Here is a 113,350-nt window from a genome sequence, read left to right as displayed (position 1 = left end):
TCGGTGATGCGGATTGGCTATGCCGCCGAAAATGGCCAAGCCTATACCGGCATTGGCACGATCATGGCCAAGCGCGGGCTGGTGGGCAGCGGGCCGGGGCAATATCCGGCCTCGATGCAGGGCCTGATGCGCTATATCCGCGATTATCCCGAGGAAGGCCGCGCCTTGATGCGCGAGAACAAGAGCTGGATCTTCTTCCGCGAATTGATTGGTGGCGGGCCGATTGGCGCGATGGGCGTGCCGGTGCATGGGCAAGTGTCCGTGGCCGCCGATCCCCTGTTCGTGCCTTTGGGCGCGCCGGTGTTTCTGGCGCCTGATCCGGCTTTGGCTGGCGCCATGTTGGTGCGCGGCCTGTGGGTGGCGCAGGATACGGGCGGGGCGATCAAGGGGCCCAACCGTTTCGACACGTTCTGGGGCGCTGGTGATCGGGCGCGTGAGGTGGCCGGTGGCATGAAGGCGCGTGGTCAGGCGATTGTCTTGCTGCCGCGTGGCACTTTGTCGCGCCTGGGTGCCAAATGATGCGCCAAGTGACGTGAGCCATTGATGGCATCTTCGCGGGTTTGGACGGGCTCTCATGCCGGATTACGAGGCGGTAGGCGGCTGACCGCCGAGGAGGCCGAGCTATGGGCGCGGGTGGCCGAGACGATCGAGCCTTTGGAGCCTGCGCGCCGCGCCACGCCTATGGCCGCGCCCGCTTTGCCCGATGCCGTGGTGCCGCCGCCTCCGCCGCCCAAGCGGATCAAGGGCCGCATTCCGCCGCCTCTGCCTGCGCCTGCGCCACCCCCTGCGCCCGCCCGCCCGCTGGAGCGGCACGGGCTGGACGGTAGCTGGGACAAGAAGCTGACCAAGGGTGTCGTCACCCCCGATTTCACGCTGGACCTCCACGGCGCCAATCTGGACAGCGCCTATATGCGGCTGGAGCATGGGCTTACTCTCGCCGTGGCCCAAGGCGCGCGCGTGGTGTTGCTGATCACTGGCCGCCCGCGCCCCGCCCCCGGCCCGATGGACCGGGGCAACCAGCGCGGCGCCATCCGCGCCAAATTCCTCGACTGGCTGGTCCACGGCTCCCACGCTTCCCGCATCGCCGCCGTGCGCGCCGCCCACCCCAAGCATGGGGGCGCGGGGGCGGTTTATATTATTTTGAAGCGGAAATAGGGGGTGAGGTTTTAGGGGTGCCTCCGGCGGGGGGTGTATTGCCTCCGGCGGGCAAAGGGCGGGGGCCCTTTGCAATCCCTTTAATGGGGTGGGGTTTTGGCCTCGGTGGTGGTGGGGTGAAGGGCTGTTAAGCCGCTTCGCGGGAAGAAATGAGACTTTACGGATACGGTGCTCTTGCGGACGTAATCTTTGCACGCCAATATGCGTCAGTGGCTCAAGGCAATTATCAAGGAAGCGGAACGCCGGGTGGCCTGTGGGGCTGTTTGACCGCCTCATTAGTCGGAATTCCGCTCTTGGGCTGTGTCTTCCTAGTCAGTGCATTGGGTGATTGTGTTCCCAATGAGCCTTGTAATCACGGGTTAGTCTGGTGGCTGTTCATCCCTGCAATCGTGATTACGGCAATTGCTGGCCTGGCGATGCGATGGGTGATTAACTGGTTTGCACGGCGAAGAAGTCGCGACCGCTCCCCCTAACTTTCCAGCCAAACCTCGCCGCGAAGCGGCCTTCAAACCCGTTCATAGCGCATACCATCGGACGCAGCGCCACCCATTAAAGGGATTGCAAAGGGCCCCCGCCCTTTGCCCGCCGGAGGCATTTTTAATTCCCCTAAAACCCCCAAACCCCCTCCAACCCAAAGGGCCGAAGGGGGCTGTCGGTCAGGGTTATGCCCTTTAATTCCGGATCATATAGTCAAAGGCCGAAAGCCCCGCCGTGGCACCGGCGCCCATGGCGATGATGATTTGCTTGTAGGGTACGGTGGTGCAATCGCCGGCGGCGAAGACGCCGGGGACGGAGGTTGCGCCCTTGGCGTCGATCTCGATCTCGCCACGGGGGGAGAGGGCGAGGGCGCCTTTGAGCCATTCGGTGTTGGGCACGAGGCCGATCTGCACGAAAATGCCTTCCAGCTCTACGGTGTGCAGTTCCTCGGTGGCGCGGTCCTTATAGGTCAGGCCGGTCACCTTGGCGCCATCGCCCAGCACTTCTGTCGTCAGCGCGCTGGTGATGATGGTGACATTGGGCAGGCTGCGCAGCTTGTCCTGCAGCACGGCATCGGCGCGCATCTGGCTGTCAAATTCCACCAGCGTGACATGGGCGACGATACCGGCAAGGTCGATGGCGGCTTCCACGCCCGAATTGCCGCCACCGATCACCGCCACGCGCTTGCCCTTGAACAGGGGGCCGTCGCAATGGGGGCAATAGGCCACGCCCTTGTTGGCATATTCGGCCTCGCCCGGCACATTCATGTTGCGCCAGCGCGCGCCGGTGGAAAGGATCACCGACCGGGCCTTCAGGCTGGCGCCGTTGGACAGCACCACCTCGTGATAGCCGCCCGTCTCGCTGGCGGGGATCAGCTTTTCCGCGCGGGAGAGGTTCATGATGTCGACCTCGTAATCCTTCACATGGCTTTCCAGCGCGGCGGCCAGTTTGGGCCCTTCGGTATGGCTGACCGAGATGAAATTCTCGATGCCCAAAGTATCCAGCACCTGCCCGCCGAAGCGTTCGGCGGCGACGCCGGTGCGGATGCCCTTGCGCGCGGTATAGATCGCGGCAGCCGCGCCAGCGGGGCCACCGCCCACCACCAGCACTTCAAACGGAGCCTTGGCATTGATCGCGGCGACGGCTTTTTCCTCCGCGCCGGTGTCGAGCAGGGCGGCGATTTCCTCCAGCGTTTTCTTGCCCGACAGCCACATCGCGCCATCCTTGAACACGGCGGGCACGGCCATTACGCCGCGGGTATCGACTTCGGCCTGATAGGTGCCGCCCTCGATCAAGGTGGCGGTGAAATTGGCGTTTTTCAGCGCGATCAGCGTCAGCGCCTGCACCACGTCGGGGCAATTGTGGCAGGTCAGCGAGAAGTACATCTCGAAATCATGGGTGCTGGCCAGGCTTGTTACCTGATCCAGCACCTCTTGCGACACCTTGGGCGGGTGACCACCGGCCCATAGCAAAGCCAGGACCAGAGAGGTGAATTCATGCCCCATCGGCAGACCGGCAAAGCGCAGGCGGCTATGCGCATTGGCGACAGGGCTGATGGTGAAGGAGGGCTTACGGGCATCCGTGCCGTCAAAGCGGGCGGAAACCTTGTCGGAGAGCGCGGCGATCTCGCTGATCAACTCGCGGGTTTGCAAGGATTTCGCATCGTCGCCAAGGCTGGCGACAAGCTCAATCGGTTCACGCAGCATGGCGAGATATTGCTTGAGTTGGGCGGTCAGATTGGCGTCGAGCATGGGTTTCGTCCTTGGGAATGGGTTTTACGAGGGGCACGCCCCTCGCGCTCCCCTTAACGTCTACCGACGAGAGGTTGCTTTAGGGCTGATGTTGCGAATGACAGACAGGCTGCGCAGCAGCTTTAAAAGCCTCCGACGGTGCGGACGCGGCGCTCGGGGGCGGCATCACGCTTGTCATCGTCGGGAGACGTTCTGGGGGTGAAGGGGGCCGAGGCCCCCTTCGAAAAGCAATCAAAATCAGATCTTGCCGACCAGATCGATCGAGGGAGCCAGCGTTTCGGCGCCTTCTTCCCACTTGGCGGGGCAGACCTGACCGGGGTGTTCCTGCCAGTACTTGGCGGCCTTGATCTTGCGCACCAGTTCGGCGGCGTTGCGGCCCACGCCTTCGGGGGTCACTTCGACCAGCTGCACGGTGCCCGAGGGATCGGTCACGAAAGTGCCACGGTCGGCCAGCCCAACGCCTTCGCGCAGGTTGTTGAACTGCTTGGTCAGGTCGTGGTTCTGGTCACCGACGAGGAAATATTCGATCTTGCCAATAGCGGGCGAGGTGTCGGCCCATGCCTTGTGGCTGAAATGGGTGTCGGTCGACACGCCGTATACTTCCACGCCCAGCGCCTTCAGATTGGCATATTCGTTCTGGAGGTCTTCCAGTTCGGTGGGGCAAACGAAGGTAAAGTCGGCGGGGTAGAAGAAGAACACCGACCACTTGCCCTTGATATCGGCATCGGTGACTTCGACAAAAGCGCCGGACTTGTAGGCCTGGGCGGTGAAGGGTTGGATTTCATAGCCGATCAGCGACATGGGGTAGCTCCTGTTTGGGTGCTTGGTTGAACTTGTTGAAACCCATGTAGGTGCTGGAAGCGGAAATGCGAAGAGGGCTTTCCCGATTAATTAGATTGGCAATGGCGATAAGTGAGTTTTGATCGGAAACGCCGATTAACCCCGTCGCGCATCGGCACGCGGGGTTTGTGCAAGGGATAGAACCATGGCGGGCATGGCCGGTCCTTGATCTAGCGCAGGATTATGAACGCGGGATGGCAGGCGCGGAGGTTGCCCGCAGGGCGGATGGACCGCCCTGACCTTTACCGGCCAGTTTGCCCGCGATGCAGCAGCTTGTGGTCGGCCAGCACCAGCGCCATCATCGCCTCCACCACCGGCACGCCGCGAATGCCAACGCAGGGGTCATGGCGGCCCTTGGTGAACAGGTCGGTTTCGGCGCGCTGCCCCGTTTCATCGGCGCGGGTCACGGTGGGCACGGGGATCAGGATGGAGCTGGTCGGCTTGAACGCCACGCGCACCACCACCGGTTGCCCCGTGGAAATGCCGCCCGCAATGCCGCCAGCATGGTTGGCGGTGAAGTCGACCGAGCCATCGGCATCCAGCCGCATCGGATCGGCATTGGCCTCTCCGCGCAAGGTTGCGGCGGCAAAGCCATCGCCGATTTCCACGCCCTTGACCGCATTGATGCCCATCATGGCGGCGGCCAGATCGGCGTCCAGCTTGGCATAGAGCGGTGCGCCCCAGCCAGCGGGCACGCCGGTAGCCACGCATTCCACCACCGCGCCCAGCGATGAGCCATCCTTGCGCGCCTTGTCCACCAAAGCTTCCCAGCGCTGGGCGGCCTCTGCATCGGGGCAGAAGAAGGGGTTTTGGCCGATTTGCGCCGCGTCGAAATTGGCCGGATTGATCGCATCGCCGCCAATGGCCGAGACATAGGCGAGGATCGACACCTCTGGGATCACCAGACGCGCCAAGCCGCCCGCCGCCACGCGCGCCGCCGTTTCGCGGGCCGAGGAACGCCCGCCGCCGCGATAGTCGCGGAAGCCATATTTGGCGTCATAGGCATAATCGGCATGGCCGGGGCGATAGGCCTTGGCCACTTCGCTGTAATCTTTGGAGCGCTGGTCGGTGTTTTCGATCAAGAGGCTGATCGGGGTGCCGGTGGTTCGGCCCTCGAACACGCCCGACAGGATCTTAACCTGATCGGGCTCGTTGCGCTGGGTGGTGAAACGCGACTGGCCAGGGCGGCGCGCGTCCAGATAGGGCTGGATCAGCCCTTCGTGAATGTCCAGTTCGGGCGGGCAACCATCCACCACCGCGCCCAGCGCGGGCCCGTGGCTTTCGCCCCAGGTGGTGAATCGAAAGATGCGACCAAAGGTGTTCCAGCTCATGGGGGCGCTCTTTGGCGTTGTTTGCGGCAAAAGTCTATGGTGTTAGGGTGCGGGCGAAGCGGCTTTGCCGCGCAGCACATGGCCGACAACCGCATTGGCATGGCCATGGCCAAACCCATGTTCGGCCTTTAACATGCCGACCAATTCCATATGCTTGGCCGGAAGGCGCGCGGAAACCAGATCCAGCCAGTGCTGGATCGGCTGCCCGTATTTCTTCTCGATCGAGGGGAAATAGGCGGCGGGGCCTTTGACTTTTTCATTGGTCATGGCGGGCAGGCTGCCTTTAGGTGCGAGGCTTCGTCAAGGCTTAAAGCGGGCGCGTGAGGGCTGGACATTTGCACCCTTTGCCGCGATCAGCAGGGCCATTCTGGCAGCAGAGGAAATTTGGCAAAGGACCGCTTGTGACCATCACCCTTTACGGCATCCCCAATTGCAGCACGGTGAAAAAGGCCCGCCTGTGGCTGGAGGAAAGGGGCGTGGATTACGCTTTCCACGATTACAAGAAGGCCGGAGCGGATGCCGCTAAGCTGACGGACTGGATCGCCAAGGCGGGGCTGGACAAGGTGCTGAACCGCGCGGGCATGACTTTCCGCAAGCTGCCCGATGAAGCCAAGGTGGATCTGGACGGGGCAAAAGCGGTGACGCTGATGGTGGCGCAGCCTTCCTGCATCAAGCGGCCGATTGTCGAGCATGAGGGCGGCTTGATGGTCGGCTTTGTCGAAAAGGAATGGGCGGCAGTTTGGGGCTGAAGGCTTGATGGGCAATTGGGCCGAGATCGCGGGCAGCCTGTTGGGGTTGGCCAATATTGTGCTGCTGGTGCGGCGCTCGGTCTGGAATTTTCCGGTGGCGATGGTGATGGTGGCGCTGGTGGCCAGCGTGCTGGTCGAGGCGCGGCTCTATGCCGAAAGCGGGCTGCAGGGGTTTTTCTTTGTGGTCAATGGCTGGGGTTGGTGGCTTTGGTTGCGCGCAAGGGGCGATCTGCCTGCGGTGCCTGTTGGCTGGATGGACTGGCGGCAAAGGTTGCTGTGGCTGCTGGGCGCGGCGGCGTTTAGCGTGTGGCTGGGCTGGGCCTTGGCGCGCTATACTTCGGCGGCCTTGCCCTTTGCCGATGCGGCGGTAACGGGCGCCAGCATTGTCGCGCAGATTTTGCTGTCGTTCCGGCGGGTGGAGAACTGGCCTTTGTGGGTGGCGATTGATGTGGTGTCGGTGGCGCTCTACCTCAATCGCGGGCTTTACTGGCTGGCGGCGCTTTATGTGCTGTTCGGGGTGATCTCGCTGCTGGGCTGGCGCGAATGGGCCGGTGCGGCGCGGGATGGGCGGATGGTGCAAGCATGATCCGCATCTGTTTCCATGGAGCCGAAAGCACGGGCAAATCGGTGCTGGCCCAGCACTTGCAGGCGCGTTTCGGCTGGCCATGGGTGCCCGAATATGGGCGCGCCTATGCCGAGGCGCATGGCACCGACTTTACCATGGACGACCTGCTGGCCATGGCGCAGGGTCAGAATGCGGCGATGCTGGCGGCCAGTGCGGCGCGGCCTCCTGTGCTGGTGCTGGACACCGACCCTTTGATGACGGCGGCATGGGCGCAGATGTTATTCGGCCATGTGCCCGATGCGCTTTTCGCCTATCCCAAGGCGGACCTCTATCTGCTCTTCGCCCCCGATGTGCCGTGGATCGAGGATGGCACCCGCTTTTTCGGCAGCACACAGGCGCGGGCCGAATTCGCCGCCGTGTCGGAGGAGATGCTGGTGCGGGCGGGCGTGCCCTATACACGCGTCGGCGGCGATTGGGCCGAGCGCGAGGCGCAGGTGGTCGAGGCGGTGTTGGCGGTGGCGGAGGGGTAAGGTGCCTCCGGCGGGCAAAGGGCCAGAGCATCTGGCCAAAAAGTGGGAACCGGTTTTTGGCATCAGCGATGCGAGAACAAAGACTTGCCCTTTGCAATCCCTTTAGTGGGAGGGCGTTTGAGATGTGGTGTTACAACTGCCAAATTCATTACAGCTGTAAACGCCCAGTTGCGGACATCCTGCGGCTACCACTGCGGCCAACGTGTTCGTGGCTCCGCCGCCGCGAGCGAGATGCTGGCCGCGTCTCTATCCATGATGTTGATGATGTGCTCGGGGCCGAACGGTAACTCAGTCCCGACCCAGAAAGCATTGTTCTCTTCGATGCTGTCTGGCTCATTGTCGAGAAGCCCAAGATAACCACCCGATATTCTCTCCCGGACGATAACCCACATGCTTTCAACCGCGACGGGCTCTTCCGGATTGTCTACGCTGATCCTGAAAATCAGTTTTGCAAAATCGCCGGGTTGGAGTCTCTCTCGACGATCTCGGTCAGGTACCCAGAAGGTCGTAGGCGCATGAGCGTGTCGGGCTTCCCCGTCGTCCAAGCACCATCCATCGAGATTAAAATCCGGTTTTCTCATGCGGACAGATTAGAGGTTATCTGAATGTCCGCAATCCACCATTTTCGGCCAAACCCCGCCGCGCAGCGGCCTTCAAACCCGCCTATAGCGCATCCCATCGGACGCAGCGCCACCCGTCGACGGGATTGCAAAGGGCCCCGGCCCTTTGCCCGCCGGAGGCAAACGAAACCCAGCCGGAGGCACATCCAAACCGCAGCGGACCCCTTACCCCCGAACCTTGGCCGTCAGGATATAATTCAGCGCCAGATCGTCCGACAGGTGCAGGCCCTTCATGGGGTTCCATGCGATGCCCATGGGTTGGCCGACTTGGAGGCCATTGTCTTCCAATATCAACGCCAGTTCGGGCGGGGTGATGAAATCGTCCCAGTGGTGGGTGCCGCGCGGGACCAGCCCCAAGCGTTCGGCGCCTTCGACCATCAGCCATTTGGAGGCAGGGGTGCGGTTGGGGGTGGACAGGATCATCAGGCCATCGGGGGCCAGCGCGCCCACCAGCGCGGCGATGAAGGTGGCTTTGTCGGCGACATGCTCGATCACTTCCATGCTGGTGACCAGATCATAGCCGGACAGGCCAGCGCGGGCGATGTCTTCATTGCGATAATCGATGGACAGGCCTGCGCCCGCCGCATGGGCGCTGGCGGCGGCGATGTTTTCGGCCGCCGCGTCAAGGCCGGTGACCGCCGCGCCAAGCCGCGCCAAGGGTTCGCACAAAAGCCCCGCGCCGCAGCCCACGTCCAGCGCGCGCAGGCCCGACAGCGGGCGCACCGAGCGCGGGTCTGTGCCGAAATGTGCGTCCACGGCATCACGGATGAAGCGCAGGCGCACGGGGTTCAATTTGTGCAACATCGCCGAGGAACCCTTGGGGTCCCACCATTCTGCGGCCAGTTTGCCGAAATGGGCTGCTTCTTCTGGGCGGATTGTGGTTGCATTGGCCATGCGCTCTCCCTAAAGCGCGCCCACTGTGCGGGGCAAGTGCCCTTTTGCGCAATTTTGTTTCAAAGCTTGTGACTTTTCTACAAGGGAGCCTGACGACGTGGCCCGGATCGTGATGAAATTCGGCGGCACCTCTATGGCCGGCACGGAACGTATCCGGCGCGTGGCGGGCATTGTCCGCCGCCAGCAGGAAGCGGGCCATGAAGTGGCGGTTGTGGTGTCGGCCATGGCGGGGGAAACGGACCGGCTGGTCAATTTCTGCCGCGAAGCCAATGCGCTGTATGACCCTGCCGAATATGATGTGGTGGTGGCAGCCGGTGAACAGGTGACGAGCGGGTTGCTCGCGCTGACCCTGCAGGCGATGGGGTCGAAGGCCCGTTCGTGGCTGGGCTGGCAATTGCCGATCCGCACCGACAAGGCCCATTCCAAGGCGCGAATCGAAGGTATCGACACCGACGAGATTCTGGCCAGCATGGCCGCAGGCGAAATCGCCGTCATCCCCGGTTTTCAGGGCATGACCGAAGACCGCCGCATCACCACGCTGGGCCGTGGCGGTTCGGACACGTCGGCGGTGGCCGTGGCGGCGGCGCTGGGCGCGGATCGCTGCGACATCTATACCGACGTGGACGGGGTTTACACCACCGACCCGCGCATCGTGGCCAAGGCGCGCAAGCTGAAGAATGTGACCTACGAAGAAATGCTGGAACTGGCCAGCGTGGGTTCGAAAGTGTTGCAGACCCGCTGCGTCGCGCTGGCGATGAAGGAAAATGTGCGCGTGCAGGTGCTCTCGTCCTTCATTGACGAAAACGCCCCCGCCGCCGACACATTGCCCGGCACTATGATTGTTTCTGACGAAGAACTGGCCAAAATTCAAAAGGATCTGGATATGGAAAGCCAGCTGATCACCGGCATTGCCGCCGACAAGAATGAAGCCAAGGTCATCCTGACCGCGGTGCCGGATCGTCCGGGCGCTGTGGCCACCATTTTCACGCCGCTGGCCGCTGCCAATATCAACGTGGATATGATTATCCAGAACGTTGGCCGCGAAGACACCGACACCGACGTGACCTTCACCGTGCCGCAGGCCGACCTTGACCGCACGCTGGCCGTGCTGGAAGAAAACCGCGAAACCATCGGCTATCAAAAGCTGACCAAGGATTCCAAGGTTTCCAAGATCTCGGTGGTGGGCGTGGGTATGCGCAGCCATGCCGGCGTTGCCAGCACCATGTTCAAGACGCTGGCCGATCGCGGCATCAATATCCAGGCGATTTCCACCAGCGAAATCAAGGTTTCCGTGCTGATCGATTCGGACGAGACCGAGCTGGCTGTGCGCTTGCTGCATACGGCTTATGGGCTGGATGGCTGATAGGTTTTGATGCCTCCGGCGGGTTAAGGGCGGGGGCCCTTAACAATCCCGATCATGAAAGGCGCTCCTGCGGTGACGTGGGGGCGTTTTTCGTTTGGGGCTAAGCCGCTTCGCGGGGAGAAAAGGGGGTGTGGGGTGCAACCCCACCTTGAAACCCCGCAACCATGCGCCAAGCTTGCGCCTGTGCTCATTAACGGGATTGTTAAGGGCCCCCGCCCTTAACCCGCCGGAGGCATATAGCGCCTTCTTACCCCCCAAAACTTGCCCCATCCGCCTCCACCCCCTATAGGCGCGGCCAGATCGGTATAAGGACGGAGCAAGCAGTGACAGCCAAGACCAACGCCCTGATGGCGCGCGGCGCAGCATTTCTGGGCAGCGAGACTGCTATTTTGTGCGGCGCGATGAGCTGGGTTTCGGAGCGGAATCTGGTTTCGGCCATCAGCAATGCGGGCGGTTTTGGCGTGATTGCTTGCGGCGCGATGACGCCCGAATTGCTGGACGCGGAAATTGCGGCGACTAAGGCGCTGACGGACAAGCCCTTTGGCGTGAACCTGATTACGATGCATCCCAAGCTGTTTGACCTGATCGAGGTTTGCGCGCGGCATGGGGTGAGCCATGTGGTGCTGGCGGGCGGCATTCCGCCCAAGGGCAGCGTGGAGGCGATCAAGGCCTTTGGCGGCAAGGTGCTGGTGTTTGCGCCCACTCTGGCGCTGGCGAAAAAGCTGTTGCGCAGCGGCGCGGATGCGCTGGTGATCGAGGGCAGCGAAGCGGGCGGGCATATTGGTCCGGTGGCGACTTCGGTGCTGGCGCAGGAATTCCTGCCCGAACTGGCGCAGGATTATCTGGTGTTTGTGGCCGGTGGCATTGGCCGTGGCGAGATGATTGCCTCCTATCTGGAAATGGGCGCGGCGGGCGTTCAGCTCGGCACGCGCTTTGCCGCCGCCAGCGAAAGCATCGCGCATCCCGCGTTCAAGAAGGCCTTTTTCCGCGCCCCCGCGCGTGAGGCCGTTGCCAGCGTGCAGGTTGATCCGCGCCTGCCGGTGATCCCCGTGCGCGCGTTGAAGAACAAGGGCACCGAGGAATTCACCGCCAAGCAGCGCGAGGTTGCCGCTCTGCTGGACAGCGGCGCGATTGAAATGGGCGAGGCCCAATTGCAGATCGAGCATTACTGGGCAGGCGCCCTGCGCCGCGCGGTGATCGAGGGTGATGTCGAAAATGGCTCGGTGATGGCGGGCCAGTCGGTCGGCATGGTGACCAAGGAAGAGCCGGTGGCCGAGATCATCGCCACTTTGATGGCCGAATGCGAGGCTTCCTTGCGATAATTTTCGAAGGGGCAGGGGGATGAACCTCCTGCCCCTTTTGGTTTCAGGCCCGTTCCAGACGCCAGCGGAACAGATGGCCCGCGCCGGACAAAGGCGCCTGCACCTTGCGCTCGGTCACAGGGCGGAAACCTTGCAGGCGCAGGGCGCCGCGCAGGGCGACATAATCGCCCCATCCGGTCATGCCCTCCAACGCTTTGGCATTGCCCAGCGCCAGACGGCGCGGGTGCAGCCCTTGCGCCACATCCAGCGCGGGCCCGTCATGCTCTCCGGCAAAGCCTGCGCTTTCGATCAGGCGGCTGTCATAGACCACCAGCGCGGGTTTGATCCGCGCCGCCAGCGCAGGGGCCGAGGCCAGCGCGCCAACCGCGCCCGCGCTTTGCAACAGGTGGCGGCGGGTGAGGGAGAGCGCGGCCATCATTTCTTCCCCTTGGCCAGATAGGCGGCCACCGCGTCCAGTTCGGCATCGGTGATGTCCACGCGGGTTTGCGCAGGCATGGCGCCCTTGCCGCCGCGCACCACGGCCTTCACATAGGCGGGGAACAGGTCGCGGCGGTTGGTCAGGATCCCGTCGCTGGGCGGGCGTTTCATGGCCAGCATTTGCTTGGTCAACAGATTGCTGCCCATGCCGCCCGCGAAATGGCAATAGCCGCAGGCATGTTCAAACACCGCCTTGGCATCGCGGCCCGCCAGCAGCCGGTCGCCTTCGGGCATGGCGCTGCGAACCTGATAGGGCGGGAATTGCGGCACGCCGCCGGGGCCCGCGGGGGGGGCTTTGGGCGGTTGCGCCATGGCTGCGCCCGTCGCGGCAATAAGGGGCAGGGCGAGCGTCCAGATCAGCTTGCTCATTCCGCGCCCTCCTTCTTTTGCGCGCGATAGGCGGCGGGCCATACGCCCTGTTTGCCCGGAGCGATAATGCCATTGGGGTCCAGCGCATCCTTGATCTTTTCATCAAAGCGGCGCAGCGCGTGGTCGTTGAAGTCAAACGTGTCCATCACGCGGTCCATCCAGCCCAGATGGGTGCGATATTCGCCATAGCCCGCCTTGGCCGTCTCATCGATCAGCGCGTTGAACAATTTCTTGATATTGTCGATCTGGCCCGCATTGTCGCGGTCGTACATCAACATGTTGACATTATTGGCAAAGCGTCCGCCAATGGTGAAGCTGGCGTAGAAATCCACATCATGCTCGGCAATGATCTTGCGGCTGCGCTTCAACTGCCCGATCACATGCTCCGATGTGGCGGGCACCACGGGCGAAAAGCCCATATGCGCGCCGCGTCCGCCCACCCAGTCGCTCATCTGCAAAGGCACGGCCGAGGGCGTGCCCAAAGTGATGTCCATCGGGTGCTTCTCGTCCCCCTGCCGCCACCAGCTTTCAAACGGCGGCGCGTCCAGATGGCGTTTGAAGGCGGCTTTGATCACTTCGGCTTTCGCCTTGTTGACGCTTTCCTCGCCATAAAGGCGGATGGAAACGCGCCAATAGCCCAGCTTGTGTTCTTTGAGCAGCTCCTGCACCCGCCATTCGGGCATGGCGCTGGGCTTGTCCCAGAAATCCTTGCGCGTGCCCAGCAGCACGATCTTGCCCAGCCAGCTGGGTATGAACACATTCTGGTCAATCAATCCGGCGATTTTCAGCGGGGTGATCGTGTCCACCACCCAGGCAATATCGCCTTCCTCGGGAATGTCCCATGTCAGTTCAAGGCTGGTTTCGGGCGCGGGTTGCAGCCAGACGCCCGCCTTGGTCACCACGCCAAGGTTAGACTGGCTGAAGGCCAGATCCCATGTCGGGCCGTAATTCATGGGGAAGAGATGCCATGCCGGATTGTCCTTCATGGCACCCATGCCGGTGCGCAGCAGGTCGCCATCGGGCAGCACCGCCTCGATCCCGCACAGGTTGCGCGCGTGCAGGCCATAGGGCGTGTAGCCAATGCCATGTTCCAGCGCATTGCCCAGTACGCTGCCCCAGCCATTGCCCGGCACGCTCATCCACAAAGGCGCCTTTTGGCGGGCGATTTCGTCATGCAGGTCGAAAAAGCCCACGCCCGGTTCCACCACGGCATAGGCCAGTTTGGGGTCCAGTTCCAGAATGCGGTTCATCCGCCCCAGATCCAGCACCACGCTGCCCGCCATGCGCGGGGCCGATGTGCCATAGCCAAGGTTTTTGCCCCGCGCGACTGGCCACAGCGGCACCTTATGTTCATTGGCAAGCCGGACTATGGCGCGGATTTCCTCCACGCTGGCGGGGGCGACCGCGGCGGAGGCGGGCCAGCGCTCGGTGGAGCCGGGGGCGTAAATGTCGGCATAGGCATCGCGGTCGGCATCGCTGGACAGGACCCAGCCCTTGCCCACCACGGATGCGAAAGCGTTTAAGGCCGCGTCAAAGCCTTGCGGGCTGACGCGGGGTGGCAGGGTCAGTTTCATGGCCCTTCTCTCTCCCATTTTTATAACAATTGTTATGGAATGTGATGGAGGCGCGGCCCGCTGTCAAGCGCCATGTTGCGCAAAAAAAGGGCGAGCCAGCGGCCCGCCCTTTTCCGGCTTTTGCAATCTGATCTGGCTGGAGATCAGAAGGACTTGCGCACCGACAAAGCCCATTCACGCGGACGGCCCACGTTGGAATAGACCGTACCTGCCGAAGCATAGAGCGCCTGGAAGCGCAGCGGCAGGAAGTAATATTTGTCGAACAGGTTCTGCACCTCAAGGCTGATGGCCAGATCCTGCTTTTCATTCTTCCAAGTCAGGCGCGCATTGGTGATGCCAAAGGCCGGATTGTAATCCAGCGGGGCGGTAACCCCCAGACGGCCCATCGTCTGCTTGCCGGTATAGGCATAGTCAATGCGCGGCGTCAGCGAGCCATTCTTGCCCATATCGGCCTTATACTGCATGCCGAAGCTGCCGCGCCAGTTGGGCGTGGTGATCGGATCGGACAGCTTGATCGAGGTGACCTGCGCGCTGATCCGGTTCCATTCGCCATCGATGAAGCTGAGCGTGGCGTCCATGTCCAGCCCTTCGATCGGGCTGGCCGAGACTTCGGCCTCCACGCCATACATCTTGCCGTCGCCGGCATTCTGGATCGCGGCGCAGGGGAAGGGATCGGTGCCCGGCGCATAGCCGTCCAGCAGCGAGCAATCCGAGATCGGCAGCTGGATATTCTTGTAGTCATTGACGAAACCGGCAAGGTTCACGCGCAGACGACGATCCAGCAGGTCGGTCTTGATGCCCAGTTCATAGGACGTGAGCGTTTCGGGACGGAAGGTACCATTGGTGGCCTGCGTCTTGGTAAAGGGACGCGCGGTGACGCCGCCGCCCTTGAAGCCGGTGCTGACCGTGGCATAGGCCATCAATTGCGGGTTGAAGCGATAGTCGGCGGAAATGCGCCAGTCGAGCTTCTTGCCGTCATAGGTCGCCTGACTGCCGTTCAGCGCGCCCACGCCGAAGATGTCATTCAGCGTGCCGCCAGCCCAGGTCTTGCGGACAAAGGTGTAATCCTTGTGCTCGCTGGTATAGCGCAGGCCCGCCGTGACGTTCAAAGCGCTGGTAGGATGCAGGATGACGGTGCCGAAAGCGGCCTTGGAATTGGCCGGAATCGGGTCATTGCCCATGAATTGCAGATAGAAGGTGGGCACATTGGGGACGATATAGCGAATGTCCTGACGGGTATAATAGACCGACTTCTGGTCATTATAGAAGCCGCCAAGGGTCCATTCGCCCAAAGTCCCGATCTTGCCATTCAGGCGCAGTTCCTGGCTGAAGAACTTGAACGACAGATCGTTATAACCCGCGCCGCCCGCAGGGGCATAGGGGGTGAAATCATCGTCGGTGCCGAAGGTCTGCTTATACTTGCGATAGGCGGTGATCGACTGCAGCTTCAGATCGTCGGTGATGTTGTAGGACAGGTTGCTCGACACGCCCCAGCCGGTGAACATGGTGGTGTTGGGCATGGTGTAGGCTTGGCCAGCCTGACCACCTGCGGGCATATAGAAGCTGGCATAGGTGCAGAAGCGGCCGCAGCGGAAATCGACGCCGCCGGTCTTGGCGGTGTTGTTCACCGTCAGCACGCTGGCGGCATTGGTGCGGTTTTCATAGGTGTAATCGGCCGCGACAATCCAGTCGAGCTTGTCATTGGGCTTGTAGCGCAAGGAGCCGCGCACGCCCGAGTAATTCTTGCCGCCCAGCTTGTCGACCACGCAATCCTTGCCGCTGCTGGCATTGCCGGTGATGCCCAGACTGTTGCTGGGGTTGGCGCAGCCATAGTCGAGTTGCTTCACATAGCCGTCCTGACGCTTGAACACGCCGGACACGCGGGCATAGAGATTTTCGGTCAGCGCATAATTGGCCGTGGCGCGCAGATCGAGCCGGTTGCGCGCGCCATAGGCGGCTTCCACCGTGCCCGAATTTTCCGCCGTGGGCTTGGCCGAGAACATCTTGATCGCGCCGCCGATCGAGTTACGGCCCGTCAGCGTGCCCTGTGGCCCGCGCAGCACTTCCACGCGGTCAAGGTCGAGCAGATCCATCACCGAACCGGTCAGCGTGGCGTAATAGACATCGTCAATATACAGACCAACGCCCGGCTCATAGGCGGGGTTGAAGTCATATTGGCCCACGCCGCGAATATAGGCGGCCATCGACGAACCAAAAGCGCCGCCCATTTGTGTCAGTTGCACGTTGGGGGCATTGGCGGCAATCTGGCTGATGTCGGTCTGGTTGCGCGATTTCAGCAATTCGGAATTGACCGCCGTGATCGACAAAGGCGTATCCTGCAGCTTCTGGCTGCGGAACTGCGCGGTGACGACAATTTCCTTCAGCCCCTTTTCCAGCGCGGCGGGGGCCTGTTCATCGGCCGCCATGGCAGGGGCGGCAAGGCCGAGCGCCAAAGCGGTGGTAGCGGCAGCCTGTGCGAGACGCATACGGGTAGTGGTGCCAAAAGTTCTGGCCATTTTCCCTCTCCTTGAACCGGGCTCTTTGGCCCTTATGTTTGTGAGTGATACATACGAATTGACGAGAAGCAAGTCTGATTGGAAAGTTTTTGCGCTGACCTGTCAGGTGATGCCAAAAAATCACATCTGTTAGGGTGCGGGCCTGCCTTTGATGCCAGCGGGGCTTGCTTTGCACGCCTGCCTTGTGTTTAGCCTTTGCCCATGAGCGACACCTGTGCCCCCGACAGCGATGACACGCTGACCACCCTGTTGATCCAGTTACTCAAGCTCTGCTCGCTGGTGGGCGGGCCGATGAAGGAGGGCGTGTGCGATCCTTCGGGCGCCTCCACGCAAGAGGTTAAAGTGGTTATGGCGCTGGCCGGTGAAGGGCCATTGGCGGGGCATGATCTGGTGCATATTACCGGCGCGACTCCGATGAATGTCAGCCGCGCCATTGCTGCGCTCAAGACGCGCGGCTGGGTGGAGGACTTTACCGATCCCGATAACCGTCGCCGCCGCCCCGTGCATCTGACGGAGGCTGGCGAGGCCGCCTATCGCCAGATGCAACCCCTGCTGCATGGCGTGGCGGAAAGCCTGCTGGGCAAGCTGACCCAGCGCCAGCAGCGCGAATTTGGCCAAGCCGCCACCCATGTGTTGCGCCGCATCGCCGAATGGGAAGCGGCGCATCCACAGGTGGATTAATCCACTAAGGCTGGCTGCTGCCCCGCCAGCATCGCGCCAAAGCGCGGGTGGGCAAAATGCATCGGCACATCATGGCGATGCGGCCATGTCTGGCGGATTTCCGCGCTGCGGATTTCATCCGGCCCGATGGGGTTTTCGGGGAAGCAGGTGGTCAGCGGCTGGAGATGGGCGGTGGTTTTCGACCAGCCCGCCTCGTAATCGCCCTGCCATTGCATCATGTAATCGAGCCGCTTGATCTTCCAGACCCCATCTTCCTTCACATAGTCATTTTCATAGATGCCCGCTTCCATGAATTGCAGCGGCAGGCCTTGGGGTTTGAAGGTGCGGGTTTCGTGGCTGCCGCCAAACAGCATGCCACGGAAACGGCCCTTGGCGGTTTGGCCATCGGGGGCGATGGTGATGATATCCTGCATCTGGAAATGGTCGAGCAGGAAGCCATAGGCAGGGCCTTCCTCGCCCGGGGCAAGGAAGAGCGATTTGAACCATGTGCCATAAAGGCGATAGGCCCCCTCGCGCCCCTTGTAGATGCCGGAGAGGAAAATCACCTCGCCATCCTCTGCAAACAGGTCGGCGACATCGCGGGCGCGGTTGAAATCGATGTAATAGCCATAGGCCCAATGCAGGCGGCGTATGGCGTTAATGTCCTCCAATTCCTGCACGCGGCGTTCCAGCGCGGCAAGGCGATTGTCAGTATCACTCATGGCATCTCTCCTGTCGGGATGCTGCCACTTTTCGCGGTGGCTTGCCTCATCCTCTTTGTATGCCATACTAACAATCAAACGGCATTTGGCGAGAGGAAAAATGATGCAGGCGCAAGGTGGAGAATGGGCAGGCCGCGTGGCCTTTATCAGCGGCGGGGTGTCGGGGCTTGGTTTCGGGATCGCCCGCGCCTTTGCTCTGGCCGGTATGCGCCTTGCGCTGTCCTATCGCAACGAGGATTATCGCAGCAAAGCCGCAGCATGGTTTGCCGATCAGGGCTTGGAAGAACCGCTGTGGATCAAGCTGGATGTGACCGACAGAGCGGGCTTTGCGGCGGCGGCCGATGCGGTCGAGGCGCATTTCGGCGGGGTGCATGTGCTGGTCAACAATGCCGGCGTTTCGGTTTTCGGCAATACGGCAGAGGCTTCCTATGATGATTATGACTGGATCATGGGGGTCAACTTCGGCGGGGTGGTCAATGGCATTACCTCTTTCCTGCCCGCGCTGCGCCGCGCCGATGGGCGGCGGCATGTGGTCAATATTGCCAGCATGGCCGCCTATCTCTCCGGCCCGCAGGCGGGGATCTATACCGCCAGCAAATTTGCGGTGCGCGGGCTGACCGAGTCGCTGCGCTATAATCTGGTGCCTTTGGGCATCGGTTGTTCGCTGGTGTGCCCCGCTTTGGTGGCCACCAATGCATGGGATTCCGCCTTCCGCCGCCCCGAAGCCTTTGCCGACAGCGGCTTTGGCACGGTGGACCGCGCCGCGCTGGAGCATTTCGGCAAGGCCTTCGAGGCGGGCATGGACCCGTTGGAGGCTGGGCAGCGTATCCTGTCCGGCATGGGCCAGCGGCGCGGGTTGATCTTCACCCATCCCGAATTTGCCGAGGATTTCGCCGCGATCTATGCCGAAAGCATGGAGGCCCTGCCGCAGGAGGAAGCCCCGCCCGCGCGGCTGGAAGTGGAGCGGATGCGCCGCGCGGCCAACAAGGCGGCGTTGGAGGGGCGGGAGATTAGCATTGCGGATTTGAATTGAAGGGGGGGGATGCCTCCGGCGGGCAAAGGGACTCGGTCCCTTTGCAAACCCATAATGGGGTTGCGTTAGTTGGCGGAGGTAGCGCAAGCTGGAAGCGCCGCAGGCTTTAAAGCGCTCCGCGCAAAGGCGCTGCCTTTCAGGCACGCGCCACCCAGTAACGGGATCGCCAAGGGCCCCCGCCCTTGGCCCGCCGGAGGCAATCCTTCCATCCCTACCCCCACCAAAAAGCCGTAGCCCGCATCTCGATGCTGTTCCTCGGCGGGGCATCTTCTGGCGCAAGCGGGTCATTAAACGCCACATGGGGGATATGGCGCGCGACATCGGGCGCGCTGTCCTTGGTTTTGAAGATGATTGCCTCGCCTGCATGCATATCGGGGTAGTAATACCAGCGATGCGCGGGATTATGCGCGACCAGCAGGCCTTCAAAGCCCCATTCGCGGCCATCGGGCTCGTCGAATATGGCATCGGCGGTGATGAGATCGCCTTCTTCCACGCTGCGCGCATCGCATAGGGCCAGCGGCACATCCTGCGGCGCGGGGGACAGGGCGCGCCAGATGTTGACGGCGGCAAAGCGGGTAAAGCTGCGCCCCGCCGCTGTCCGCTCGGCCATGGCGCGGGCGCTGGTGTCGGCCACGTCAATATGGGCAAAGCGGGCGGGGTGGGAATTGTTGCCGCTGCCCGCCAGACCCGACTTTTCCGAAAAGCGCAGGATGCCATGGGGTGAGACGCGCACCTCATCCGCGCCGGTGGCGGCTTTTACCAGTTCGGCCAGTTCGGCGGCATAGATCTGCGCCACCTGCTCGGGGGACCGCCAATCGGTGACGGCGCTGCTGTGCTGAACCAACGTAAAGCCCTCGCGGTCCAGTCGGGCGCCCATGCCGCGTGCATTGGTCACCGCCATCGGCACGGGGGCAATATCCAGCACGTCGCGGTCATGGGCATTGGCGTAATAGCGCGGGCGGGCCACGCCTCGGCCCGAATAGGCGATCAGGGGTAACATCGCGGCGCCTTTCAGGTCAGCGCGTAATAGCGCACATGGTTGCCATCGGGCCGCCTTTCGCCCACGCCGATGAAGATGTGGCGGGTCAGCCAGTCATGCTTGCCCTTGCTGGTTTCAAAGCTGGGCTGGGCGCGCAGGTAATATTCGGCATGGGGCACCGGATCGCCACCGGCAAAGGCCCAAGCGCGCAACCGGTCCATCACGCCCGGTTCCCTGCCCCACAGGAAGCCCTTGTTCTGCATATAGATCAACGTGCCATCTTCCTCCTCCAGCATATAGCGGGCGTCGAAACAGGCGGTGTCATCGGGGCGGAACAGGGCATAATCACCGCCCGAATTGGGCACGGCGCGGCCTTTCAAACGCGGGCCTTCAAACACGCCGCTGTCCACATAGACCGCGCTGCGCATACCGCCGCTGGGCAGATCGGGCACCATTTGCACGCGGGTGAATTGCAGGGTGCAGGCAAAGGCGAATTCCAGCCTTGGATTGTCGAGTGTGGAGAAATCCATGAAGCGGCCCTTTTAATAATTGGAAAGAATGGTCAGCGCGGGCCCGTCCAGCGGCTTGCCCGCCTTTTGCTTGGCCAGCTCGTCCTTGCGGGTCTGCACTTGCAGATCGATCAGATAGGCATGGATGGCGTCCGCATCCTGCGGGGAAAGAATATCGTTCCAGCGCGGCATACCGGCGGGCACATAAAGCCCGTCCAGCACGATCTGGCGGAAGGCCTCATGCGTGGCGGGGGCCATACGGCGCAGGTCCGGCGTGATCGAGCGGGGGCGGTTGGCGTGGCAAATGGCGCAATTGCCAAAGAACAGGCTGGCCCCGCGCGCAATCACCTCGGGCGTGACATTGGCGGCCTGTGCGGGCGGCTCTGGCGCCACGGTCAGCGGGGGCAGCAGCGGCGGTTTGACCAGACGCGCCCGCCCGTCCAGCTTGAACACCAGCAAGCGGTTGGCATTGACCCGATTATAGGCCGCGCCATAGCGGGGAATATAGGGATAGCCCCCGCCGCCCCAGCCTGCGGTGACCGCCACATATTGCACCTTGCCGATGCGATAGGTCATGGGTGCGGCCATGATCGAGCTGCCGGTGTCGATGGCTTTCAGGCTGCGCCCCGTGGCCGCATCGCGAACCACCAATTGCCCCGCCACATTGCCATGCACCAACAGGCCCGAAGCGGTGACCATCACCCCGCCGCGATCCTGCCACCCGCCGGTGTCCACCGCCCAGACGGTCTTGCCGGTCAGCGGGTCGATGGCGCGCATCTGCGCCTTGCCGGGGTTTTTCACCGCATCGGCAAAGGCGGGCAGGGCGCGGATCTGCGCGGCCATGGGCGCGGGGAAGGTGCCTACCGCCTCGGCCAGATCCTGCGTGAAGATCAAGGCGGCATCATTGTTGAGAGCACGCGCTTTCAACGGCTTTTGCCCCGGCGTCATGAAGATCAGATTGCCAATATCCAGCACCGATCCATAGTAAAGGCCGGTCTTGGGACTATAGGCCGCGGGGAACCAGTTGCGCGCGCCCGGTGTGCCGGGGAAGACGATCTTGGGGCCGGTGGTGTAATCGGCCGCTTCTGCGTCCAAAATCGGGCGGCCGGTGGCAGAATCAATCCCCTTGGCCCAATTGACCCGCGCGATGGGGTTGGCGCGCAGCAATTTGCCGCTTTGCCGGTCGATCACATAGAGGAAGCCGTTTTTGGGTGCGTGTAGGATGACCGGCCTTTCCGCCCCGTCCACCGTCATCCGTGTCAGGATCATCGGCGCGGTGGAGGTGAAATCCCAATTGTCGCCGGGCGTTTCCTGATAATGCCAGCGCATCGCGCCGGTTTTCGGGTCCAGCGCCACCACCGATCCCAGATAGAGATTGTCGCCCCCCGCAGGCGAGCGTTTGGACGTGGCATAGGGCCCGCCATTGCCGGTGCCGACCAGAATCAGCCCCGTTTCCGGATCATAGTTGAGCGCATCCCATGGCGCGCCGCCGCCGCCAATGTCCCAGCGGCTGTTGGGGTCCCATGTTTTCAGCGCGGCTTCGAGTTCTGGGCGCTCCTGCGGGCCCTTGGCCGGATCGCGCGGCACCACGTGCCAGCGCCAGCGCAGCTTGCCGGTTTTCAGGTCCAGCGCGGTGACATAGCCGCGCACATCATATTCGGCGCCCGCCATGCCGATGATGACCACATCCCCCGCCACTTCGGGCGCGCCGGTGGAATTGTCGCCCTTGGCGCGGTTTTCGATAAAGTCGGCTTTCCACACCAGCTTGCCGGTTTTCGCGTCCAGCGCATACATCCAGCCATCCAGCGCTGCCACCATCACCTTGCCATCGGCCACGGCCAGCCCGCGATTGACCATGTCGCAACAGGCGGTGCGGTTCAGCTGCATATCCACTTCCGGCTCGAAAGCCCAAAGCGGACGGCCGGTGGCGGCATCAAACGCATAGGCCCGCCCTGCCACACCCGAAACATAAAGCACGCCATCGACCATGACCGGCGTGGCCTCCATGCCGCGCCCCGTGCCCAGTTCCGCGCTCCATGCCAGACCAAGGCGGCTGGCATTGGCGGGGGTGATCTGGTCCAGACGGGAATAATGCGTTTTGCCCGCATCGCCGCCGGGGTTGGTCCATGTGGCGCCCGCGCCCTGAATCGACGGTGGATTGGCCGCCAGTTGCGTGGCGGCCAGCGCCAGTGCGAGAGTGGCCAGCTTCTTCACTGCGCCGCCTCCGCCAGCAGTAGCGGGGCCACCGGAGCTTCGGCAGGCCATGGGCTGGGCATTTTATAGGGCACGGTGATGAAATTGGCCTCGATCTGGGTGATCATGCCGCCATCGATCTTGAACAATTCGCTGATGTAAAAGCTGTGCGGGCGGCGCACCGGACTGTTGACCCAGCGGCCATCGGTCAATTGATAGCGGGCAAGGCGGCCCGAATGGTCGATAAAGCCAAAGGCCATCACCAGCCCGCGTTCCTCATCCACCAGCGGGAAGCGGCGGGCGCGCAATTCATCATCATAGCGGTAATTGCCCATGCGGAATTGCTCTTCGCAGCCCAGAGCGGAGACCGGCACGATTTTGGCGAATTCGGGATTGCGGGTGGTTTGCACGCCATTTTCCACCCGGTTGCAATCGGGGTGGAATCGCGTGTGGATCGTGCCATCGTTCAATTGCAGCGTGTCGAAATAGCCGTTGGACAGCTGCACCATTTCCGCGCGCGGGGTGGGGAGCGCGGGCTCGGTTTCCAGAATGGGTTTGACCCAATAGCGCGGGTTTTCGAATTTGATGCCCGAATCGCTTTGCCGCACGATGCACATTTCGCACTCACGGATCGCGCCATCGGGGTTGACCGCAAGGCGCAGCGTAAAGGCGCTTTCCTCGATCGCCTCGTGGATGGTGCCGAAATAGCCGACTTGGCCGTTGCGCGTATCGGCAAAGCGCAATTGATACTCGCCCAGCCTTTCAATCGTGCCCCAGACGCCATCGCCGATTGCCAGCATCACGTTGTTTTCGCTGAATTGCGCATCGGCTGCCCATGACACTTTCGTGGCATCGCCCGCGTTCAGCGCGGCCAGAAAGGCGTCGAGCACGCCATAAAGGGCGGACCGGTCCATAAGCTCTCCCAATCTTGGCGCTGTGTCGCGCCTTGTTGCTTTATCTCTTGCACAAGCTATCAAATGTTACAATAGAGATTGCCGGAGCAGGGTGGATTAACACCCGCCCTTGGGGAGAGTTTGCGATGAGCCGCACAGCGGAGGAAGAGGCCAATCTGGCTCTGGTGCTCAACATGTATCGCGATGTCCTGATCGCGATGGATAGCAGCGCGGTCGACCGCTATATTGCACCTGATTATGTGCAGCATTCCTCTCTGGCGGAGCCGGGGGTGGCGGCATTGAAAGCCTTTCTGGACAAGGTGCGCGCGGAAAGTCCCGATGCCCGCCAGACCATTCACCGCGCCATGGTGGATGGCGATATGGTGGCGGTGCATGTGCATGTGGAGCGCTATGCGGGCGATGCCGGATTGGCGGTGGTGGATATTTTCCGCGTGGCCAACGGCATGATTGCCGAACATTGGGATGTGTTGCAGGAAGTGCCGGAAAAGCCGGTCAATCCGCTGCCTATGTTTTGAAGGAGAGTTTTATGCTGCGCCTTACCCTTGCCGCTGCGCTGATGCTGGTGGCCGCTCCTGCCATGGCCGCTCCTGCCAAACCTGCCGCCTGCAAGCTGAACCCCAAGCAGGTGGTCACCCGCTTTATGGACGAGTTCTACATCAAGGGCGAGGTGCGCCACGCTTTTGAAACATGGGTGGACCCGTCCTATATCCAGCACAATCCCTATGCCCCCACCGGACGCGATGCGGCGATTGCCTTTCTGGAGCCTTTCATGAAGGGCAACCCCGGTCACAAGGCCGAGATCAAGCGCATTCTGGCCGATGGCAATATGGTGGTGGTGCATACACATAGTCGCATGAAGCCGGAGGATCGCGGTTCGGCCGTGGTGGATATTTTCCGTGTGCAGGGCTGCCGCGTGATGGAACATTGGGATGTGTTGCAACCCGTTCCCGAACAATCGGCCAATAGCAACACGATGTTCTAAAAAAGGCTTGGGCAATGGTGGCGATTTCGGGGCAGTTTGTGGACCGCTGCGTGGTGGTGCTGGGCGGAACGGCGGGCATTGGTCTGGCGGCGGCGCGGCTGTTTTATGACGAGGGCGCCAAGCTGGCGGTGACGGGGCGTAATGAAGCGGCCCTGCGCAAAGTGGCCGAGGAGCTGGACGCGCTGGCCATCCGCAGCGACATCAGCGACACCACCCAGACCGCTGGCGCCATGGCCGAGATCGAGGAGGCTCTGGGCGGGATTGACCTGCTTTTCGTCAATGCCGGTGTGGGCGGTTTTGCCCCTGTCGATCAGGTGACCGAGGCGTTCTGGGACCAGATCCATGATGTGAACCTGCGCGGCGCTTTCTTTGCCATTCAAAAGGCGCTGCCGCTGATGCGTGACGGGGGCAGCATTGTCATCACCGGCTCGATCGGTTCAGTGGCGGCGGTGCCGGGCAATGTGGCCTATGCTGCGGCGAAGGCCGGGCTGCGGGCGATGGCGCGCATTCTGGCCAAGGAATTGCTGCCCCGCCGCATCCGCGTCAATATGGTCAGCCCCGGCCCGACCGATACGGAAATTTTCAAGCGCGAGGCCAGTGCGCAGCAAATTGCCGATATGCGCGAATTGATGGCCAATGTGGTGCCAATTGGCCGCATGGGAACATCGGAAGAAGTAGCAAAGGCTGTGTTGTTTCTTGCCAGCGGCGCTGCATCGTTTATTAACGGAATTGATCTTTATGTCGATGGCGGCTGCCTAGAGCTGGGCTGACATCGAAACACCCACATCACGAGCTGTGAGAGGGGAAGGGGGCGTCGCTCGGAACACGGGCGGCGCCCCCTTTCGGTTTATAAAACGCTAGGCATGCCATCGAGCAGGATGGTCTTCAGCTCGGTATAGCCCAGCAGGCCCTCGATCCCGCCTTCGCGGCCAAGGCCCGATTGTTTGAAGCCGCCAAAGGGCAGGCCAAAATCCATGCGCAAGCCGTTTTGCCCCACCGCGCCGGTGCGGATGGCGCGGGCGATGCGATAGGCCGCGTCCACATCCTGCGTCAGCACCGAACCATTGAGGCCAAAGGCGGATTGATTGGCGATGCGGATGGCGTCCGCCTCGTCCTCATAGGGGATCAGGCAGAGCACGGGGCCGAAGATTTCCTCCTGCGCAATGCGGCTGGTGTTGTCCACGTTGGTGAACAGGGTCGGTTCGATAAAGTAACCCTTGGCCAGATGGGCGGGGCGTTTGCCGCCATAGGCCAAAGTGGCGCTGGCCTTGCCTTCCTCGATATAGCTTTCGATGCGCCGCAATTGCCGCTCCATCGCTACAGGGCCTAGCTGGGTTGCCGGATCATCGCTGTGCCCGATCACCACTTGCGCCATTTGCGCGGCGATGGCGGCGGCCAGTTCATCATGGCGGGCGCGGCTGACCAGCACGCGGCTGAGCATGGCGCAGACCTGCCCGCTCATCATGCAAAGCGTGCCCGACAGGATTTGCGCGGCCACATCAATCGGGAAATCATCCAGCACCAAAGCCGCCGATTTGCCACCCAGCTCCAGCGTGCAACGCGCCACGCGGGCGCCGCAAACCTGCGCGATGCGCGTGCCCGCCACGGTCGATCCGGTAAAGCTGACCTTGTCCACCCCTGCATTGCACACCAGATGGTCGGAAGCCTCGCGCTGGCCGGTGACCAGATTGACCACGCCTGCGGGCAGACCGGCGGCCTGTGCCGCCTCGGCAATAATATAGGCTTCCAGCGGGGTTTCGGGGCTGGGCTTCATAATCACGCAGCAACCGGCGGCCAGCGCATAGGCCAGCTTGTTGAGCATGATGCCATAGGGCCCGTTCCATGGCGCAATCGCAGCCACCACGCCCACCGGCTCATAGGCGACCAGACCCACCGCCGCGCCGGTGCTGGGGCGTTGCTGCACCCATTCAAAGCCTTCCGCCATGGCGATAATGCCGTCGAATGTGGCGTTGGAACCGGCCTGCATGATGCCGGAAAAGCTGGCGAGGCCGCCCATCTGCATGGTCCATGCCCGCGCCGTTTCGCCCACGCGTGCGTGGAGGATGGCGCTCATCTTGCGCATGAAGGCTAACCGCTCGGCAGGCGCCATACGCGGCCATGGGCCATGGTCAAAGGCTTCGCGGGCGGCGGAAACGGCGGCGTCCATATCCACCTCGTCCGCCTCGGCCACGGCGGAGACTTGTTCTTCTGTATTGGGGTCGATCTGGGCCAGCATGCGGCCTGAATGGGCGGGCACCCATGCGCCGCCGATAAACAGGCGATCGGGATGGGCGATGCGCGGCGGCACCGGCGTGATGATGGGGAAGGGGGCATTCATCGGGGGATCTATCCTTTATACGGTCGCGGAGGCGGCGGCGCGCAGCATGGGCGCATGGGCCTCGATCATGGTGCGGGTGCTGCGCGCGGGGCGGCCGGTCAGATGCTGGAAATCATCGCTCTGGATCGCCAGATAGCCTTCGCGGATAGCGCGGCCAAAGCTGACCATATCATCGCTGTTCCATGGAATGCCCTGCACGCTCTGGTCATCCACCGGACGGCGGGGAATGCCCATCGCATCGAACATCGCATATTGCGCATCATCATCCACGGCTGTGTAGGCAACGGGGACGCCGGTGATCTGCGCCATCATCGCCGCGACATCGGCAAAGCTTTCCAGTGCGGGGCCGGTGATGTCATAGGTGCGGCCCTTGTGGCCATGGGTGGTCAACACGGCGGCGGCGGCATCGATACAATCATCGCGCCAGACCATCGCCTCCAGCCCTTCGCCCGCGTTGGAGATCCATTGCCCGCTGGCCATAACGCCCGGCCCTGCCATCACGATCATCGCATCGGCATAATGGGCGTCGCGCAGAAAGGTCCAGCTTGCGCCGGAAGCGCGGATCAGGCGTTCGGTTTCGATATGGTCATGGCGCACTTCGGCAGGATTGGCCGGATCATCAATGCCGATAAAGCTGGTATAGGTGATATGGCCGATGCCAGCGGCCACGGCGGCCTCGACGGCGGCGCGGTGCTGTTCCACGCGGGCGCCCACGCGGGTGCCGGAAATCAGCATCAGCTTTTCACCCCCCGCCATGGCGCTGGTCAGCGTGTCGGGCTGGTCAAAATCGCCATAGCGCACGGTGCAGCCCTGTTCCTTGCGATGGGCCAGCGTGTCGGGCTTGCGGGTGATCAGCACCAGATCACCTCCGCGCCCCGCCGCGATCAACCGGTCGGTCAGCCCGCGGCCATAATGGCCGCTGGCGCCGGTGATAACAATGCGGCCGCCCATTTAACGGGCCACCTTATCCAACTGGCTTTGCGGCACCCACCAGCCATGCACCTGCGGGCGCAAACGGGTGGGGATCGCCACCTTCGCCAAGGGCCCTGCATGCAGCGCGCCCGCATCCAGCACCCATGCGGCATGGGCGAACTGGTTGTCGCCGGTCTGTTCATCGACGATGGCGACAATATAGCCCAGATGGCCTTCCTGCGCGGATGGCACATGCACCGGCTCGTTGATGCTCCAGCCCTGCGGCAGGGCGAGGGCATCGACCACATGGCCAGCCTCCGCCGCGCCATGGACGAAGTCGAGCCGGACGATCGTGTTGAACATCGCGCCCACCGGCCCGCCGAACAGGGGCGGCCCCTGCATTTCCGGATTCATGGTCAGCATCCAGCCATAGGGATTGGGGCGGCCTTGCATGGCGGCGGGGATCAGCGGGAAGTCACCGGGAGGGCCGACCACGCTCTCGCTCACGCTGGTGGCATCGCCCTTGGGATCGACGCTCCAGCGGGTGAGCGCGCCTTTGACATCCCACGGTGCCATATGGATGCCCGACGCCTCGCGGATGAAGGGGAAGGCATTGGTGTTGGACAGGCATTGGTCGAAATGGATCACGCCTGCCTCATCTTCAAAGGCATTCATGAAATGATAGGCCGAAACGCCCTTGGGCCCCTTGAACCAGCGGATTTCCGACACATCGCCATAGCGCGGCATCACGCCCAGCCAGCTGTCGGTTTCGGGCTCATGCACCCAATGGTCGCCACCCGCCTTCAACCGGTCGAGCGAGCAGGTGGTGGGATAGATGGGGAACAGGGCGTAATTTTTGGTGATGGCGAAATCATGCATCATCGCGCAATAGGGCGCGTCGAACCATTGTTCCTTCACCAGCTTGCCGCTGGCATCGACGATGCAATAGGCGACCTTGGTGCTGGCCGGACCATCGGCCTCATAGCCATAGAAGAACAATTCGCCCGTATGCCCGTCGATGCGCACATGGGCGGTCATGGTTTCGGATTTGAGAGCGCCGTCAAAATCATAGCTGCCGATCGTGTCCAGCGTGATCGGGTCCACCTGATAGGGGCGGCCATCTTCCTTGGCCATCAACATCCGGCCCGCGTGCCATACCGGCGTGGTGTTGGCGACAGTGCGGTCTACACCCTGCACATCCTCATCATCGGTGAAAATATTGCGATAGCGGCCAAAGCGGGCGCGGCCCTTTTCCGCCTCGGCCAGCCAGCGCGCGGTGCGGACATAGCGGATCAGGAAATCGGCGGTGCCATCGGCGTTGAAGGCCAGGCGGCTGACCATACCATCGCCCGAGAGCACATTGTCATCGGCGAATTTGGGCGGGTAATGCGGGTCGGGAATGGCGCGATAGAAACTGCCGCAGACCTCTGGCGGCAAAGTGCCTTCGACGGCCAGATGGGTGAGCGTGACCTCGCGCCCGACAGGCTGGTTGAGGCCGATAAAATGCGAAGTCTGCGGGAAAGCCGCGTCAACGGTTGCCATGATCCTCTGTCCCTTTGTTTATAACTTTTGTTAGTGTTGTAACGCTGATTCTTCGCCGGTGCAAATGGTGAGTTGCCCCTTTTGTCGCAAAGTGTCGCGCTCCCCTGCGGCGGGTTGAACCGATGCGCGTTCTGCGCCAGTTTCGGTGTTGATAATGCGGGCGCATCCCCCTTTCGCGCGCCCGCGCCCAGAGGAGCCGGAACCTATGTGCGACGAACTGACCCTTGCCGATGATGATGCCAATCTGGCCGTGCGCGGCCTGTCGCGCCGCGATTTTGCCGCGCTGTCGGCGGCGGCCACGGCAGTGGCCTTTGGCCATGCGCAACAGGCGATGGCGGCTGGCGCTGCGTTAAAGGAGCAGGCGGTTAACATCACCACGCCGGATGGCGCCTGCGATGCTTTCTTTGTGCATCCGGCCAGCGGCAAGCATCCCGCCGTGATCGTCTATCCCGATATTGCCGGTTCGCGTGAAGCCTATCAGGTGATGGCGCGCCGCCTTGCCAGCGATGGCTATGCGGTCTTGCTGGTGAACCATTATTACCGCACGGCCAAGGCGCCCTTGCTGTCTGGCCTGACCGAATGGCGCACGCCCGCGGGCGCGGAAAAGCTGAAGCCCGCGATTGCCGCGATTACCACAGCCGGGATTATCAGCGATGCCAAGGCCTTTGTCGGCTGGCTGGACAGCCAAGCGGCGGTGGATACCAAGCGCAAGATTGGCGCGGCGGGCTATTGCATGACCGGCGGCTATACGGTGCGCGCGGCGGCGGCGGTGCCTGATCGCGTGGGGGCAGGGGCCAGCTTCCATGGCGGCGGTCTGGTCAGCGATGCGGCCGATAGCCCGCATAAGCTGATCGCGGGCACCAAGGCCGGTTTCCTGTTTGCGATTGGCCGCAATGATGATGCGCGCAGCCCCGGCGACAAGGATGCTTTGAAAGCGGCGGCTGCTGGCCATTATGTCGAGGCCGAGGTCTATGCCGCCGATCATGGCTGGTGCACGCTGGATGCGCCCTCCTATGACAAGGGCGAGGCGGACCGCGCCTATGCGCGGCAATTGGCCCTGTTCGCCAAATTGTAAGTTGCCAAATTGTAAGGAAAGGACGGGGCAGGCGCGATACCTGCCCCGTTTCCGGTTTTAGAAGTCTTTCTTCAACGTCACCGCCCAAGTGCGCGGCAGGCCGGGCGCGCCCGATACCGTGCCGACATTGGCGTAATTGGCGGTCATCGAGGTGAAGTAATATTTGTTGAGCAGGTTGCGCAGTTCGAAACTGGCGCTCCAGCCATCTTCCTGACTCTTCCACGTCAAACGCGCATTGGCGAGGAAATAGCCGTCGATGCGGTTGGTGGCCACCTGCGTTGCCAGCGCGCCGCCGCCCCCCGTGGCCGTGGTGGTGGAGACCACCGCGCGGTCAACATTGGTCGGGTCGACATAGATATGCGACTGGTAGGACCCGTCGGCGCGCAGGATCAGCGTGCCCTTGCGCACATCGGGCACTTCATATTGCACGCCCGCATTCCATTTCCACGTCGGCGTATAGGGCGGCACAAAGCTGGCCTGCACGCCGGTGCTGGCGCTGTCCACGGTGGTATATTTGAAATCCAGATAGGACAGCGAACCATCCAGCGTCAGATGCTCGACCGGACGGATGGTGGTTTCGACCTCAAAGCCCTTCACATGCGCCGAACCCACATTCTTGGGCTGGAGGCAAGGCGCGGCGGGGAAGCCCAGGCTGTTGGGGCAGCTGAGCGTGGTCAGGATGATATTCTTGTAATCATTGTAGAAGGCCGAGACGTTGAAACGCAATTTGCGGTCAAACAGGTCGGACTTGAAGCCAAGCTCATAGGCCACGATGGTTTCGGGCTGGAAGGGCTGGGCCTGGTTGATGAAGAAGGGGCGCGGGTTGACGCCGCCAGCGCGATAGCCGGTCGACACCTGCGCATAGGTCATCAATTGCGGGCTGAAGCGATAGTCGGCCGCCACGCGCCAGTCGGTGCGCTGCTTGCGGAATTGCGCCGACAGGCCGTTCAGCGCGGCGATCGCGCAATTGGGCGGCGAACCCACGGTGAAAGGATAGCCGGTGCAGGCCTGAATGGCGCTGCCATCGGGATTGCGGCGGGTATAGGTATAGTCCTTGGCGTCCCAGCTGGCGCGGATGCCGCCGGTCAGCGTCAGCGCGTCGGTGGGATGCAGCGAGCCATTGGCGAACACCGCCTTGTTGGTGGCGGGGGTCTTGTCCGGACCATGCAGGAAGTCGATACCCGCATAATTGAGATCGATGCGGCCGGTATAGGTGCCATCGGCGTGGAAGTAGAAACCGCCCACCGTGTAATCGAGCAGATTGTTGAAGGCCTTGCCGGTCAGGCGCAGCTCTTCGCTATATTGCTTGTTGCTCTGCGCCTGTTGCAGCATGGATGGCTGGACCGGAGCGCCCTCGGCAAAGGCCCAAGAGGCATCATACTGGCGATAGGAGCTGATGGATTTGAGCGCCGTATGGTCATTGATCGTCCAGTCGATGCTGGCGAACAGCCCGTAATTGTCGAGGTTGGAATGTGGGTTCAGCGCCAGCGGCTTATAGGGCATCTGGCTGTCGGCGCGTGCATTGTCGATGAAAGTGGCATAGCTGATATAGCGGCCATCATAACCGGCGGGCGTGGTGTCGCAACTGTTCACGCCCGTGACGACAAAGGCGCAATTGAGCGGCACCGAGGCGCCATTGACCCCCGCCAGCCATGGGCGCGCGGGCGATTTGGACACGGGGCTTCCGGCAAATTGGCCAATGGCATTGCCATAGAGCAGGATCGAAGGGCCGGGTTCGTCGCGCTGGCGGGTGAAGTCGGCGGCGACATTGACCTCGACATCGCTATTGGCCAGCCAGCGCAGCGCCACCTTGCCCGCGGCAAAGCTGGTGCCACCCAAAGTGCCCAGCACCGGATTGTCGCCCACGGCATAGGTGGGCACGTTGGAACCGGGGTGGGTCTTGGCATAATCTAGCCGCTTGACATAGCCGTCGCGGTTTTTCGATGCGCCCGACACGCGCAGGAACAGATTGTCCGACAGTTTCATGTCGAACATGGCGCGCAGGTCGATGCGGTTATAAGCGCCATAGGTGCCTTCCACCATGCCCTTGCCATTGCCCTGCGGCTTGACCGAATAGAGCTTGATCGAACCGCCCAGCGAGTTGCGCCCCGCCAGCGTGCCCTGCGGCCCGCGCAGCACTTCCACGCGGTCAAGGTCCATCAGGTCGAGCAGCGAGCCGGTGAGCGTGGGCAGATAGACATCGTCAATATACATGCCCACGCCCGGTTCGAGCGCGAAATTGGGGTCGGTTTGCCCCACGCCACGGATGAAGGCGATGATGCCCGGGCCCAAATAGGCATTCTGGGGCGAAAGCGTCACATTGGGCGTTTGCGCGGCCACTTCGGCAATATTGGTTTGCCCGCGTGCGGCCAGCGAGGCGCCGTTCATAGCGGTGATGGCCAGCGGCGTATCCTGCAATTTCTGGCTGCGGAATTGCGCGGTCACCACGATTTCATTGGTGGTCGGACCTTTCCTGGCGTCCGGCGTGGCGGTCTGTGCCAAAGCGGGATTCGCGGCAGCCAGCAAGGCGATGCTGGCGCTGGAAAGGTAAAGCCCCCTGATTCCAGTCATATAATCCTCTCCGTCTCTGCGCGGCTTTTGTTTTGGTGCCGCGTCTGCAACATTGCTATCATAAATGCGAAATTTTCAGCAATGTGATAATTTGGCTGGCTTGGCAGAAAGGCGCTGCTGCGACATTCTTGCCGCACCTGTGGCTGGGGTGGCTGCCCGAGACGACACTTGCCGCCACCGACCCGCGCGCCCATATTGGCTGGCAAAGGAGATCCCCCGAGATGACCGAGCATTCCGACCTGCCGCAAACCGAGGCGCAATGGCGCGAGAAGCTGGGCCCCACCCGTTACCATATCCTGCGCGAAGGCGGCACGGAACGCGCCTTTACCGGCGAGTATGAGAGCAACAAGGCAGCGGGCGATTACCTTTGCGGGGGCTGCGGCGCGCCTCTGTTCCATTCCAGCACCAAATATAATTCGGGGTCGGGCTGGCCCAGTTTCTATGCCCCAGAGGATGCCAGCGCGATTGCCGAATTGCGCGACATGTCCCACGGCATGGTGCGGGTGGAGGTGCGCTGTGCCCGCTGCGAGGGCCATTTGGGCCATGTCTTTCCCGATGGGCCGCAACCCACGGGTCTGCGCTATTGCATCAACAGCGCCAGCCTGAACTTCGTTCCCGAGGATCTACCGGGCGAGGATGCTTAAGATTTTGCACTGACAGCCATTTGCGGTTAACCAAGCGCCGATTATGGGCGCCGCTGGCGCTTGGCGGGTGCATGCGTTGTTTCATGAGGTTGGGTAAAGCATGGCGAAACAGGTGAGGCGGCGTTCGGGCGAGGTGAATGATGCCTCTAACGGATCGGGCGTTGTGGGCCGTTTCTTCAAGCGGCTTGCCCTGTGGATCGGCTCGATCGCGCTGCTGGGCGTGGGTTTTCTGGCGGCGGCGGTTTGGTTTGAATCCAGCCAGTTGCCCGATTTCGACGCGCTGAAATCCAGTCAGGTGGGCCAGACCATTTTGGTCCGCGCCCGCGATGGTACCGAGATTTTCTCCATGGGGCCTTCCTATGGCAAATGGCTGAATTACAACGAGTTGCCCGAGGTGATGAAGACCGCCATGGTCGCCACCGAGGACCGCCGTTTCCGCCAGCATATCGGCATTGACCCTATCGGCGTGCTGCGCGGGTTCTATGTGCGCGGCAAGACCGGCAAATGGCGTCAGGGCGGATCGACGCTGACCCAGCAATTGGCGCGCACCATCTTCCTCAACAATGACCGTACATGGCACCGCAAGGCGCGCGAGGCGCTGATCGCTCTGGCGCTGGAATGGAAGTTCAGCAAGGACGAGATCCTCGAACTCTATCTCAACAAGGTCTATTTCGGCGGCGGTGCTTATGGCGTGGACGCGGCCTCGCGCAAATTCTTTGGCCATGAAGGGCGCCAGCTCAGTCTGGGCGAGGCGGCGATTATTGCAGGGCTAGTGAAGGCCCCCAGCCATTATTCCCCCACCGCCGACCAGCAGGCCGCGATTGACCGCGCCAAGGTGGTGCTGGAAGTGATGGTGGATGCCGGCGCCATCACCCCGTCGGAGGCGGACAAGACCGATCTCAAGACGGTCAAACTGGCCGCCGAGGGTTCGCAAACCGCCGTGCGCTATTTCACCGACTGGGCCTTGCCGCAATTGGAGGCGATCCTGCCCGAGGCGCGTGATCCCAATGCGGTGGACAATATCGAGGTCTGGACCACTTTGGACCCCGCGCTGCAACAGGCGGCTGCCCATGCGATTGCGGGCTATACGCCCAAGGATGCCCAGGGCGCGATGGTCAGCATGGACCGCGATGGCGCGGTTCTGGCCATGGTGGGCGGGCTGGATTATGTGACCAGCAATTACAACCGCGCCACCAGCGCCCTGCGCCAGCCCGGTTCGGCGTGGAAGCTGTTTGTCTATCTGGCCGCTTTGGAAGCGGGCGTGAAGCCCGATGATGCGGTGGTGGACCAGCCCGTGACCATCGATGGTTGGAGCCCGCGCAATTCGGGCGGCACCTATGCGGGCCAGATCGACGTGCGCACCGCCTTTGCCTATTCCAAAAACACCGTGGCCGCGCAATTGGGCCAGCAGGTCAGCTTTGACGCGGTGGCCGCCATGGCCAAGCGTTTCGGCATCACCACGCCCATTTCCACCAACCCTTCCATGGTGCTGGGCACCAATGATGTGCGGCTGATCGAAATGGTGCGCGCCTTTGCCGCGGTTTCGGCCAAGGGCATATCGGTGGAGCCCTATGGCATCACCAAGGTGCTCGCCAGCGATGGCCGCGTCTTGTACGAGCGGCCCAAGGCGCAGGGGCAGGTGCTGGTCGCGCCCTTTGTCTCGGCAGGCATGACCGACCTGTTGCAAACCGCCGTCAACATCGGCACCGGCCGCGCCGCGCAAATCGGCCGCCCCGTGGCGGGCAAGACCGGCACCACCAGCAGCAACAAGGATGGCTGGTTCCTCGGCTTTTCCAGCGGGGTGACCACCGGCGTATGGATGGGCCGCGATGACGCCAAGCCCATCGCCGGCCTGCAAGGCGGCACCGCGCCCGCCCGCGCCTTTGCCCAATTCATGAAGCAGGCCGTGGCCAAGCGCCCTGTCGAGCCGTTTGAAACCCAGCTCACCCTGCCCGATTGGCAGCTGGAGCCGGACGACATGGCCAATATGACCGCCGACGACGGCTATGTGCCCAATGAGGACGCGCAGCCCACCAACAACCCCGACGACGGCAACGGCCCCTCCAACCCCGCGCCCGCCGCCAATGGCGAGTTTCTCGACAACGCCACCGGCGCCCAGCGGCCCAAGCGCGCGGCGGGGCAGCCTAGTGTGGGGATTTGATTTGGTGCGCTGAAGTGCCTCTGGCGGGTTTCAGGAATGCCTCCGGCGGGCAAAGGGCGGGGGCCCTTTGCAATCCCTTTAATGGGGGTGTGGTTTCCGCTGGAGGGGTGGTTGGGCTGTCAGATTCATTATGGCTGCAAACGCCCCAGTTGCGGTCGTTAACAGTAAAATCGGGCTACCCAGCAAGCAGCCCCTCTTCTAGGGTGATCCCATGCGCACTATTGGACTTCTCGGCGGCATGAGCTTTGAAGGTTCGGCTACCTACTATCGACTAATCAATGAGGGCGTTCGCGACCGGCTCGGCGGTTTGAACTCCGCCGATAGCGTTATGCGGTCGGTGAACTTCGACACGATCGTCGCCATGCAAAAAAGCGGCCGATGGTCCGACGCGGGCGACTATCTTGCCAACGCTGCACTAGGGCTAGAGCGGGCAGGTGCTGACTGTGTGATGATCTGCGCGGTGACGATGCACCTTGTTGCTGACGCAGTGGAGGCGGCAGTATCCGTGCCCTTCATTCATATTATCGATGAGACCGCCCACCAGCTTTTGGCGAAAGGTAAGCGCAAGCCTTTGCTCATTGCTACACGCTACACGATGGAAAACGGGTTCTATCAGGACCGGATGGCACGGCATGGCATCGATGTGATCGTCCCCGACGATGCGGGCCGCATTGCTACTCACGACATTATCTTTAACGAGCTTTGTCAGGGTAAAATACTCGACGTATCCCGTTCGGCGCTGATCGACCTTGTGAAGACTGCCAAAGAGCACGGGGCGGATAGCGTCATATTCGGCTGCACCGAAATCGGGCTTATCCTTGACGTTGACGCGCTGCCGCTGCCCGGTTTCGACAGCACCGTCATACACGCGGAAGCCGCCATAGCGTTTGCACTGCGTTGACAGCTACACGCCCACCCCCCCCCCCCAACTTTCCGATCACACCCCCGCCGCGCAGCGGCTTTCAAAGTCAACTATAGCGCCACCTATCCGCCCAAGTGCCACTCATTAACGGGATTGCAAAGGGCCCCCGCCCTTTGCCCGCCGGAGGCATAAAGCACCCGCCGGAGGCACCTTAAAACCCCAAACCCCCAAAACCCCCAAAAACAAAACCCCCGCCAGCTATAGCCAGCGAGGGTCTGTTCTAACGCTCAAACCAAGCGATTACCGCAAGCGCAGGCCGATATAGAGCGGCGGCTGGCCCGGGCGCATGACCTGCACGCCCACGGCGGTGCGGCCTGCGGTTTGGGCGGCGCGGATGCCGGCTTCCAGCTGGGCGATATTGGCGATGGGCGTGTTGCCGATCGACAGGATGATATCGCCGCGTTCCATGCCCTTGGCGCCCGCGTCAGAGCTTTCGTCCACCTTGGCGATGACCACGCCCTTGGTGTCTTCGGGCATGCCCAGCTGGCGGGCGATCTGGGGCGTGATGGTCATGGGCGAGATGCCCAGTGCCTTTTCGGCAAGGCCGGTGCCCTTGGCCTCGCCCTTGTCCATGGCGTCACCGCCCTTTTTGCGGTCAAAGGTCTGCTCGGCCAGTTCCTCGTCGCTGGGGCGCTTGGCCACCACGACATTGAGGGTCATCTTCTGGCCGCCGCGCAGCACTTCCAGCGGGATTTTCGTGCCGGGAGGCGTGTTGGCCACGAGGAAGGACAGGGTCTGCTCGCGCGTCACATCCTTGCCATTGACCTTGAGCACCACGTCACCGGCCTTCACGCCGCCTTGGTCGGCACCCTTGCCGGGCTCGACCGCCTGAATGATCTCGCCGCGATTATGCGGCAGGCCGAGGGAATCGGCGTAATCATTGGTGATGGGCTGGATGCGCACGCCCAGATAGCCGCGCTCGATGCTCTGGCCCTTGATCAGGCGGTCGACAATCGGGCTGGCGATTTCCGACGGGATGGCAAAACCGATGCCCACGCTGCCGCCCGAGGGCGAGAAGATGGCGCGGTTTATGCCGATCACCTGTCCGCGCATGTCGAACAAAGGACCACCGGAGTTGCCCTGGTTGATGGCTGCGTCGGTCTGCAGATAGCGGTCATAGGCGCCGCCTTGGCCGGTGTTGCGCAGCACAGCCGAAATGATGCCCGCTGTTACCGTGCCGCCAAGGCCGAAGGGATTGCCGATGGCCACCACCCAATCGCCCACGCGCGCCTTGCCACTATCGCCGAATTTGACGAAGGGCAGCGGCTTGCCCGCGGTGATTTTCAGCACGGCGAGGTCGGATGCGGCATCCTTGCCCACCAGCTTGGCGGGATATTCGGTGCCATCGGGCAGGGTGACGGTGATCGATTCCACCACGCCCTGACCTTCAGGCGTCACCACATGGTTGTTGGTGACGACATAGCCATCGGCGGAGACGATGAAGCCCGAACCCAGCGACTGCGCCTCACGCGTTTGCGGGCCGGATTGTTCGGGCGAGCCGAAAAAGCCTTCAAACGGGGTGCCGGCAAAGGGGTTGGCGCCATTGCCCTGCACCTTCAGCTTTTGCCGCGTGGAGATGTTCACCACCGCAGGCTGCAACTGATGCGTCAGATCGGCAAAGCTTGACGGGGCGCCCACGCGCGGCGTGATGGCCTGCATGGTCTTGTCGTCATTTTGCGCCACCTGCGCTCCGGCAGGAAGTCCGGTGAGGAGCGAGAGGGTCGCACCCCCCAGAAGCAGCGCACTGGTCACTCCATAAGCGTATCGCACTGGGCTTCATCCTTGTTCTGTTGTTGCCTGCCGCGTCGAGGGAAACGCCGTGGCAGGGTGGCCGGTGCTTCCGGCCCTCTTCCCCTATTTACGCCAGCCCGCCATGAACGAAAATTGAATGGACAGTTGGGCTGGCGAAATCCTCATTCATTGCCCCTTGGCCCCGCGGAACTGGCGCAGATAGTCATTGTCGGGCGTCAGCACGATGGTGGTCTGCGATTTGTTGGCAGGGTTGGCAAAGGTGGTGCGATAGCTTTCCATCGCGCGATAGAAGTCATAGAAAGCCGGATCCTTGCCATAGCTTTCGGCATAGATTTGCGCGGCGCGGGCCTCGGCCTCGGCTTGCAGGATTTGCGCCTGTTTTTGCCCCTGCGCGCGGATGGCGGTGGCTTCCTGCTCGCGCGCGGCTTCCATACGGGCAAAGGCGCGATCCAGCGCGCTGCCCTCGGGCAGGTCGGCGCGCTTGATCCGCACGTCGATGATCTGTGCGCCATATTGGCGGGCCTCGGCGTCCAGCGCCTCGCGGATCTTGGCCATCATCGCCCCGCGTTCAGGCGTCAGCAGCGACTGGAACGTGTTGCTGGCCAGACCTTGGCGCAGGACCGAGGTCAGGATCGGCTGCAATTGCTCCTGCAAACGCTCGGTCGTGCCCGCCGTGCGCACCATGCGCACCGGATCGATGATGCGGAAACGGGCATAGGCGTCCACTTCCAGCCTTTGCTGGTCGGAGGAAATGACCTGTTGCCGCTCCATTTCAAGGCTCAGGACACGGCGGTCGATCCGCACCAGCTTTTCAAAGAAGGGCAGGCGCAGCGACAGGCCAGCGCCCGTGTTGCCATAATCGACGCCGGGGTTGTAGCGGTTGATCACGCGCACCGGATCACCCAGCCGCATCACCACCGCCTGCTCGCTTTCCGACACTTGCACCACGGCGGTCATGCCGATCAACACGGCGGCGGTGAGCGCGCCTGCCAGCGCCTTGTGCAGCGGCGTAAAGCTATCGGGGAACAGGTTCTGGCTCATGGGTTGCTCCCTTGCGCGGGGGCATCCGGCGCTTTCTTGCGAATTTCGGGCAGGGGTAGATAGCTGGTGGTGTTGCCCGAAGGCGCGATCACCTTGTCGGTGGAGGACAGGACGCGCTCCATCGTGGCGTAATACATGCGGCGGCGGGTTACCTCGGGCGCCAGCTTGTATTGCGCATAGACCTTGTCAAAGGCGGTGGCATCGCCCTCGGCGCGGGCGACCACTTGCTGGGCAAAGGCCTGCGCGTTAGACAGGTCGCGGTTGGCGTCCTGTTGGGCGGCCTGCACCTTCTGGAAGGCTTCATTCACCTTGGCTGGCGGGTCGGCCTTCTTGATGTCCACGCCCTGAATCAACACGCCCGCATGATAAGCGTCCAGAATGGCCTGCATCCTTTGCCGCACATGTTCGCCGATCTCGGCGCGGCCATTGCCGGCCATCACATCATTCAATTTCACCTCGGCCACGCTGGCGCGCATGGCGGCTTCGGCCACTTCGATGATCGTGCCTTGCGGGTCTTGGAGTTGATAGTTGAACTGCTTTAAATTCTTGATGTTCCAGCGCACAATATAGGACAGGTCCACCAGCGACTGGTCGCTGGTCAGCATCAGCTTTTCCGCCTCGCCTTCGGGCACGCTGTCGCGGCGGATCGAGGTGACATCTTCCACGCTCACCTGCTGGATCGGCCAAGGGGCGGTGATGTTGAGGCCCGGCCCGATGATGCCGGTATATTTGCCAAAGGTGGTGACCACGCCCTGCTGGTTGGAGGACAATTGATGCCCGCTGGTCAGCAGCAGCCAGATCGCCACCGTGCCTGCCAGAGCAAAGGGCAGGATCTTGCGGCCGTCCATACCGGGGGGCAGGCTGATCTGCGGGCCTTTGGGCGCGCCGCCTTTTCCGCCGCCACCTTTGCCCGTACCATGGCCCAGCGGGCGGAACATGTCATCCATGCCACGGCGCGGCCCCTTGTTCGATGGCACTTGCCATGGGTTGCGCGGGCCGGAGGACTTGGGCGGGCTGTCGGGGCTGGACGCGGGAGGTTCACCCTCGCCGCCTTCCTCCTGCCGCAGGATGTCCTGTGCCGGAACCGGCGGGAAAGCGGCGGCCTGCGCCTCCCCTTTGCGTGTTCTACCCTGTGCGATCCATGCGGCAATCTGCTTCATAAGCCTATCTATAGGGTGGCGTTTCTGAAAAAACAGTGGCCTTGGTAAAGGAGCGCGCAAATTCTGGCCTAATCGCCCGCAAGGGAGGAAGCTTGGCCAAGATGCGTTCTGGGGCTTTCCCTGCAAAAGGCGCTGGGCTAGGTGCGGGATCGCTTAAAACCATAGCGCAGAACAAGGACGCCTTTTCCCATGCCGCATGACAGTTCCAGCCTGACCGCCCTGTTGCCCGCGACGATCCGCTCGCGGGTCCAGTCGCTGAAACTGGCCGACGGGGTGGTGACGGCTGTGCTGGAGGCGGGCGATCTGGACGCGGCGGGGCGGGTGACGCTGGAGGAAGAGGTCAAGGCTGCGCTGTCGGGTGCCGATGGCGTCGCGCAGGTGCGCGTGGGGCTGATGGCGGAACGTGCGGCGGCGGAAGCCGCTCCCAAAGGCCCGCTGATTCTGGCCGTGGGTTCGGGCAAGGGCGGGGTGGGCAAAAGCACCCTGTCGGCCAATCTGGCGGTGGCTCTGGCGCGGCAGGGGCTGAAAGTGGGCCTTGTGGACGCCGATATCTATGGCCCGTCGCAGCCGCGCCTGTTCGACAATGAAGGGGTGAAGCCCGAGGCCAAGGATAGCAAGATGTTCCCCGTGCCCAGCCGCCATGGCGTGGGCGTGCTGTCGATGGGGCACTTGATCGAGGATGGCCGCGCGATTGCATGGCGCGGCCCCATGGCTTCGGGCGCGCTGGGGCAGTTGATCGATGCTTGGTGGGGCGACACGCAGGTGCTGGTGGTGGACCTGCCGCCGGGCACGGGTGACGTGCAATTGACCATGATCCAGAAGCACAAGCCTGCCGGCGCGGTGATTGTTTCCACCCCGCAGGATCTGGCGCTCATGGATGCCCGCCGCGCGATGAACCTGTTCGAAGCGGCCCATGTGCCGGTGGTGGGCATGGTGGAAAATATGTCGGGCTATGTTTGCCCGCATTGTGGCAATGTGTCCGATCCCTTCGGCTGTGGCGGGGTGGAGCAGGCGGCCGATGATCTGGGCCTGCCTTTCCTTGGCCGCGTGCCTTTGGACCTGTCGATCCGCACGGGATCGGATGCGGGCCAGCCTCCGGCGGCGGGTGAAGGTCCGCAGGCCGAGGCCTTCCTGCGGCTGGCGCGGCAGTTGGTGCCCTGGATCAAGGCGCGGCTGTAAGCCTGATGGGCCTGTCGCGGCGGCAGATATTGGTGGGCGCGGCGGCGGGCGGTGGCCTGTGGCTGGGCTTTAACCTGCTGCCGCGCAAGATCATCCCGCCCATCGCCCCTGCCCAAGGCGAGGTGGCGTTGGACGCATGGATCAGGCTGGGGTTGGACGGGGTGGTCAGCATCGCCATCCCCCAGCTGGAAATGGGCCAAGGCGTGCTGACCCTGCTGGGCCGGATCGTGGCCGAGGAAATGGGCGCGGATTGGCGGCAGGTTTCGGTGCAAATGGCCCCGCCCAGCGCGGCCTTTCCCAATCTGGCGCTGGCGCGGGCATGGGCGCCTTTATGGATGCCCTTGGGGCTGGAAACGCCATGGCGGGCGGAAAGCTGGGCGCAGGATCACCGCTTTATGGTGACCGGCGGGGGCAGTACGCTTGCCGCCTATGAAGCGCCTGCCCGCCATGCTGCCGCCAGCGCGCGGGCCTTGCTGGCCATGGCGGCGGCCAAGCGCTGGGGCGTGGATTGGCAGGCCTGTAGCGTGGCGCAGGGGCGGGTTACGCATCAGGGGCGCAGTCTGGCTTTTGGCGCGCTGGCGCAAGAGGCCGCCGAGCTGAGCCCGCCCGATCCGCCTTTGCTACGTGCCGCCCCCACTTCCGACGCGCCTCATGGCAAAGGCGTGTTGCGGCTGGATGCTCCGGCCAAGGTGGATGGCACATGGCAATTCGCAGGGGATGTGCGCCTGCCGGATATGGTGTTTGCCGCGATCCGCCATGCGCCATGGGCGCAAGAGGCGGCGCTGGGTTCCTATGACCCCAAACGCGCGCAGGGGATCAGCGGCTTTGACCGCTTGGTGGCCGGACCCGACTGGCTGGCGGCCCTGGCCAGCGATGGCTGGGCGGCGGAGCGGGCCTTGCAGGCGGTGGCCCCGCGTTTCGTGCTGCGCGCTCCGGTGGAAAGCGAGAGCCTGCAACTGGCGCTGGACAAGGCCTTGGCCGGTGACCAGCGGCACAGCCATGGCGCGAAGGGCGATGCGGCGGGGGCCTTGGGTGATCGCCCGCAATTTACCGCGCGCTATGACCTGTCGCCCGCGCTGCATCTGCCGCTGGAAACCGCCAGTGCGGTGGCGCGGGTGGCGCAGAACCGCGCCGAGATCTGGGTGGCAGCCCAAGCGCCCGAAAGCGTGCGACAGGCGGTGGCCAAGGCGCTGGATCTGAACGATGATCAGGTGGTGCTGTACCCCATGGCGGCTGGCGGCAGTTTCGATGCCCGCTATGACGGGCGGATTGCCGTGGCGGCGGCTCTGGCAGCCAAGGCGGTGGGCAAGCCGGTGTCGATGGTCAGCAGTAGCTGGGCCGAGCAGGTGGCCGCGATCCCCCGCGCGCCCATGGCGGTGCAATTGTCGGCGCGGGCCGATACTTCGGGCGGGATAGCGGCTTGGAAGATGGCATGCGCTATGCCTGCCACGATGCGGGAATTGGGCCTGCGCTTGTTCTCTGGCGACAGCCCCCGCCGCGCCGCCGATGGGCAGACCCGCAAGGATCGGCTGGTGATGGCAGGTGCCATGCCGCCCTATGCGATCGAGCATATGTTGGTGGAGCGTGCGCCTGTCGCCATTACCCTGCCGACTGGGCCGATGCGCGGTGGGTTCGAGGCGATGCATGCTTTCCCCCGCGAGGGTTTTATCGATGAAATCGCCCATGCGCTTGGCCGTGAACCTTTGTCGTTCCGTATGGGCATGTTGGGCGGCGATCCGCGACTGGCGGCCTGTTTGCAACGGGTGGCCGGTCTGGCGGGCTGGACTGGCGGCGGTGATGGTGGTGGCAGCGGCTTGGCGTTGCACCGCATGGGTGAAGGTGTCGATGGTCCCTGTATCGCGGCCATCGTGCAGGCGCGGCCATCGGAACAGGGCGTGAAGGTTGAGCGCATCACTGCCGTGGCCGATCTGGGGCGGATTGTGGATGCCGGACTGGCGCGTCAACAGGTGGAGGGCGGGCTGATCTTCGGCCTGTCGCTGGCGCTGGGTTGCAGCACCGAATGGCAACAGGGCCTGCCCATGCTGGCGCGATTGGGGCAAATGGGCTTGGCGGTGCTGGCCAATTGCCCCGAAGTCGAGGTTGAACTGATCGAGGCCAGCGCCCAACCGCAGCAGGAGGCGTGGGATGCGGGCGACATTGCCGTGGGGGTGGTGGCACCAGCCTTGGCCAATGCGCTGTTTTCCGCCACGGGATTACGCCTGCGCCGCCTGCCACTCGGCCATGATGAATAGGCCATGATGAATAGGAAACGCCTGATGACGCCTGATGCCAATCTGCCCGCCAGCCATCCGCCTGTGTCGTTTGGCAAGGTTGGCGTGATGCTGGTCAATCTGGGCACGCCAGAGGCGGCGACGCCTGCTGCGGTGCGGACCTACCTGGCCGAATTCCTGTGGGACCGGCGCGTGGTGGAAATTCCGCGCCCTGTGTGGTGGCTGATCCTGCATGGCATCATCCTGCGCACGCGGCCTGCCAAATCGGCCCATGCCTATGCGCAGGTTTGGACCAAGGATGGATCGCCCTTGGCCTTTCACACCAAGGCGCAGGCGGCGACTTTGCAGGCGCACTTGGGCGATGGCGTGGTGGTCGATTGGGCGATGCGCTATGGCCAGCCCTCGATCCCCGCTGTGCTGGAGAAGATGAAGGCTGCCGGTTGCGACCGTATTCTGGTCGCGCCGCTCTATCCGCAATTTTCGGGCGCCACCACCGCCAGCGTGATCGACAAGCTGGGCGAAGCCTTGGCCGCGATGCGCTGGCAACCGGCGATCCGCACCCTGCCGCCCTATTATGACGATGCCGCGCATATCGAGGCCTTGCGCAAGGATGTGGCGGCGCAATTGCGTGCTTTGGCCTTCAAGCCGGAAGTGCTGCTGCTATCCTTCCATGGCATGCCCGAACGCACTTTGCATCTGGGCGACCCCTATCATTGCCAATGCCGCAAGACGGCGCGCCTGCTGGGCGCGGCTTTGGCATCGGAATTTCCCGATGTGCGGGTGGAAACCTCGTTCCAGTCGCGCTTTGGCCGCGCCAAATGGCTGGAGCCTTCGACCGAGGATGTGTTGGCCAAGCTGGCGGGAGAGGGTGTGCGCTCTCTGGCGATTGCCGCGCCCGGATTTTCCAGCGATTGCGTGGAAACGCTGGAGGAACTGGCCATCCGTGGGCGCGAAGTGTTCGAGGAGGCGGGCGGAAAGGATTACGCCGTGCTGGAATGCCTCAATGCGCGTGAGGCGGGGATGGAGATGATCGAGGCGCTGGTCCGGCGGGAGTTAGGGGGCTGGGCCTGAGGAGTTTGGGCCTGAGGGATCAGAAATCCCACGCAATCCCCTTGCGGGTGAAATCGCCATAGCGGGTGGGGGAAAGGCCCTCGGGGTCTTCCTCGTCCTTGGGCGCGGCGGGCGCGGGCACAGGGTCATTGCTCCAATGCGCGGGCTTGGTGAAGCTGGCGGGGCGCTCGGTTGCTCGCTGGAGGGGTTTTTCGCTCATGGCCAAGTCAAATGCGCGCAGTGGCGCCCGAATGCAAGATGCACCTCTGGTCGTTGGCGCATGATGGGCGGCAAAAACCGGCTCCCACTTTTGGCCTTCATGCTTTAAGGGCAGCCGATGAACCCTGACCAGAACCAAGAAGAGATCGCCGGTGTTCCCGCGCGTCGTGCCGCCCTGCGTTTGATGGATGCCGTTTTGCGGCGGGGCGAGACGCTGGAGAATGCAGGGGTTTCCGCGCTTTCGGGCCTGCGCCATCCGGCGGACAAGGCTTTGGCGCGGGCGCTGGCGGGCGAGGCTCTGCGCTGGATGGTGGATCTGGACGCGATGATCGATTCGGCCACGCGGCAGATCCTGCCCGATGATGCCAAGCCGCGCGCGGTGCTGCGACTGATGCTGGCGGGCTGGCTGCGGCTGGAAACCCCGCCCCATGCGGTGATCTCGACAGGGCTGGAACTGTTGCAGGGTGGTCCGCGCCGGTTGGCCCATGGCGTGTTTTCCGCTCTGGTGCGCGGCGGGGCGAGTCTGCCCGATGCGCCGACCCTGCCCGAAGCGGTGGCGCAGCGCTGGGGCGAGCGGGCGCGCGCGATTGCCGCTGGCCTTGCCGTGCCGCCGCCGCTGGACCTCAGCCTGAAGGCGGGGGCGGTGGCACCCGAAGGCACGGCCCTAGCGCCTTTGCACCTGCGTCTGGCGCGGGGTGAGGCGGTGGAGGGACTTGCCGGTTTCGAGGAAGGTGGCTGGTGGGTGCAGGATCTGGCGGCGTCTATCCCTGCGCGCCTGTTGGGTGAGGGCGTGGGCGCGGATGGCGTTGCGCGCCGCGTGCTGGATGTTTGCGCCGCGCCCGGTGGCAAGACGATGCAATTGGCCGCTGCGGGCTGGCAGGTGACGGCGCTCGATTCCAGCCCGCGCCGTCTGGAGCGGATGGGGGCTAATCTGGCGCGCACGGGCCTGTCTGCCGAACTGGTTTCGGGCGATGCGCGGGAATGGAGCCCGAACTCTCTGTTTGACGCGGTGCTGCTGGATGCGCCCTGCACCGCCACCGGCACCTGCCGCCGCCACCCCGATGTGCTGCACCGCATTGGCTCGCGCCAGATTGGCGAGATGGCGTCCTTGCAGGCCGAACTGATCGAGCGGGCCGCCGCTTGGCTGAAACCCGGCGGGGTGCTGGTCTATGCCGTCTGCTCGCTGGAGCGCGAGGAGGGCGAGGATCAGGCCGCGCAAGTGGCGCTGACGCCTGACCCGATCCGCGCCGAGGAATTGCCCCAAGGCCTGACCCCCACGCCGGAAGGCTGGCTGCGCTCCGATCCCGCCAATCTGGCTGAACATGGCGGGTTGGACGGATTTTTCGTGGCGCGCTGGAAGAAATAAGGGGGATCAGGCCCCCTTCATCTTGTCCCCAAAGCCTTTCTTCAATTTGGCCAGCTTGGGCGGGATAACGGCCAGACAATAGGGGTTGCGCTGGCCTTCGCCCACCCAATAGTCCTGATGGTAATCCTCGGCGGGATACCATTGCGCCGGGCCTTCCACCGTGGTGACGATGGGCGCATCGCGGTCCGCCTGAGCGCGGGCGATGGCGGGGGCGATTTCCGCGCGCTGGGCGTCGTCGAGCGGGAAGATGGCGCTGCGATATTGGGTGCCCACGTCATTGCCCTGGCGGTTCAATTGCGTGGGGTCATGCGTGACGAAAAACACGTCCAGCAGATCGCCATAGGACAGCACCGTAGGATCATAGGTGATGCGGATGGCCTCGGCATGGCCGGTGTCGCCATTGCACACCTGCTTATAGGTGGGGTGGGGCACTGTGCCACCCAGATAGCCGCTTTCCACATTGGTGACGCCCGCCAATTGGCGGAACACTGCCTCGGTGCACCAGAAGCAGCCTCCGGCTAGAATGGCTTGGGCTTGGGTGGGTTCGGCCATGGCTTGGTCCTTCGCAATTTCGATCATAGGGCCTAGATAGGGCCTCGTCCCCGCATCGCAATGGTGGACTTTGGGGCGCGGGGGCAATAGGGATGCGGGCCATGAGCCAGTCACGCCAATTGACCGTCGCCGCTTTGCAACTGCCACTGGGCAGCGCGGATGAAGCCACCAATATTGCCGCCGTTTCCGCTCTGGTGGAACAGGCCGCTGCGCAAGGCGCGCAAGTGATCCTGCCGCCTGAATTGTTCAGCGGGCCTTATTTCTGCCGCGTGGAGGATGAGGCCCTGTTCGACCTTGCCCGCCCGACCGAAGAGCACCCCAGCGTGATCGCCATGCAGGCCTTGGCCAAGGCTTTGAAAGTGGCCATCCCCACCAGCTTCTTTGAACGCGATGGGCATCACTATTACAACACGCTGGCCATGATTGACCCGCAAGGGCAGATCATGGGCACCTATCGCAAGAGCCACATTCCTGACGGGCCGGGCTATGAAGAGAAGTATTATTTCCGCCCCGGCAACACCGGCTTCAAGGTTTGGGATGTGTTCGGGGCGCGTATCGGCGTGGGCATCTGCTGGGACCAGTGGTATCCCGAATGCGCGCGCGCCATGGCCTTGATGGGGGCCGAAGTGCTGTTCTATCCCACCGCCATTGGCAGCGAGCCCTATGATGCCGATCTGGACACGAGCCGTATGTGGCGCCGCGCGATGATCGGCCATGCGGTGAGCAATTGCATGCCGGTGGTGGCCGCCAACCGCATTGGCAGCGAGGATGGCCAGAATTTCTATGGCCATAGTTTCATTTCCGACGAGTGGGGCGATTTCGTGGCCGATTATGGCGCGGCGGAAACCGGCATTTTGACCGCTACGCTGGACCTGTCGCGTGCGAAAACCCATCGCGCGGGCATGGGCTTCTTCCGTGATCGCCGCCCGCAGCTTTATGGCCGCCTTGCCCAGGATATATGAGGCGTAGGACATCTGACCTCTATCTGATCGCGCTGGGCAGCAATGTCCGCCACCATCGCCATGGCGCCCCGCAACGGGTGCTGATGGCGGGCGTGGCGGCGTTGGAGACGGCTGGGGTAAGGGTGGAGCGGGTGGCGCCGGTGATCCGCAGCGCGCCGATTGGCCCGTCCTTGCGCCAATATGCCAATGGCGCGGCGCTGGTGCGTAGCGATATGTCGCCGCCTGCCATGCTGGCCTTGTTAAAGCGGATCGAGCGGGCGTTTGGCCGCAAGCGCGCCCAGCGCTGGGCCTCGCGGGTGCTGGATCTGGATATTGTGTTGTGGGGAGGGGGGCTATGGCGCGCGCCCGATTTGCAAGTGCCACATCGCCTTTTCCGCCAACGCAGCTTTGTTTTGGGGCCTGCCAGCGCGATTGCGCCCAATTGGCGCGATCCGGTAACAGGTTTTACGCTGCGTCAGCTAAACAGACGCTTGACCCGCGCCCAGACTGCCCCTAGAGACCCCCAACCCGACGCCTGAACGCGCTTTGCTTCAGGCCTCCCCCATGGGGGCCCATAGCTCAGTCGGTAGAGCAACTGACTTTTAATCAGTAGGTCGCTGGTTCGAATCCAGCTGGGCTCACCATAAAATCAACAACTTAGCTGAAATCCAAACACCCTCCGGGGCTGGCCTATGCGCTCTAGCAAGCACATAGCAATCAACGCGCGCGATTTCGCGGGCGGGGTTTGGTGCTGGCCGTTCTGGAATCGCGCGGGGGAGAGGGTGAAGGGAGCCACACGCGCGCGGCATTTCATGGCATCCAGCGGGCGCGCTGGCAGGCCATAGGGGGGGTAGGTGAAACTTGGGGCTTTGGCCTGCCCGAACACCGGCATTCCCCCCATTCAGGGATTTTTTCTTTCGCGGCAGAGTTTTTGAGCCGCGATGGCCTATGAGCCGTGCAGTGATGGCGAGCGCTGGCTTGGATGTTTTGGACCGTTGCTCTTCTAGGTTTTCATCGCGCCAGCCGGTTTTCTGGTCGATTCAGGGCATAATTGATTGGGGGTTTCTCCGGTCCTTCATGGCCTGAATTTCTGCTGATTATTTCCCCCTGCTTTGCTGGCGCAGCGGGGAGCCTTGTTTATATTGGGATCAATGGGAATATGGGAACACACAGCACATAAAGCACAATCTGCCGAGGTTTTGCGCCTTGGTGGACTGTTCCCAAGCCTATTGCTGTCCTTGGGATCATTGGGAACAGATTTGAGCCGATGCACAGGCCATTTTTCCCGCGCTTGTGGTGCCCCTCCCTGCCAGCCAACCGAGGGGCAGGTCTAGATGACGGCAAAGGGGCAGGCCAAGCCGATTACCGACGCTGATGTGCAATCGTGGCTGGGCTATAGAGCGGAGCATGAAGCGCGCTTTCCGCTCTCACACCTCCATGTTGAATTTGCCCGCAAGGAACTTGGCAGGCGATTGGTCGGGGCCAAAGGTTACCCAAGCTTTTCGCGCCGGTTGTTTATAGACCTCTGTTGCAAGGTAACTGATGCCTGTGCTTTCGCAGTAAACGAACAGGCTGAAACCTTCCAAGCGTTCCCAGCGAAGGAAGCGCGGCGCAAGTTGGAGGATCTGACCAGGGCTGCATCTGCGCTTAAGGCTTACATTGACGCCCTTGGCCCTGAAGAGCGGTCGCTTCTGATATATAATTATCGGGATGGACCAAGGAGGCGGGGCCGCTGGTTGGATGAGCTACCGGCCTTGGAAGACTTGCTGGACACCTTGGCAAGTGATGCCGGTGATGCGGCGGGAGCGGCTGATAAGCTGGTCAAAATTGGAAAGGCGAAATTCGCGCCTCTGACGCACCTTATAAATCATGTGGGAATAGCCTTGGCGGGCCATGCTATTCCCTTGGGCGCCAAAGAGACCGGAGCGCTGCATGCATATTGCGCATTGGTCTTGAAAGTACCTGAATACAGGGAGGTTTTTGGCGATCCAAAGGCCTTGCGGGTTAGTATCAAGAAGGCGTTGAAGAAAAAAATCTGTAACCCTTCGATCATCGGATTGCCCGCAATGGGTTACAGATGACTTGATGACCGCCGCCTGATTGCCGCTATTTGAAAGGGCCTCACTCGAAAGAAGAGGCTTTCAGTCTATGGCAGGCAATATCCCCCTGATGAAAACAAGCGAGGCGGCGGCGTTTCTCGGCGTCTCGCAATCGACGCTGGAAAAGCTGCGGCTTTCCGGCAATGGGCCGCGCTACTTGCGCATTGCGGGGCGCAGCATCCGCTATCGTGTGGCCGATCTGGACGCATGGGCCGAGGCAGGCGCGTGCCAATCCACTTCGCAATATGGAGCCACCGCATGAGCGGCCTGTATAGCGGAGGCCAGCCGGACAGGCTGCGCCGTGTCGATTTTGCCGCAATCAATCGGGCAGCTTTGCGTAACGCGCTGGGCGTGGTGCGCGGCCTCCTGCCCGATGGCCGATTGGAAGGGCATGAATATGCCTTCCGCAACCCGCTGCGGCCTGACAAGCGGTTTGGCAGCGCCAAGGTCAATATTCTGAACGGGCGCTGGGCAGACTTTGCAACAGGCGATGGTGGGGGTGATCTGGTGAGCCTCGCCGCCTTTGTGTCCGGCCTTCCGCAACGGGAAGCCGCCATTCGGCTGGCGCAATCCTTGGGGGTGTCTCCATGGGCATGAGTGATAAAGACGCGATGCAGGGCCAAGACCCATTCGCGGGCATAACCCGCGCCATTGCCGAAGGTGGCAACGCAGACACAGGCGACAATGCCATCCGCAAAAACAAAGCCACCAACAAGAGCGCGGGCGATTGGGTGGATGTTGTGCCTGATGATGCGACTCACCCTCGGTCATCGCATAACACCCATGGCAGGCCTTCACAGGTTTGGTCCTATCGGGACGGCGCGGGGCGGTTGATCCACTATGTTTGCCGCTTCGACAAGGCAGACGGGGCCAAGGAAATCATTCCGCTAACCCTGTGGCGTGAGGCTGGGCGGTTATCATGGCGATGGAAGGCCGCCCCTGTGCCTCGCCCGCTCTATGGGCTGAACCGGCTGGCCGCGATGCCAGCCGCGCCGGTCTTGTTGGTGGAAGGGGAAAAGGCAGCGGAGGCAGGGGCGGTGCTGTTCCCTGACTTTGCGGTGATGACTTGGAGCGGGGGCAGCAAGGCGGCGGGCAAGGCCGATTGGTCGTCTATGGCGGGGCGGCGGGTGGTGATCCTGCCTGATGCCGATGCCGTAGGGCGCGAGGCTGCCGAGGCGGTGCGCAAGCTGGTGCAGGCCGCAGGGGCGGAAGGCGTAGCGGTGGTGCCATTGCCCGCCCATTTGCCGCAGGGCTGGGATTGCGCGGATGTGTTTCCGGTGGAATTTGATCGGCTGGATTTAGCGGCGGTGGTTACGGATGCTTTGGAATCCGCAAGCGCGGGCAGGCTGGAATTGCCCTATGGTTATTCGATGGAGCCAGAGGGGCTGTTTTGGCAGGAGGCGGGCAAGGATGGTGAGGCAGGGCGCATGGTCGTGCTATCCGAGGCCTTTGAAGTGGTGGCCGAGGCGAGGAGCACTGGCGGCGGCGATTGGTCGCTGATTATCCGGTTCCACGACAGGGACGGCATACGCAAAACCAAGATCATCAAGCGCTCGCAAGTGGCTTCGGAAGCGGGCGCGGTGCGGGCCGAATTGGCGGGCGATGGTCTGTTCATTGATCCCGCCAGAGGCAAGACCGAACGCTTTGCCCGCTTCCTGATGGCGGTGAAGCACAGTCGCCGGTTGACGTTGGCCGAGCGAACCGGCTGGATCGATGCGGGGCGCTTCGTGCTGCCTTCGGGTGTGATAGCGGGGCCGGATGCCGAACCGGTGCTGTTCGATGGCGCGGCCTCGGCGTTGCATTATCGCCAGAAGGGCAGTTTGGGCGGCTGGCAAAACAGTCTGGGCCAATGGGCGGTTGGCAACCGCAATCTTACCTTTGCAATCGCGCTGGCCTTTGTCGGGCCGATCATGGGGTGGCTGGGTCTGGAAGGGGGCGGCTTTCACTTTCGCGGGGCATCCTCCACCGGCAAGACCTCGCTGGCATGGGCGGCGGGTTCGGTCTGGGGTGGTGGCGGTCCTTTGGGCTTTGGCGCTAGCTGGCGCGCCACCGGCAATGCGCTGGAAGGGGTGGCCTATGGTCATTCCGAAACGCTGCTGATCTTGGACGAATTGGCCTTGGTTGACCCCCAAGAGGCGGGCGCGGCGGCTTATTCGCTGGCCGCTGGACAGGGTAAGGCGCGGGCAAGGCAAGATGGCGCGTTGCGCAAGCGCTCCGAATGGCGGGTGATGATCCTAAGCACGGGTGAAATCGGGCTGGCCGATCATATGCGGGCGGCCAAGCGGGCCGAGCGCACGATGACGGGGCAAGAGTTGCGCTTGCTGGACATGGCAGCCGATGCAGGGGCCGGTTATGGCGCATGGGAAGCGCTGCATGGAATGGCCAGCCCTGCGGCCTTTTCCGATGCGATCAAAACCGCCAGCGCGGCGCATTATGGCTTTGCCGGTCCTGCCTTTGTGCGGGGCTTGGTGGGCGATCTGGCGCATTGGCGCAAAGAGGTGGAGCGGCTGGCGGCGGGTTTTGTGGCCATGGCCAAGCAAGAGGATGACAGCGGGCAAATTCATCGGGCGGCGCTGCGCTTTGGCGCGGTGGCTGCGGCGGGGGAAGTGGCCGCAAAGCTGGGCGTTGTGCCATGGCCAGCCGGAACGGCGAAGGCGGCGGCGCTGGCCTGTTTCAACCAATGGGCTATCGGTTTCGGGCGCAAGGGGATGCGTGAGGATCGGCAAGTGCTGGTGACGGTGCGCAATGCCATTCAACAGAACCTTGCCCGATTCGGCACGGTGCGGGACAGGCTGGACGATGACGAAGGCGCAGCCAGCGCAAGGGCTGGTGAGGCGCGCTCCCTGTCCAGCCTCGGCTTTGTGCATGACATTCAACCGGCCAAGACCTGCTATCTGTTCCATGATGCCGGATGGGCCGAGATCCTGAAAGGCTTTGACATGAAGGCGGCGGCGGAAGCGCTGACCAAGGCGGGCTATCTGGTGACAGGCGATGGCGGGAGGCCAAAGCGCAAGATCGGCACAGGGCCGAACCGCAACCAGCGCTTTTACACGGTAAGCGCAACCATCTTGGAATATGATGAGTATGAGATTGAGGGGAGTGGGGGAGGTATCGGTATGGCGAGCAATGGCGCGCAACCGGCGACGGCTATGAAGCCGCCGCCGGGGTGGTAGGGTTTGGGATTATCCGAAATGGTAGGTCATTGCGTAAGAAGGCTTGAAAGCTGCCGTACCAAATGTTTTCCATTTGAAGCGGTAGCCGACCAAAATACGTCGTTCCAATGCATCGCCGAAAACGTCGGTCTAAGCCAACACCGGCCATACCGCACTCAATTTGAGCATATGCATCCTCATCCATAGGCCAGGACTATGCCACGGAACAATTTGCCTATTTGATCTTCAGTCGCTGATTGAGCATGGCTCGGTCAGCGAAAGATAGCGCTACCAATGCGGCGCAAAGCGTGAAGCAAATGGGAGGAGATCGGATGAAAAGGTATTCTTGGCGGCACCATGTGTATCAAACAGCGATGATAGCCATCGCTGTGCCCTTTCATGTGTCGTCCGCTCAGGCCCAGGATGTCGCGCCAAAGACAGCCCCGCGCGATCAGGCCGACACGATGGCTGCCAGCCTCGTGGCCCGCATGACGCCTGATGAGAAGTTCGAGCAACTTCTCAATGCCGCCCCGGCCATACCGCATCTGAATGTTCCGGAATACAACTGGTGGACAGAATCATTGCATGGTGCGCTTGGCACCGTGCCCACCACCAACTTTCCCGAACCGATCGGACTTGCCGCCACTTTCGACGACGCGCTGGTCAAAGATGTGGCAGGGCAAATCAGCGTGGAGTTGCGTGCGCTGCACACGCTGGCCCGCAAGACCGGGCGCATGGACCGGATCGGCACGGGGCTGAACAGTTGGTCGCCCAATATCAACATTTTCCGTGATCCGCGCTGGGGTCGTGGTCAGGAAACCTATGGCGAGGATCCATACCTCACCGCGCATATGGGGGTGGCCTTCGTGGCCGGCCTGCAAGGGCCAAATCCTGAGTTGCCCGACATTATCGCCACGCCCAAACATTTCGCTGTGCATAGTGGGCCGGAATCCACGAGGCACAGCGCCAATGTTTTTGTGTCGGCCCATGACCTTGAAGACACCTATCTGCCAGCCTTCCGTGCCGCCATCGTAGAGGGGCGCGCTGGGTCGATCATGTGCGCCTATAATCGCGTTGACGCTCAGCCCGCATGTGGCAGCGATCTGCTGCTTAAAGATCGCTTGCGCGGGGCATGGGGCTTCAAAGGATATGTCGTTTCGGATTGTGACGCGGTAAAAGACATCGCCGATACCCATAGATATGCGCCAGACGCTGCCACGGCTGCTGCCGTTGCCCTGCATGCGGGGATGGACAACGAATGCAACACCGGCACGATCATCAACCTGCCGGACCTGGGCGCGCGTTACCGCGATGCCCTGAAGCGCGGACTTATCAGCCAGAATGACATTGATAGCGCGCTGATCCGCCTGTTTTCAGCGCGCTATCGCGTGGGCGATCTGGCGGGCCTGCGAGACATACCCAAGGTTCCGTTAACGCAGATCAATTCTTCCTCGGCTCAGGCGTTGGCCCTCAGGGCCGCCGAGCGCAGCCTTGTGCTGCTGAAAAACGATGGCACGCTGCCGCTCAAGCCCGGTGTCAAGTTGGCCGTGATTGGTCCGCTGGCCGACGCTACGCGGGTGTTGCGCGGCAATTACTCGTCGAGCCAGTCCAACCCGCCTGTCTCCATCGCACAGGGCCTGCGCGCGGCTTTCCCGCAGGCGGATGTTTCGCTGGTGCCATTTGGCGAAAGCTTCACCGATGGTGATCGCGTTCCCACCTCGGCGCTGCGCAGCCCCAGCGGCAAGCCGGGCCTGTTGGCGCGTTACTACAATGCCGCCCATGCCGAGCCCCAGCCTCCGGGCCCCGATGGCGTGCCTGAATTCGTCAAGCCGCTGGCGGTGTTGCCTGACCCGGTAGTGTCGCGCATCGAGCCCGATGCCGCCGCGCGCAGTCTCGATCTGGCGCAGGTGAGCAATTATCACAAGGTCGTGTGGACCGGCTTTCTTGTGCCGCCCGCGACGGGCACCTACCGCCTTGGCCTTGCAGGCTTTAGCGGCAAGATGACCTTCGAGGGTAAGCCCTTTGTCGATTTGGGCGCAGAAGCTTTTGGTGCCCTGCCTAATCTCAAGACCGTCAAATTGGTGGCCGGGCATCGCTACCCCATTGAGATCACCGCCCAATCGCTCAAGATGGGCGGCGTCGACCTGATGTGGAAGCGTGTCGTCGAGGACGCCGATGCGCAACTGGACGCGGCCGCCGCCAAGGCGGATGTCATCGTCGCGGTGGTGGGCCTGACATCGGATATGGAGGGCGAGGAGACCCGCGCTGTCGTTCCCGGCTTCAAGGGTGGCGACAAGACCACGCTGGACCTGCCCGCGGACCAGATCGCCATGCTGGAGCGGGCGCACAAGACCGGCAAGCCGCTGGTCGTGGTGGCGATGAACGGCAGCCCCATCAATCTGGGTTGGGCCAAGGAAAATGCCGCCGCCATCGTGGAGGCATGGTATCCAGGCCAGTCCGGCGGTACGGCAGTGGCCGACGTCTTGTCAGGCAAGGTCAATCCATCGGGGCGGCTGCCGTTGACCTTCTATCGCAGGCTGGAGGATCTGCCCGCGTTTGACGATTACAGCATGGAAGGGCGCACCTATCGCTATTTCGCCGGCAAACCGCTTTATCCCTTCGGCTATGGCCTGAGCTATACCACGTTCGACTATCAAGATCTGCACGTTGCACAACAGGCCGACGATGGCAGCGTGACGATCAAGGCGCGGGTCCGCAACACCGGCCAACGGGCTGGGGCAGAGGTCGCCCAACTTTATCTGACCTTCCCCGACATCAAGGGCGCGCCGCGTATCGCCTTGCGTGGTTTCAAGCGCTTTGAACTGAAGCCGGGCGAAAGTCGCGAGGTGGCGTTCACACTTTCGCCTCGTGATCTCAGCGCGGTGTCACAAGACGGTCAGCGCCAGATGTTCGCAGGCCATTATCGGGTCAGTGTTGGCTCTGGCCAGCCCAATACAGGCGTGCCTGGGAGCAGCGCCGAGTTCGATATTGGCAAGACCGTCGCTCTGCCTGAATAACAACCTGGATCCTCGGCCATTGTCAAAACCTGCCGAGGATCCTGTTATCCCGTCAGCAAGCCGCACTTTGAACTTGCCTCCGTCAACCAGCGGAGGGTTAAAGCATCTTACTTTGCGACCAACGGCTAAGTATTCCTGCATCATTTTTGAATGTGAATGACAGGTTTCGGCAAAGTTGGTTGCTACCAGTAGCGGCGACAACTGGCGGAAATGTCCCAATTTTCATCATTCAGGCCTAGCCTACTTCGCCTGCCTAAACGTCTGGAATGGCGGCAACTGTGACCGAATTAAGCCTAGAGTGACAGGAGACCTGTTCCCACCTTGTGCATCGCGGGAACGGGCCTCTTTGATGTTGGGATCATGTTAAAGCGTTTTAAATCATACACCTATGGGTACTGTTCCCAAATTCCCCACGATCCCGCTAAAAACATAGACACTCCGCAACGCTGCGAACACTTTCCGCAATCCTCACGCCCTGATCGGCACCACATTGTCTTGATCGGCTGGGCGGATAATGGCCTCAATATGCCGCGCCCATGCCTCTAGGGCGCTGCGCTTTTCCTCCCGCCAATCGTGGCGTTGATAGATGCCCGCAACGCCTCCCTTGGCTCCGCTGATGTGGTTTAGCGTGGCCTCGGTCACTTCGAAGCGGACGCCAAGGCGCTGGAAGCCGGTTGCAAGGCTGCGGCGAAGGTCATGGATGCGCCAAGGGGCGAGGCTGCCTCCTGCCTCCTTGCGGGCCTCGCTTATGGCGGTGTCCAGCGCGGTCTTGGCCTTGGTGATGCCGCTGATCGGGCTATAGCCGGTGGTGGTGAGGGCATAGCCGACAATGGGCCATTTGCTGCCATCGGGCTTTTTGGCTTTTGCGTTGATCTGCTGGGCGAGGGCCAGACTGTCCAGTTCCGCCAGCGCGGTGGGCGAGAGTGGCACGATATGCGCAGCCCCATTCTTGGCGCGGCTGGCGGGGATGGTCCATAGCGCGTTGGCGCGGTCCAATTCGCTCCAACTGATTTCCGCCACTTCGCTGCGGCGCTGGCCGGTAAGAATGAGCAAGCGAAAGAAAGGGCCGAAGGGATCGGATAGTTTGGCGCTGGCGGTCCAGACGGCTGCCAATTCGTCATCGCTTAGAACACGGTCCCTCGCTTTGGGCGCTTCGGGCTTGTCCATGGCGGGCAGCGGGTTTTCGGCAATGTTGCCGCGCCTATGCGCCCATCCGAAAAGTATAGAGGCATAGGTGAACACAGCGCGGCGCATACCGCGCTTGGCGGTGGGGATCTTGTCGATAATGGGTTGGAGATCGGCGCGGCCAATATGCGGCGTAGGCTTGTTGCCAAGCGCGGGCGTTAGGTAGCCGTTGACGACCAAGCGGGCCAGCGCAACGCTTTTAGGGCTGCGCTCCTTCTCGAACTCGTAATGTTCAAGCCATAGCTGGGCCAGCCGATCAAAGGCCAGCTCGGTTTCTATCCGCGCCTTTTCATCGGCTTTGCGTTTGGCGTCATCGGCTGCCTTGAACTGATCCAGCTCACGCTGGCGCGGGTCGGTGCCCTGCGCCACCATGGCGGCAAGCTCTTTGGCGCGGGCGCGGGCCTGCATGGGTGTTAGGTCGCCATGCCTGCCTATGGTGTAGCGCTTGGTCGGGCAGGCCTTGGCCATGCCCGGGCGCGTCATGCGGTATTGATAGAGGTAAACCTTCGTGCCTGCTGGCGTCACTTTCAGGCCGAAACCTGCTAATTCGTCATCCCATAGGAACAGGTCGCGGCTGGCCGGTTGGGTGGCGTCAACTATACGCTTTGTGATGGTTGCCATGGTGCCTCCTGCGGGCTGCCAGTAAGCATCCTAGCAAGCACATAGCAAGCACCAGCAATCAAAAAGTCTGCTACAGGCTGAAACGGAATATGGCATAAGCTACTGTTTTTAATAGGTAGTGATGATTTCCCATTTGGCGGAAATTGGCCAAAAAACTGACTTTTAATCAGTAGGTCGCTGGTTCGAATCCAGCTGGGCTCACCACCAATCCTTCCCTTATGCCGCCCGCCGCAATCCGCTGCCTATGGATGTGGCGCTATTCCCCGCCTTGCCATTGCCCACACGCGCGACGAATTCGCGGGCGCTGGCGTCCAGCTGGTTCGATGTGGCGGCAAGGTCGCGGGCTTCTTGCAGCACTTGCGATGCGGCATAGCCGGCCTGCTCGCTTTTGTCGGTCAAAGCCGAAATGTCGCCCGCCATGTCGCGGGTGCGGGCGGCGGCTTGCTCCACATTGCTGGCAATCTCGCTGGTGGCCTCGCGCTGGGCGGCGACGGCGGCGGCGATCATGGTCGATGATGTGTCGATCTGGGTGACGATATCGCCCAATTCGCGCATGGCGCGGTCGGCTTCGACCGTGGCGGCCTGCACTTCATGGATCTGTTTGGCGATGGCTTCGGTGGCATTGCTGGTCTGTTCGGCCAAAGATTTGACCTCGCGCGCCACCACGGCAAAGCCCTTGCCCGCCTCGCCCGCACGCGCCGCCTCGATCGTGGCATTGAGCGAGAGCATATTGGTCTGGCTGGCGATGGAGGAGATCATTTCGACCACATGGCCGATCTGGGTGGTGGCCAGTGTCAGGCTTTCCACCATGCGATTGGCTTGGGAAGCGCGTTCCACGGCCACGCTAGCGGTGTTGCGGGCGGTGCTGGCCTGATCGCCGATCTGGCCGATCGAGGCGGAGAGTTCCTCGCAAGAGGCCGCCACATTATGCACATTGCGCAAGGCGGCGTCGGCGGCCGAGGATGCCCCGCCCGACAGGCGGCTGACCTCGCGGGCAATATCGGCCAGATCGCCCGATGTGGTCTGCATCGCGCTGGCCGAGGTGCTGACCTGACCCACCACGCCGGAGATGTCCTGTTCGAACTCCTGCGCCAGCTTGCGCAGACCTTCGCTATTGGCCTGCTCCAGCCTTAGCCTTTCGGCGTCCTGCTGCTCGCGCATGGCCTCTGCCGCATGGGCGGCCTGCTCCACTTGCGAGAGCATTTCGTGGCTTTGCGTGAACATGGCATGCAGGCGGATCGCCAGATAGCCGGTGCCCGCCAGCTCGGTCAGCAGGATGATGGCGTGATAGATAAAGCGCAGCCAGTCGGTGCCATTGGGGTAAAGATACATCGGCAGCACGAGGTTGAAGGCCAGATGCTGGAACGCGGTGTGCAAACAGGCCACCAGCAAGGTGATCCAGCAGAAATAGGTGAGCAGGAGCGCTGCCACCACGAAATAGAGCATATGCGCGTCCAGCTGATAGGGCGTATAGCTGGTGGCATAGATCAGCGTGTCATAGAGGTTCATCAGGCACACCGCGATGGTCAGCCGTCCAAACAGGCCCACCGGATCGCGCCATGCCGCCAGACTGGCGATGGCCGCGCTGACCACGGAAACGCCCAAAGTGATCCCCTTGTCCATCCCGCTGAAACTGGCCGTGGCAAAATTGACCGCGACCAAGACCCAGGCAAAGCTGGTGAAGGCTTTGGTGGCAACAAGGCGCGTGGCGACCAGCGCGGGCACATCGGTATGGGTAGAGGGTAGCGAGAAAGCCATGGGGGATTACCTTTGCGCAACCTTGGGCGTGATGCTGTCATCGCAACCGCCGACCAGAATAGGATTGACCAGCGCCACCGCGCCCGCCGCATGCAATTTTCCGGAAAAATCCTGTTGCCCCGATGGCGGGGCCACCACGGCAATCCAGTCACGATTGCCGAAACGGATCAGCCGCCCTTCGGCGGCGGACACCGCGCCCAGACTTTGCCCTGCGGTAAACCATGGCGGAAAGATCGCTGCCACCCGCCCTTGCCGATCAGGCGTGCAGGCAAGGATCGCCACCATCAGCCCCGAACAGGCGATGTGAAAGGCGATGAAGCCGGCAGCCTTGCGCCAACGCGAGGGTGATGCGTTGGCCAGCGTGTAAAGGGCAACTTGGGTTGGGGGCATGTCCCTGTCGCTAGACGTTTATCCAGCCTTCACCATGGCCGAAAAGCCCGAAAAACGGGGCTTATGCGCGGATAGGTAGTGCTGCGGGCAGGGCGGGTGGCCTGTGGATAAGTTTCGTCAACGCTTGGGATGGCGCAGGGGAAGGGTGCCCTTGGCTTTCATCGACTTAGCCCGAGGCGGGCGTTGCAGGCATCCACAAGGGAGCGGCGGCGGCGACCATACGCCCCGCAACAGTTTCCCTGCCACTTGCGCCGATTCGCAGGCGATCAGCCCAAAGGGGCGGCATCGGACTGGCGGCGGACCAGCGCGTAATCGAGCTGTTCATGCTCCACCACCGCGCCTTTGCGTTGGCGCAGCGCGCGCACCAGCATGTCCACGGCGGCGCGGGCCATATCGGCAATCGGTTGGCGGATGGTGGTCAATTCCGGCCAGATGGTGGTGGCCAGCGGCGTATCGTCAAAACCGCAGACGGTCAGATCGCGCGGCACATCCAGACGGCGCGCATGGGCCATGGCCACGGCGGCGGCGGCCATATCGTCATTGCTGGCAAAGATGGCGCTGGGCGGGGCGGGGGCGTCCAGCAGGCGCTTGGCCGCCTCCAGCCCCGAACGATAGGTGAAATAGCCTTGCGCCACCAGGGATGCTTCCTGCGCCAGCCCTGCTGCCTCCAGCGCGGCGCAATAGCCGCGGTAGCGCTCCTCGCTGGCGCTGATCGCGGGGTTGCCCTTGATGAAACCGATGCGGCGGTGGCCCAGATCGATCAAATGGCGCGTCATGGTTTCGGCAGCGTGGAAATCGTCAATCGCCACGCAACTGACATCGGGCTGGTTGACCCCCAGCGCCACGGCCACCACGGCAATGCCCTCGGCCTGTAACGCGGCCAGCATGGGCGCGGAATCGCACAAAGGCGGGGGCAGGATGATGCCATTGACCCGCCCGCGTTTGAGCTGAGTGATGGCGCTGTCCACGCTCATGCCTTCGTCGAATTTCACCACGGTCAATTGCACGTTCAAGGCGCTGGCACGGTCCAGACTGCCCATCAACACTTCGGACAGATAGGCGCCCGAGGGGTTGGAATAGAGCAGGGCGATGCGGGTTTCCTCGCCACCGGCCAATTGGCGCGCGGCGGCGCTGGGGGCGTAATCGAGCGCGGCAATCGAGGCCTGCACCTTTTCGCGCGTGGCGGGGCGGACGGCGGCCTCGTCATTGATCACGCGCGACACGGTCATCGGGGATACGCCCGCGTGGCGGGCTACATCATTGATGGTGGGGGCGTTGCGCTGGCTGCGGGACTTGGGAGGCTGCATGGGCATGGTGTAGCGCGGGAAAGGGCGAAGTGCAAAATGGCGTGGGCCTTGCCCCGCCTCGCGCCTTTTGCCTATAGCTGGTGGCCATGAGCATTCTTCCCCGCGCCCTGTCGCCTCTCGCCGCCCTTGTGGCTGTTCCCTTGGCTTTGGTTGCCGGTCCTGTTTCGGCGGCGCCTGTTGCGCGCAAACCTGCGCCCGCCAAGCTGGCGGTTGCCCCCATGAAAGCGGCCGCCGACATTATCCCCCTGCCCTTGAAGCCCACCGTGCCCGCCAGCCAGCGCGTGTGCAGCGCCAAGGCGCCTTCCGGTCTGGGCAGCACCATGTTGCGCGCCGCCAGTGGCGCCAAGCCTGCGGCGGAGGATTTCGTGCTGGTCAATTACATCGGCTATATCGCCGCGACCGGCGCGGTGTTCGATCAGGGCATGCAGGCGGCCTTTCCGGTCAATGGCGTGATCCCCGGCTTTAGCGAAGGGCTGCAAATGCTGTCCAAGGGCGGCATTGCCCGCCTGTGCATCCCCTTTGCGCTGGGCTATGGCGCGCAGGGCAGCGGGCCGATCCCGCCCTCGGCCGATCTGGTGTTTCAGGTAGAATTGCTGGATTACAAAACCGCCGCCGAAGTGGCCGCCATGCGCAAGGCGCAGGAAGCGGCTGAAAAGGCTGCCGCCGCTCCTGCCCCTGCGCCGCAGAATTAAGCGCGATGGATCTGGACGATCAACTCCGCCGCTTTTTCGGCACCGAGGATCTGGGCGCGATCAGCCCCGATGCCATGGTCAGCGGCATCGAGCGGATGCAGGTGGAACTGGGGCTGGAGGAAGATCGCGGGCGCCGCTTTGCGCTATGGTCCTTGCTCTATCTGTTGCAATCCGCGCCCGATCTGGACGTGGCCTTTGACGATGAGGAAGACCGCAATGCGGCGCGCGACTTTATGGACCTGATGGATCAGGCCCAAGGGTAACGCGGTAACAGGTGGCGTAGGATCAATGCGCCACCTTTTCCTCGGTGCGGTTCTCCAGCACCACCTGATCCAGCGCGATGCCGCTGCTGCGGGGGGTGATGGTGATGCGATGGGTTCCGGCGGCGATAGGCATGGCCACCGGCAGTTTGAGCAGATTGTCCAGCACGCCGGTTACCCAGCCCGCACTGCCCACCACACGCGGGGCGGAGACCGTGACCGGCGCGCCGCCATCGATGCTGACCTCTACCTTTAATTCCCGCTCCTCGCCATCGGGGAACATGGGCAGCAGGCCGATGGTCACGCCCTGTTGCGGTTTGGTTAGCGTGAAACTGGCGGTCCATGGCGCGGCCTTGGCACCGGCCATCACCACCGCGCCGCCACGGCCCAAGCCATCAATCTTGCGCCAGCCTTGGGGCAGGGGGGCGTTTTCGGCCTCCAGAATGGGCATTTGCGGTTCGGGCGTGGCATCCACGCGGGCGAAGAAGCGGTCGGGCGCGCTGCGCAGGGCAGGGGCGGGGGTAACAATCGGGCGCGGGCGATAGATGCGCCATTGGGTGTCGGCGGCTTCGGCGGGCATGATATTGCGCCATTTGCCGCCCGCGATGGCGTTGTTGTAGCGGTCGGTGATCGCGGCGATTTCACCTTCGGCCCATGCAATCGCGCCACCGGCGGAATAAGCCTCGGCGGGCACCACTTCGATCATTTCGTCATAATATTCGGCGGCGAAAAAGCGGATATTGGCTGCGGCTGCCGCGCGGATGGGGAATTCCACCAGTTCAAACCATGCGTCCTGCCGGTCGGCGGGCACTTGCGCGGCCAAGGCCTGCGCCTGTGCGGCCAAAGCGCGCCAGCGGCGTAGGCGGTAATGGGCCTGCTCGACGGTAAAGCCGGAGAGGTGGCGGTCTTCCGCCTTGGCGGGCCATTCGAGATGTTCGGGGCGGCGTTCAAAATTGAGGCGGAAATAGTCATCCATCAGGCCGGTCGCCTTGGCGCCCAGTTCGCCGCCGAAAGCCTCGCCCAGCCATTGGCGCAGATAGTCCTGCTGGCTGGCCGTGCGCGCCTTTTCCGCGTCCCATGCCATGTCTAGGAAATGGCTGGTGCCGATCTCGGCAGGCTTGATATCGCCCACATTGACGATCCAGATGTTGCGCGAGCCCTGGTCATAGGCGCGCAGCATCTCCTCCTGCACCAAGGCAGGCGGGGTGGTGGAGAGCCAGAGATAGGCCAAAGGATAGCCCAGATAGGACAGGTGATAATAGACGCCCGCCCCGCCGCTGCGCCGGCTTTCCGCCTTGCTGGGGAATTGGCGGATATAGCCGAAATTATCGTCGGGCCAGACGATGGAGACATTATCGGGCACCTTCAGCCCCGCGCGATAAATGTCCAGCACCTCCTTATAGGGCACGAATATCTGCCCCGCCTTGGCCGCGCCACCGGCCACATGGGCATCGAGCAGATCGCGCTGATCCTTGATGATCTTGTCCAGCAGGGCGACTTTTTCGGCCATGGAATTGGTGCCCACCATGCCGGTGTCATGCAGGCCGCGCATGCCGATGGTCCAGATATTCTCATAGGCGGCATTCTTGCGCACCCGCTCGTCCCAATAGAGGCGGATCTTGTCGGGATTGCTGGCGTAATTGAAGGCTTCGGGCGCGTCTTTCCATTCGCCCACATTGTTGCGCAGCATCACTTCGGAATGGGATGACCCCATGATGATGCCATAATCATCGGCCAGTTTGGCATTGGCCGGATCGGAATTGAAGGCCGCCGTGGTCTTGTGCATGGCGGGCCACAAAGTGTTGGCTTTCAGGCGCAGCAGCAGTTCGAAAATGCGCTGATAGGTCTTGGGGCCAATATCCTTGCGGGTTGGGTCAAAGGTTTGTGCGGCCCATGGGAACAGGCCCCAATCCTCGTCATTCACGAAAATGCCGCGATAGCGCACCGATGGCGGGCCGAAATGGTGCAGACCCTTGGGCGCATAAATCGCGTCCTGATGGCGCGGGGCCAGATCGGCCCACCAGCTCCACGGGCTGACCCCCATGGCGCGCGAGACTTCATAAGCGCCATAGGCGGTGCCGCGCCGGTCGCTGCCCACCACCACCAAGGCGCGGTCCACGCCGGCCAGTGGTTTCTCGATGGTCAGGATCAGGAAGCTTTCCCATTGGCCGGTCAGGCGGGCGGGGTTGATTTTGTCCGCGCGCACCATGGCGTCAATCAAAGGACTTTGGCCCAAAGTGCCGATGATGATGGCGGCGGGCATCTTGCCTTCGGGCGCGGCAATCAGGCGGGAGGCATGGCCCGAAACCTGTTCCAGATCGCGGGCCAGATCCTGCGCTGCGTGGCGCACGCTGGTTGCATCCTGCGGAGCGACGAGGATGGGGGCGGCCTGATCCTTGGCCACCAGCGCGATTGCGCCTTTCACCGGCGCGAAACGCAGCAGGGCGTCCTCGGCGGCGGCTTGGCCAGCGCTTAGGGCCAGAATGGGGGCAAGGGTGGTGGTTAGCGCGTGGCGCAGTGTCAGGCGTGTCATACTCATCTCTCTCCCGCTTCTGGCGGTTATCCTTGTGGTTCAGGCACGCAGGATCAGCCCGCGCTTGTCCATCCACCAGCCCATGGCCCAGCACACCAGCGTATAGGCCAGCGCGCAAAGCAGCGAGCCAAAGGCTCCGGGGGCGATGGTCTGGAACAGATGGATGCCCAGCCAGTCATAAATGCCGCTCTGGTCACCCATGGGCACCATGTTGAGCACGATCACCAGCAATTCGGAGAACAGATAGATCGCCAGCGGGTTGCGGCCCAGAATGGTGAAAAAGCGGCTGGCCTTGTTCATCTGGCGCAGCTCGATCATCCACACCACCCATGCCAGCAGCATCAGGTCCAGCCCGCAGGTGAGCAATACAAAGCTGCCGGTCCACAGCTTTTTCGCGATGGGGAAATAGGGTTCCCAGCCATGGGCGGCCAGAATACAGGCCAGACCCGCCACCAGCATCAGGCGCAGATTGTCGCGTAAATCACCGGCCCGCTGCACCAGCAATCCGGCCAGATAGCCCGCCAGCACATTGACCACGGCGGGCAGCGTGCCAAGGAAGCCTTCGGGGTCAAAGCCGCCGTCTTTCTTGTACAAATGCCCCGGCGACAGCAGCCAGAGATCAAACCGCGTGCCCGCATTGCCGATCTTGCCATAAATATCGCCTGCCTGCCCGAAATGCAGCAGGATCGCCCAATAGGCCAGCAACAGCCCCCCACAGGCCCCCAGCAGCACCCGCCAGTTGAGCCAGCGCACCATCACCCCCGCCAGCACATAGCACAAGGCCAGCCTTTGCAGCACACCGGGCACGCGGGTCAGCGCGAAGGGGATCAGCTCCCAGCCAGCCTCGCCATGGCGGACAAAGGGGAACCAATACATCAGGAAGCCCAGCGCAAAGATGGTCGCCCCGCGCCGCAACAGCCGCGCCAGATAGGGGCCAGCGGGCAAGGGCTTGCGCAGGGCAAAGCTCATGGCATTGCCCATGGCGAACAGAAAGGTGGGGAACACCAGATCGGCCAGCGTAAAGCCTATCCATCTGGCATGGACCAATTGTTCATAGGCAGGCGCGCCCGGCCCTGCGGTGTTGACCACAATCATCAGAAAGATCGTCGCCCCGCGAAACACATCCAGCGAGGTGAAGCGTTGGGGTTTGGGCTCGCTCATAGCGGGGTCGCTTTCAACAGGGTTTGCGTAGCGCGCAAAGGGTTGGCGGGGGGAGCATGGCGATAGGCCTTGCCATTGGCCACCCAATGCTCTTCCCATGCGCGGATGCGGGCGATCGAGGCGGCCTCGTCCAGCTTGCGCCCTGCAAGTGTGGCCGCGCGCTGGTCGGCCAACAGCATCTGCCAGCGGGGCAGGTAATAATCGGCATAAAGGCCCGACCATGCGCGCGAGGCATAATCGGACAAATGCCCCGTGCCGCCCCAGATGGTAACAATCGCCTTGGCCTGCGTGGCGTAATCGGCCTTTTCCTTCGGGCTGTCGCCATAGGCGCGGGCGTCATCGACCCAACTGGCCAGCGTTTCCTGCTGGCCCGCAGCCAGAGCATCGATGCGGCGGGCAAGGCTTTCCACCTGCGCCCGCTCTGCATCGCCCTTGGCCAGATCGCCCGCCTGATAGGCGGCCAGCGCGGCTTTCAAATGCTCGTCCAGCATCATGCTGGCATAATGGCGGGCCAGATCGACCAGATCGCGGGTGAACAGCTGGTTGGGCTTGGCAGGGGCGGCGGCCAGCATCGCCTCGATCCCTTTGCGCAGCGCGGCATGGTCGCCGGGGGCGGCGGGATATTGCGCGCCGGTGATGGTCGGGCGTTTGAAGAAGAGATAGGCGCCCGCCATCGGTCCCCACCAGCGCGGGGTCCAGTAACGGGTTTGATAGGCGCCCGTAATGGCGCTTTGCCATGCGGCCACCAGCGCGGGCGAGGTGGCGCCATAGCGGGCGGCGGTGTAGCTCTTGAGCCAGTCGGTCAGGCTTTGTTGCGGCCCCCATGCCAGATCATAGGCATAGGCATAGACGATGCTGTTGGAATGCAAGCCTTCGGGGAACAGGCCAAAGCCTGCCATCTGCCCCTTGGCCGGATGGTTCAGTGCCGTCGAAATATCGGATTTGTAAAAGCCCAGATCGCCATAGGCGGGGTTGCTGCCGCCATAATTATGCACATAGCCATAGACCCATTGCTTGCCATAAAAGGCCTGCGTCTGCTGCCAGATGCCCGGATAGCGGTCATTGCCAATGTCGAGGATCAGCATCTTGTCATCCGGCACATCGCGCAGGAAGGCGCGCACGGCGTCGGGCGTCCAGAACGCCTTGTCCGCGCCGAACAGCCAGCCCTGCATCACCCAAGTAGCTTTGGGCGCGGCGGCGGTGATCGACTGGAACAGGCGCGCGCCATAGGCGGCCAGACGCGCATCGCGCACCGCAGGCGGCAGGGCGGCAACCTTTTCAGCCTGCGTGTTTGCGGCGGCGGTGTTGGCTATCGCATCGCCATATTGGGCATTGGCCGCGTCCGATCCATCCTCGGCAATGGGGGGCACCATTTCGTTGAAGGCATCGGCCAGATAATAGTCACCCGCGCCATAGGTGGCGGTGTAGATCTGGATGAAACGCTTGGCCAATTGGCCGAACAGGGGATCGGAAGGATCGAGCCAATAGGTGGGGGGGAAGCCTTCCCAGCTGCGCATCTTGTAGATTTTCGCCTTGGGATGGGCCTTGGCAAAAGCTTCGGGCACATAGCCGGCAAAGGCGGGCAGGATGGGCTTCATCCCCAGCGCGCGCATCCGGCCAAGGATCTTGATCTGCAACTGGTGCTTCTTTTCAATCCAGCCTGCCGAGAGCGGGGCGCGATAGCCCGCCAGATTGCCCATGCGCTGCCACGGCAGGAAAGGCGCGGCGGACAGGCTTTGGCCGATGGCGGCCTCGTCCATGCCCTGTTCGCGCCACAGGGCGCGCCAGACATATTCCTGCCCCTCCATCGCCAGCGGCGTATCGACCCCGCGTGCGGCCATCCAGTCGATCTCCTGCGTCCAGCGGGCCCAGTCCCACCACGGGGTGGTATAGCCATAGGTGCAGGTGTTGAGATAGGCGCGCAGCGAGAAGGGCGAGGCGACTTGCCCGCTGTCGAAATTGTCGGCAGCCGAGAGGGGCGCAGCGCGGCGGCCTTCCCAGCTGATATGCAGCTTTCCTTTGGCCTGCAAAGCCTGCGCCACGCCATGCACCAGCGCCACGGGCGAGGTGCCGCTGGCCGAAAGGGCGCCATGGCGGATCTGCACGCGATAGGAGGGCTTGTCGCCCGCCCGCACCGCCAGTTCCACCTTGGGCGCCTTTACCCCCAGACGCGCCAGCGATGCGCGGGCAGCGGCCTCCTGCGGCGTGTCGGCGGCCTGCGCCGCGCCAGCGATCAGCAAGGGCAAAACCGCCATGCTGGCACGGAACATCGAGGGAGCGGGCAAGCGGATCATGGCGTCTTATGCTTCCATATCGGCGGGCAGGGCAAAGGAAAGATGCACAAAAAATCCGGCAAGGGAGGGTGATGCTCTGGCCAAAGACCTGTGCATCACCGCCCCTTGCCGGACAGTCAGGGTAGGGGATTAGAACTTATAGGAAGCCGAGGCATAGTAGCTGCGGCCGTAATAGCTGCTTTCCTGCCATACCGAGGTGCCGGTGTAGGTGGCCTTTTCGCGGCTGTTGTTCAGGTTGATGATGCCAGCGGTAAAGCTGAGATGGGCGTTGGGGGTGAAGCCAGCGCTCAGGTCAACCTGCGTGCGGGCCTTTACCGTGTGGCCTTCGCGGGCAAAGAAGCTGTCCGCGCTGTTCTGGTCATAGGCGCTGCGATAGTTGACCGAGGCGCGGAACGAGAACAGGCTGTTTTCCCAATAAGGCGTCACGTTCCACGTCACCTTCGACAGGTTGCGGATGGTGTAGCCCGTGCCCACGGCCAGCTTCTGCGGGATCACGCGGGTATAGTTGGCGATCAGGCCAAAGCCCTTGACCGGCAGCATCTTGTCGAACGAGTGGTTGAGGCTGATTTCATAGCCCTTCACCTTGATCGTGCTGGGGTCGTTGCTGGTCTTGGTGATGTCATAATAGGCACCATCGGAACCGACACATTCGTTGATCGAGGAATTGTAGCTCAGCGCCACGCCGTTGAACGAGGAGGGGCAGACCAGCGAGCTATAGGTGCCGTTCTTGATCCACTTGTAGAAGCCGTTGATGGCAATGGCGCTGGAGCGTTCATAATACCATTCGGCGCCCAGATCGATTTGGTTGGCGGTCAAAGCCTTCAGGCCGCCCTGACCCAGATCGACGGTATAGGTGCGCACACCGCCGCTGACCGAGGAGGAGGAAGTCTGCGCCATCGAGGTGTTGCTATCCATGATCGGACGCACCAGCACCTTGGCCGCGGCCAGACGCACCTGCACCGCCTTGGCCGGTTCCAGCACCAGGTTCATGCTGGGCAGCCAGTTGCCATATTTCTGGCCTTGCGCATAATCGCCGATCTTGTTCTGCACTTCGGTGTAGCTGTCGGTGCGAGCGGCGGTCACATTGCCGCGCACGGTCTGCGAGCTATGTTCGTAACGCAGGCCCACATTGCCGCGCAGGGGCATGCCGCTGACTTCGGTATCGATCGTGGCCATGCCATAGGCCGAGGCCATATAGCGGTCGACGTGATAGGAGGCTTCGGGCGCGAAGATTTCGGGCACCACGATACCGGCTGCGGCCAATGCCTTGTCATAGGCGGCCAGATCGGCGCCAACCCAGGCGGTCTGGATACCCGACATGCCGTTCATGAAGCCGGTCACCGCATAGCTGGTGGTGGCCATGGCGGGGAAGATGCTGCTGGAAGCGGCAGGCTGGGCCGAACCCAGCGCGATCAGGTCATGACGCGACACATGGCGGTTGAAGGTTTCATGGCGATATTTCGCACCGGCCGACAATTTGGTGAAGGGACCAAAGTCGATATCCTTGTACACATCACCCTGCAGCGACTTTTCATCGGTGCGCATGTTGCGGGTGGCGCCATTGGGATATTCGTTACGCGTCAACGTGCTGGGCGCGTACAGAGCCGTGGAGTTGAGGTTCTGTGCCACGTTGAAAGTGATGGCATCGGGGTTGCTCATGTCCAGCGTGGCGCTGGAAATGGTCACGCCCAGAATGGCCGCCGCTTCACGCTGATAGGCGGTGCCCTTCGAGTAATTGGCAATGGCGCGCGCGCTCCAGCCATTCTCGCCGCGCCATTTGGCCGACAAAGTGTAAAGCTGGGTGGCCAGATTGCGGTCTTCGTGCTGGCGGTTGTTTTCCATGGTGAAATTGGTGGCGGTCACATTGGTGGCCGCACCATTGGCCGAGGAATTGACCGTGATGCGCGCGGTGTTGAACAGGAACACCTGCTGGTTCACGTCATAGGTGGTCTTGTCCTTGGCATAGATCGCGTTCAGACCGATTTCGAGGCTGTCGGTGGGCTTCCACTGGATGCCGCCGCTGGCCATCAGGCGTTCGGTTTCGCGGTCGATCCGGCGATAGCGCGGACGGCGCGGGGTCAGGGTGGAAACGCCATTGATGCTCTGCGTGGTCCAGCGGTCCATCCAGACATAGTCGGCGCGGTCCTGCAGCTTTTGATAGCCAAGGTTCAGGTAAACGCCCAGCTTGCCATCAGCCAGCTGGTCGACATAGCTCAGGCCCAGCTTTGGCGTGACCTTGCCACCGGCATAGTTGGAATTCTGCGCCTTGGCCGACAGAACGATCTGGCGGTGGTGGTAATCGAGCGGCTTGGTGGTTTCGATGTTCACAGTGCCCGACAGGCCGCCGGCATCCATGTCCGCCGTGGGCGACTTGATGACCTGAATGGCGCTGGCCAGTTCGGTCTGGATGATGTCAAAGCGGAAACCGTCGGTGAAGTCGGCGCTCTTGATCGTCTGGCCGTTGATGGTGGTCATCGCATATTGCGGACCAAGGCCACGGATGCTGATCGTCGAACCGCGACCGTTGATGTTGGACATCTGCACGCCGGGGATGCGCTGGATCGATTCGGTGATGTTTTCGGACGGGAACTTGCCGATGTCTTCGGAGGAAATGCCGTCGGAAATGCGCGGGTCCTTGCGCTTGGCATCCAGCGCGGACTTGAGGCTGGAGCGGAAGCCGGTGACGACAATATCGCCAGCGGTGTCATTGCTGGCCGCCGGAGCCTGCGTCTGGGCATGGGCGGTGCCCATCAACGCGCTGGCGGCGCAGGTGGTCAGCATGGCCAGTTTGGCGCCGCGCGAAATCGGAAACGCAAATGTGTTGCGCAAGGTCGACATAAAACCCCCCTCAAGAGTGGTGTTGATCCCTGAACCGAAAGGTCCAAAACGCGAGGTGTCGTCGGCTGGTACCATATCGCCCCTCGTTCGGTTGGCAGAAATCCGTTGGAAGGAGAAATCTGTCAAGTCATTTTAATGACACATCCGTCTATTTTGGTATTGCCAATTTGACGGGTTTGGTTGCGGTGGCGGGCGGGGTTGGCGCTGCCGCATCTTCTGAATCCTGCTGAATGGCATGATTTTGCGGGAGTTTCTTCGATTTTCCGACTCGCCATTGGTCTGCCTGAACCCATGGTGGCGGCCGCAAAGGCATACGCCAAATTGCGAAGGATGACAAAAGCTGTTGCAAAGTGGTCTGGCATAAAATAATACCAATTAAATATCACTTGCCGGTCATCCGGCATCATCACGCCATGGGGCCATGCCCTGTGGCGCAAAGGCAGGATCTTTTTGTGACATCTCCGACGCTTGATCATGGGCAGAGGCTGAAATCCACCCTTATGTACGCCGAGGCCGCCGAGGCAGGCGCCGCCGTGGGCCGCTTCATGGCGCATAACCGCGCCGAACTGGACCGGCTGGCCGATCATCTGGCGCAGCGCCCGCCCGCTTTGGTGATCACCTGTGCGCGTGGCTCGTCCGACCATGCGGCCACCTATGCCAAATATATGATCGAGACCAAGCTGGGCCTGCCTACGGCTTCGGCTGCTTTCTCCACCGTGTCGGTCTATGATTCGCCGGTGGCGCATCGGGATGGGGCGGGCGTACTGTGCCTTGCCATTTCGCAATCGGGCCGCAGCCCCGATATGCTGGCCACGGTAGAACGCCAACAGGCCAGCGGCGCGACCGTGGTGGCGCTGGTCAATGATGAAAGCTCGCCCCTGGCGCAGATGGCCGATTTCACCCTACCTTTGCATGCGGGTGAGGAACGTTCGGTGGCGGCGACCAAATCCTATATTACCTCGCTGGCAGGCATTGCCGCGCTGGTGGCGGCCTGGAGTGGCGATGCGGGCCTTACCCGCGATCTGGAAGCACTGCCCGTACAGCTCGACGCCGCCTTTACGCAGGACTGGACGCCCTTGATCGGCGGGCTGGTGGATGTGGCCAATCTGTTCATCATCGGCCGTGGCTATGGTCTGGCCATTGCGCAGGAGGCTGCGCTGAAGCTGAAGGAAACCTCCGCCCTGCATGGCGAGGCTTTCAGCGCCGCCGAAGTGCGCCATGGCCCGATGGCGGTGGTGCGCGAGAATTTCCCCGTGCTGGCCTTTGCGGGCGGCGATGCCACCGGCGATGATGTGCGCGCCATTGCGGGCGAATTTGCCATGCGCGGCGCCAAGGTCTGGCTGGCCGATGCGCAAGGCACCGCGCCCGAAGGCGTAACCCTGTTGCCCGCATTGCCTGTGCGTGATGAATTGTCGCCGTTGTTGATGATTGCCAGCTTCTATCGCATGGCTAACACTTTGGCGCAGGCGCGCGGGCATGATCCCGACCAACCTCCCTATCTTGCCAAGGTGACCCGTACGCGATGATGGCGCTCGATATTCAAAATGGCCTCGCCCTGATCGGGGGAGAGCTGCGCGCCTCGGCAAGGTTGGTGATCGAGGATGGCAAGCTGGTGGCGGTGGAAGATGTTACCGCGCAGCCTGCCGACCAAGTGATCGACCTGAAGGGTGGCTGGCTGTTGCCCGGTTTTGTCGATACGCAGGTCAATGGCGGCGGCGGGGTGCTGTTTAACGACCAGCCCAGCGCGGCGGGCGTGGCGGCGATTGCCGCAGCCCATGCGCAATTTGGCACCACCGCACTGATGCCCACGTTGATCAGCGATTCGGTGGAGGCTGTGGCGGCGGCGCTGGACGCGGTGGATGATGCCATCGCGCAGGGCGTGGCGGGTGTGGTGGGCGTACATATTGAAGGCCCCTTCATCAACCCCGCGCGCAAAGGCATCCATAGCGAGGAGCGCCTGCGCCTGCTGGATGATGCCACCATCGCCCTGTTGACCGCCAAAAGGCGCGGGGTGGTGATGCTGACGCTGGCGCCCGAACTGGCCAGCGCCGAGCAGATTGCCGCCTTGGCAGCGGCAGGCGTGGTGTTGAGCGCGGGCCATACCAATGCCAGCTATGAACAGGCTCTGCATGGTTTCGACCATGGCATTACCGGCGTGACCCATCTGTTCAACGCCATGACCCCTTTGCAGCATCGTGCCCCCGGCGTGGTGGGTGCGGCGCTGGACCGTGATGATGTGTTTTGCGGCTTGATTGTCGATGGTGTGCATGTCGCCCCTGCGGCGGTGCGTCTGGCCTGCCGCGTGAAGGGCGCTGACCGGCTGATGCTGGTGACCGATGCCATGCCCGGTGTGGGCAATGGCGGGCAGCCTTTCATGCTGGATGGCCGCCCGATCTATGTGCGCGATGGCAAATGCACCGATGCGGCGGGCACTCTGGCCGGATCGGGGCTGGATATGGCCAGCGCCTTGCGCAACACTTTGGCGATGACCGGCCTGCCGGTGGCGCAAGTGTCCGCCATGGCTTCGGCCACGCCTGCGGCCTATCTGGGCTTGGCGGAGCATATGGGGCGTCTGGCCGTGGGGCAGGCGGCGGATTTTGTGGTGCTGGACGCAGAGATGGCGGTGCAGCAGACATGGATTGGCGGCACTTGCCGTTACAGCGCGGCCAGCGAGTAAAAGAGGCAATATGGACCGGCATCTCGATCTGATCGCGCCGATGGATGGCTGGATCTGCCCCCTGGCCCAAGTGCCCGACGAGGCCTTTGCCAGCGGCTTGCTCGGCGCGGGGCTGGCGCTGGACCCGCTGGGCGATGTGGTTTGCGCGCCTGCTGCGGGCGAGGTGATCTCGGTCCATGCGGCGGGCCATGCGGTGACTTTGCGTCTGGCCGAAGGGCTGGAGTTGTTGCTGCATTTCGGGCTGGAAACGGTGCGTTTGGGCGGGGCTGGCTTTACCCCGCTGGTGCAGGCGGGGCAGCAGGTGGCCTCGGGCGATCCCTTGCTGCGCGTGGATGTGAATGCTGTGGCGGCGCGGGCCAAGAGCCTGATCATGCCGATGATCCTGATCGAGGCGCAGGGCTGGGATTGGCAGCCCGCGCTGGAGCAGGGTCTGGTGGCCAAGGGCGATGTGCTGGGCCGGTTGAGCGGCGGCATGGCGGCAGAGGTGTCGCTTGAAAGCGCAGGGCTGGTGTTCGCCCAAGAATTGCGCGTGCCGCTGGCGCATGGGCTGCATGCCCGCCCCAGCGCCAAACTGGCCGCCTGTGCGCGGGAGTTTGAGGCGCGGGTGACGGTGCAGATCCGTGGCCAAAGCGCGGCCATCACCAGCCCCAGCGCGATGTTGCGATTGGGTGTGGGCCATGGCGATACGATCGAGTTAACCGCGCAAGGCGCGCAGGCCGAGCAGGCTCTGGCTGCTCTGGTCGCGCTGATCGAAAGCGGTATGGGCGAATATCGCGCAGTGAGCGAGGCGGCGCCTGTCGTGACCGCGCCTGTTATGGCAGCTAAGGCTCCGCAGGCGGGCGATGTTTTGCGCGGGGTGATGGCGGCCACCGGCATAGCGATTGGCCGCGCGTGGCCGATGCAGCGCCCAGAGCCGAGTTTGGCGCAGGTCAGCGCCGGTGCGGTGGTGGAACAATCGCAGTTTGATGCAGCTCTCACCGCTCTGCGCGCTGATCTGGCGGCGCAGGCCAGCCAAGGCAGCGCGCAGCAGCAGGCGATTTTGGCCGCCCATCTGGCCTTGCTGGAGGATGAAGACCTGCTCGCCCGCGTGCGGGACGCTATGGCCGAAGGCGCCAGTGCGGCGATGGCGTGGCGCAAAGTCATGTGGGCCGAGGCAGAAGCCCTGCGCGCCTTGCCCGATCCGCGCTTTGCGGAAAGGGCGGGGGACCTGCTCGATCTGGAACTGCGCCTGCAATGGCAATTGTGTGGCGGTCAGCCGGAAGCGCCCGTCCCGCCAGAAGGCGCGATCCTGATTGCCGAGGATTTGATGCCATCCGAAGTGGCCGCGCTGGATCTGACCCGCGTGGTGGGTCTGGCCACGGCCAAGGGCGGGCCAACCTCGCATGTGGCGATTATCGCGGCCAGTCGCGGTCTGCCTGCCGTGGTGGCACTGGGCGAGGGTGTGTTGAGCATCGAGCAAGGCGCGGATCTGGTGCTGGACGCCGATGGCGCGGCGCTGGAAGTGGCACCGGATGGGCTGCGTATCGCGGCGGTGGAAGGTTTGATCGCCGCCCGCGCCAAGCGCCGCGCTGCTGCTCTGGCCATGGCGGGCGAGGAAGGGCGCACCAGTGACGGCACGCGGATCGAGGTCTTTGCCAATCTGGGCAAGCTGGGCGATGCCGCGCCTGCGGTGGCGAATGGCGCGGAAGGCTGTGGCTTGCTGCGCACCGAATTCCTGTTCCTCGACCGCCAGAGCGCGCCCGACGAGGATGAGCAGGCTGCGCAATATGGCGCCATTGCCGATGCACTGGAAGGCCGCCCGCTGATCATCCGCCTGCTCGACATAGGCGGGGACAAGCCTGCGCCCTATCTGCCCATCGCGCCGGAGGAAAACCCCGCCATGGGCCTGCGTGGCCTGCGGGTTGGTCTGGCGAGGCCCGATGTTCTGTCCACCCAATTGCGCGCCATTTTGCGCGCTTCGGTGGGGCGCAAGGTAAAGATCATGGCGCCGATGGTGGCGCGGGTGGAGGAATTGCGCGCGCTGCAGGCCGTGGCGCAGGCCGAGGCGGAAGCTTTGGGTGTGGCTTTGCCCGATCTGGGCGTGATGGTGGAAACGCCGGCGGCGGCGGTGATGGCCGATGCTCTGGCGGCGGAATGCGCGTTTCTTTCCATCGGCACCAATGATTTGACGCAATATACGCTGGCCATGGATCGCGGCAATCCGGCGGTGGCGGCAGGGCTGGACGGGCTGGACCCGGCGGTGCTGCGCCTGATTGCGCAGACCTGCCGTGGCGGGGCGGCGCAGGGCAAATGGGTGGGCGTTTGCGGCGGCTTGGCTTCCGATCCTTTGGCGGTGCCGATCCTGATCGGGCTGGGTGTGCGCGAACTTTCGGCGGCTCCGGCCATGGTGGCGGAGATCAAGGCCTTGGTGCGCAGTCTGAACCTTGCCGATTGCGAGGCTCTGGGGGCCCAAGTGTTGCAGGCGGCGAGTGCTGGCGATGTGCGCCGCCTGGCAGCGGCCTTTATCGGGGGGCAAGCATAATGAGTGATCTGGCCAAAACCATGGCGCAGGGGCTGCAAAGCCTTGGTCGCGCGCTGATGCTGCCGATTGCGGTGCTGCCGGTGGCGGCGCTGCTGCTGCGCCTTGGCCAGCCCGACCTGCTGGGCCTGCCTTTCGTCAGCGCGGCGGGCGAGGCGATGTTCTCCAATCTGGGCCTGTTGTTTGCCATTGGCGTGGCCACCGGTTTTGCCCGCGATGGCAATGGCGCGGCGCCTCTGGCGGGCGTGGTGTGTTTTCTGGTGGCCAGCGAAGGGGCCAAGGCGCTGCTGAAGGTGCCTGCCGATGTGGGCGTCGGCCTTGCCGATGCAGCCAAGGCGGCGATGCAGGCGGCGTGGAAACAGGGGCAGATCGGCCGTGTGGCTGTGCCTTTGGGCATTATTTCCGGCATTGTCGGCGGGCAGGGTTATAACCGCTTCTCCGGCTTCCGCCCGCCCGATTTCCTCGCCTTCTTTGGCGGCAAGCGCTTTGTGCCGATTGTGGCGGGGGCTTGCGGCGTGTTGCTGGCGGCTTTGGTGGGCTTTAGCCATGAGGCGATCAATGCCGGTGTCGATGCCGCCTCGCGCGCGGCTTTGGCCAGCGGCGGGTTTGGATTGTTTGTCTATGGTCTGCTCAACCGCCTGCTGCTGGTGACGGGGCTGCATCATATTCTGAACAATATCGCGTGGTTTGTGCTGGGCGATTACCATGGCGCAACAGGTGACCTGCGCCGCTTCTTTGCCGGTGATCCCCATGCTGGCGCCTTTATGAGCGGCTTTTTTCCGGTCATGATGTTTGGCCTGCCTGCGGCCTGCCTTGCCATGTATCGCAGCGCGCGGCCCGAAAAGCGGCGTGAGGCGGGCGGTATGTTGGCCAGTCTTGCTGCGACCAGCTTCCTGACCGGCGTGACCGAGCCGATCGAGTTCAGCTTCATGTTCCTCGCGCCCGCGCTTTATGCGCTGCATGCGGTGCTGACCGGTGTGAGCATGGCCTTGATGGCGGCGTTGGATGTGCATCTGGGCTTTGGTTTTTCGGCGGGCCTGTTCGACTTTGTGCTCAATTATGCCAAGGCGACGCGGCCTCTGCTGCTGGTGCCAGTGGGGCTGGCCTATTTTGCGGTCTATTATGCGGTGTTCCGCTTGGCCATTGTGAAGCTGGACCTGAAAACACCGGGCCGTGAAGCGGATGATGTGGCCCCTACTGTTGAAGGCGAGCAGGAGCGCGGCGCGGCTTTTGTGGCGGCGCTGGGCGGGGCGGGCAATCTGCTGGAAGTGGGCGCCTGCACCACGCGGCTGCGGCTGGTGGTGGGCGATCAGGCGGCGGTGAGTGAGGCGGCGCTGAAGGCTTTGGGTGCGCGCGGCTTGATCCGCCCCTCGGCGCAGGGCTTGCAGGTGATCCTTGGCCCGCAGGCCGATAGTGTGGCCAGCGAGATCAGCCGTGCCATGGCCAAGGGGCCGGTGGCGGTTGCCGCGCCCAAGCCTTTGGCGGCTGAGACGATCGGTTTGCAGGCGGTGGAGCGCCAAAAGCTGCCTGAATTTATACAACAGTCTATGCCGGTTACGGCCAAAGTATGGCTTGGCCATAGCCGTCTGGTGGTGGAATGTGACGCAGAGCCCGATCTGGCCGCGTTAAAGGCCCATGGCCTGCGCGGCGCATGGCAGAATGCAGGCCAGTGGCATTTGCTTTTCGCGCCCGAAACTTTGGCCGCTTGGCAATAGGCATCCGCACCTTCAATCGCGGACGCAGGAGGAGGGGCCAGACAGGGTTTTTAACAGCCCTGTCGGCCCCGACTTGCTTGTGCATTCTTTGCAAATAGCTATTTCCTGCCTTGGCGATTGACAGGAACCGCTTTGTCCTGTCAGCAAAACGCGCAGGTAGAGCGCTATCAAGGCGTTCCAAGGGAGATTTATGGCCTTTATCGATCAGGTCGGTGTGCTCGATGAGGACGAGGCAGGGCCGCGCTATCTCCGTTTGCAGAAATTGCTGCGCAGCGCGATCGAAGGCCGCCGCTTGGCCTTGGGCAGCGCCTTGCCCAGCGAGCGCGAATTGGGCGACCTATATGCCCTGTCGCGGGTGACCATCCGCAAGGCGATTGATCAATTGGTTGATGATGGCCTGTTGGAACGCCGCAAGGGGGCGGGAACCTTTGTCGCTGGTCCTGCGCCTGCCGAAAGAGGGCGGGTGGAAAAGAGCATTTCCAAACTCTCCTCCTTTTCCGAAGACATGCTCTCGCGCGGGCGCAAGCCGGCTAGCCGTTGGCTGGACCGCAGCGAGGGTATGGTGACGCCCGACGAGGCGCTCTCGCTGGGCCTGTCGCCCGGATCACCGGTCTATCGTTTCCAACGCATCCGCTATGCCGATGGCGAGACCATGGCTTTCGAGCATGTGGTGGTGCCTGCGTGGGGCCTGCCTTCGGCCGATGCGGTGGAGGAATCGTTGTATGAAGCGCTGGACCTGCGCGGCTATCGCCCCGTCCGCGTGTTGCAGAGGGTACGCGCGGTGGGTTTCAGCGCCAAACAGGCCGAATTGCTGGGCGTGGCCGAGGGCGACCCCTGCCTGTTCATCGACCGCCGCGCTTTCCTGCCCGACGATCGCGTGATCGAGGTCGCGCAATGCTATTACCGCGGCGATGCCTATGATCTGGTGGCGGAATTGAGCCAGGGGTGAGGGGTGTGAGGGGACGGCGAGAATCTCGCCCCCACCCTATGCGGTGGGGGAGGGTGCTTGCGATGTCTTTAGGAAGGTGGTGCCGCTTAGGTGATTCGAACACCTGGCCCCATCATTACGAATGATGTGCTCTACCGACTGAGCTAAAGCGGCGCGCCATCTTGGGCGAGACGCGCCCTTAGCCGGTGGTATCGGGGATGACAAGCGCAAAAGTGACGAAGCCGCCATGAAATTTGCAAGGCGCATCAAGTCCTCCCGGTCAGAGCATGCGCAAGCAATCCGGGAGCCTATCCGCAGCGCGGGCATGGGGGCTGGGGCTTGTGGTTCGCTATGGCCTATGGCCTAAACAGATGCGCCTTTTTGCAGGCTGGAACAAGGACAAGCAGTGATGGCCAACTTGACGCTCGAACATCCCGCCCTCTTGCGTGAGGCGGCTTTTGTGGCTGGCGAATGGGTGGGGGCAGTGGCGAAACTGGCTGTCACCAATCCGGCCACGGGTGCCTTGTTGGCCCATGTGCCCAATCTGGGCGCGGATGCGGCGCTGGCGGCGGTGGAGGCTGCGGTGCCTGCCCAGAAAGCTTGGGCGCGGTTGACGGGCAAGGCGCGCGGGGCGGTGCTGCGCCGTTGGGGCGAGTTGATGATCGCGCATCAGGAGGATCTGGCGCGCATCATGACCGCCGAACAGGGCAAGCCTTTGGCCGAGGCGCGCGGCGAGGTGGCCTATGCTGCCAGCTTTCTGGAATGGTTTGCCGAGGAAGCCCGCCGTGTCACCGGCGATGTTCTGACCCCTCATGCTGCAGACCGTCGCATTCTGGTGCGCAAAGAGCCGGTGGGGATCGTGGCGGCCATCACCCCATGGAATTTCCCGCTGGCGATGATTACCCGCAAGGCTGGCCCCGCGCTGGCGGCGGGCTGCGCCATTATCATCAAGCCTTCCGAACTCACGCCTTTATCGGCCTTGGCTCTGGCGGTGCTGGCGCAGGAGGCGGGCGTTCCGGCGGGTCTGCTCAGCGTGTTGACAGGCGATGCCGCGCCGATTGGCGACGTGCTGACCGGCGATAAGCGCATTGCCAAATTCACCTTCACCGGCTCGACCGCCGTGGGCAAGAAGCTGGCCGCGCGTTGCATGGATACGGTCAAAAGGGTCAGTCTGGAACTGGGCGGCAATGCGCCTTTGATTGTGTTTGACGATGCCGATCTGGATGCGGCGGTCGAAGGGGCCATGGCCTCGAAATTCCGCAACGCTGGCCAGACCTGCGTTTGTGCAAACCGCCTTCTGGTCCAATCGGGTATTTACGATGCCTTTGCCAACGCCCTGTCGGCCAAGGTGGGCGCCTTGTCGGTCGGTTCGGGGCTGGATGGCGCCTTTGACCAAGGGCCTTTGATCGATGGCCGTGCGGTGGCCAAGGTGCAGGCCCATGTGGCTGATGCTCTGGCCCATGGCGCCAGTGTGCTGACCGGCGGGGATACGGTGTCGCCCGCAGGCGCGGAGCAGGGCCATTTCTTTGCCCCCACGGTTTTGCGCGATGTGCCGCGCGATGCGCTTTTGTGCCGCGAGGAAACTTTCGGCCCGCTCGCCGGCCTTGTGCGGTTTGAAACCGAGGAAGAAGCCATTGCCATCGCCAATGACACCGATGCGGGCCTTGCCGCCTATGTGTTCACCCGCGACATTGACCGCGCATGGCGCGTGCCCGAGGCGCTGCATTACGGGATGGTGGGGCTGAACACCGGCCTTATCTCCACCGAAGTGGCGCCCTTTGGCGGCGTGAAGCAATCGGGTCTGGGCCGTGAAGGCTCGGCCTATGGCATGGATGATTATCTGGAGCTGAAAATGGTGTGTCAGGCCGTGCAGGCCTGAGGCGTCAAGGGACTGATCTCAGACTGTCTGCCTGACGGATAGCGCTTGCTTGCGCATTGCAAGCCGCGTGGCTTGCGGGCAGTCTTTACCCATGTCTGCCCATAACACTCCGCGCGCGCGCGCCGAACTCGCCCAACATTGGCCCATTCTGGTTCTGGCGGCGCTGGCCGTGGGATTTGGCACGATGGGCATCGGCTTTTACTCGCTGGGCCTCTTCGTCAAACCGCTTCAGGCCGAATTCGGCTGGAGCCGCGGCGCGGTATCGGGCGCGGCCACGTTTCAGCAATTGGGCATTTTCCTGTCCGCACCGCTGGTTGGTCGCCTGTCGGACCGGATCGGGGTGAGGACAATCGCGCTTACCTCTTTTATCGCCATGCCTCTGGCCATGCTGGCACTATCGCAATCGGGGGCGCATACGGGCGGGTCGGTGCCGCAATGGTATGGCCTGTGGTTGCTGGTGTCCTTGGCCGGTTGCGGCACCACGCCTGCGGTCTGGGCGCGGGTGGTGTTGCAAAGGTTCGATGCAGCGCGCGGGCTGGCCTTGGGCCTGATGCTGGTGGGCACGGGGCTGGCGGCGGCTTTGGCGCCCGCTTTGCTGGGCCGCATCTTTGCCGAGCATGGCTGGCGTTATGGCGCGATGGTGATGGCGGCGGCTTCCGCTTTGGTGGGTGTGCCTTTGTGCCTGTTGCTGCCGCGTGGGCCCAGGCAGATAGATCTGGATACCAAGCCCAAGGGCCGGTTTGAAGGCAATCGCGCGATCTGGCTGTTGCTGGTCGTCGGCATCTTGCTGGGCGTGATTGTGGCGGGGCTGATTATCCATCTGGTGCCGATGCTGGTGGACCGAGGGATGCAACCGGCTGCGGCGGCCAATGTGGCGGCCAGCGTCGGCCTTGCGGTGATCGCCTCGCGCGTGGTGGTGGGCTGGATGTTTGACCGGTTCCACGCGCCTTTTGTGGCGGCGGTGTTTCTGGCCATGCCGATTGGTTCCTGCCTGCTGTTGGGGCTGGGCGGGCCGGTGGTGCCTGCGGCGGTGATGCTGGGTCTGGCCGCCGGGGCAGAGGTCGATATGTTGGCCTTCTTCACCAGCCGCTATGCCGCGATGAAGAATTACGGCGCCACCTATGGCATTATTCTGGGCGCTTTCTGCCTTGGCGCGGCTTTCGGCCCCTTGGCCGTGGGACAGACGGTGGATGCCAGCGGCAATTACAATCTGGCGCTCACCCTGTCGGCATTGGGGCTGGTGGCTGTGGTGGGGATGGTGCTGGCGCTGGGGCCATACCGTCAGGCGGTGGCGGAGGATTAAGCCTCCGCCTCGAACCTGCGATATTTGCCCAGGGCCAGAAAGGCGAGCGAGGACACCACCAGCACGCCCGCGCATTGCATCAGTATGCCATGGAAATTGCCGCTGGCATCGTGGTTGCGCCCAAACACCATGGGGGCAAAGCCCGCGCCCGCCGCAAAGCACACATAAAGCAGGCCATAGATCGCGCTATAACGCTTCAGCCCGAAATAGCGGGCCACCAGAAAGGCCACCAGATCATATTCAATGCCCAGCGCAAAGCTGAGGACAAAGACGGCGGCGCGGGCTTGGGCCACATCCAGCGTGCCGCTGCTGAAATACCAGAAGCTGATGGCCGGGGCGGACAACAGCACCGTGCCCACCAGCGGCGCCCACACGCGGTCGAGCAACCAGCCGCCCACCAAACGCCCCATGATCGAGGCAAGGCCCATTAAGGGCGTGATGGTCAAAGCCTGTTCGGGCGTGATGCCGCCATCTTTCAGGATCAGCTCCAGATTGGGCACCGGCCCGCCCAGCGCAAAGGAAATGGGCACCAAAGCCACCGCGATCAGCCAGAAGCGCCAGTCGCGCAGGGCTTGGGGCACGGTCATGCCGGGGCGTTCGATCAATTCTGCGACGGGCGCAGCAGGCGATGTGCCTTTCTCCTCGCGCAGCAGCAGCGCCACCAGAGGCGTCGCCACCAGCACCGGCATCATGCCCAGCACGATAAAGCCCATGCGCCAGCCATAGGCGGCCAGCACCCATGCCAGCAAAGGCTTGCCGAAAATGCCGAACAGGCCGGTGCCGGTCATGGACAGACCCAGCGCCAGCCCCTTGGCCTTGTCAAAGCCGCGATTGACCGCGCGGGTGAAAGTGATCGGCAAAGTGGCCGCGCCCACCGCGCCCACCACCAGCCATGTCAGGTAAAACCGCGTGAGCGAGCCATCGGACAGGGCCAGCGAGGCAAAGCCCAGCCCCCAGACCGGAAGCGCCACCAGCACGATGCGCCGCACGCCGATTTTCTCCGCCCATGCGCCATAGAGCGGCCCGCCGATCAGCGACATCATGGTGATGACCATCATGCTGGTCATGATTTGCCCGATCGACCAACCAAAGGCTTTGGCCAGATGGGGCGCGAACAGGCCCATCGAATAGGTGGGCACCGCCGCCATGCCCAGGCCTATGCCCAGCACAGAGGCCAGAATCGTGCCCCAGCCACGGCGGAATTCTTCGGTTGCGGACGGTGATAGCGCTTGGTTCATGGGCGGCCCTGACAAAACAGAAGCCGCCATTGGCGCATTGCGGGGCACAACAGGCAATCTGCCAGCCTCTTGCCTCCGCACAGCGGATAGTTTGCCTCCCGCCCATGTCTGGCCCTATGGCTTGCGCCAGTTTGATGCCGGTCGAAATGATAGCGAGAGATGCCCCCGATGCGCCTGCGCCGTGTCTATGCCGATGGTCCCTTTGGCCAGATCCATTTCCAGAGTGCCGGCGAAGGCCGCCCCTTGGTGCTCTTGCATCAGGCGATTATGGCCAGCGGGCAGTTTGACAATGTGTTCGCGCCGCTGGTGGAGGCTGGTTTCCGCCCCATCGCGATTGATATGCCCGGCTTTGGCCTGTCCGACGCGCCCGCCAATCCGCCCGCCATTGCCGATTATGCGCGATGCGTGGCGCCGGTGCTGGATGCTCTGGGCGTGGAAAAGGCGGCGGTGGCGGGCCATCATACCGGCGCTTTGGTGGGCACCGAATTTGCACTGGCCGCGCCTGAACGGGTGGAGGCCCTGATCATCCACGGCCCGATGATCATGCCCGAGGACGAGCGTCAGGCTTTAACCGATGATATTTGCGGTCGGGAAAAGGCCTTTGCCGCCGGACCGGAAGGCGCGCATTTTGTCCATGTGGTGAAAATCCGCGACTGGCTGGCCAATGGCACGATCGATCCTGAACGCATGACCGATTATGTGGTGCAGGCGATGCAGGCCTATCGCTTGGGCGCCTATTGGTATGGCCATGCCGCCGCCTTTGCCTATCGGCATGAAGAGCCTTTGGCCCGCCTGAGCGTGCCCACCATGCTGCTGACCAACACTGGCGACCAGACCCACCCCTGGGCCTTGCAGGCGCGCGAGATGTTCCCCCATTTCGCCTTTGCCGAGGTAGAGGGCGGCGGGATCGACATTTGCGATCAGGCGCCGCAGGAATGGGCGCAGGCGATCATCACCTATCTGCAAGGTCTGGCCTGAGCCATGGCCGCGCTTTCCTCCCATCTGCGCGGCAGGATTGCCTATCGCGATGCGGCGGGGGGCGAAACCGGCCATGAATGGTTCGATCTGATCGCCGGACAGGGGTGCCGCTTGCTGCGCGCCCTGTGTGTCATGGATGACATTGGCCTGATGCGCGAGGTGTCCATCGGCATGGGCGCGGATTGGCGCCCTACCGATGGCCAGTGCCGCATCTGGCAGGATGGCGCGCAAAACCTGATGCGTTTTGATGTGGGCGAGCTGGGCGTGCGGGCGGGGGATACTTTCCTGCCTATGGAGGAACCCTTGCCCTATCTGGGGCTGCATCCCCTGTCGGGCGATGCCTTGATCATCCATCAAAGGGGGCAGGATGCGGCGGGCGAATATCGCGCCATTGCCGCTGTCACCAATTCCATTTCCCCCAATGGCGAACAGGATCTGGCCGCGCAGGCGATGCAGATCGATGTCGCCTATATGGGCCAAGCTGCGATCACCGTAGCGGCAGGCGCGTTTGAGGCTTGGCATTACCGGCTGCGCTGGCGGCGGGATTGGCCACCGGCGGACCTGTGGGTGCGTGCAGGGGACGGGTTGTTCCTGTTGATGCGCTGGGCGCTGGTCCCTGCATGGTTTGAATTGACCCAATGGCAGGAGGGGCCGCTTTGACGCTTTGCCTTCGCATAATCGCTTATGGGCCAAGCGCCCGTCTCACGCCAAAGCCATCACCCGCCTTCAGGAGCCCCCGATGACATCCACCCACCAAACCGTGCCGACCTCGGTCGTGCTGCGCTATGGCATTGGCCAGTTGGGCGCGCAGGTGTTCCGCGATACGCCCGCTGTGCTGCTGCCTTTGTTCATGACCACCATGCTGGGCGTGCCGCCATGGCTGGCGGGTCTGGTGGTGCTGGTGCCCAAATTGTGGCTGATCCTGTGCGATCCCTTGGTGGGGGCATGGTCGGACCGGATGAAGGCGCTTTATGGGCGGACGCCTTTCCTGATCGGCGGGGCTGTTGGCACGGCCTTGGGCTTTGTGGCTTTGTTTGCCAAGACATCCTATCCCTCGCCATGGATGGCGGCGGCGGCGGTTTGCGGGCTGTTCTTCCTCGCCTCCACCGCTTTCAGCATCTATTCGGTGCCCTATCTGGCGATTGCGGCAGAGCTTTCCCATGACGCGCATCAACGCACCCGCATCATGGTGCTGCGCATGTTCTTTGCCACTTTCGGCGTGCTGATCGGCGTGGGCGTGGCCCAGCCTTTGATCGAGCATTTCGGCGGCGGTTCTTCCGGCTGGCATGGCATGAGTTTGGTGCTCGGCGCGATTTGCCTTGCCTCCATGCTGACCACCGCCAGCGGGTTGCGCCGTGTGCCGCTGATCATGGCGGGCGCGGTGGAGGGCAGCCTGTGGCAGCAGGTCAAGCCCGTGCTGGCCAACAAGCCTTTTGTGACTTTGCTCATCACCAGCTTTGTCTCCAACGTGGGGCAGGCGGCCAGCTATACGGTGATCGGCTTTGTCTTCCTTTATGCGGTGCAGGCGATCTGGCTTATTCCGGTGTTCATCCTGTGCATGTCGGCGGCCAGCCTTGCTGCCCAACCGCTCTGGCTGTGGCTGCCGCGCCGGATCGGCAAGCCGCGCGCCTATGTGCTGGCTTCGGCTATCTGGGCTGGGGTGACGGTGACATGGCTGTTCCTCTCGCCCTCCAGCGATGTGATCGCCCATCTGCCCGGCGGTCAGGCTTTGTCCAGCCAGCATGTGCTGGTGCTGGTGCGTGCGGTGGTGATTGGCGTGGTCAATGGCGGCTTCATCCTGCTGGCCCTGTCGATGATGACCGATACGGTGGATTACCAGCGCCGCATCGCGGGCGTGGCCAATGAGGGCGTGTTTGCGGGCCTGTTCTCGGCGCTGGAAAAGCTGGCCTTTGCCATGGGACCGGTGATTGCGGGCCTTGTGATGAGCGGCTTTGGCTTCGAAGCGTCGACCGGCGGTGCAGGGGCGCAAAGCCCGCATGCGATTCAGGGTATTGTCCTGCTGTATAGCGCGATTCCGGCGGGCATGCAGTTGATCGCCCTGCTGATCTTTAGCCGCTATCGCCTGCCGGTGGTCGAGCAAGGAACCCAAGCCGCCCTGTCTGATGCCGCCTGAAGCCCTGCCTGCCCGCACAGCGGCCAAACCGCGCGGCGGCGTGGTGTGGGCAGGGGGCAATCCACAACTTCCCCATGGTGCATTGCAAAAGACAGCGGGGAGTTACGAGATTATGACCAAGGTCCTTGGAAAAGCCTTTTTACTGGCCAGCGCCGCGCTGGTGGCCACGCCGGTTTTGGCCGATGAGGCGGCCCCTGCCGTGCCCGGTGATATTGTGGTGACGGCTACGCGCACGGCTTCGACGGTTCAGAAAGTGCCTGTGGCCGTGACCGCGATCAGCGCCGATACTATCGCCAAGCAGCAGATCAACAATGTGAAGGACATCAGCCAGATCGCCCCCAATGTGCAGATCCGCACGGTGTCGGGCGGCTCGGCGGGGATCACGCCCTTTATCCGCGGCGGCGGCGTAACCGATGGCGCCAATATCACCTCCGAGCCGGAAGTGGGCATCTATATTGACGATGTCTATCAGCCCCGCGCGGCGGCTTCCTTCATCGACCTGCTGGACGTGGAGCGGATTGAAGTGCTGCGTGGGCCACAGGGCACGCTCTATGGCCGCAATTCCTCGGCGGGCGCGCTCAAGATTGTCAGCCGCATGCCTTCGGACAAGGCGGGCCTGAAGCTGGAACTGGCCACGGGCAGCTGGGCCGAGCGTCAGGCCAAGGTGGTGGGCAATGCCCCGCTGTCGGCCGATGGCAAATGGCGGGCGGGCCTGTCGGCGCTCTATCGCGGGCGTGATGGCGGCATCCAGTATAATGCCACTTTGGGCAAGAAAGTGGGCGGCGAGGATTATTTCGGCACCAAGGCCGATCTGGCCTATGTCGGCAGTGGCCTGACCGCGCGCCTGTCGGGCTTTTATTCCAACCTTGATGGTTCGGGCCTTTTTCCGGTGGCGCTCAGCCCGACCTATGCGGGCAATGGTTATCAGACGGTGCAGCCCACCTCGGGCAGCTATCGCACTGTGTTAAGCCCCTCGGAAAGCTATACAAAGGTGGTGCAATATGGCGCCAATCTCAACATCGAGGCCGATCTGGGCGAGAATGCCAAGCTGACCTCGATCAGCGGATGGAGCCATTTGCGCGACAATTGGGCGCAGGATTTTTCAGGCGGCGTGGCATGGTCGGCTGTGGGTGTGCCCCTTGCCGGTTACACCTCGCTGTTTGAACGCAATGCATCCTTGCACAATTCCTCGTTCAGCCAGGAATTGCAGCTGCATGGCAGCCTGTTGGGCGACAAGCTGACCTATGTCGGCGGGCTCTATTTCTTCCGCGAAACCGGCGCGCAGACGGTCAATTCCAAAATCTTCTTTGCGCCCAGCACCACGGTCTTCAACATTGAAACCACCAGCTATGCCGCCTTTGGCCAGCTGGGCTGGCATATTAGCCCCAAGCTGACCTTCTCGGCGGGCGGGCGCTATACGCAGGATGACAAAACCCTCAACGCCACGATCAGCGGCACGGCGGTCAACCGCAAGGATAGCTGGGGCACCTTCCTGCCCAAGCTGGGGCTGGATTACCAGATCACGCAGCGGGTGCTGGCCTATCTCAGCTTCTCCGAAGGGTTCAAGGCGGGCGGTTACAATGGTCTGGCCAGCACGGCCACCGCGCTCAATTCGCCCTATGATCCGCAAAAGATGAAAGCCTATGAACTGGGCCTCAAGACCGAGTTCCTCGACCGCAAGGCCAAGCTCAACATCTCGGCCTTCTTCAACGATTATGCCAGCCTGCAACAGCAGAGCGTGACCAGCACCGGCTCGTTCATCACCCAGAACTATGCCGCCGATCACAAGGGCGTGGAGGCCGAACTCTCGGTCAAGCCGGTCGAGGGCCTGACCTTGTGGGTCAATGGCACGGTCAATGACAGCAAATACAAGGCCTCCTCGGCCACGCTGGCGGGCGTCAGCAGCTATATCGGCAATGCCATGACCAATGTGTTCAAGCATCAGGTGACGGCAGGCTATGACGCCTCCATCCCGCTGGCTGGCGGGGAGTTCAGCCTTGGCGGCAATGTCAACGCGCGTTCGGATTATTATTCCACGCCCGACAATCTCTATATCGGCCATGTGCCCGCCACCACTTTGGTCAATGGCTATATGGGTTACTCCAAGGACAATTGGTCGCTGCGCTTGACGGGCAAGAACCTGACCAACCAGATCTATTGGACCACGGGCTTTGGCTTCTCGGTGGTGCGTCCGCGCTATATGGGTGATCCCCGTACTTGGCGCGTGACCTTTACCTACAAGATGTAACGCGGTTCCGGCGCGGTGGAGGGGGGATTTCAGCCCGCGTTCACCGCGCCTTTGTGATGAATGGCCTGCCGTCGGGCGTAACATGGCGGATATGCAGAGGAGTTTTTGATCATGGGTATCTCTCGCCTAAAACTGGCCGCTGTGGCTTTGGGTGCGATGGCTGGGCTGGGCGCTGTGCAAGCGCAGGCGCAGGCCGATCCGGCGGTGCGTGGCAAGCTGTTGTTCCTGCAATGCGCGGCCTGCCATGCGGTAACCGCCAATGGCGGGGCCAAGGTTGGCCCGCATCTGGCCGGTATTGTCGGGCGCAAGTCGGCTTCGGTGGCCAGCTATAAATATTCGCCAGCCATGACCAAGGCGGGCATTACCTGGACCGAGGCCAGTCTGGACCAGTGGCTGACCGGCCCTGCCAAGCTGGTGCCCGGCACGACCATGCTGTTCCCCGGTCTGCCCAAGGCAGAGGATCGCAAGGCGGTGATCGCCTATCTCAAGACGGTCAAGCCGTGAGCCTATCCTTCTCGCGTAGAGGCTTTGCTCTCGGCGCGGCGGGCTTGAGCCTTGGGGCGGTGGTTCCTGCATGGGCCGCCGCTCCGGCCATGCGCAAGTTCACGATTGCCACCAGCGCAGGCCGCGCAGTGGAGATCAGCGAATTCGCGCCGGTTGGGCCTGTGGTGGGCACGGTGCTGTTCAGCCATGGCGCGGCATCGGCGCCGCAATTTTACGGGCCGGTGATCTGGCCCTTGGTCGCGGCGGGCTGGCGCATTCTGGCGCCTTTGCATGTGGATTCGCGGTTGCATCCCGATACGGCCAAGTTTGCCGGCCTTGCCTCGTGGCAGGCGCGGTTGGAGGATATGGCCGCGCTTACCGCGCATATCGGCCACAAGCCCTATGTTGCCATGGGCCATTCCTATGGCGGGTTGACCGCTCTGGTGATGGGTGGCGCGCAAAGCGTCGCGCCCAAGGGTTGGAGCGGGCCGCAGAGCGATGGCAAGGCCAAGGCGGTGATCGCCCTGTCGCCCCCGCCCGCCATTCCGGTGCTGATCACGCGTGAAGGCTATGGCAAGCTGTCCGTGCCCGCGCTGGTGCAGACCGGCACGCTGGACGTGATGCCGGGGATGAAGATCGACGGGTGGCAGGCCCATCTCGACGCCTATGAAGCGGCGCAAGCAGGTGGCCATCGCTATGGTCTGGTCCTGTCGGATGTCAGCCATTATTTCGGCGGGCTGATCTGTGATCCGCAGCAGAAGGGGCCTTTGGCCACCAAGGGCATGGAGGATGCCAACCGCGTCCTTGGCCTGTTCATTGCCGCTTACGGGCGGGGGGATGGCAGGGCGCTGGCCTTGCTGGACAAACAAGTGGGCGGAGATTTGCCGGTTCGTTTGATGCGGAAATAAAAAGGGGGGAGCCGCCAAGCTCCCCCCTTTCCTTTTGTGTGGCGCTGGAGGGAATCAACCCTGCGCGATTTCCTCGATCGTGGCCTTGAAACCCTCGGCGGTTTCGGCTTCGGAGGCTTCCTGCGCATCCTTGCGCGCCAGATAATACAGGCGGGCAAGGAAGTCCTGACGGCGGGCCTCACGCTCTTCGAGCGCTGCCTGATCCAGTTCCAGCGCCTCGATTCCCGCGGCCAGATCCATGCCATTCAGCTTCGCCACGCGTTCCGCGCTGTCCAGACGGTCGCGCAGGGTGGAAAGCTCGCTGGCCAGCACGAGGATCATCGACATGGCCGTATCCAGCCCGGCTTCCTCATAGAATTGCGGGCGCTTGCCACGCGCATCGCGGATCACATGGGGGCGTTCAGTGGTCTCGAACATCTATCTTCCTCTCAAGCAGCCAGAGCTGCAGCTTCGGCCTTGCGCGCGATCAGCACTTCCCAGCCACCGCCGGGGGCAAATTCGCCAGCGGTAAAGTCACGTTCGGCCACATCCTCGGCGGCCTGTTGGCTGTACCCTTCGGCGGCGGCGGCAAATTCCATCACCGCCATCGGGGCGGTATCAAACTTCACCGCGCTGCGGTCAAAGCCGACCTTTTCGGCCAGAGCGATCTGGTCCATGTCGCGCATCGCGCCCCAGAAGGGCTCGTTATTGTACCATGTCTCGTTGTCCAGAATGAACTGGGTGAACGGGTCCATCAGGTCAAACGGGGGCAAGTCGGCATGGATCATCATGCCGCCCGGCGCCAGCACGCGATGGGCTTCGGCAAACACGCGGGGCATGGCCTTGCCGCTGGTTTCATGCAGCAGGATATGGCTGACCACCAGATCGAAATAGCCGTCTTCGAAAGTGGTTTCTTCCGCATTCATCGCCGCGAAATTGACTTCCAGACCAAAGCCTGCCGCGCGGGCATGGGCATAGCGCACGCAAGGCGCGCCCACATCGATGCCCCAGATTTCGGCATCGGGGAAATATTCCTTGTAGGGCAGGGTGGAGTGACCCACGGTGCAGCCCATATCCAGAATGCGGCGCGGTTTGAAATCGGGCGCATGGCGGCGCAGATAGTTGCAGACGCTGCGGCCCATGTCGTCATTGTTGGGGCCGGTATAGCCCATCGAATAGAGGAAGACGCCGCGATCATAAAGCGCGCCGACCGCCACGTCATCCTTGGTCACTTCGCTGCAATAGCCGCCGGGCATGCAGTGAATGTCAAAGGCGGTGACATAGCGTGGGGGGACAAAATCCTCGGGGATTACCAGCTTGGCCTTGGTGCTGGCGGAAAGCTCGCGGGCGCGCTCGATCAATTCGGGCAATTGGCGATCGACCGAGACATTCACCGATTCCCACAGCAATTCCTGTGCGATGCGGTTGGATGCGGCATAATGCTGGAAGTAGAAATCCTTGACCATGCCCGAACGGATGTCGCGGCGGTCTTGCGGCGCGCGGCCATGTTCTTTTTCAAAAGCCTTGGCCACGCGGGTATTGTAGACCGGCGTCAGGCCGGGGAGCAGCGTGCTCTGGATAAAGCCCTTGAAGCTCTTGGCGAACTCCTGACGGGCCGCTTCATCGGCGGTGGCCTGGGGCAGAATCTGGTGGCTCGCTTGCTGGAATGTGTTGAGCATGGCTCGACTCCATGGAACGGATCTTGTGGCACTAGGCATGGGTTGCGCAAAGGCGGATGGCAAGGGTGCGGGGGCTTGCCTATCCGTCTGGTGGTCAGGCATCACCTGCCCCTGTGATGGGGCCATGAGAATACGGAAAACAGCGGCCTGCATTGATCGCCCGCAATTGTGTGTCGCGCATCCGTGGCCAACAACGCGGAATAAGGAGTCGAAGGATGGACGATATGAAGCTGAGCCGCCGCCGCGCGCTGGGTCTGGCCGGTGCTGCTGCCGGTGCGGCGCTGGTGCCTGCTGCCGCCAATGCTGCGGCAAAGGCCAAGCCCAAGGGCAAGCCCCCGATCGATTTTGTCACCAAGATCGACTTTAAAGACCCCAAATGGACCCGCGACACCTATGCCCGTCTGGACGCCAATGTGGAGCCCGGCAAGGAGAAGGTGGGCTGGATCCGCGGCAAGATCTTTGGCGTGCGCGACAATGAAGCTGTGCGCCCCTTGATGAATGTCGAAGGTTTCTCGGTCGTTCGTATCAACCGCCTGCCCGATGGCAGCTGGCGCCGCCTGCTGCGCGAGATCGTGTTCTATCGCGACATCAACACCAACGAGATCCTGAAGTTCTGGGACAATCCCTACACCGGCGAACGCGTCAAGGTGGTGCCCATCGCCAATGACCCGTTCAACTTCACCATCAGCGAATTCATCCCCGAACCGCCCAGCTATGGCGGTTTGCAAAAGGTGAAGCGCGAACCCAAGCCTTTCCTGCAGGACTGGCAGTGGGGTCCCGAAGGCACGATGATCCTGAACACCGGCATCGACATGATCTATCCCAACGCTTTGCAGCCCGACAAATGGCCGCGTGAAAGCTCGGGTCCGATGAACCGCGTGTCGGAACAGTTCATCTATGTGGTCAAGAAAGAGGACGTTGAAAATCCTTATATGACCCATATCCCCCACACCGGTTCGTGGAGCCGCATCACGCCTTGGCTGCCATGGATGCTGATGGGTCAGGCGCCGGGCCATATGTCCTATTTCACCCATTTTTCGACTATCCCCGATGGCATCGCCGGCCTGCCCAAGGATCTGGTGGCCGCTGCCCGCGAAATGGGCGAAAAATGGCTGCATGCGCCCGAGACCGATTATGGTCCATCGCTCTCCAGCCTTGAAAACTATGCCCGTGAGCAGAAGCCTGCTCCGGTGCCCGAAGGCTGGACCCCGCCCCAGCCACCCGCGCTGAAGAAGTAAGCGCGGTTTAGGGGAAGACAGAGAAAAGGGCCGGAAGGGGAGATCCTCTTCCGGCCCTTTTATTGTGCGGTGTGGTGCGAAGGGTTTAGAAACCCAGCGCGCCCGGATTCATCACGCCCTTGGGGTCAAGCTGGGCCTTCAATCCGCGCACCAGCGCGCTGGCAGGCGGGGCAAGGCGCGACTGGTAGGGATAGGCGCGGCCGATCTGGAAATGGCCCGAGCCATAGCGCTGCATCAGCGCGACCGTGGCTTCCTTCAACTCATTGGCCAGAGCCTTGGCCTCGGCATTGGCGGGATAGGTGGTCAGCCCCGCGATCCATTCCGCGCCCAAAGTGGTGTCGTGATAGGCGGTGCGGGCATCGGGCCAATAAAGCGCCACTTCATACAGGAACCCGCTGGAGTTAACCGGCGAGGCCATGGTGCCGGTCCAGACGCCAAGGCGTTCCATATCCGCCTTCCGCGCCGCTAGCATAGCCTGATAGGCGCGGTGGAAGGGCACCACCTGATCATGGTTCAACACGCCATGGATCGGCACCCAGCGCTCGCCATTGGGGCCAAGGATATTGCCCAAGGGCGCAAAGGGCATGGAGCGCACGAAGGTGGGGATCGTGTTGGCAATCTCGCGCCCGTCATCGCCGATCACCTGCCGCAGATAGTTTGCGCGATGGGCGGCGTCGGTGGCGTCAAAGCCTTCGACGATGAAATGGCACATATATTGGCCCGAACGCATCGGGTCTTCACCCGCCAGCGCCATTTTCAGCAATTGCTGCAGGCCCTTGATCTTGTTGGGCGCCTTCTGGAACACGGCCCAGGCGATTTTGGCCTTGGCGCCCGCGCCCTGCTGGCGGCCGATCTGGCCTTGGGACAGGGCAAGGTCGATCATGAAATGGCTGTCATCCACCCGCGCCATTTGCGCACGGCGCACGGCGGCGTGATAGGCCTCGAATGTATCAAAGGCGAAAGACAGCGCCTCGGCATGGGCCTGCGCGTTGATCAAAGGCAGGCGAATACGCGCCTTCACGCCCAAAGTACCACAATCGCCGGTGAACAGGCCGGTGAGGTCCGGTCCATAGTTACGGATGGAGGAAGCGGCATTGGTGGTCAGCAGATCGCCATTGGCCAGCACCACATCCAGCCCCAGCACGCTTTGCGCCGAAATCCCATGCGCGGCGGTGCCATGGCTGACGCTGTTCTGGCTGACCGATCCGCCCACGGTGGCGGCAATGCCCGAAAACGGGCCCCAAAAGGGTGTGCGCAGCCCGCGTGCATCCAGAGCGGCCTTCAGATCGGCCCAGGTGACGCCCGCTTCGACCGTGACAATGGCATTGCTCTCGTCAATCTCCATCGCGGTCAGATCGCGCGTGTCGATCAACACATGGCCGCCCGGACCATAGAGATAGCCATCGGTATAGGACGCACCGCCGCCACGCGGCACGATGGCCACGCCTGCCTCTGCACAGAGCTTCACCGCCGTTTGCAGATCCTCCACGCTGGCAGGGCGCAGCACGCATAGCGGTTCGCCACCGCCGCGATAAACATCCTGCGCCACATAGGCCAGCAGATCGGCGCTATCGAGCACCTGCCCCTGCGGCAGGGCGGCGGATAATTGCGCCTTCAGGCTGGGGGAGCTTTCCTGTGCGACCATGATACGAAGCCTTTATTCAAAATCCATGCCTGCGCACCATGGGACGGGCGCCTTGGCCTGCCAAGACTGTCTTGCGGTGCGCCCTGTCCGGCGAGAGGCGCAAGGGGCTTTATCCGGTCTGCGGACACAGCGGGGGAAGGGGGCTGGCACGGGGTAAGGCGCAGGCATCCTGCACCCCAAGCCGCCGGTCAAGGGCGGCGTGGAGAATAGTCGCCCATGCCAGCATCCCATGTCCAAGGCTGGAACCTTGTTGCCCGCATCCTGCATTGGGGTGTGGCACTGGCCGTGCTGGTGGAAGTTCCGGCAGGCTTTGTCATGGCGTGGACCTATGCGGCCCATAGTGATGCAGAAAAGGCGCGGCATATTCTTTCTAGCCAGATCCATCATACTTTGGGTATGGCGGTGTTGCTCTTGGCGGTGTTCCGCATTCTGTGGCGCATTAGCCATGCCAGTCCGCCTCCGCGCGGGGCCCATGCGTTGGAGCGTGCTTTGGCGGCGGCCCTGCAGGGCGTGCTCTATCTGCTGCTGCTGGCCATTCCCTTGTCGGGCTGGGCGGCCCTGTCCTCCATGGCGGCAGGCGGCGGCTATCCCGCGCCCGAGCTATGGATCTTTGGCGTGGATGGTTTCGGGCCGCAGGGCTTTATCCCGCATATTGTGCCGCCCGTGGCGTGGAATGCGCCGGTGCTGTTCAAATATGGTTTTTTCGCGCGCATCCATGTGTGGGGGCTGTGGCTGGGGCTTGGCGTACTGGCGCTGCATGTTGCGGGGGCCTTGCAGCAGCATTTTGTGGCGCGCAACGATGTGTTGCTGCGTATGTGGAAAGGTCAGGCATGAGCGAGGTGATCACCCTTCCACTACAACCGGCCACAGCGGAAGCTCTGGCCCCCTTTGGCGCGATCATCGGCAGCGCCAGCGGGGCCAAGCCGGTGGCGGTGGATTTCTACAAGGGCGCGGTCAGCATGAGCTATCCGGCGCGGTTTGAATGCGATCATCCGGTGGAAATCACGCTGGCCAATGTCGAGCCGCGGGCGGGCGAAGTGCGTTATATGGAGCGCCATGCCCAGCATACGCAGGCCTTCATTCCCTTGGCGGGCAAGCCCTTTATCGCGGTGATGGCGCCGCCCTCGGACGGGGATCTGCCCGATCTGGATCAGGTGCGCGCCTTCCGTTTCGATGGCAGCGCGGGCTTTGCCATGCATCGCGGCACATGGCACGAATTCCCCTTTGGCATCGAGGCCGATACGCAGATCATCGTCTTGCTTTCCAGCCAGACCGGCTATGATCTGCATGCCAAGGACGAGGTGACGCAGGAGGCGCATGGCCCCGACCTCGACAAGAAAGATATCCGCGCCCGCACCGGGCGACTTTTCCGTTTTGATGTGGAGTAGAGCCTTGGTTGAACGCAAAAATCTGGACCGCGCCGCGCGCCCCAAGGGCAGCCAGCCGGTGGTGTTTGAAAGCGCCACGCAGGATGCCCTGGCAGGCATGGTGCTGGCGCTGTTGGGCGAGGTGATGGTGCTCAAAGATCGGCTGGACGCCAATGAACGGCTGCTGAAAGCCGCCGGTCTGCACGGGCCGGAGGACATCGATGCCTATCACCCCGATGCCGATGCCCGCGCCTATCGCGGGGCCTATCGTGCCAAGGCCTATGACCGGGTTTTGGGCGTTGCGCGGGACAAGCTTCTGCCCGATGCTCTGGCCCTGCAGGCCGATTACGAACAGGAAGTGGCGCGAGTCGCCGCCGATACCAACTGATCTTTCGTAAAGGATCCCCCGATGGCAACTCTTGCGCCCGAAACCCGCCCCAACACCCCCCATTACGGCCATGCGGTCATGCCGCAGGCCACCCATGACGAACAGGCGCTGGAGGATCATTTCCTTGCCATGCGTGCATGGACCAACCAGCATATGGACCCGCTCGACCGGCGCCTGCTGGACGAGGTGATCGTGCCGGAAGTGACCGCCAAGACCGGCAAGGCCCCCACGCGTAGCGGCGAAGTGCGCGGCGCGTTGGAAAGCCATCCCCTGCACCAATATTGGCTGACGCTGTCGCTGTTCTATCAGGATCGCATCTGGCATGTGATCGATGATGCGATTGATCGCCAATATGACGATCTGGCCGGAAAAGTCGCCGAGTTGAGCGCCCAGCCCAAGGGCTCTTTACGGCTCAACCCCGATCTGGAAATGCCGCGCTATATCAGCTCGATCGACCATCACCGCATGGGCGGCGGCTATATTACCGATACGTCGGAGGCCGATTTCCGTGCAGGCGCGCTGTATGACCGTTTTGCCTCCACCTATCTGCGCAATCTGAACGGCGGGTGGAAGAATGACGGGCGCGGCCATACGCTGGCCAGCCATGTTCAGGGCTTCTTCCCCGATTTCAAGCCCAAGCGCATTCTGGATCTGGGCTGTTCGGTGGGCCATTCCACGGTGGCGATTGCACAGGCTTTCCCCGATGCAGAAGTCTATGCGCTGGACGTGGGCGCGCCGATGCTGCGTTATGGCCATGCCCGCGCCGAAAGCATGGGCGTTGGCATCCATTTCAGCCAGCAGGACGCCGAACACACCGATTTCGAGGATGGCAGCTTCGACCTCGTCTGCTCCTCGGCCTTGTTGCATGAAACCTCGGCCAAAGGGATGCGGCAGATTTTCAAGGAGAGTCACCGCCTGCTGCGTTCGGGCGGGATCATGTGCCATGTGGATGTGCCGCCGCGCCATGAACATCTGTGCCTGTGGGACCAGATGCGTTGCGATTTTGAATCGCACTATAATAACGAACCTTTCATGACCTCGCTGGCCCGCACCGACTGGATGAAAGTGGCGACCGATGCCGGTTTCGCGCCGGAAAAGGTGGGCATCGGCTATCGCAAGGGCACGTTCTGGCTCAACCCCAACACCAGCGATTTCTTTACCGAGGGCCATCCCGAAGGCCGCACCCTGATGGGCAGCTGGTATGCCTGTGCGGCGGTGAAGGACTGACCGAAAAATTGCCGGTGATGCCCGCCAGTCGGGCAGAAAAATACCCCATGTTTCGTCCGCCATTTTGCACAGCATCATGGCGGACGAATTGTTTTAGTGCCCATGTTTGCACGCATAATGCACATAACCAAGGGATCATCGCGCCATGTTTGACCGCCGCCATTTCCTCGCCGCCGCATCGGCCACCACGCTTTTGCCTTCGGTCGGCTTTGCCAAGGGCGCATTGGCGGCGGAAAAGGCCGATGTGGTGATCATCGGGGGCGGGCTGTCGGGCCTCAATTCGGCGATGATGCTGGGTGAGCTGGGTTACAAGGTGGTGGTGCTGGAGGCTGGCCCGATTGTGGGCGGGCGCGTCAAAACGCTCGACACGATCGAGGGCAAGCTGGACGTGGGCGCCAGCCAGATCGGGCGCGGCTATGCCCGCGTGCTGGATGCCTGTATGAAGCTGGGCCTGCAATTGATCCCCGAAGACCGCGATCTCTTGCCCTTTGGTTTCCATTACAAGGGGCAGTGGGTGGACCCCAAGAGCTGGGCCGACAATCCGTTGAACCAGACCGTGGGCGATGAACGCCGCATCTCGCCCATGTTGATGGGGCAGGCGGTGACCGCCAAGTGGAACCCTTGCAAGGAATTGTCCGACTGGCTGGACCCGAAATTGGCTGATCAGGATATTTCGCTGCGGCAATTGATGGTGCAAAAGGGCTATTCGCCCGCCGCCATCGAACTGGCCAGCTATTCCGCGCCGGGCATCGGCATCGATGAAACATCCATGTTGCGCATGTGGCAGGAGGAAACGCGCAGCATCGCCGACCGCCGTTTTGGCACCACGGCGGGCGGCACGGGCGAGGCGGGCAAGCGTGAACATCCCTTTGGCGAGGCCAATGATCATAATGCGATCAATGGTCTGGCCTCGATCAACAATATCGTCGGCGGGTGCCAGCAATTGCCCTTCGCCATGGCGGCCAAGCTGGGCGATGTGGTGCGCCTGAACAAGCGCGTGGGCCGCATTGCCATGAGCGACAAGGGCGCCAGTGTGACTTGCCTCGACGGCAGCACCTATCAGGCGCGCTTTGTGATCAGCAGCCTGCCTTTCACCATGCTGCGCGATGTGGAGATTACCGGCGCGGCCAATCCCAAGGCGCGCGATGCCATTGCCCATATGCCCTATGCCAACACCGCCCGCCTCTATCTCAGCGTGGAAAAGCCTTTCTGGAAGGCCGATGGCCTGCCTGCCAGCTTCTCCACCGACGGGCCGATCGGCATGTTCTGGGGCATTGATAACCACACGGGCGAGGGCAAGCATCGCGCCATGGTGGTGATGGTGGGCAAAATGGCGCAGGCGATTGCCCAGCGCGAGAATGCGGTGCCTTTCATCCTTTCCGAAATCGAGGCGATGCGTCCGGCTTCCAAGGGGCTGATGAAGGTGGTGGCTTACAAGGACTGGGCCCGCGACCCCCTGCAAAAGGGTTGCGGCTTCAGCCTTGCGCCGGGGCAGGTCAACGCCTTTGGCCGCGATTTTGTGAAGCCATGGCAGGTGTTGCACTTCGCGGGCGAACACACCCGCCGCAGCGATTTCGGCATGGAATCGGCGATGGAAAGCTCCGAACGCGTGGTGCTCGAAATCGCGGAGCGTGGCTGATGTGGAAGGCTCTTGCGGCCGCGTTGCTGATGAAGGCGCCGGTGATGGCGCAGGAGGCGCCGCGCCTGCCGGTGGCGGGGGATGTGCAGGCCAAGGCCCCGCTCGCGCCCGACTATGCGGATGCCGCCAATTGGTCGATGGCGTGGCAGACCTTGCCAGAAGGCGCTACGCCCGCGGCCAAGCATGGCAAGGTGGCGGTGTTTTTCCTGCACCCCACCACCTTCCGCAGCCCCGATGGCGCGCTCAATCAGGACCTGCGCGATGCGGCCAGCAACCAATGGACCGATGAAAGCAGCATCGCGCGGCAGGCCAGCGCCTTTAGCGGGTGCTGCACAGTCTATGCCCCGCGCTATCGGGCGGCCAGCTATAACAGCTTTGCCGTGCCGGAGGTGCAGCAGGCGGCCTTTGCGCTGGCCTATAGCGATGTCGAACGCGCTTTTGATGCGTTTCTGGCAAAGATCGGCGATGCGCCTTTCATCATCGCGGGCCATTCGCAAGGGGCGTTTCACGCCGCCACTTTGCTGGAAAAGCGCATCGATGGCACCGCGCAGCAAAAGCGGCTGGTGGCGGCCTATATCATCGGCATCAACCTGTCCGAGGGCGAATTCGGGCGCCGTTTCAAAAGCGTGAAGCCCTGCGCCACGCCATCGCAAACCGGATGCGTGCTGCAATGGAACGCCTATCTGGCCGATCAGGTGGATGGGACTGCGGTGCAGTCCTATGCCACGGCGGCCTATGTAAAGAAGTTCGGGACCGAAGAGGGGCGGCAGATGCTTTGCATCAATCCGCTGACTTTTGACGCAGGCCGTCCTGAAGGCGATGCCAGTCTGGCGCAAGGTACGGTGCCCGGCGATCCGGGCAAGGGCGCGCCCAAGGCTTTGGTGGCCCATGCGGTCAGTGCGCGTTGCGAAAAGGGCTTGTTGTTGGTCAAGCCCGAAAAGGCGCTGGGGCTGGAGCCTTTGCGCGGCGGGGTGATGCATTACCATGATGTGGGCCTGTTCTGGGCCAATATCCGCGCCAATGTCGCCTTGCGTGCCAAGGTGTTCAAGTGAGGGCGCTAGGCTGGGCGGGTGCGGCGCTTTTGGCGCTGGCGGCGGGCACGGGCGCCTATATCGGTGCGGCGCGGGCCGGTTGGCTGAAACCTGACGAAGCCACCATGCGTGCGCGTTATGGCCTGCCGCAATCGCGCTATATTCAGCTGGGGGCGCAAAGCCTGCATGTGGTGGATGAAGGCCCGCGCGATGCGCCGGTGGTGATGCTGGTGCATGGCTCCTTTGCCTCGCTGCATATGTGGGATGGCTGGACGGCGGCGTTGAAGGGCCAATATCGCGTGATCCGTTTTGACCGCGCTGGCATGGGTCTGTCGGGGCCGCAGCCGCAAGGCCTGTATAATGGCGATGCCGAAGCGGAGCTGATCGACGCTCTGGTCCACCAGATGAAACTGCCGCCCTTCGTGCTGGTCGGCACCAGCAGCGCGGGCGAGGGCGTGGCCCATTATGCTGCGCAGCATGGCGATGCTTTGCGTGGCGTGGTTTTGGCCAATATTGCGGCGGGGCCATTGAAGCCCGCGCCACATTTCACGCCATGGTTCAAGGCGGTGCTGGCTTTTGATGGCCTGCTGGGCGGGCATCATATTGACGCCTTCTGGGGCGGCATTTTGCGGATGAATTATGCCGATCCATCGTGCGTATCGCCGCAATTGGCGCGCGAATGGACCGAATTGAACAACCGCGCCCAAGGTTGGCCACGCAGCTTTGGCAAGGCGATGCCTTTCAGTGGCACCCCTGCCGATCTGGCCGCGATCAAGGTTCCCGCGCTGGCCCTGTGGTCGGACCGCGATCCGGAAGTGCCTTTGGTCAAGGATGGCCAGCAGGTTCTGGCGCGGTTGGGGTCGGCGTCCAAGTCGCTGGTGGTGGTCAAGGATTGCGGCCATATGATGCCGCTGGAATGCCCTGCCGCCTCCGTGGCGCCGGTTCAGGCATTTTTGCGCGCGATTACGCCTTGAAACGCGATAATCTGTACGATTTTTGGCGCATCCCGCAGGAGGGTTGGCGTGCCTAGCATCCTTTTGTGACCATTCCCCCATCGTTCCACATCCGACAGGCGAATAGGCATCATTTCCTGCGCCAAGAAAGATGGATGCAAGGCACTCTCCTTCTTGCCGGAACAGACAAGCGGAATCGGCCAAATCGGGGAGCTAACGCGAATAGAGTCAGTTTATGGCTTTGGGTCTTTGCACCTGTCGCGAAGAGTTTTGCTTCTTGTTTTTGGTTTTCCTTGATCCTGCGCCGCGTGCCTTATGGCTTGATCTATTCATAATAATAAAATTGCAGCGGGAACTTTCAATTTATTGAACTGCCTCTTGTGGGCCAATCAATTTTTCAGTGAGGGAAATATGAAAACTCGCATCCTGAAAGCCTCGGTGGCGGCTTCGACCTCCGCTCTTGCTCTTGTTCTTGCCGTTGGTGTGGCAACCCCCGCTCTGGCCGCCGATGCACCGGCTGCCGATGAAGCCGGTTCCATCACGGTGACCGCGCGCAAGCGGTCCGAAGACATTCTCAAGGTTCCCGTTACCATCACTGCCTTGACGGCGGATGCGCTGGAAAAGCGCGGCGTCACCTCGATGACCACGCTGGCCCAGTCGACGCCGGGCATCAATATCAACGACAACAACTCGGGCCGTTCGGACCGTTCGTTCCAGCAGATCGTGTTGCGCGGCTTTACGCCGTCCACCACGCTGGCCACCACCACTTCGATGTTCATCGATGGCGTGGCCGTGGCTTCGCCCTCCTCGATCATGTCGATCACCGATCCCAAGCAGGTCGACATCATCAAGGGCCCGCAAAGCGCCTATTACGGCCGCAACACCTTTGCGGGTGCCATCAACATCACCACCCGTGAACCGACCGGCGAATGGCATGGTTCCTTGATGGGCATGGCCGGTACGCGCGACAATTATCGCCTGCAGGCCGCCGTTGAAGGCCCGATCTTTGGCGATATGCTGACCTTCCGCGTCACCGGCGAACAATTCGGCAAGGGCGGTTCTTACAAGAACGCTTATGACGGTTCCAAGCTGGGCGCGCAAAAGAGCACCACCGCGACGGCCTTGCTGGTGTTCAAGCCTGCGCATAACCTGACCATGAAGCTGTTCGGCCTGCGTTCGGAAGACAAGGATGGCGCGGGCGCCCAGAGTCGTCTGTATGCCTATAATGTCACCAATTCGGCCGGCGCGACCATCATCACCAACCAGTCGAACTGCTCGTTCCAGGGCAACACGCGTGGCGTGGCCGGTCAGGGGACGGCGGTTACCAATGCCTATATCTGCGGCGTGACGCCCAAGATGGCCAATGTCGTATCCAGCAACAGCACTGCCAATGCCGCTATCAAGAGCTGGCTGGCCTCGCCGGTCAATCGCGTGGTGGACCCCAGCGAAGGCGTCGATGGTTTTGGCCTGCGTCGTATCAGCCACCATGCCCATTTGAGCACCGATTGGGTGATCAACGAGCATCTGACGGCCACGGTGCTGGGCGGCTATAACCGCGAAGTATGGACCGACCTGCTCGATCTGGATGGTTACGATTCCAGCACGATCACCTCGACCACCAACCCGCTGGGCTATTGGAGCTACACCTATCTGGTGGAGCGCAAGACCAACGACTGGTCCGCAGAAGCGCGCATGGCCTACAAGTTCGGCAAGGTGCGCGGCGTGGTGGGTGCCTCCTATCTGAAGGCGCAGGCCATTCAGGGCGGCGGCGGCGGCCTTGGTGCGCTGACCTCGGCCAATCTGACCGTGGGCGGCCTGTCGGAAAACCGCACCACCGGCCTGTTCTTTGGCGCGACCTGGGATGCCACAGACAAGCTGTCGGTCAGCGTCGAAGGCCGTTACCAGATGGATACGCTGGGCGCCTATGCCCGTCCCTCGGGTCAGGTTGTGCCGTCGAGCGCCTATATTCCGGCGGCAACCTATGCCGGTGGCGCACAACTGGCCAAGTATGATTACAAGAATTTCACCCCGCGTGTCATCTTGAACTATCAGTTCAGCCCCTCGACCATGGCCTATGTGTCATGGGCCAAGGGCGTCAATCCGGCGCAGTTGAACGTCAATATTCTGAGCCAGAGTGACTCGGTTCAGAAGGCCGCCGTCAATGCCGGTGGTCAGCTGGCGATCAGCCCTGAAAAGATCACCAATTATGAAGTGGGTGTGAAGGGCAAGCTGCTGGACGGCAAGATCCGTTACGCTGCTGCGGCATATTATGCCCAATGGCGTAACCAGATCAACGCGATCACCATCGTGGCCCCCGACAGCACCAGCGCTACCGGCCTGTCCTTCATCAACACCTCGGCCAATAGCGGTGACGTTGATCTGAAGGGTGCCGAAATCGAAGCTTCGTGGAAGGTCAATGACCTGATCACGCTGGACAGTGCAGCGGCGATCAACGCTTCCAAGATCCTGGATTTCAAGAGCACCACGATCAGCCAGCTGACCGGCGTGTTTGATTTCTATGGCAAGGAAATGAAGAACACGTCCAAATATTCGGCCAATTTTGGCGTGAATCTGGGTGGTTCTGTGGGCGATACCGATGCGCATTGGTTCAGCCGTCTGGACTGGAACTTCAAGTCGGGTCAGTGGGCGAACGAATCAAACACGTTGCGCACGCCTGATCGCCACATTTTCAACCTGCGTGGCGGTGTGTCGAAGGGCAATATCTCGGTCGAGGCTTTCGTGACCAACCTGTTCAACAACCACACCTATACCTCGATCGCGGACAATTACACGATCGACAACAGCCTGAGCAAACTGACCTATTACTCGGCCGTGGTGCTGGGTCTGCCTGAACTGCGCACCTTTGGCATTCAGGCCAAGGTGAAGATGTAAACTCTAAGCAGCGATGGGGTTGGCGGGTTACGGCCCGCCTGCCTCTCGAACCGGGCCGGATCTGCCATGTGCAGGTCCGGCCCTTTTTGATGGGAAAGGAGCAGAGTGATGACAGCCTATATCTGGGCCACGGTGCAAAGCGGCGAACCGGCGGCCTATCAGGCCTATGCCAAGGCGGCGGCGCAGGTGGCGGCGGGCTTTGGTGGGGAATATCTGGTACGCGGTGTCATCGAGGAGGTGTTTGAAGGCGCTTGCGAGGAGGCCTCGCGCGCAGTGCTGATCCGCTTTCCCGATGCCGATGCCGCGCGGGCATATATGGCCAGCGATGGTTACAAGGCGGCCAAGGCCCTGCGCGAGGGGGCTGGCGGCGTGGTCCATTCACGGCTGGTGGTGGCCTGAACAGCAAAAGGCCCGCCAGAGACTGCTCTGACGGGCCTTTTTGTCGCGGGATGGTTTGCCTATGCTTGGCTGCGTAAAGCCCCGCGTCGGCCCAAGGCGAACAGCCCCGCGCCCAGCATGACCGAAGGTCCGGCTACTAAAGCAATCGCCCAGCCCACCTTGGCCGGATCGCCCAACAGGCCGTTGGTCGCGCTGGCCACCAGCAAGGGCCCGCAGGCCGCGCCCAGCAAAGTGTTCATCACCAAAGTCAGCGCGATGGAGGTGCCCCGCATGCGCGGCGGCACGATGGATTGCAGCGTGGCAAACATCAAAGTGCCACACACGGCATAGACCGCATTGCCCGTGGCCACGATGAAAGCGGCCAGTCGCGCATCGCCTGCCAGCACCGCCAACGTCGAAGGCAGCGCCAGCAGCGGCATGAAGGACAAAAGCGTAAATCGCAGCATCGGCTTGCCCGCCTGCATCGAGCGGTCCACCAGCCACCCGCCCAGCAGCGGCCCGATCGCGGAAAACAGCATGGAGAGCGGCCCCAGCCATTGCCCGACAAATTGCGGGGTCACGCCAAAGCCGCGCATCAGCATGGTCGGCTGCCATGCCGCCCCGCCATAGGCGGCGATGAAGCACACCGCAAAGCCAAGGTAAAGCGGGGCCAGCACGGATTTGTTCGCCCAGAACCAGCTGGCGCTTTCGGCCATGGATGGCACCACCACATGGCCCTGTGACCCGCGCCTTTCGGGTTCGCGGGTGGAGAGCATGGCCAGCACCACCAACAGGCCGATGCTGCCCGACAGGACAAACACCACCCGCCACGGCGCCAAACCGCCCAGCAAGGGCCATGTGGCAAAGGCGCCTGCCGTGGCCTTGGCCAGAATGAGGCCGGTAAAACCCATGCCCAAGCCCTGCGCCAAGGCTTGCCCCATCATATAGATGCTGATCGGGCGGCCGCGCCGGTCGGCGGGGAACAGGTCGGCAATCAGGGATATGGCGCAAGGGCCAAGCGCTGCCTCGCCCAAACCCACCAGCAGGCGGGCGGTGAACAATTGGCCAAAGCCTGCCGCCAGACCGCTGCCCACCGTGGCGATCGACCAAAGCGCTATGCCGCCGGTCAACAGATTGCGCCGTGACAGCCGGTCAGCGGCCAGCCCCATCGGCAGGCCCATAAAGGCATAGAACAGACCGAAAGCCAGCCCCTGCAACAGGCTGATCGCGCCGTCCCCGATGCCCAGATCATGGCGCACTGGGTCGACCACCATATTGAGGATCGCCCGGTCAATCACCGAGCAGATCCCCGCCAGGAACAGCAGCGCCACCATCCACCATGCGGATGCTGGGCGTGGCCAGCTTTCGGTCGGCGCCAGCATTACAGCAGGCCGCAGGCGCGGGCGCGCGTCTTGATATAATCGCCCAGCCAGTCAAGGTTGCGGAAGCGCAAGGTGCCGCGCCCCACCGCCGTGCTGGAATGGGCCATGCCTGCCACAAGGCGGAAGGCCTTGGCCATCAGGAACAGTTCCTTGTTGGCGATCTCTTCGGGGGTGAAGGGGCGCACCGATTGATAGCCGTCCTCAAAGGCCGTGCCATAGCTTTCCGAGAAGCCGTAGAACAGATTGCCCCACACGAAATTCTGCACGTCCTGCATCAGGAAATCCTCACCCGCCGCGTCGAAATCGAGCAGGGTGATGGTGCCAGCCTCATCCACATGGACGTTGGAGGGGTGGAAATCGCGGTGGCATACGCCGAGCGGCACGCCATGGGCGGCCAGTTCGTCAAGCCGCTTGTCGAGATTGGCGGCGATGATCGGATAGTCGCGCAGATCGTCGGGGCGATCATAGACAAAGTCGATCAGCGCGGGCAGGCAGATGTTGTAATCCTTGGCCGTTTTGGTGGTGAACTGGTGGTCGGCCCCCGCCCATTGATCGCCCAGCCCATGCATCTGTGCCAGAGCTGCGCCGATCTTGAACGAGGTTTCCTCGGCCAGCATGTCGCCGAATTTGCGGCCCGGCGCCCAGTCATACATGGCAATCGCGCGCGCCCCTTCGGGCGTGGCGGCTTTCCAGTAAAGCGTGCCGTCATGCTGGGGCACAGCGACGCTGGCGGGAAAGGCCTTGTCTTTCAGAAAGGCGAGGAAATCGAGCTCATAGGCCACATCGTCCACATCGCGATAGGTCTTGCGCCATACGCGCAGGGCATATTTGGTCGTCTCGTCCTGCACCAGATAGACATCGTTCATGCCGCGATAGAGCAGCCACACGTCCAGCTTGCCCACCACCGGATAGCGGGCCTTGACCTCGCGGGCGATGAAATCGGGGTGAAGCACCGAATGCGAGATGTCGGCAATCGGCAGGCCGGATTCAACCAAGGAAGTTACATAGTTCACGGGCAAGCACCTCTGGAGCAATGTCGAAAATGTCGCGATCCAGATCGGGCAGATCGCGGATGGTGATGTTCGGGATCAATTGTGCCGCCGCCAGCGCCGGTTCGCGAAGCGCTTCATGGGGTTGCAACAAAAGCACCGGACAGGGGATCTGGCCAAGGCGGGCATAGTCATAGGACCATACGCCGCGATAGGCCCAAGTGAAGCGGTCAAGGATATAGGCCTTGTCCGCAAAATGGCGGATGGCGCGGGGCAGGCTCTGACGCTGGTCGCGCGCCTTGACCACATAGGCCCATAGGCGGGTGAGCAGGTCGAGAATGACGGTGCCATCTTCATCGGCCTCCGGAAATTCCTCCGCCTCGCTCAGCTTTTTGGCGCGGATGTCGGCGGGATACATGGGGATGCCGGTCAATCCCATGCGCCGCACCTGCGTGGGCAGGGCCAGCGCCAGTTCAATCGCCAGCAGGCTGCCGGTGTGATAGCCGTAAAGGTCGATAGGCTCGCTCACCCCCATGGTGGCCAGCCCGTCGGCAAAGGCGGCGGCATAGCCTGCCATGCCCGGCGGAGCGGGGGGCGCATCGCTCATGCCATGGCCGGGCGTATCAAAGGCGATCACGCGGCGGCTCTGGCCCAGTGCCTCGATCAGCGGTTCATATTCCCAGCCTGATGACGGGTTCTGGTGCAGCATCACCAAGGGAGGGCGCGTGGTGTCGCTGCCCGCCTGCCGGATATGCAGTTGGCCATAGCGGCAAGTCGTATAGCTGCGCGTGATACTCATGGCGGATCGGGGGTATCCTGAGTTTGGAATTGAGGCGGAGGATGATGCAGACTTGGGTTTCGGATAGACGTCGCCGCCAAACTCTCCGCTGGGTGGAGAATGGGCGGTTGGCGGCGGGCCGGAGCCTGTTTGCGCGTCAGCTTGCGATTAAGTGTTTCAAGGGAGTTTTGTTGCATGGATAGGCCGTTGGGTGTGTGTCTGGTGGGCTGTGGCCGGATTGCGGGCGCGCATCTGGCGGCTTTGGCGGCCTTGCCGGACAGGCTGCGGTTGGTGGCGGCGGTGGATGCGCTGCCCGATGCTGCCGCTCGTGTGGCGCAGGCCCATGGCGCGGTGGCCACCACTGATCTGGCGCTGGCGCTCGGCCTGCCGGAGGTGGATGTGGTGTTGATATGCAGCCCCAATGACGCCCATTTCGACCATGCGATGGCCGCCATCCGCGCGGGCAAACATGTGCTGGTGGAAAAGCCCTTGGCCCCCACCGGCGCGCAGGCTCGCGCCTTGGCGCAGGCGGCGGAAGCGGCGGGTGTGGTGTTGGCCGCTGGCCATACCTATCGCCATGGTCCGGCCTTCCATTATCTGCTCGACCATTGGGGTGATTTCGGCAAGCTGATGGCGGTGGAGGTCACCTCCTGCGTGCGCTGGAACGGGCCGCAGGCGCCTTGGTGGGCCACGCGCGCGCCGGAGGAAGGGTTGATCCTCTCGCTGTTCGCCCCGCATTCGCTCGATTTCGTGCAATTATGCATGGGCGAGGATGACCCGATCCGCGTTCATGCCGAGGCGGCGCGCTGGCAGACCGGATGGCAGGGTGAGGATCAGGCGATGATCCTGCTGGCCTATCCCGGCCGCCGCATGGCCAGCGTGCATATCAGCTATAACCAGCCCAGCATTATCGACCGCAAGGTGTTGCATTTCAGCAAGGGCGTGGTGGAGATCGAGGATGGCGAATTCCTGCGTTTCAACCGCGAATTGCTGGTGGAGCCGCCCGCCGGTGTGGTGCGCGATGGGCGCGTGATGGGCGGGCGCGATCTGGGCCATTATTTCCGCATCCAGTTGGAGGAATTTGTCGAGGCCGCCCACGGTCGCCCCCATCGCTGCGTGACCGGCGGGCAGGCAGCGCGCACGATTGATCTGATCGACCGCATTCTGGCCGATGCCCGCGCCCATGCCGCCGATGCCATCGATCCGCCTCCGCCGCCCGAACTGGCGCTGGATATTGAGCAGGCGGTGCTGGTGGACGCTTTCCAAAACCGCTTGTGACAAACGCCTATCCGCGTGGCGGAATCTTGGCCAATCCAGCTTGTTGGGGGATGTCCTTGGGCGCAGCCTTGGCCCCATGATCGCACTCGACAATGGATTTGAGGAAGTGGTGGGGCTGGTGGCCGATGCGCAGGCCAGCGCCTTGCGCCTATGCGCCGCCACCGGTTTTGTGCCTGTGGCGCAGGGCGAGGTGGACGCTGGCGCGATGGCGCTGCTGGGCCTTGGCGGCAGGCGGGCGCAGGAGGTGGTGATTGGCCACCCGCATGTGGCGCGCGGGCGCATCCGGCTGATCTCGGTGGAAGGCGCGGTTGCGGGCCTTAACCGCGAGGGCGGGCAGGCATGGGATACGGGCGGCATTTTCGACATCAACCTTCGCGCCTTGCCCAGCATCGAGGCCTTGCAGCGGGCCTTGGTGGCGCAGGGCTTTGTCGCCCATGCCCCGATCACCGATTGGGATTTCGGTCCGCTGGCCGTGCGTGAAGTGGTCAGCAGCGATGCCGATGGCCTGTGTATCGCTTTAATGGAGCGGGTGCGTCCGCCCTTGCAGGGCTATGACGGGGTGAAGGGCCCTGCCAGCTTCGTGTTCAATTCCACCCAAGTGGTGCCCGATTTCGACGCGGCGCGCAGGCTTTACCGCGATTGCCTCGGCTGGTTGCCGGTGCAGGAAACCGAGGGCATGGCCGCGCAGGAGAGCGGGGCCAATTGCATGGGCTTTCCCGAAGGGCTGGCCGCGCAGATTCCGATGCGGATCGGCATTTATCATCCCGAAGGCCGCATGGAAGGCAGCGTGGAAATCATCCAGTTCGGCGTGCGCGGGCATGATTTTTCGGGCCAAGAACCGCCCTTGCGCGGATGGGCCTCCCTGCGCTTTCCGGTGCTGGATCTGGACGATTTCATCGAGCGTGCCGCAGCGGGCGGATGCCGGATCATCGGGCCTTTGGCGGCGCGCTGGCGCCCGCACGCCAGCGGTATGGCCGCCGCCGCGATCACCCCTTGGGGCGCGCGGCTGGAGGCTTTTCAATCGGGGGTAAAGGACGCCTGAAGCGAGGCGAGAAAGGTAATGGCCTCGGCCTCGCTGACCACATCGGCATATTTGGCGTTCATATCGAACAGATTGGCCTCATGCGGGGCGGCATGGCGGTCGCCACAGGCATCGGCGATGACGGCGGTTTTGAACCCATGGCTCATGGCATCGACGCAAGATGCGCGCACGCAGCCGCTGGTGGACAGGCCGGTGAGCAGCACGCTGTCCACACCCATCGCGGTCAAGGTGCTGGCCAGCGAGGTGGCGAAGAAAGCGCTGGGATATTGTTTCGGGATCACCAGTTCATCGTCAAAGGGCATCAGGCCCGGCCCCCATTCGGCCATCGGATGGCCCTTGACGAAATAGCGCAAGGGAGCGGCTTTCTCGAAAAACCGCCCGCCATCCACGCCGCTCGCATGATATTGCACGCAGGTGAGGATCACCGGTACGCCCGCCTCACGCGCCACTGCCCGCAGGCGTAGCGCGCTGGCCAGAGCGTCAAAGGCGGGTTGGCCACAATAGAGGTCGCAGGCTGGCTCGTAATAGCCACGGCAGAAGTCGATCAGCACCAGCGCGGGCTTTTTCCCGAACCCGATGCGCGTGCCATAGGCGCGCTGATAATTGGCCAGCAGATCTTCACTCACTGCACAATTCCCCCGTTTCCAATGTCCGGTTCGCCCCCAGCAGTTCCAGAACCTGTTGCCCCAGCGCGATCAGGCGACGGTCGGCAAAGCGGGGGCCGACCAGACTGAGTCCCAGCGGTAAAGCGCCATCCACGCGGTAAAGCGGCAGATTGACCACCGGCAGATGCAATTGCGTCCACATCTGGTTGAACACCGGATTGCCCGGCCCGCGCCCTTCCGGCGCCACACCGGGCGCGCTGGGGGTGAGGAAAGCGTCGCAACTGGCCAGCAGCCTTTCCGCCTCGATCCGTGCCAGCGCGGTCTGGTCATAGGCCTCGCGCAGCATGGCATCGCTGATTTGCGCCAGCGAGGCGACGCGGGCGTGGAAATCGGCGTGCAGCAGACGCGGTTCGGATCGGGCCAGATTGAGGAAAGCCGCCGCCCCTTCGCGGAACAGGATATGGTGAAAGGCCAGAGCCAAGCCATCGAACAGGGGCGGGAGGTCTACCTCCACCACCTCCACGCCCTGCGCGGCAAGGCGGGCGGCGGCGTCCTGCATCGCGGCCACGGTTTCAGTTTCGGCAAAGCTCCATGCGGGGCTGCGGCATAGGCCGATCTTCATACGCGGAGGCAGGGGATCGGCAGGCGCCATGCCATAGACGGCGGCCATGCGGTCAATCAGCGCGAAATCCGCGCCATAAAGCCCGATTGTGTCCAGACTGTTGGCGTAAAGCTTGGCCCCTTCGCGGCTGATCAACCCCCAAGTGGGTTTGAGCGCGGGAATGCCACAGAAACTGGCAGGGCGGATGGTCGATCCGCCGGTCTGGGTGGCCAGAGCGATAGGCACATGGCCATCGGCCACGGCTGCGGCGGAGCCTGATGAACTGCCCCCCGGTGTGCGGTGTAGCGCATGCGGGTTTGCTGTGGCAGCATTGCGGCCTGCGGCGGCAAATTCGGTGGTGTCGGTCTTGCCCAGCACAATCGCGCCCGCTTCGCGCAGGACCGCCACACAGGGCGCGTCCGCCAGTGCAGGGGCAGATTGGCCCAGCGGGGAATTATGGCTGGTGGCCATGCCCGCCACATCGATCACATCCTTTACCCCCAACACCAGCCCGTAAAGCGGGGTATCCTGCGGCGCGGCCAGTGCAGCTTGGCGCGCGGCGGCGGGCGCCAGGGCGGTCCATGCGCGCACTTCGCGGTCACGTTCGGCAATGCGGGCAAGGGCGCGGTTGACCGATTCCAGAGCGGGGGATGGCATGCGGGATTCCTTCTGATCTTGCGCCCATGCTGCCACGCGGCCCGCGCAATGTAAACATTTACATTTATCCTCTTGTCGCGCTGCAGCATCGCGCTTAAAGGGAAAGCTCTGGCGACCTCTCCCGCCAGAGCCACAGGACCCCCGATCCCATGCCTTCCAGCTCCCCCTTGCATCCACAGGGTGGGGACAGCCTAGCTCATGCGCTGACCACCACCACGCTGGTCCAGATTATCGCCACCGCCACCGCGCTGGCTCTGCCCCCGATAGCCCCGCGCGTGGCGCAGGCCTTGGGGGTGGACGCGCATTATATCGGCTTCCAGATCAGCCTGATCTATCTGGCGGGCACTTTCGGTTCGGCCACATCGGGCACCTTGCTGCATCGCTATAGCGCGGTGGTGGTGGAGGTCGCCTCGCTGGCGCTGTTCGCGCTAGGGCTGGGCCTTTTGGCGCTGGCGCGACTAGATATGGCGGTGGTCGCTTCGTTGGCGATAGGTCTGGGCTATGGGTTGCAAAATCCGGCCTCGTCGCAAATTCTGGGGCGGGTGTGTCCGCCGGAAAAGCGCGGCCTTGTGTTCTCGGTCAAGCAGGCGGGCGTGCCTTTGGGCGCGGTGGTGTCCAGTCTGGCGCTGCCGGTGCTGGATCAAGGCATGGGTTGGCGCTGGGGGCTGGTGCTGTTCATGGCGGCGCCTTTGGCCCTGATCGCGCATCTCTTGTGGCATCACCGGCATGAACGGCATCGCGGCAAGGGTGGCGTGTCTTTCCTGCGTGGTTTTGTCGGCGGGCAACAGGCGGTGTGGTCCTCGCGGCGCTTGCGGGTGCTGTCTGCACTGGGGCTGCTCTATTCGGGCGTGCAATTGTCGCTTTCGGCCTTTCTGGTGCTGATGCTGGTGGAAAATCAGGGCTGGCCTTTGGTGCGCGCGGCGGCAGTGGGCGGGCTGTTGCAGGCCTGCGGTGCGGTGGGGCGCGTCAGCTGGGGCTGGCTGGCCGATCGCAGCGGGCAGGGCATGGCGCTGCTGGCGGTGATTGGTGTGGGCAGCGCGGCGGGGCTGATCGCTTGCCCATGGCTGGACCTGTTGCCTTTGGCGGCGCAGATGGTGGTGCTGGG

Annotated in this window: 97 protein-coding genes and 2 tRNA genes (2 of these 99 cut by a window edge); 56 read left to right on the top strand and 43 right to left on the bottom strand. The window is 62.7% G+C overall.

All coding sequences use genetic code 11. The features are described from left to right. Both mltA and EOE18_RS03610 read left to right on the top strand, forming a co-directional pair. Positions 1 to 519, top strand: partial view of a murein transglycosylase A gene (gene mltA / locus EOE18_RS03615; RefSeq protein WP_127706313.1) — the final stretch only. Its footprint begins 708 nt before the window's first position; the window shows 519 of its 1,227 coding nt (coding positions 709-1,227); its start codon lies off the left edge, out of view; the stop codon is at positions 517 to 519. Between the two features lie 24 nt (positions 520 to 543). After that, positions 544 to 1,155, top strand: coding sequence for a Smr/MutS family protein (locus EOE18_RS03610; protein WP_127706311.1), 612 nt, complete (start codon positions 544 to 546; stop codon positions 1,153 to 1,155). Positions 1,156 to 1,826: 671 nt separating this feature from the next. Here the strand turns inward: EOE18_RS03610 and ahpF are convergent. The 4 genes from ahpF to EOE18_RS03590 form a co-directional block, all read right to left on the bottom strand. Further along, complete coding sequence (ahpF, locus tag EOE18_RS03605; RefSeq protein WP_127706309.1) at positions 1,827 to 3,383, bottom strand: alkyl hydroperoxide reductase subunit F; 1,557 nt, start codon at positions 3,381 to 3,383, stop codon at positions 1,827 to 1,829. A 237-nt stretch (positions 3,384 to 3,620) separates the two neighbouring features. After that, positions 3,621 to 4,184 (bottom strand): alkyl hydroperoxide reductase subunit C, encoded by a 564-nt coding sequence (gene ahpC, locus EOE18_RS03600; protein ID WP_127706306.1) that lies wholly within the window; start codon positions 4,182 to 4,184, stop codon positions 3,621 to 3,623. 281 nt (positions 4,185 to 4,465) lie between these two features. Beyond that, the gene (gene aroC / locus EOE18_RS03595; protein ID WP_127706304.1) at positions 4,466 to 5,554 is read right to left on the bottom strand and encodes a chorismate synthase; all 1,089 of its coding nucleotides are present in this window, start codon (positions 5,552 to 5,554) and stop codon (positions 4,466 to 4,468) included. A gap of 42 nt (positions 5,555 to 5,596) precedes the next feature. Beyond that, positions 5,597 to 5,821, bottom strand: coding sequence for a DUF4287 domain-containing protein (locus tag EOE18_RS03590; protein WP_127706302.1), 225 nt, complete (start codon positions 5,819 to 5,821; stop codon positions 5,597 to 5,599). Positions 5,822 to 5,955: 134 nt separating this feature from the next. Between EOE18_RS03590 and EOE18_RS03585 the strand changes: the two genes are divergently transcribed. The 3 genes from EOE18_RS03585 to EOE18_RS03575 are packed head-to-tail and all read left to right on the top strand — an operon-like array spanning position 5,956 to position 7,398. Continuing rightward, the gene (locus tag EOE18_RS03585) at positions 5,956 to 6,303 is read left to right on the top strand and encodes an arsenate reductase (RefSeq protein WP_127706300.1); all 348 of its coding nucleotides are present in this window, start codon (positions 5,956 to 5,958) and stop codon (positions 6,301 to 6,303) included. 7 nt (positions 6,304 to 6,310) lie between these two features. Next, on the top strand, positions 6,311 to 6,889 hold the full coding sequence (pnuC, locus tag EOE18_RS03580) for a nicotinamide riboside transporter PnuC (protein WP_127706298.1): 579 nt from the start codon (positions 6,311 to 6,313) through the stop codon (positions 6,887 to 6,889). After that, positions 6,886 to 7,398 carry an AAA family ATPase gene (locus tag EOE18_RS03575; protein ID WP_127706297.1) on the top strand — a complete coding sequence of 171 codons (513 nt, stop codon included), beginning with the start codon at positions 6,886 to 6,888 and terminating at the stop codon, positions 7,396 to 7,398. The genes pnuC and EOE18_RS03575 overlap by 4 nt, the downstream gene beginning before the upstream one ends. Positions 7,399 to 7,583: 185 nt before the next feature. Here the strand turns inward: EOE18_RS03575 and EOE18_RS03570 are convergent, their stop codons facing one another. Continuing rightward, on the bottom strand, positions 7,584 to 7,943 hold the full coding sequence (locus EOE18_RS03570; RefSeq protein WP_127706295.1) for a DUF2314 domain-containing protein: 360 nt from the start codon (positions 7,941 to 7,943) through the stop codon (positions 7,584 to 7,586). A 240-nt stretch (positions 7,944 to 8,183) separates the two neighbouring features. Beyond that, positions 8,184 to 8,912 (bottom strand): bifunctional 2-polyprenyl-6-hydroxyphenol methylase/3-demethylubiquinol 3-O-methyltransferase UbiG, encoded by a 729-nt coding sequence (ubiG, locus tag EOE18_RS03565; RefSeq protein WP_127706293.1) that lies wholly within the window; start codon positions 8,910 to 8,912, stop codon positions 8,184 to 8,186. Positions 8,913 to 9,009: 97 nt separating this feature from the next. Here ubiG and EOE18_RS03560 point away from each other — a divergent pair, with 97 nt between their 5' ends. Together EOE18_RS03560 and EOE18_RS03555 are read left to right on the top strand one after the other, a co-directional pair. Then, entirely contained in the window at positions 9,010 to 10,275 is a 1,266-nt protein-coding gene (locus EOE18_RS03560) for an aspartate kinase (protein ID WP_127706291.1), read from the top strand. A gap of 347 nt (positions 10,276 to 10,622) precedes the next feature. After that, positions 10,623 to 11,597 (top strand): NAD(P)H-dependent flavin oxidoreductase, encoded by a 975-nt coding sequence (locus EOE18_RS03555; RefSeq protein WP_127706637.1) that lies wholly within the window; start codon positions 10,623 to 10,625, stop codon positions 11,595 to 11,597. A gap of 43 nt (positions 11,598 to 11,640) precedes the next feature. On the opposite strand, the gene EOE18_RS03550 is transcribed toward EOE18_RS03555, so the two are convergent. The 4 genes from EOE18_RS03550 to EOE18_RS03535 form a co-directional block, all read right to left on the bottom strand. Beyond that, positions 11,641 to 12,015 carry a hypothetical protein gene (locus EOE18_RS03550; protein ID WP_127706289.1) on the bottom strand — a complete coding sequence of 125 codons (375 nt, stop codon included), beginning with the start codon at positions 12,013 to 12,015 and terminating at the stop codon, positions 11,641 to 11,643. Continuing rightward, positions 12,012 to 12,443 carry a c-type cytochrome gene (locus tag EOE18_RS03545; RefSeq protein WP_164852651.1) on the bottom strand — a complete coding sequence of 144 codons (432 nt, stop codon included), beginning with the start codon at positions 12,441 to 12,443 and terminating at the stop codon, positions 12,012 to 12,014. Before EOE18_RS03545 ends, EOE18_RS03550 begins: the two co-directional genes overlap by 4 nt. Beyond that, entirely contained in the window at positions 12,440 to 14,017 is a 1,578-nt protein-coding gene (locus tag EOE18_RS03540; protein WP_127706285.1) for an FAD-binding oxidoreductase, read from the bottom strand. Before EOE18_RS03540 ends, EOE18_RS03545 begins: the two co-directional genes overlap by 4 nt. A 143-nt stretch (positions 14,018 to 14,160) precedes the next feature. Further along, positions 14,161 to 16,533, bottom strand: coding sequence for a TonB-dependent receptor (locus EOE18_RS03535; RefSeq protein WP_127706283.1), 2,373 nt, complete (start codon positions 16,531 to 16,533; stop codon positions 14,161 to 14,163). Between the two features lie 201 nt (positions 16,534 to 16,734). Here EOE18_RS03535 and EOE18_RS03530 point away from each other — a divergent pair, with 201 nt between their 5' ends. Then, positions 16,735 to 17,214, top strand: coding sequence for a MarR family winged helix-turn-helix transcriptional regulator (locus EOE18_RS03530; protein WP_127706282.1), 480 nt, complete (start codon positions 16,735 to 16,737; stop codon positions 17,212 to 17,214). Here EOE18_RS03530 and EOE18_RS03525 read toward each other — a convergent pair. Beyond that, positions 17,211 to 17,915, bottom strand: a complete 705-nt coding sequence (locus EOE18_RS03525; protein ID WP_127706280.1) for a nuclear transport factor 2 family protein — start codon at positions 17,913 to 17,915, stop codon at positions 17,211 to 17,213. The genes EOE18_RS03530 and EOE18_RS03525 overlap by 4 nt on opposite strands. A 100-nt stretch (positions 17,916 to 18,015) precedes the next feature. Between EOE18_RS03525 and EOE18_RS03520 the strand changes: the two genes are divergently transcribed. Continuing rightward, complete coding sequence (locus EOE18_RS03520; protein WP_246027240.1) at positions 18,016 to 18,948, top strand: SDR family oxidoreductase; 933 nt, start codon at positions 18,016 to 18,018, stop codon at positions 18,946 to 18,948. Between the two features lie 211 nt (positions 18,949 to 19,159). On the opposite strand, the gene EOE18_RS03515 is transcribed toward EOE18_RS03520, so the two are convergent. Genes EOE18_RS03515 through EOE18_RS03500 form a run of 4 tightly spaced genes read right to left on the bottom strand, consistent with a single transcriptional unit; the run spans position 19,160 to position 23,543 of the window. Next, positions 19,160 to 19,948 (bottom strand): CmcJ/NvfI family oxidoreductase, encoded by a 789-nt coding sequence (locus EOE18_RS03515; RefSeq protein WP_127706278.1) that lies wholly within the window; start codon positions 19,946 to 19,948, stop codon positions 19,160 to 19,162. 11 nt (positions 19,949 to 19,959) lie between these two features. Next, a complete protein-coding gene (locus EOE18_RS03510) occupies positions 19,960 to 20,457 on the bottom strand; it encodes a DUF3237 domain-containing protein (protein ID WP_127706276.1) in 498 nt (165 codons plus the stop codon). Between the two features lie 12 nt (positions 20,458 to 20,469). Continuing rightward, positions 20,470 to 22,650, bottom strand: a complete 2,181-nt coding sequence (locus tag EOE18_RS03505; RefSeq protein WP_246027239.1) for a PQQ-dependent dehydrogenase, methanol/ethanol family — start codon at positions 22,648 to 22,650, stop codon at positions 20,470 to 20,472. Next, positions 22,647 to 23,543, bottom strand: a complete 897-nt coding sequence (locus tag EOE18_RS03500) for a DUF8021 domain-containing protein (protein ID WP_127706272.1) — start codon at positions 23,541 to 23,543, stop codon at positions 22,647 to 22,649. Before EOE18_RS03500 ends, EOE18_RS03505 begins: the two co-directional genes overlap by 4 nt. A 125-nt stretch (positions 23,544 to 23,668) precedes the next feature. Here EOE18_RS03500 and EOE18_RS03495 point away from each other — a divergent pair, with 125 nt between their 5' ends. Genes EOE18_RS03495 through EOE18_RS03485 form a run of 3 tightly spaced genes read left to right on the top strand, consistent with a single transcriptional unit; the run spans position 23,669 to position 25,295 of the window. Beyond that, positions 23,669 to 24,058: a nuclear transport factor 2 family protein gene (locus EOE18_RS03495; protein WP_127706271.1), complete on the top strand. Its 390-nt coding sequence runs from the start codon at positions 23,669 to 23,671 to the stop codon at positions 24,056 to 24,058. A gap of 11 nt (positions 24,059 to 24,069) precedes the next feature. Continuing rightward, complete coding sequence (locus tag EOE18_RS03490; RefSeq protein ID WP_127706269.1) at positions 24,070 to 24,525, top strand: nuclear transport factor 2 family protein; 456 nt, start codon at positions 24,070 to 24,072, stop codon at positions 24,523 to 24,525. A 14-nt stretch (positions 24,526 to 24,539) separates the two neighbouring features. After that, positions 24,540 to 25,295, top strand: coding sequence for an SDR family NAD(P)-dependent oxidoreductase (locus EOE18_RS03485; protein ID WP_127706267.1), 756 nt, complete (start codon positions 24,540 to 24,542; stop codon positions 25,293 to 25,295). A gap of 77 nt (positions 25,296 to 25,372) precedes the next feature. Here EOE18_RS03485 and EOE18_RS03480 read toward each other — a convergent pair whose 3' ends face one another. Genes EOE18_RS03480 through nov2 form a run of 3 tightly spaced genes read right to left on the bottom strand, consistent with a single transcriptional unit; the run spans position 25,373 to position 29,317 of the window. Further along, positions 25,373 to 26,863 carry an aldehyde dehydrogenase gene (locus EOE18_RS03480; protein WP_127706265.1) on the bottom strand — a complete coding sequence of 497 codons (1,491 nt, stop codon included), beginning with the start codon at positions 26,861 to 26,863 and terminating at the stop codon, positions 25,373 to 25,375. Between the two features lie 15 nt (positions 26,864 to 26,878). Beyond that, positions 26,879 to 27,814 (bottom strand): NAD(P)H-binding protein, encoded by a 936-nt coding sequence (locus EOE18_RS03475; RefSeq protein ID WP_127706263.1) that lies wholly within the window; start codon positions 27,812 to 27,814, stop codon positions 26,879 to 26,881. Then, positions 27,815 to 29,317 carry a lignostilbene-alpha,beta-dioxygenase NOV2 gene (gene nov2, locus EOE18_RS03470; protein WP_127706261.1) on the bottom strand — a complete coding sequence of 501 codons (1,503 nt, stop codon included), beginning with the start codon at positions 29,315 to 29,317 and terminating at the stop codon, positions 27,815 to 27,817. A gap of 205 nt (positions 29,318 to 29,522) precedes the next feature. Between nov2 and EOE18_RS03465 the strand changes: the two genes are divergently transcribed. Next, the gene (locus tag EOE18_RS03465) at positions 29,523 to 30,392 is read left to right on the top strand and encodes a dienelactone hydrolase family protein (RefSeq protein WP_127706259.1); all 870 of its coding nucleotides are present in this window, start codon (positions 29,523 to 29,525) and stop codon (positions 30,390 to 30,392) included. A 57-nt stretch (positions 30,393 to 30,449) separates the two neighbouring features. Here EOE18_RS03465 and EOE18_RS03460 read toward each other — a convergent pair whose 3' ends face one another. After that, positions 30,450 to 32,963, bottom strand: a complete 2,514-nt coding sequence (locus EOE18_RS03460) for a TonB-dependent receptor (protein ID WP_127706257.1) — start codon at positions 32,961 to 32,963, stop codon at positions 30,450 to 30,452. A 221-nt stretch (positions 32,964 to 33,184) separates the two neighbouring features. Between EOE18_RS03460 and msrB the strand changes: the two genes are divergently transcribed. The 3 genes from msrB (at position 33,185) to EOE18_RS03445 (ending at position 36,669) form a co-directional block, all read left to right on the top strand. Beyond that, positions 33,185 to 33,607: a peptide-methionine (R)-S-oxide reductase MsrB gene (gene msrB, locus EOE18_RS03455; protein WP_127706255.1), complete on the top strand. Its 423-nt coding sequence runs from the start codon at positions 33,185 to 33,187 to the stop codon at positions 33,605 to 33,607. A gap of 100 nt (positions 33,608 to 33,707) precedes the next feature. Next, positions 33,708 to 35,768: a transglycosylase domain-containing protein gene (locus EOE18_RS03450; protein WP_127706253.1), complete on the top strand. Its 2,061-nt coding sequence runs from the start codon at positions 33,708 to 33,710 to the stop codon at positions 35,766 to 35,768. Positions 35,769 to 35,979: 211 nt separating this feature from the next. Continuing rightward, positions 35,980 to 36,669 carry an aspartate/glutamate racemase family protein gene (locus EOE18_RS03445; RefSeq protein WP_127706251.1) on the top strand — a complete coding sequence of 230 codons (690 nt, stop codon included), beginning with the start codon at positions 35,980 to 35,982 and terminating at the stop codon, positions 36,667 to 36,669. Positions 36,670 to 36,930: 261 nt separating this feature from the next. Here the strand turns inward: EOE18_RS03445 and EOE18_RS03440 are convergent, their stop codons facing one another. The 3 genes from EOE18_RS03440 to hflK all read right to left on the bottom strand — a co-directional run bounded on the left by EOE18_RS03440 (position 36,931) and on the right by hflK (position 40,643). Next, positions 36,931 to 38,460: a Do family serine endopeptidase gene (locus EOE18_RS03440; RefSeq protein WP_181953000.1), complete on the bottom strand. Its 1,530-nt coding sequence runs from the start codon at positions 38,458 to 38,460 to the stop codon at positions 36,931 to 36,933. A gap of 147 nt (positions 38,461 to 38,607) precedes the next feature. Next, positions 38,608 to 39,483, bottom strand: a complete 876-nt coding sequence (gene hflC, locus EOE18_RS03435) for a protease modulator HflC (protein WP_127706249.1) — start codon at positions 39,481 to 39,483, stop codon at positions 38,608 to 38,610. Beyond that, a complete protein-coding gene (gene hflK / locus EOE18_RS03430; protein ID WP_127706247.1) occupies positions 39,480 to 40,643 on the bottom strand; it encodes a protease modulator HflK in 1,164 nt (387 codons plus the stop codon). Before hflK ends, hflC begins: the two co-directional genes overlap by 4 nt. A gap of 393 nt (positions 40,644 to 41,036) precedes the next feature. Between hflK and EOE18_RS03425 the strand changes: the two genes are divergently transcribed. Genes EOE18_RS03425 through hemH form a run of 3 tightly spaced genes read left to right on the top strand, consistent with a single transcriptional unit; the run spans position 41,037 to position 45,124 of the window. After that, complete coding sequence (locus EOE18_RS03425; protein WP_246027257.1) at positions 41,037 to 41,822, top strand: Mrp/NBP35 family ATP-binding protein; 786 nt, start codon at positions 41,037 to 41,039, stop codon at positions 41,820 to 41,822. A gap of 5 nt (positions 41,823 to 41,827) precedes the next feature. Then, complete coding sequence (locus EOE18_RS03420; protein ID WP_127706244.1) at positions 41,828 to 44,074, top strand: molybdopterin cofactor-binding domain-containing protein; 2,247 nt, start codon at positions 41,828 to 41,830, stop codon at positions 44,072 to 44,074. A 24-nt stretch (positions 44,075 to 44,098) separates the two neighbouring features. After that, positions 44,099 to 45,124, top strand: a complete 1,026-nt coding sequence (gene hemH / locus EOE18_RS03415; RefSeq protein WP_127706242.1) for a ferrochelatase — start codon at positions 44,099 to 44,101, stop codon at positions 45,122 to 45,124. A 19-nt stretch (positions 45,125 to 45,143) separates the two neighbouring features. Here hemH and EOE18_RS03410 read toward each other — a convergent pair whose 3' ends face one another. Continuing rightward, entirely contained in the window at positions 45,144 to 45,323 is a 180-nt protein-coding gene (locus EOE18_RS03410) for a DUF1674 domain-containing protein (RefSeq protein ID WP_127706240.1), read from the bottom strand. Positions 45,324 to 45,440: 117 nt separating this feature from the next. Here EOE18_RS03410 and EOE18_RS03405 point away from each other — a divergent pair, with 117 nt between their 5' ends. Then, positions 45,441 to 46,688: an RsmB/NOP family class I SAM-dependent RNA methyltransferase gene (locus EOE18_RS03405; protein WP_127706238.1), complete on the top strand. Its 1,248-nt coding sequence runs from the start codon at positions 45,441 to 45,443 to the stop codon at positions 46,686 to 46,688. Positions 46,689 to 46,694: 6 nt separating this feature from the next. Here EOE18_RS03405 and msrA read toward each other — a convergent pair whose 3' ends face one another. After that, positions 46,695 to 47,240, bottom strand: a complete 546-nt coding sequence (gene msrA / locus EOE18_RS03400; protein WP_127706236.1) for a peptide-methionine (S)-S-oxide reductase MsrA — start codon at positions 47,238 to 47,240, stop codon at positions 46,695 to 46,697. 101 nt (positions 47,241 to 47,341) lie between these two features. Between msrA and aguB the strand changes: the two genes are divergently transcribed. The 8 genes from aguB (at position 47,342) to EOE18_RS03360 (ending at position 56,449) form a co-directional block, all read left to right on the top strand. Continuing rightward, positions 47,342 to 48,202: an N-carbamoylputrescine amidase gene (aguB, locus tag EOE18_RS03395; protein WP_425464279.1), complete on the top strand. Its 861-nt coding sequence runs from the start codon at positions 47,342 to 47,344 to the stop codon at positions 48,200 to 48,202. Further along, positions 48,199 to 48,720, top strand: coding sequence for a 2-amino-4-hydroxy-6-hydroxymethyldihydropteridine diphosphokinase (gene folK, locus EOE18_RS03390; protein ID WP_127706232.1), 522 nt, complete (start codon positions 48,199 to 48,201; stop codon positions 48,718 to 48,720). The genes aguB and folK overlap by 4 nt, the downstream gene beginning before the upstream one ends. 29 nt (positions 48,721 to 48,749) lie before the next feature. Then, positions 48,750 to 48,825, top strand: a tRNA-Lys gene (locus EOE18_RS03385). A 690-nt stretch (positions 48,826 to 49,515) separates the two neighbouring features. After that, on the top strand, positions 49,516 to 50,262 hold the full coding sequence (locus tag EOE18_RS03380; protein ID WP_127706230.1) for a hypothetical protein: 747 nt from the start codon (positions 49,516 to 49,518) through the stop codon (positions 50,260 to 50,262). 88 nt (positions 50,263 to 50,350) lie between these two features. Next, positions 50,351 to 50,542: a helix-turn-helix transcriptional regulator gene (locus EOE18_RS03375; protein WP_246027238.1), complete on the top strand. Its 192-nt coding sequence runs from the start codon at positions 50,351 to 50,353 to the stop codon at positions 50,540 to 50,542. Continuing rightward, the gene (locus EOE18_RS03370) at positions 50,539 to 50,877 is read left to right on the top strand and encodes a hypothetical protein (RefSeq protein WP_127706226.1); all 339 of its coding nucleotides are present in this window, start codon (positions 50,539 to 50,541) and stop codon (positions 50,875 to 50,877) included. The genes EOE18_RS03375 and EOE18_RS03370 overlap by 4 nt, the downstream gene beginning before the upstream one ends. Then, positions 50,874 to 53,453: a DUF927 domain-containing protein gene (locus tag EOE18_RS03365; protein ID WP_164852650.1), complete on the top strand. Its 2,580-nt coding sequence runs from the start codon at positions 50,874 to 50,876 to the stop codon at positions 53,451 to 53,453. Before EOE18_RS03370 ends, EOE18_RS03365 begins: the two co-directional genes overlap by 4 nt. 353 nt (positions 53,454 to 53,806) lie before the next feature. Then, positions 53,807 to 56,449: a glycoside hydrolase family 3 C-terminal domain-containing protein gene (locus EOE18_RS03360; protein ID WP_181952999.1), complete on the top strand. Its 2,643-nt coding sequence runs from the start codon at positions 53,807 to 53,809 to the stop codon at positions 56,447 to 56,449. A gap of 468 nt (positions 56,450 to 56,917) precedes the next feature. Here EOE18_RS03360 and EOE18_RS03355 read toward each other — a convergent pair whose 3' ends face one another. From EOE18_RS03355 to EOE18_RS03340, 4 genes are all read right to left on the bottom strand, one after another. Continuing rightward, entirely contained in the window at positions 56,918 to 58,255 is a 1,338-nt protein-coding gene (locus EOE18_RS03355) for a tyrosine-type recombinase/integrase (RefSeq protein WP_127706220.1), read from the bottom strand. 216 nt (positions 58,256 to 58,471) lie between these two features. Continuing rightward, entirely contained in the window at positions 58,472 to 60,013 is a 1,542-nt protein-coding gene (locus EOE18_RS03350) for a methyl-accepting chemotaxis protein (RefSeq protein WP_127706218.1), read from the bottom strand. 6 nt (positions 60,014 to 60,019) lie between these two features. After that, the gene (locus EOE18_RS03345; protein WP_127706216.1) at positions 60,020 to 60,403 is read right to left on the bottom strand and encodes a hypothetical protein; all 384 of its coding nucleotides are present in this window, start codon (positions 60,401 to 60,403) and stop codon (positions 60,020 to 60,022) included. Between the two features lie 266 nt (positions 60,404 to 60,669). Further along, positions 60,670 to 61,710 (bottom strand): LacI family DNA-binding transcriptional regulator, encoded by a 1,041-nt coding sequence (locus tag EOE18_RS03340; protein WP_127706214.1) that lies wholly within the window; start codon positions 61,708 to 61,710, stop codon positions 60,670 to 60,672. Between the two features lie 86 nt (positions 61,711 to 61,796). Here EOE18_RS03340 and EOE18_RS03335 point away from each other — a divergent pair, with 86 nt between their 5' ends. Further along, a complete protein-coding gene (locus tag EOE18_RS03335; protein ID WP_127706212.1) occupies positions 61,797 to 62,402 on the top strand; it encodes an FKBP-type peptidyl-prolyl cis-trans isomerase in 606 nt (201 codons plus the stop codon). A gap of 5 nt (positions 62,403 to 62,407) precedes the next feature. Beyond that, a complete protein-coding gene (locus EOE18_RS03330; RefSeq protein WP_127706210.1) occupies positions 62,408 to 62,665 on the top strand; it encodes a hypothetical protein in 258 nt (85 codons plus the stop codon). A 22-nt stretch (positions 62,666 to 62,687) separates the two neighbouring features. Here EOE18_RS03330 and EOE18_RS03325 read toward each other — a convergent pair whose 3' ends face one another. The 5 genes from EOE18_RS03325 to EOE18_RS03305 all read right to left on the bottom strand — a co-directional run bounded on the left by EOE18_RS03325 (position 62,688) and on the right by EOE18_RS03305 (position 71,895). Beyond that, complete coding sequence (locus EOE18_RS03325; protein WP_220445963.1) at positions 62,688 to 65,195, bottom strand: glycosyl hydrolase 115 family protein; 2,508 nt, start codon at positions 65,193 to 65,195, stop codon at positions 62,688 to 62,690. Between the two features lie 39 nt (positions 65,196 to 65,234). After that, entirely contained in the window at positions 65,235 to 66,356 is a 1,122-nt protein-coding gene (locus tag EOE18_RS03320; RefSeq protein ID WP_127706206.1) for an acyltransferase family protein, read from the bottom strand. Then, entirely contained in the window at positions 66,353 to 68,650 is a 2,298-nt protein-coding gene (locus EOE18_RS03315; protein ID WP_127706204.1) for an alpha-N-acetylglucosaminidase, read from the bottom strand. Before EOE18_RS03315 ends, EOE18_RS03320 begins: the two co-directional genes overlap by 4 nt. Before the next feature lie 129 nt (positions 68,651 to 68,779). Beyond that, the gene (locus EOE18_RS03310) at positions 68,780 to 71,488 is read right to left on the bottom strand and encodes a TonB-dependent receptor (RefSeq protein WP_127706202.1); all 2,709 of its coding nucleotides are present in this window, start codon (positions 71,486 to 71,488) and stop codon (positions 68,780 to 68,782) included. A 122-nt stretch (positions 71,489 to 71,610) separates the two neighbouring features. Beyond that, positions 71,611 to 71,895 carry a hypothetical protein gene (locus EOE18_RS03305; RefSeq protein ID WP_220445962.1) on the bottom strand — a complete coding sequence of 95 codons (285 nt, stop codon included), beginning with the start codon at positions 71,893 to 71,895 and terminating at the stop codon, positions 71,611 to 71,613. A 93-nt stretch (positions 71,896 to 71,988) separates the two neighbouring features. Between EOE18_RS03305 and EOE18_RS03300 the strand changes: the two genes are divergently transcribed. From EOE18_RS03300 to EOE18_RS03280, 5 genes are all read left to right on the top strand, one after another. Further along, positions 71,989 to 73,014: an SIS domain-containing protein gene (locus EOE18_RS03300; RefSeq protein ID WP_246027256.1), complete on the top strand. Its 1,026-nt coding sequence runs from the start codon at positions 71,989 to 71,991 to the stop codon at positions 73,012 to 73,014. Then, entirely contained in the window at positions 73,011 to 74,165 is a 1,155-nt protein-coding gene (nagA, locus tag EOE18_RS03295; protein ID WP_127706196.1) for an N-acetylglucosamine-6-phosphate deacetylase, read from the top strand. The genes EOE18_RS03300 and nagA overlap by 4 nt, the downstream gene beginning before the upstream one ends. A 10-nt stretch (positions 74,166 to 74,175) precedes the next feature. Further along, entirely contained in the window at positions 74,176 to 76,686 is a 2,511-nt protein-coding gene (gene ptsP / locus EOE18_RS03290) for a phosphoenolpyruvate--protein phosphotransferase (protein WP_246027236.1), read from the top strand. Then, the gene (nagE, locus tag EOE18_RS03285; RefSeq protein WP_181952998.1) at positions 76,686 to 78,398 is read left to right on the top strand and encodes an N-acetylglucosamine-specific PTS transporter subunit IIBC; all 1,713 of its coding nucleotides are present in this window, start codon (positions 76,686 to 76,688) and stop codon (positions 78,396 to 78,398) included. The genes ptsP and nagE overlap by 1 nt, the downstream gene beginning before the upstream one ends. A 190-nt stretch (positions 78,399 to 78,588) precedes the next feature. Further along, complete coding sequence (locus tag EOE18_RS03280; protein WP_127706194.1) at positions 78,589 to 79,347, top strand: GntR family transcriptional regulator; 759 nt, start codon at positions 78,589 to 78,591, stop codon at positions 79,345 to 79,347. Positions 79,348 to 79,424: 77 nt separating this feature from the next. Here the strand turns inward: EOE18_RS03280 and EOE18_RS03275 are convergent. Beyond that, positions 79,425 to 79,500, bottom strand: a tRNA-Thr gene (locus EOE18_RS03275). A 235-nt stretch (positions 79,501 to 79,735) separates the two neighbouring features. Between EOE18_RS03275 and EOE18_RS03270 the strand changes: the two genes are divergently transcribed. Then, positions 79,736 to 81,205, top strand: a complete 1,470-nt coding sequence (locus tag EOE18_RS03270) for an NAD-dependent succinate-semialdehyde dehydrogenase (protein WP_127706192.1) — start codon at positions 79,736 to 79,738, stop codon at positions 81,203 to 81,205. A 91-nt stretch (positions 81,206 to 81,296) separates the two neighbouring features. Next, a complete protein-coding gene (locus EOE18_RS03265) occupies positions 81,297 to 82,508 on the top strand; it encodes an MFS transporter (protein ID WP_127706190.1) in 1,212 nt (403 codons plus the stop codon). On the opposite strand, the gene EOE18_RS03260 is transcribed toward EOE18_RS03265, so the two are convergent. Continuing rightward, complete coding sequence (locus EOE18_RS03260; protein WP_164852649.1) at positions 82,505 to 83,746, bottom strand: MFS transporter; 1,242 nt, start codon at positions 83,744 to 83,746, stop codon at positions 82,505 to 82,507. The two genes, EOE18_RS03265 and EOE18_RS03260, sit on opposite strands and share 4 nt — an antisense overlap. Positions 83,747 to 83,914: 168 nt before the next feature. On the opposite strand from EOE18_RS03260, the gene EOE18_RS03255 reads away from it, so the two are divergent. The 6 genes from EOE18_RS03255 to EOE18_RS03230 all read left to right on the top strand — a co-directional run bounded on the left by EOE18_RS03255 (position 83,915) and on the right by EOE18_RS03230 (position 90,497). Further along, the gene (locus EOE18_RS03255) at positions 83,915 to 84,724 is read left to right on the top strand and encodes an alpha/beta fold hydrolase (RefSeq protein ID WP_164852648.1); all 810 of its coding nucleotides are present in this window, start codon (positions 83,915 to 83,917) and stop codon (positions 84,722 to 84,724) included. Between the two features lie 3 nt (positions 84,725 to 84,727). Continuing rightward, a complete protein-coding gene (locus EOE18_RS03250) occupies positions 84,728 to 85,384 on the top strand; it encodes a hypothetical protein (RefSeq protein ID WP_127706184.1) in 657 nt (218 codons plus the stop codon). A gap of 79 nt (positions 85,385 to 85,463) precedes the next feature. Next, complete coding sequence (locus EOE18_RS03245) at positions 85,464 to 86,858, top strand: MFS transporter (protein ID WP_127706182.1); 1,395 nt, start codon at positions 85,464 to 85,466, stop codon at positions 86,856 to 86,858. After that, positions 86,848 to 89,106 (top strand): TonB-dependent receptor, encoded by a 2,259-nt coding sequence (locus EOE18_RS03240; RefSeq protein WP_127706180.1) that lies wholly within the window; start codon positions 86,848 to 86,850, stop codon positions 89,104 to 89,106. Before EOE18_RS03245 ends, EOE18_RS03240 begins: the two co-directional genes overlap by 11 nt. A 111-nt stretch (positions 89,107 to 89,217) precedes the next feature. Next, positions 89,218 to 89,610, top strand: coding sequence for a c-type cytochrome (locus EOE18_RS03235; protein ID WP_181952997.1), 393 nt, complete (start codon positions 89,218 to 89,220; stop codon positions 89,608 to 89,610). Then, positions 89,607 to 90,497, top strand: a complete 891-nt coding sequence (locus tag EOE18_RS03230; RefSeq protein WP_164852647.1) for an alpha/beta hydrolase — start codon at positions 89,607 to 89,609, stop codon at positions 90,495 to 90,497. Before EOE18_RS03235 ends, EOE18_RS03230 begins: the two co-directional genes overlap by 4 nt. Positions 90,498 to 90,551: 54 nt before the next feature. On the opposite strand, the gene EOE18_RS03225 is transcribed toward EOE18_RS03230, so the two are convergent. After that, positions 90,552 to 90,914: a hypothetical protein gene (locus tag EOE18_RS03225; RefSeq protein WP_127706178.1), complete on the bottom strand. Its 363-nt coding sequence runs from the start codon at positions 90,912 to 90,914 to the stop codon at positions 90,552 to 90,554. A gap of 11 nt (positions 90,915 to 90,925) precedes the next feature. After that, positions 90,926 to 92,155 (bottom strand): class I SAM-dependent methyltransferase, encoded by a 1,230-nt coding sequence (locus tag EOE18_RS03220; protein WP_127706176.1) that lies wholly within the window; start codon positions 92,153 to 92,155, stop codon positions 90,926 to 90,928. Between the two features lie 215 nt (positions 92,156 to 92,370). On the opposite strand from EOE18_RS03220, the gene EOE18_RS03215 reads away from it, so the two are divergent. Continuing rightward, complete coding sequence (locus EOE18_RS03215; RefSeq protein WP_127706174.1) at positions 92,371 to 93,393, top strand: DUF1838 family protein; 1,023 nt, start codon at positions 92,371 to 92,373, stop codon at positions 93,391 to 93,393. Positions 93,394 to 93,478: 85 nt separating this feature from the next. On the opposite strand, the gene EOE18_RS03210 is transcribed toward EOE18_RS03215, so the two are convergent. Next, positions 93,479 to 95,038, bottom strand: coding sequence for an FAD-binding oxidoreductase (locus EOE18_RS03210; protein WP_127706172.1), 1,560 nt, complete (start codon positions 95,036 to 95,038; stop codon positions 93,479 to 93,481). Positions 95,039 to 95,254: 216 nt separating this feature from the next. Between EOE18_RS03210 and EOE18_RS03205 the strand changes: the two genes are divergently transcribed. The 9 genes from EOE18_RS03205 (at position 95,255) to EOE18_RS03165 (ending at position 104,934) form a co-directional block, all read left to right on the top strand. Then, positions 95,255 to 95,872: a cytochrome b gene (locus tag EOE18_RS03205; RefSeq protein WP_127706170.1), complete on the top strand. Its 618-nt coding sequence runs from the start codon at positions 95,255 to 95,257 to the stop codon at positions 95,870 to 95,872. Then, entirely contained in the window at positions 95,869 to 96,426 is a 558-nt protein-coding gene (locus tag EOE18_RS03200) for an ureidoglycolate lyase (RefSeq protein ID WP_127706168.1), read from the top strand. Before EOE18_RS03205 ends, EOE18_RS03200 begins: the two co-directional genes overlap by 4 nt. Positions 96,427 to 96,430: 4 nt before the next feature. Further along, entirely contained in the window at positions 96,431 to 96,793 is a 363-nt protein-coding gene (locus EOE18_RS03195; protein ID WP_127706166.1) for a hypothetical protein, read from the top strand. A 21-nt stretch (positions 96,794 to 96,814) separates the two neighbouring features. Next, a complete protein-coding gene (locus tag EOE18_RS03190) occupies positions 96,815 to 98,020 on the top strand; it encodes a class I SAM-dependent methyltransferase (RefSeq protein WP_127706164.1) in 1,206 nt (401 codons plus the stop codon). A 145-nt stretch (positions 98,021 to 98,165) separates the two neighbouring features. Next, complete coding sequence (locus tag EOE18_RS03185) at positions 98,166 to 99,659, top strand: flavin monoamine oxidase family protein (protein WP_127706162.1); 1,494 nt, start codon at positions 98,166 to 98,168, stop codon at positions 99,657 to 99,659. Beyond that, complete coding sequence (locus EOE18_RS03180) at positions 99,659 to 100,711, top strand: DUF3089 domain-containing protein (protein WP_164852646.1); 1,053 nt, start codon at positions 99,659 to 99,661, stop codon at positions 100,709 to 100,711. Before EOE18_RS03185 ends, EOE18_RS03180 begins: the two co-directional genes overlap by 1 nt. Continuing rightward, positions 100,708 to 101,664 (top strand): alpha/beta fold hydrolase, encoded by a 957-nt coding sequence (locus EOE18_RS03175; RefSeq protein WP_127706158.1) that lies wholly within the window; start codon positions 100,708 to 100,710, stop codon positions 101,662 to 101,664. The genes EOE18_RS03180 and EOE18_RS03175 overlap by 4 nt, the downstream gene beginning before the upstream one ends. A 390-nt stretch (positions 101,665 to 102,054) precedes the next feature. Continuing rightward, positions 102,055 to 104,535 (top strand): TonB-dependent receptor, encoded by a 2,481-nt coding sequence (locus EOE18_RS03170; protein ID WP_127706156.1) that lies wholly within the window; start codon positions 102,055 to 102,057, stop codon positions 104,533 to 104,535. Between the two features lie 108 nt (positions 104,536 to 104,643). Beyond that, entirely contained in the window at positions 104,644 to 104,934 is a 291-nt protein-coding gene (locus tag EOE18_RS03165; RefSeq protein WP_127706154.1) for a DUF1330 domain-containing protein, read from the top strand. Between the two features lie 59 nt (positions 104,935 to 104,993). Here EOE18_RS03165 and EOE18_RS03160 read toward each other — a convergent pair whose 3' ends face one another. Genes EOE18_RS03160 through EOE18_RS03150 form a run of 3 tightly spaced genes read right to left on the bottom strand, consistent with a single transcriptional unit; the run spans position 104,994 to position 108,083 of the window. Then, the gene (locus tag EOE18_RS03160; protein ID WP_127706152.1) at positions 104,994 to 106,295 is read right to left on the bottom strand and encodes an MFS transporter; all 1,302 of its coding nucleotides are present in this window, start codon (positions 106,293 to 106,295) and stop codon (positions 104,994 to 104,996) included. Next, entirely contained in the window at positions 106,295 to 107,308 is a 1,014-nt protein-coding gene (locus EOE18_RS03155; RefSeq protein WP_127706150.1) for a phosphotransferase enzyme family protein, read from the bottom strand. The genes EOE18_RS03160 and EOE18_RS03155 overlap by 1 nt, the downstream gene beginning before the upstream one ends. Further along, positions 107,283 to 108,083, bottom strand: coding sequence for an alpha/beta fold hydrolase (locus EOE18_RS03150; protein WP_127706148.1), 801 nt, complete (start codon positions 108,081 to 108,083; stop codon positions 107,283 to 107,285). Before EOE18_RS03150 ends, EOE18_RS03155 begins: the two co-directional genes overlap by 26 nt. 174 nt (positions 108,084 to 108,257) lie before the next feature. Between EOE18_RS03150 and EOE18_RS03145 the strand changes: the two genes are divergently transcribed. Together EOE18_RS03145 and EOE18_RS03140 are read left to right on the top strand one after the other, a co-directional pair. Continuing rightward, a complete protein-coding gene (locus EOE18_RS03145; RefSeq protein ID WP_127706146.1) occupies positions 108,258 to 109,340 on the top strand; it encodes a Gfo/Idh/MocA family protein in 1,083 nt (360 codons plus the stop codon). Positions 109,341 to 109,416: 76 nt separating this feature from the next. Continuing rightward, the gene (locus tag EOE18_RS03140) at positions 109,417 to 110,382 is read left to right on the top strand and encodes a VOC family protein (protein WP_127706144.1); all 966 of its coding nucleotides are present in this window, start codon (positions 109,417 to 109,419) and stop codon (positions 110,380 to 110,382) included. Here EOE18_RS03140 and EOE18_RS03135 read toward each other — a convergent pair. Both EOE18_RS03135 and EOE18_RS03130 read right to left on the bottom strand, forming a co-directional pair. Then, positions 110,358 to 111,008 (bottom strand): isochorismatase family protein, encoded by a 651-nt coding sequence (locus EOE18_RS03135; RefSeq protein WP_127706142.1) that lies wholly within the window; start codon positions 111,006 to 111,008, stop codon positions 110,358 to 110,360. The genes EOE18_RS03140 and EOE18_RS03135 overlap by 25 nt on opposite strands. Beyond that, positions 111,001 to 112,245, bottom strand: a complete 1,245-nt coding sequence (locus EOE18_RS03130) for an amidase (protein ID WP_127706140.1) — start codon at positions 112,243 to 112,245, stop codon at positions 111,001 to 111,003. Before EOE18_RS03130 ends, EOE18_RS03135 begins: the two co-directional genes overlap by 8 nt. Before the next feature lie 149 nt (positions 112,246 to 112,394). Between EOE18_RS03130 and EOE18_RS03125 the strand changes: the two genes are divergently transcribed. After that, on the top strand, positions 112,395 to 113,350 hold the 5' portion of the coding sequence (locus EOE18_RS03125) for an MFS transporter (RefSeq protein WP_127706138.1). It continues 277 nt past the right edge of the window; 956 of the gene's 1,233 nt are visible here — the first part of the coding sequence; its start codon is at positions 112,395 to 112,397; its stop codon lies beyond the right edge, outside the window.

The sequence above is a fragment of the Novosphingobium umbonatum genome, assembly GCF_004005905.1.
Classification (GTDB): Bacteria; Pseudomonadota; Alphaproteobacteria; order Sphingomonadales; family Sphingomonadaceae; genus Novosphingobium; species Novosphingobium umbonatum.
Note: the sequence above shows the minus strand (reverse complement) of the source record. Positions and strands in the feature narration are given on the sequence as shown.

What these genes read in the sequence shown, in the direction of transcription:
- EOE18_RS03610 (WP_127706311.1), top strand. Translation starts at nt 544, where the DNA reads ATGGCATCTTCGCGGGTTTGGACGGGCTCTCATGCCGGATTACGAGGC.
- ahpF (WP_127706309.1), bottom strand. Translation starts at nt 3,383, where the DNA reads ATGCTCGACGCCAATCTGACCGCCCAACTCAAGCAATATCTCGCCATG.
- ahpC (WP_127706306.1), bottom strand. Translation starts at nt 4,184, where the DNA reads ATGTCGCTGATCGGCTATGAAATCCAACCCTTCACCGCCCAGGCCTAC.
- aroC (WP_127706304.1), bottom strand. Translation starts at nt 5,554, where the DNA reads ATGAGCTGGAACACCTTTGGTCGCATCTTTCGATTCACCACCTGGGGC.
- EOE18_RS03590 (WP_127706302.1), bottom strand. Translation starts at nt 5,821, where the DNA reads ATGACCAATGAAAAAGTCAAAGGCCCCGCCGCCTATTTCCCCTCGATC.
- pnuC (WP_127706298.1), top strand. Translation starts at nt 6,311, where the DNA reads ATGGGCAATTGGGCCGAGATCGCGGGCAGCCTGTTGGGGTTGGCCAAT.
- EOE18_RS03575 (WP_127706297.1), top strand. Translation starts at nt 6,886, where the DNA reads ATGATCCGCATCTGTTTCCATGGAGCCGAAAGCACGGGCAAATCGGTG.
- ubiG (WP_127706293.1), bottom strand. Translation starts at nt 8,912, where the DNA reads ATGGCCAATGCAACCACAATCCGCCCAGAAGAAGCAGCCCATTTCGGC.
- EOE18_RS03555 (WP_127706637.1), top strand. Translation starts at nt 10,623, where the DNA reads ATGGCGCGCGGCGCAGCATTTCTGGGCAGCGAGACTGCTATTTTGTGC.
- EOE18_RS03550 (WP_127706289.1), bottom strand. Translation starts at nt 12,015, where the DNA reads ATGATGGCCGCGCTCTCCCTCACCCGCCGCCACCTGTTGCAAAGCGCG.
- EOE18_RS03545 (WP_164852651.1), bottom strand. Translation starts at nt 12,443, where the DNA reads ATGAGCAAGCTGATCTGGACGCTCGCCCTGCCCCTTATTGCCGCGACG.
- EOE18_RS03540 (WP_127706285.1), bottom strand. Translation starts at nt 14,017, where the DNA reads ATGAAACTGACCCTGCCACCCCGCGTCAGCCCGCAAGGCTTTGACGCG.
- EOE18_RS03535 (WP_127706283.1), bottom strand. Translation starts at nt 16,533, where the DNA reads ATGGCCAGAACTTTTGGCACCACTACCCGTATGCGTCTCGCACAGGCT.
- EOE18_RS03530 (WP_127706282.1), top strand. Translation starts at nt 16,735, where the DNA reads ATGAGCGACACCTGTGCCCCCGACAGCGATGACACGCTGACCACCCTG.
- EOE18_RS03525 (WP_127706280.1), bottom strand. Translation starts at nt 17,915, where the DNA reads ATGAGTGATACTGACAATCGCCTTGCCGCGCTGGAACGCCGCGTGCAG.
- EOE18_RS03520 (WP_246027240.1), top strand. Translation starts at nt 18,016, where the DNA reads ATGATGCAGGCGCAAGGTGGAGAATGGGCAGGCCGCGTGGCCTTTATC.
- EOE18_RS03515 (WP_127706278.1), bottom strand. Translation starts at nt 19,948, where the DNA reads ATGTTACCCCTGATCGCCTATTCGGGCCGAGGCGTGGCCCGCCCGCGC.
- EOE18_RS03510 (WP_127706276.1), bottom strand. Translation starts at nt 20,457, where the DNA reads ATGGATTTCTCCACACTCGACAATCCAAGGCTGGAATTCGCCTTTGCC.
- EOE18_RS03500 (WP_127706272.1), bottom strand. Translation starts at nt 23,543, where the DNA reads ATGGACCGGTCCGCCCTTTATGGCGTGCTCGACGCCTTTCTGGCCGCG.
- EOE18_RS03495 (WP_127706271.1), top strand. Translation starts at nt 23,669, where the DNA reads ATGAGCCGCACAGCGGAGGAAGAGGCCAATCTGGCTCTGGTGCTCAAC.
- EOE18_RS03490 (WP_127706269.1), top strand. Translation starts at nt 24,070, where the DNA reads ATGCTGCGCCTTACCCTTGCCGCTGCGCTGATGCTGGTGGCCGCTCCT.
- EOE18_RS03485 (WP_127706267.1), top strand. Translation starts at nt 24,540, where the DNA reads ATGGTGGCGATTTCGGGGCAGTTTGTGGACCGCTGCGTGGTGGTGCTG.
- EOE18_RS03480 (WP_127706265.1), bottom strand. Translation starts at nt 26,863, where the DNA reads ATGAATGCCCCCTTCCCCATCATCACGCCGGTGCCGCCGCGCATCGCC.
- EOE18_RS03475 (WP_127706263.1), bottom strand. Translation starts at nt 27,814, where the DNA reads ATGGGCGGCCGCATTGTTATCACCGGCGCCAGCGGCCATTATGGCCGC.
- nov2 (WP_127706261.1), bottom strand. Translation starts at nt 29,317, where the DNA reads ATGGCAACCGTTGACGCGGCTTTCCCGCAGACTTCGCATTTTATCGGC.
- EOE18_RS03465 (WP_127706259.1), top strand. Translation starts at nt 29,523, where the DNA reads ATGTGCGACGAACTGACCCTTGCCGATGATGATGCCAATCTGGCCGTG.
- EOE18_RS03460 (WP_127706257.1), bottom strand. Translation starts at nt 32,963, where the DNA reads ATGACTGGAATCAGGGGGCTTTACCTTTCCAGCGCCAGCATCGCCTTG.
- msrB (WP_127706255.1), top strand. Translation starts at nt 33,185, where the DNA reads ATGACCGAGCATTCCGACCTGCCGCAAACCGAGGCGCAATGGCGCGAG.
- EOE18_RS03450 (WP_127706253.1), top strand. Translation starts at nt 33,708, where the DNA reads ATGGCGAAACAGGTGAGGCGGCGTTCGGGCGAGGTGAATGATGCCTCT.
- EOE18_RS03445 (WP_127706251.1), top strand. Translation starts at nt 35,980, where the DNA reads ATGCGCACTATTGGACTTCTCGGCGGCATGAGCTTTGAAGGTTCGGCT.
- hflC (WP_127706249.1), bottom strand. Translation starts at nt 39,483, where the DNA reads ATGAGCCAGAACCTGTTCCCCGATAGCTTTACGCCGCTGCACAAGGCG.
- hflK (WP_127706247.1), bottom strand. Translation starts at nt 40,643, where the DNA reads ATGAAGCAGATTGCCGCATGGATCGCACAGGGTAGAACACGCAAAGGG.
- EOE18_RS03425 (WP_246027257.1), top strand. Translation starts at nt 41,037, where the DNA reads ATGGCGGAACGTGCGGCGGCGGAAGCCGCTCCCAAAGGCCCGCTGATT.
- EOE18_RS03420 (WP_127706244.1), top strand. Translation starts at nt 41,828, where the DNA reads ATGGGCCTGTCGCGGCGGCAGATATTGGTGGGCGCGGCGGCGGGCGGT.
- hemH (WP_127706242.1), top strand. Translation starts at nt 44,099, where the DNA reads ATGACGCCTGATGCCAATCTGCCCGCCAGCCATCCGCCTGTGTCGTTT.
- EOE18_RS03410 (WP_127706240.1), bottom strand. Translation starts at nt 45,323, where the DNA reads ATGAGCGAAAAACCCCTCCAGCGAGCAACCGAGCGCCCCGCCAGCTTC.
- EOE18_RS03405 (WP_127706238.1), top strand. Translation starts at nt 45,441, where the DNA reads ATGAACCCTGACCAGAACCAAGAAGAGATCGCCGGTGTTCCCGCGCGT.
- msrA (WP_127706236.1), bottom strand. Translation starts at nt 47,240, where the DNA reads ATGGCCGAACCCACCCAAGCCCAAGCCATTCTAGCCGGAGGCTGCTTC.
- aguB (WP_425464279.1), top strand. Translation starts at nt 47,342, where the DNA reads ATGAGCCAGTCACGCCAATTGACCGTCGCCGCTTTGCAACTGCCACTG.
- folK (WP_127706232.1), top strand. Translation starts at nt 48,199, where the DNA reads ATGAGGCGTAGGACATCTGACCTCTATCTGATCGCGCTGGGCAGCAAT.
- EOE18_RS03380 (WP_127706230.1), top strand. Translation starts at nt 49,516, where the DNA reads ATGACGGCAAAGGGGCAGGCCAAGCCGATTACCGACGCTGATGTGCAA.
- EOE18_RS03375 (WP_246027238.1), top strand. Translation starts at nt 50,351, where the DNA reads ATGAAAACAAGCGAGGCGGCGGCGTTTCTCGGCGTCTCGCAATCGACG.
- EOE18_RS03370 (WP_127706226.1), top strand. Translation starts at nt 50,539, where the DNA reads ATGAGCGGCCTGTATAGCGGAGGCCAGCCGGACAGGCTGCGCCGTGTC.
- EOE18_RS03365 (WP_164852650.1), top strand. Translation starts at nt 50,874, where the DNA reads ATGAGTGATAAAGACGCGATGCAGGGCCAAGACCCATTCGCGGGCATA.
- EOE18_RS03360 (WP_181952999.1), top strand. Translation starts at nt 53,807, where the DNA reads ATGATAGCCATCGCTGTGCCCTTTCATGTGTCGTCCGCTCAGGCCCAG.
- EOE18_RS03355 (WP_127706220.1), bottom strand. Translation starts at nt 58,255, where the DNA reads ATGGCAACCATCACAAAGCGTATAGTTGACGCCACCCAACCGGCCAGC.
- EOE18_RS03350 (WP_127706218.1), bottom strand. Translation starts at nt 60,013, where the DNA reads ATGGCTTTCTCGCTACCCTCTACCCATACCGATGTGCCCGCGCTGGTC.
- EOE18_RS03345 (WP_127706216.1), bottom strand. Translation starts at nt 60,403, where the DNA reads ATGCCCCCAACCCAAGTTGCCCTTTACACGCTGGCCAACGCATCACCC.
- EOE18_RS03340 (WP_127706214.1), bottom strand. Translation starts at nt 61,710, where the DNA reads ATGCAGCCTCCCAAGTCCCGCAGCCAGCGCAACGCCCCCACCATCAAT.
- EOE18_RS03335 (WP_127706212.1), top strand. Translation starts at nt 61,797, where the DNA reads ATGAGCATTCTTCCCCGCGCCCTGTCGCCTCTCGCCGCCCTTGTGGCT.
- EOE18_RS03330 (WP_127706210.1), top strand. Translation starts at nt 62,408, where the DNA reads ATGGATCTGGACGATCAACTCCGCCGCTTTTTCGGCACCGAGGATCTG.
- EOE18_RS03325 (WP_220445963.1), bottom strand. Translation starts at nt 65,195, where the DNA reads ATGACACGCCTGACACTGCGCCACGCGCTAACCACCACCCTTGCCCCC.
- EOE18_RS03320 (WP_127706206.1), bottom strand. Translation starts at nt 66,356, where the DNA reads ATGAGCGAGCCCAAACCCCAACGCTTCACCTCGCTGGATGTGTTTCGC.
- EOE18_RS03315 (WP_127706204.1), bottom strand. Translation starts at nt 68,650, where the DNA reads ATGATCCGCTTGCCCGCTCCCTCGATGTTCCGTGCCAGCATGGCGGTT.
- EOE18_RS03310 (WP_127706202.1), bottom strand. Translation starts at nt 71,488, where the DNA reads ATGTCGACCTTGCGCAACACATTTGCGTTTCCGATTTCGCGCGGCGCC.
- EOE18_RS03305 (WP_220445962.1), bottom strand. Translation starts at nt 71,895, where the DNA reads ATGATGCCGGATGACCGGCAAGTGATATTTAATTGGTATTATTTTATG.
- EOE18_RS03300 (WP_246027256.1), top strand. Translation starts at nt 71,989, where the DNA reads ATGTACGCCGAGGCCGCCGAGGCAGGCGCCGCCGTGGGCCGCTTCATG.
- nagA (WP_127706196.1), top strand. Translation starts at nt 73,011, where the DNA reads ATGATGGCGCTCGATATTCAAAATGGCCTCGCCCTGATCGGGGGAGAG.
- ptsP (WP_246027236.1), top strand. Translation starts at nt 74,176, where the DNA reads ATGGACCGGCATCTCGATCTGATCGCGCCGATGGATGGCTGGATCTGC.
- nagE (WP_181952998.1), top strand. Translation starts at nt 76,686, where the DNA reads ATGAGTGATCTGGCCAAAACCATGGCGCAGGGGCTGCAAAGCCTTGGT.
- EOE18_RS03280 (WP_127706194.1), top strand. Translation starts at nt 78,589, where the DNA reads ATGGCCTTTATCGATCAGGTCGGTGTGCTCGATGAGGACGAGGCAGGG.
- EOE18_RS03270 (WP_127706192.1), top strand. Translation starts at nt 79,736, where the DNA reads ATGGCCAACTTGACGCTCGAACATCCCGCCCTCTTGCGTGAGGCGGCT.
- EOE18_RS03265 (WP_127706190.1), top strand. Translation starts at nt 81,297, where the DNA reads ATGTCTGCCCATAACACTCCGCGCGCGCGCGCCGAACTCGCCCAACAT.
- EOE18_RS03260 (WP_164852649.1), bottom strand. Translation starts at nt 83,746, where the DNA reads ATGAACCAAGCGCTATCACCGTCCGCAACCGAAGAATTCCGCCGTGGC.
- EOE18_RS03255 (WP_164852648.1), top strand. Translation starts at nt 83,915, where the DNA reads ATGCGCCTGCGCCGTGTCTATGCCGATGGTCCCTTTGGCCAGATCCAT.
- EOE18_RS03250 (WP_127706184.1), top strand. Translation starts at nt 84,728, where the DNA reads ATGGCCGCGCTTTCCTCCCATCTGCGCGGCAGGATTGCCTATCGCGAT.
- EOE18_RS03245 (WP_127706182.1), top strand. Translation starts at nt 85,464, where the DNA reads ATGACATCCACCCACCAAACCGTGCCGACCTCGGTCGTGCTGCGCTAT.
- EOE18_RS03240 (WP_127706180.1), top strand. Translation starts at nt 86,848, where the DNA reads ATGCCGCCTGAAGCCCTGCCTGCCCGCACAGCGGCCAAACCGCGCGGC.
- EOE18_RS03235 (WP_181952997.1), top strand. Translation starts at nt 89,218, where the DNA reads ATGGGTATCTCTCGCCTAAAACTGGCCGCTGTGGCTTTGGGTGCGATG.
- EOE18_RS03225 (WP_127706178.1), bottom strand. Translation starts at nt 90,914, where the DNA reads ATGTTCGAGACCACTGAACGCCCCCATGTGATCCGCGATGCGCGTGGC.
- EOE18_RS03220 (WP_127706176.1), bottom strand. Translation starts at nt 92,155, where the DNA reads ATGCTCAACACATTCCAGCAAGCGAGCCACCAGATTCTGCCCCAGGCC.
- EOE18_RS03215 (WP_127706174.1), top strand. Translation starts at nt 92,371, where the DNA reads ATGGACGATATGAAGCTGAGCCGCCGCCGCGCGCTGGGTCTGGCCGGT.
- EOE18_RS03210 (WP_127706172.1), bottom strand. Translation starts at nt 95,038, where the DNA reads ATGGTCGCACAGGAAAGCTCCCCCAGCCTGAAGGCGCAATTATCCGCC.
- EOE18_RS03205 (WP_127706170.1), top strand. Translation starts at nt 95,255, where the DNA reads ATGCCAGCATCCCATGTCCAAGGCTGGAACCTTGTTGCCCGCATCCTG.
- EOE18_RS03200 (WP_127706168.1), top strand. Translation starts at nt 95,869, where the DNA reads ATGAGCGAGGTGATCACCCTTCCACTACAACCGGCCACAGCGGAAGCT.
- EOE18_RS03190 (WP_127706164.1), top strand. Translation starts at nt 96,815, where the DNA reads ATGGCAACTCTTGCGCCCGAAACCCGCCCCAACACCCCCCATTACGGC.
- EOE18_RS03185 (WP_127706162.1), top strand. Translation starts at nt 98,166, where the DNA reads ATGTTTGACCGCCGCCATTTCCTCGCCGCCGCATCGGCCACCACGCTT.
- EOE18_RS03180 (WP_164852646.1), top strand. Translation starts at nt 99,659, where the DNA reads ATGTGGAAGGCTCTTGCGGCCGCGTTGCTGATGAAGGCGCCGGTGATG.
- EOE18_RS03170 (WP_127706156.1), top strand. Translation starts at nt 102,055, where the DNA reads ATGAAAACTCGCATCCTGAAAGCCTCGGTGGCGGCTTCGACCTCCGCT.
- EOE18_RS03165 (WP_127706154.1), top strand. Translation starts at nt 104,644, where the DNA reads ATGACAGCCTATATCTGGGCCACGGTGCAAAGCGGCGAACCGGCGGCC.
- EOE18_RS03160 (WP_127706152.1), bottom strand. Translation starts at nt 106,295, where the DNA reads ATGCTGGCGCCGACCGAAAGCTGGCCACGCCCAGCATCCGCATGGTGG.
- EOE18_RS03150 (WP_127706148.1), bottom strand. Translation starts at nt 108,083, where the DNA reads ATGAGTATCACGCGCAGCTATACGACTTGCCGCTATGGCCAACTGCAT.
- EOE18_RS03145 (WP_127706146.1), top strand. Translation starts at nt 108,258, where the DNA reads ATGGATAGGCCGTTGGGTGTGTGTCTGGTGGGCTGTGGCCGGATTGCG.
- EOE18_RS03140 (WP_127706144.1), top strand. Translation starts at nt 109,417, where the DNA reads ATGATCGCACTCGACAATGGATTTGAGGAAGTGGTGGGGCTGGTGGCC.
- EOE18_RS03130 (WP_127706140.1), bottom strand. Translation starts at nt 112,245, where the DNA reads ATGCCATCCCCCGCTCTGGAATCGGTCAACCGCGCCCTTGCCCGCATT.